This is a genomic window from Rathayibacter agropyri (assembly GCF_013249015.1).
Classification (GTDB): domain Bacteria; phylum Actinomycetota; class Actinomycetes; order Actinomycetales; family Microbacteriaceae; genus Rathayibacter; species Rathayibacter agropyri.
In genome coordinates this window covers 400,260-512,000 of record NZ_JABRPL010000002.1, presented here as the reverse complement: position 1 = coordinate 512,000, position 111,741 = coordinate 400,260, and the positions used below count along the sequence as shown (strand labels likewise).

Genomic DNA, 111,741 nt, shown 5'->3' with positions numbered 1-111,741 from the left:
CTCGAATCCGCGCGGATCAACGTGAACGGTCACAGCGCCTTGGACGAGGCGACCGCGCCGGGGCCGATCCCAGTGGCAAGCAACGCTGCGGTCGGCTCGGACAGCCGAGCGCGTAGCGCGCCTTAGTGGGACTCGGCATCCGCGCGCCGATCCTGTTCTCCGCTGGTCAAGTAGGGTCGCAGTCGGCGGAGGCGACTCCGCAGACACCGCACACGCTGACTCCACTCGCGCAGCCATCACGGCGCAGCGACGGCAGTTCAGCCACGACAGCGGCCTCCCGGGCCGGAGGGGGGAAGACATGCCCAGGGCATCCGGCATCGTCGCGGCAGCAGTGGCCGTCGTGCTGACGATTGCGCAGTTCGGCGTCGGCGCTGTCGTCGCCACCTCGGTGGTCACCTCCTCCGGCCACGTCGGCGCCGGGCTGGCCGACCGTCGAGCGGCGGAGGGGTTCACGCCGGACGCCACGGTCGCAGGCTTCGCGGAGCGCACCGCCATGTCCAAGCGAGGCCGTGCCCTCTATTACGCGTCGCACCCGTCCGTCGAGCCGACCGCAGGCTTCAACGCCCGCTGCGGCTACGGCGCCTCGGACGAGATCGTCCTCGGGTGCTACACCGGCACTGACATTTTCATCTCGGACGTCTCGAATCCCGACCTCGACGGTGTGCGTGACGTCACGGCAGCGCACGAGATGCTGCACGCCGCGTGGGCGCGTCTCGATTCCGACGAGCAGGCCGAGCTGGGTGCCGAGCTCGAGGCGGTGTACGCGGCGCTCCCGCAGGACGGCGCGGTCGCCGAGCGGCTCGAGCTCTACCGCACCGGCGGGCTTGGCGAGCGGGTCAACGAGCTGCACTCGATTCTGGGCACCGAGGTCGCCGATCTCCCGCCGGCCCTGGAGGCGCACTACGCGGAGTTTTTCGACGATCGTTCCGTCGTCGTCGGGTTGAACGCGCGCTATGAGGCCGTCTTCACCAACCTGGAGAACCGGATCAAGGATCTGGTCTCCCGCATCGAGACGATGTACACCGACCTCAGCGCTCGGGTCGATGCGAACAACTCCGAGTACGACGCGCTCAACTCCCAGATCGACAGCTTCAACGCCCGGGCCAAGAGCGGAGCCTTCTCGTCGTCCGCGGAGTTCGAGGCCGAGCGCGCGGACTTGCTCGCGCGCGGGCAGGCGATCGATGCCACCCGCTCCGCCATCGATGCGGATATCGCCGTGTACGACGGCCTCCGGTCCGAGCTTGAGGGACTGAACTCCGACGCGGCGGCCCTGAACAAGTCGGTCGCGAGCACGTAGAGGGGAGCTGCTCCGGCCGCTGAGCGAACGGGCTACCCCCTCCGTGGACGGGCTTTCGGAGGCCACGGGTAGGATCGCCAGCATGGACTGGGAGCTGTGGAACCAGGGGCTGTGGGCCCTCGTGCCGACGATCACCGTCGGACTCATCTTCTGGTTCGTCATGCGAGCGCTGATCCGCTCGGACCGCAACGAGCGCCGCGCCTACGACCGCATCGAGGCCCGCGAGCGCGCGCGCCGCGGCCTGCCGCCTCGCGACGCCTCCTGACCACCGCCGAGCCGCGGCCCTTCAGCGCGTTCGGTGATCGGCTCTGCACGACGAACGAGGAGGCGCGGTGCCTGCACCGGACTGGGCGGTGATCCTCCCGATCGCCGCGGTCGTCGTCGAACTTGTCGTGCGGGTGATTGCCGTCATCGTCGTTCCGCGCAACCGTCGACCCACGACGGGCCTCGCCTGGCTGATGGCGATCTTCCTGATTCCCTACGTCGGCATCCTGCTGTTCCTCTTCATCGGGAGCTACCGCCTGCCGCGCAAGCGCCGCCGCAAGCAGCAGGAGATCAACCGCTTCATCCTCGACTCGACCGACGGGATCGACAGGGTCGCCCGGGAGCATCCGTGGCCGCAGTGGCTCGACTCGGTCGTCACCCTCAACCGCAACCTCGGAGCGATGCCGCTCGTCGGCGGCAACGACGCGCGCCTGCAGGGCGACTACGAGCAGACGATTGAGGCGATGGCCCGTGAGATCGACCGTGCCCGACGCTACGTGCACTGCGAGTTCTACATCCTCGCCGCCGACTCGACCACGGCGCCTTTCTTCGATGCTCTTGACCGCGCGATTGCGCGAGGAGTGCGGGTGCGGATTTTGCTCGACCACATCGCGTCGATCCGCGTCCCGGGCTACTACAGCGGAACGTACCGCCGCCTCCGCGCACTCGAGCGGGCCGGGGCGAGCTGGTCGTACATGCTGCCCGTGCGGCCCTGGCGGGGGCAGTATCAGCGTCCGGATCTGCGTAATCACCGCAAGCTGCTCATTGTCGACGGCACGGTGGCCTTCATGGGCTCGCAGAACGTCGTCGACTCGAGCTACAACAAGCGCGGGAACATCCGCCGGGGTCTGCACTGGCACGACCTGATGGTGCGCCTCGAAGGCCCGGTGGTGCAGGGCATCAACGCGATCTTCATCACCGACTGGTACAGCGAGACCGATGAGCTGATGCTGCGCGAGTCGGAGCCGATGGAGGCGCTGCAGCAGCGCGACACGATTGACTGCCAGGTCGTCCCCAGCGGGCCGGGCTTTGAGGGCGAGAACAATCTGCGGCTGTTCCTCACCCTGCTCTATTCGGCGCAGAAGTCGATCATCATCACGAGCCCGTACTTCGTCCCGGACGAGGCGATGCTCTACGCGATTACGACGGCGACGAGACGTGGCGTGCACGTGGAGCTGTTCGTCTCGGAGATCGGCGACCAAGCGGTCGTCTACCACGCTCAGCGCTCGTACTACGAGACACTGCTTACCGCGGGCGTGCGGATCTGGATGTATCGCACGCCGACCATCCTGCACGCCAAGCACTTCACCATCGACGACGACGTCGCTGTGATCGGCTCCAGCAACATGGACATGCGCTCGTTCACGTTGAACCTCGAGGTCTCGCTGATGGTGCGCGGTGCCGAGTTCGTCGAGGACCTGCGACAGGTGCAGCAGGAGTATCGCGAGCATTCCCGGGAACTGACTCTGCGGGAGTGGCGCCAGCAGCCGCTCCGCTCGACACTGCTCGACAATCTGGCGCGGCTCACCTCGGCGCTGCAGTGACGCGCGCTGTCCCCCATCAAGGGGATTGCGAGTATAACTCAATTACCCTAGGCTCGGGACTCGGTGCCTTATTGCTCCGCGTCATGAAATGGAGTCCTCACGGTGGTCCCTCGAACGACCCTCCTCAATCCGGTATCCGTCCCGATGAGTCCGGGGCTCCGCTCTGTACGCCTTCGCGGGATGGATGGTCTCGCTGCTGCCCGTCGCACGGTCGACATCCGAGTCGACAAGCAGCTCGACTTCCGGATGGACCTTCTCGTCGGGGCGGTCGACCGGGTGCGCGTGCTGCACGTCGTCAGCACGGCGTTCGCAGTTCGCTGGCCGAATGTGGGCTCGAGCCCCGCCTCCTCCGTCTTTCTGCTGCCGATGGAGGGAACCCTGAGTATCGAGACAGAGGCGGGCTGTACCGCCGTGACCGACGGCGGGCTGGCGCTCTCGGCTGAGGAGCCGGTCGCGATCCGGACATCACGGCCCGCCCGGTTCCTCGTTCTCTGCATCGACGCGGTCGAGGGCGACCGGATGCACCGTCTCGACGGCGCGAACCGACTTCCTCCATCGCCGGTCATTACCACGGCCCGGACCGTGCTTCGAGCGTTCCTGGGCGACCTCGATGTCGAGCACCCCATGCAGGCCGACTACCTCCAGGGCACCGTGCTGCGCCTCGGGCGACTGCTCGGCGCCGTGCGGGAGGAGCACACTGTCAGCGGCCTGGGCATGCATGACATGGTCGAGGCGGCTGTGCAGGTAATCCTGGCCGACTACGCCGACCCACATCTCGATCCTGCAACGGTCGCCTTCCGCTGCCAGGTCAGCCTTCGCTCGTTGCAGCGGGCCATGGCTCAGGAGCGTCGGACCACCCTGCGCGACCTGATCATGTCCATCCGCACCAGGAACGCTCTGCGTCTGGTCGCCGCCGCCGCCAGTGAGGAGGTCCCGCTCGCCGAGATCGCGAGCAGCACTGGCTTCACGTCGGCGGACCGGCTCCGGCGGGCCATCGCCGCCGAGACCGGGGTCTCACCGGCGGAATATCGGCGTAGGCGGCTGCTCGGCGGGCGCGAGACGGTGTCCGCGGGGTAGGCGAACGCCGTCGCTTGTGTCTCCGGCGCGCGTCGCGCAAGGCCCTGGTCGTGCTCGCCAGCCGCGCGTACCGTCGGACCGTCCTCAGCACCACTCGGTTCCGCCTGCTGGGCGCCGGGTTCGAGAAGGGAACGGACATGACGGCATCCCGCACGACGCGCATTCTCATCCTCGGCGGCGGCTACGTCGGCCTGTACACCGCCTGGGGCCTCGAGAAGCGGCGGGGAGAGACGCCGATTGACGTCACCCTGGTCGAGCCGAACCCCTACATGACCTACCAGCCGCTGCTCCCGGAAGTCGCGGGCGGCCACGTGCAGCCCCGGCACGTCACGGTCCCGCTCGTCTCGGCGCTGAAGCGCACCCGCGTCATCCGCGGCGCGATCACCGGGGTCAGCCTGGCCGAGCGCATCGCGACCGTCGCGGCGCTGGACGGCTCGACGCGCACGCTTGAGTTCGACCAGGTCGTCTTCGCGCTCGGCGCCGTGACCCGTACCTTCCCGACGCCCGGCCTCACCGAGCACGGCATCGGCTTCAAGACGGTGGAGGAGGCGGCGCACCTACGCGACCGCGTCATCGAGAACATCGCGAAGGCGGCGCTCACCACCGACACAGTGGAGCGCCGCCGCCTGCTCACCTTCGTCTTCATCGGCGGCGGCTACACCGGCGTCGAGGCGTTGAGCGAGCTGCTGGACCTCAGCCGTCGCACCCTCGCCGCTCAGCCCTCGCTCTCGATGGGCGATGTCGCCTGGCACCTCGTCGAGGCGCTTGACCGCGTCGCTCCGGAGGTGGGCCCCGAGCTTTCGGCGTGGACGCTCGATCACCTCCGCTCGCGCGGCGTGCACATCCACCTGAAGACGACGATGCCTTCGTGCGAGGGCGGCGTCGTCGAACTCTCCTCCGGCGACCGCATCCCCTCGGCGACCATCGTCTGGACCGCGGGCGTCAAGCCGAACCCGATCCTCGACGCGACCGACGCGCCGCGCGGACCCAAGGGGCACGTCATGGCGGACGCGCGCCTGCGCGTCATCAGCGAGGACGGCGAGCCTGTCGGCGGGGCGTGGGCCGCCGGTGACGGTGCTCAGGTGCCGGACCTCACGGCGGAGAAGCAGCCGGCCTACTACCCGCCGAACGCCCAGAACGCAGTGCGGCAGGCCAAGCTCCTCGCGCGCAACATCATCGCCGACCTCGCCGGTGGCACCGTGGAGGAGTACCGCCACGCCTCCGTCGGCACGGTCGCCGAGTATGGGATCGGCAAGGGCGCAGGCCTGATCAAGGGAGTCAGGTTGCGGGGCTTCCCGGCCTGGCTCGCGCATCGCGCCTATCACGGCATGGCGATGCCGACCCTGGACCGAAAGTGGCGGATCATCACCGGCTGGCTCGCCGATGCGGTCGCTCCGCGCGACCTGTCGCCGATGAGCGCGCTGCAAGACCCGCGCCGTGCCTTCCGCGAGACCGCCGAGTCGACCGACCGTGCTGCTGCTCGTGCCGCCGCCGCGGAGTCAGAACCGTCCTGACCTGCCCGCGCCCACTGTCCAAAAGTTGTCGCACTCGAGCCCGAGTGCGACAACTTTTGGACTCTCGCGCTCGTTGCTATCCCGGTGCTCGCGTCTTCGGAGCGGAGCGGAGCGGAGCGGCAGAGCAGGCGGCAGGTTAGGGGACGCTGCAGGCCGGCTCTACAGCACCCCGGTTCGACGGAGTCGAGACGGCCGGCTCGTCCACGTTGGCGTCCGGCTCCGGCACGCTAATCCGTGTCGCTCCGGAGTCGTCTCCACCGCCGATCGCCGCGAGGACCGTTCGGTGCACGAGTTCTGTGTCCGGCCGCTCCGGCAGCGTCAGTGGTTCGCCCAGTTCGATGCGGACGAAGGGATGAGTGCGCGCCGCGTTCGCAAGCCGGGCCAGAGCGGGAAGAGCGCTCGTCGGGAGGCTCGTCGCCACGTTCTCGGATCCGGAGCGCGCGATCGCTGTGAAGCGGGTCAGTACGGTCAGGGGATCGACCTGGCGGAAGAAGGCCGCCTGCAGGCAGGCCTGGCGCTCGGAGCGGTCGGCGTCGGAAGTGTTCACCCGGGAGCGGGCATACCAGAGGGCCTCGGAGCCGTCGAGGTGCTGCAGACCGGTAGGGATCGGCGGCCCGTACTCGACCGGACGTCCGCTGCCGTCGTCGGGCACTCCTGCCTGGAGCACTGGTCTGGTGTTGAGGACCGAGACCCCGCCCAGCGCATCGACGAGGTCGATGAATCCGGTCATCCGGATCGAGACCGTCGCAGAGACGGTGAGACCGGTGTACCCCTCTACTGCATCGCGCATGGCGGCAGCGCCCGGGTCCGGCTCGTCCGGGTACAGCTCAGCGTGCGTCTCTCCGTACTGGTAGAGGTGGTTCACTCCGCAGCCGGCCATGCACCGCGTGCCCTCCGGCAGTGCCCGGGCCAGAGCAGACCCCTCGGGGTAGAGAAAGTTCGACGCGGTTCTCGGGATGCCGAAGAGGACGCTCCCACCGGTGACGGCGTCGATGCTGACGAGGGTCAATGAGTCGGGTAGGAGCACCTGGTCGCGGTTCGGATCGGCGTCGAGCCCCATCAGAAGAATGTTGTAGCGCCCATCTACGGGCGTGATGCCGCGGCCGGAGGCGAACACCGAGGTGAGCAGGTCGTGCTGCGCAACGGCGGCGGTCACCCACCAGGTTGTTGCGCCCAGGGGCAGAGCCGCCGCGACCACGGTGACGAGGGCGAGCGCCGCTCGTGCCCGCCGACGCGGACGCGCGAGGAACGCCGCCGCGACGGGACCCGAAAGCCAGAAGAGACCGAGGCCCCCACCGAGGGTGCCCGAGACGGCGACAGCGGTGGGATCTGTGGCGAGTCGCACGAGGAGGGACGGATCGGACGCAACCACCCCGCACAGGACGAGTATCCCGACGCTGGCGGTCGCGGCTACCCCGAGACGCACAGCAGCGGCTCGACGCGCGCCGAGGAGCCGGTGTCCGAGGCCCGGGACCAGCAGCGAGACGGCGACCGCGGCGAGGAGTCTTCTCGTGCTCACCTGACCGGATGTGGGGACGGGCGGGTGAGGAGATATGCTCCCCGACCCGCCCGTCCCGTCACTCATGTTCCGAGGTCTCAGACGCTCGCGCGGCGACGGCGCGCCACGAGGAGTCCGCCCGCTCCGGCGAGGAGGAGAGCAGAGGCGGCGAGGGCGAGCCCGCCCGTCTCGACTCCGGTCTCGGCGAGGTGCGGCAGGGCAGGGGTCGGCTTCGAGCCTGTGTCCGTGGCGGAAACCGTGGCGACGGGAGTTTCGGTCGGTGTGTCGGTCGGGGTCGACTTCGCGGCAGCACCGCCGTCGAGTGTCGCGCTGGTCAAGATGCGCCCGTAGGAGTCCATCAGGGCGACCCTGTGCGGATCAGTCGTCCACTCGGCGCCGATGGTCTGGGTGACGGCGGCGTTGGCGATCGTCGGAGTGCCGAGCGTCGTCCGGTCGGAGTAGATGACGACGCTGGTCGACAGCCCGTCCAGGTCGTTGTCCCCTGCCCAGGAGATGTTCGAGAACGTGAGATCGAAGGGCTGGCCCAGCGCGTAGCTCGAGGGTGCGACGGTCGCAGTGGTGAACGGAATGATGTAGGGCTGGTAGCTGCTCTCCGCGGGCGCGACGACCGTGGGCACGGCGCCCTGGATGACAGCGGTACCAGCGATCGGGTCGACGTCGTACGTGACCTCTTCGCCGCGGTAGATCGCCGCGGTTGCCTCTGGCTGGGGCGGCAATTCGAAGTCCGGGACGACCGCGCTCGGGCTGAAGAAGTACAGGCTGACCGGGCCGGCGAAGTTGACGATCCGGGCCGAGCCCTCGGCGTCGAGCGACGCCTTCTCCAGCGTGAGCTTCCCGCCCTTGCCAGAGAGCGAGCTGGGCAACTGTGACTGGACGAAGACGTCGTAGCCCGCGTAGGCCGGACCGGCATCGACCGTGATGCCGCCACCGTTGTAGCCGAGGGCCTCCTCGCCACTTGTCGTCTCGGAGGTAGGAGCGGCCGAGGCGGGGGCCGCTGTGGCGAGGACGAGGCCGAGGGTCGCTGCGGCGAGAGCTGCGGTGACGAACGGATGCGAGCGTGCTGTCATGTGGTGCTTCCTTCAGAAGTGTCGAGGCCCCCTCACGGCGAGTGGTGCTCGGACATCTTGGCGCAGATTCTCTTCGCCGTGCGTCCGTGACGTTTTCTGCCTGTCCTCCTTCGTCGAGACGACCGCCCATCGCATGCCTCCTGTTGATCGGGCGTCCATGCGGCTTGAACGAACGGCGCGGATTCAGCAGGAGTTGCTGCGGGAGCTGACGCCGTGTCCGCTTCCGCTGCGCCGTCGAGGGTCGCGAGCGCGAGGACCCGGCCGGAGGAATCCGTCACGGCGCGCGGCCACCGTGACGGAGTCGATCCAGGTGCCGCAAAGCTGGCGCGCAACGCCGGATCCTGACCGGGCGTCGCACCAGGTCGCGAGATCCCGCTGTCCCCGAGTCGGCAGCTCGTCCTCGACCTGCCGTCGGGGGCCCACGTCGCCGAGGTCCGGCCGCGGCTGACCATGCCTGTCCGACCGCCCTCACGCCCAGGGCGAACAGGACTCCGCAGCGGGGCGAGCGCTGGTTACAGTCGACGTATCGGAGCCCACCCCTGCGGGTTCTGTAGGGAGTGACAGCATGTTCGAGAGATTCACCGATCGCGCGCGGCGCGTCGTCGTCCTGGCCCAGGAAGAGGCCAAGATGCTCAATCACAACTACATCGGCACGGAGCACATCCTGCTCGGGCTGATCCACGAGGGCGAGGGAGTGGCCGCCAAGGCGCTCGAATCCCTCGGCATCTCGCTCGACGCCGTGCGCGAGCAGGTGCAGGACATCATTGGCCAGGGGCAGCAGCAGCCGACCGGCCACATCCCCTTCACGCCCCGGGCGAAGAAGGTCCTCGAGTTGTCCCTGCGCGAAGCGCTGCAGCTCGGCCACAACTACATCGGGACCGAGCACATCCTGCTCGGTCTCATCCGCGAGGGCGAGGGTGTCGCGGCGCAGGTGCTGGTCAAGCTCGGCGCTGACCTGAACCGGGTGCGCCAGCAGGTCATCCAACTGCTCTCGGGTTACCAGGGCAAGGAGCAGGTCGCCGTGGGCGGTGAGCAGCAGCAGCCTCAGGGAGGCTCGCAGATCCTCGACCAGTTCGGACGCAACCTCACGCAGGCGGCGCGCGATAACAAGCTCGACCCGGTCATCGGACGCGAGAAAGAGATCGAGCGGGTCATGCAGATCCTCTCCCGTCGCTCCAAGAACAACCCGGTCCTGATCGGGGAGCCCGGCGTTGGCAAGACCGCCGTCGTCGAGGGCCTCGCCCAGGCGATCGTGCGCGGAGACGTGCCCGAGACGCTGAAGGACAAGCAGCTCTACACGCTCGACCTCGGCTCGCTCATCGCCGGCTCCCGCTATCGCGGAGATTTCGAGGAGCGCCTGAAGAAGGTCACGAAGGAGATCCGTACCCGCGGCGACATCATCACCTTCATTGACGAAATCCACACCCTCGTCGGAGCAGGGGCCGCAGAAGGCGCGATCGACGCTGCGTCGATCCTCAAGCCGCTGCTCGCCCGCGGCGAGCTGCAGACCATCGGTGCGACCACGCTGGATGAGTACCGCAAGCACTTCGAAAAGGACGCCGCCCTCGAGCGCCGTTTCCAGCCGATCCAGGTCGCGGAGCCGTCGCTGCCCCACACCATCAACATCCTCAAGGGACTGCGCGACCGTTACGAGGCGCATCACAAGGTGTCCATCACTGACGGCGCGATCGTCTCAGCCGCCAACCTGGCCGACCGCTACATCAGCGATCGTTTCCTCCCCGATAAGGCGATCGACCTGATCGACGAGGCCGGCGCGCGGCTGCGCCTCTCGATCCTCTCGGCACCGCCGGAGCTGCGTGACTTCGACGACCGCGTCGCCGTCGTCCGCTCGGCCAAGGAGGCGGCGATCGAGGACCAGGACTTCGAGAAGGCCGCGTCCCTCCGCGACGAGGAGAAGCAGCTGCTCGGTGAGCGCCTGCGCCTCGAGAAGCAGTGGAAGTCCGGCGACGTTAAGGCCACCGGAGTGGTTGATGAGGGGCTCATCGCCGAAGTCCTCGCCCAGGCGACGGGCATCCCGGTCTTCAAGCTGACCGAAGAGGAGTCGTCGCGGCTCGTCTTCATGGAAAAGGCACTGCACCAGCGGGTTATCGGTCAGGAGGAGGCCATTGCGGCCCTCTCGCGGACCATCCGCCGCACCCGCGCCGGTCTCAAGGACCCCAAGCGCCCCTCCGGATCGTTCATCTTTGCCGGCCCGACCGGTGTCGGAAAGACCGAGCTCGCTAAGGCGCTCGCCGAGTTCCTCTTCGATGACGAGAACGCGATGATCTCGCTCGACATGTCGGAGTACGGCGAAAAGCACACCGTCTCGAGGCTGTTCGGCGCCCCTCCCGGGTTCGTCGGCTTTGAGGAGGGCGGCCAGCTCACCGAGAAGGTGCGCCGCAAGCCATTCAGCGTGGTCCTCTTCGACGAGATCGAGAAGGCGCACCCGGACATCTTCAACTCGCTCCTGCAAATTCTGGAGGAGGGTCGCCTGACCGACGGCCAGGGCCGTGTCGTCGACTTCAAGAACACCGTCATCATCATGACCACCAACCTCGGTGCTCGTGACATCGCCGGTGGTCCCGTCGGGTTCCAGATCGAGGGAGACACCGCGACCGGCTACGACCGCATGCGCGGCAAGGTCAACGAGGAGTTGAAGAAGCACTTCAAGCCCGAGTTCCTCAACCGTGTGGACGATGTCATCGTCTTCCCGCAGCTCTCCAAGCCCGAGCTGCTGCAGATCGTCGACCTGTTCATCAAGCGCCTAAGCGACCGTCTGCTTGACCGCGACATGACCGTCGAGCTGACGCAGCCGGCCAAGGAGCGGCTGATCGAGGTCGGGTTCGACCCCGCCCTCGGCGCCCGCCCCCTCCGCCGCGCGATCCAGCGTGAGATCGAGGACCAGCTGTCCGAGCGGATCCTGCACGGTGAGCTCGGTGCGGGCGACCACGTTCATGTGGACTTCATCGACAACGGCTTCGTGTTCACCACGACGCCGCGGCTGATTTCGATCAGCGCCGGTGCGTCCTCCGGAGCGGCTACGGCCGGCCCGGCGACGCCCGACCTGATGGCGTAGCGGTTCGACCGTTTCGTGCCCGTCCCTCCTCTGAGGGGCGGGCACGTTGTCGTTCCCGGGCCTGTTGTGGTCGAGACACCACTCCGCGCAGCGAGGTACCACTCGCGGGGGCGGCGTCTCGCGGAGGGGTGGTGTCCCGCGGCCCTAGGCTGGTCGGGTGGCTGATTGGAAGTACCCGGTGCGCCGGGCGCGCACGAGCGATGTCCCGTTCATCCAGGAGTTGAGCGAGCCGCTCGTCAACGAGCGAATCCTCCTCGGTAAGGACCGCGTGGTGCTCTATGGCGCCGTTCAGGAGTTCCGGATCGCCGAGGACGGCGACGGCACCGCCATCGGCTGCGGTGCGCTGCACGTGATGTGGGACGACCTCGCCGAGGTGCGCACCCTCGCGGTCTCGCAGGACTGGCTCGGCAAGGGTGTCGGCCACCACATCCTGGAGCGCCTCGAGAACGACGCCCGCGAACTCGGCCTCACGCGGCTGTTCTGCCTCACCTTCGAGGTCGACTTCTTTGCTCAGCACGGCTTCGAGCCGATCGGTGAAAAGGTCGTCAACCCTGAGGTGTACGCCGAGCTGCTGCGCTCGCCCGACGAGGGCGTCGCCGAGTTCCTCGACCTCGCCCGAGTCAAGCCGAACACTCTTGGCAACACCCGCATGCTCAAGACGCTGTGACAGCTGATTCGTCGTAGCCTGTCTCGGTGACTCCGCCGCCCCGCCGCCTGCCCTCCCGGGTCTACCGGCGACGCCGGGCCGGGGTCCTGCTCGCGCTGGTTGTGATCCTCGTCGGTCTCGCGGTACTCCTCTCACTGCAGCCGTGGTCGGGTGCATCCGACTCGCAGCCGAGCCCCACTCCGACGGCCTCGCTGCCCACGCTCTACCCTTCGACCTCGCCCGAAGCGACGCCCGGAGCAGCCCCCGGCGCGACGCCCGGCGCGGCCCCCGCATGCACGGCCGACTCCGTGGCCGTCACGGCCGTCACCGATGCGACGAGTTACGCGCCCGGCGCAGAGCCGCAGCTCTCACTCTCGCTGACCAACACCTCCAGCACCGATTGCGTGATCGACGCCGGTACCAGCAAGCAGGTCTTCACCATTACCAGCGGGTCGGAGCAGATCTGGACCTCGACCGACTGCCAGACCGGTGCCGCCGACCTCCCGGTGCTGCTCCAGGCGGGCCGTTCGGTGACGGGGAGCGCGCTGATATGGGACCGCACTCGCTCCTCCGCCGACACCTGCTCGGGCGGGCGTGAGGCGGTCGAGGCAGGAGGCGCGACCTACAACTTGTCGGTGTCGGTCGCGGGGATCCCCTCTGGCTCGCCGACGCAATTCCTGCTTCAGTAGTCCACCACGGGGGATGTTCCTCGCGGGGGACGCGCGTTGCATGCAGGCATGTGGACGCAGATCGGCACAGTGTGAGCGCGCTTTCGGGAGCTCGGCACAGCGGTCACCGCGTTCCAGACCGCTCTCGGCAAGCGGGTGACGGAGGCAGGGCTTAAGGGCCGACCGTCGGCGGGAGCGTCGCGCTGCTCCTGGTGCTGCTCCTGGTGGAGACGGCGCGGGCTGCCGGTCAGCCTGCGGGGACACGCTCGGGCCTGATGCGCTCTGGCACGGGAACGAGCGCGTGCGTGATGGCGCTCGAGAGCGTGAAGGCGCTCGAGTCGAGGTGGGAGGGGTGGCCGAGCCGTGTCGCCTCGCCTGCGCGCTGCTTCGCGCCCGAGGCAGGGCGGATGTCACCGGAGAGGCTGATCTCGCCGAAGGCCGCGATCCCCGGGCGCAGCGGCGTGTAGGCGTGAGCGGAGGCGATGGCGACCGCGATGGCGAGGTCGGCCGCTGGCTCCATCAGCTTGACCCCGCCCACCGTCGAGACGTAGACGTCGCAGCGGCGCAGCGGTAGGCCGGCCTGCCGCTCGAGGACCGCCAGAATCATCGCTACGCGGGAGGGATCGACGCCGTTCGTGACTCGACGAGGATGCTCGCCGTCGTTTGCGATCACGAGTGCCTGGATCTCGACGGGGAGCGCGCGGCGCCCCTCCATCGCGACCGTGACGCAGATCCCGGGCGTCGGGAAACGGGTTCGGCTGAGGAAGAGGCCGCTCGGGTCCGGAATTTCAGCGATGCCCTCGGCCGTCATCTCGAAGCAGCCGACCTCGTCCGTCGGGCCGAAACGGTTCTTGAGCGAGCGCACGAAGCGAAGGGCCGTCTGACGGTCTCCCTCGAAATGACAGACGACGTCGACCAAGTGCTCCAGCAGGCGTGGGCCGGCGATCGAGCCGTCCTTCGTCACGTGGCCCACGAGCACGAGGGGGAGTGCCCGCTCCTTGCAGACTCGGATGAGGGTCGCCGCCACCTCGCGCACCTGGCTCGGGCCACCCGGGAGGCCTTCGATGGTGCTGCTCGCGACGGTCTGCACCGAGTCGACGATGAGGAGGTCCGGTAGAACCTCATCGATCTGTCCGAGGACGGTCCCGAGATCGGTCTCGGCCGCAAGGAAAAGGCTGTCGTGCATAGCACCCGTGCGCTCGGCCCGCATGCGCACCTGCGCGGCCGACTCCTCTGCACTGATATAGAGAACCCGCTGACCCTCGGCCGCAGCCCGGCTCGCCACCTCGAGCAGGAGGGTTGACTTGCCGACCCCCGGCTCTCCTGAGAGCAACACAACCGCGCCGGCGACGATGCCCCCTCCGAGCACCCGGTCGAGTTCGCCCACGCCTGTAGGACGGTGGGCGGCCGACGTCGTCTCGATCTGCGTGATCGGCCGAGCGATACGACCGGCCGCCGGAGCGACGGCGGCGACAGCGCGCAGGATGCCTGTGCGCTCCGTGCTCTCGACCACGGAGCCCCACTGGTGGCACTCTCCGCAGCGGCCGACCCACTTCGCGGTCGTCCAGCCGCATTCTGAGCAGCGATACGCGGCGGTGCGTGTCTTCGAGGAAGCCATGAGGTCCTTTCGGGGTGAAGAAGGAAACGCGCGCGACGCTACGGGGGACCACCGACAATGTCGTTGCGTCCGGTGTCGTTGCCGCCGGTGTCGTTGCCGCCGGTGTCGTTGCCTCCGGTGTTGTTGCGTCGGGTGCCGCGGCGGCTGCAGCGGCGTCGAGCGCCGCTCTCTCGAACGTGTATTCGACAGTACCCTCGACCACCGACGCGGGAGCCGGGCCACGCCATCCCTGGGGATGCAGCAGCAGAAATCGCGCTGTGGAGGAGGCTTTCGCTTGATCGCTGCCCAGAGAATGTCGGAGGTCTGCGCGAGACTAGGGACATGCCGTCGACAGTGCACGTTCTCAAGTCAGGTCGCCCGCTTGGAGTCACCTCGTCGGGGCCCGAGGGCGCGGAGCAGGTTCTCGTGCTGGCGCACCCGGCACCCGGGTCGTCCGACTTCGATCCCGACCCCGACGCGACCGCGGGCCACGGAGTGCGCCTGCTCTCCTTCGACCGCCCAGGCTACGGCGCCTCCGCGCTCCTGACCGACCTCGACGCAGCCGGCGAGGGTGCTGGCGCGAGCCCCGAGCAGGCCGCCGCCGACATCGCCGAGTATCTCGCGGCCGTAGGCATCGCCTCCGTCTGCGCCGCAGGCTGGTCGGCAGGCGGCCGCGTCGCCCTGGCACTCTCCGCCAACTACCCGGGGCTTGTCGAGCGCGTCGCCGTGATCGCGACGCCCGCGCCCGACGACGCCGTCCCGTGGGTCGGCGACGAGAACCGCGCTGCGTTGGAGGCGCTCGCCGCGCTCCCGCTCGCGGAGGCCGTCCGTTCGCTGAGCACCTCCCTCGAGGCGGCCCTCGGCGCTGCCCCCAACCCCGACGCGCTCCTCGGGATGCTCGGCGCCGCCGAGGCGAACACTTCGATTCTCGACGCCCCCGGCGTACGCGGGCGCCTTGACCGCATGCTTGAGCGCGCAGTTGCTCAGGGCACCCTCGGCATGGCGGCCGACCTCATCGGGTACGGCGTGCAGGAGTGGGGCTTCGCGGTGGAGGATGTTGTGTCGCCGACACTGCTGCTCTACGGCGCGGAGGACGCAGTCGTCGGCCGCCGTCACGCCGAGTGGTACGCCACGCGCCTGCCCGACTCGCGTCTTGAGTTCGTCCCAGGCCGAGGCCATCTACTCGCGATACCGGAGTGGGAGCGCGTGCTCACGTTCCTCCTTCCTGCCTGAGCGCGCCGGTCGCTGCGATCTACCCGATTGGCGCGGATTCCGGCCGACGCGTACACTCCATCTCGGTACCGTGTCCGAGCGGCCGAAGGAGCATGTCTCGAAAACATGTGTGGGCTTGCGTCCACCGTGGGTTCAAATCCCACCGGTACCGCCACTTTGAGGCCCTCTACTTTCTCGGAATGATGCGGAAGTAGGGGGCCTCAGTCGGTTCCTGAGGACGAGGGTGGCAACGCCGTGGCAACAACCGCACAAGGCGTATCCAGCTGAACCAGCTGTGCTGCCGAGAGTCGCGGGTCTACGGCTCCGTTCTCGGAGCGGTTGCGATGAGGGGTTCATGCCTTCATACTTCCAGGATGAGGGATTGAATCAATCATCCCGATCGAAGGAAGCTACTATCACTCATGCTGTTCGAAACCCCAACGCTCGACGCCCGTGAGCGCGAGGTGCTCGCCGAGATCGAGGATCTCAAGAACACGCTGCGCTTCCAACTCGCTGAGCCGCGTCGGTGGGCGGGCTCGCTCCGCCGCATGTCCTTCGCTCGCAACATCCGAGGTTCGAACAGCATCGAAGGCTACGATGCTGCACTTGACGACGCGGCAGCTGTTGCGCTCGGAGAGGAGCCTCTCGACGCCTCGACTGAGACGCGTCTCGCTCTTGAGGGCTACAGAAACGCGATGACGTACGTCCTGCAGCTCGCGCAGGAAGCGTCGATCGATGTGAATGAGACTCTGATCAAGAGTCTCCATTTCATGATGACCAACTATGACCTCAAGAACCATCCGGGTCGATGGCGCCCAGGGTCGATTTTTGTACGAGACGATGAAACCGGCGAGATAGTCCATTCCGGCGCTGATGTTGATGACGTTTCAAGTCTGATGGCTGAACTGGTGGTCCGCGTGAATGAACATGCGGACGGTCCGCCGATTGTGCGGGCAGCGATGGCTCACTTGAACCTTGTGATGATTCATCCGTTCCGAGATGGAAACGGTCGGATGGCTCGCTGCCTTCAAAGCCTTACTCTCGCGGGTGAGGGCGTGCTTTCTCCCGTGTTCATGAGTGTGGAGGAATATCTCGGGCGAAACACCCGTAGTTATTACGATGTGCTCGCTGAGGTTGGAGGCGGAAACTGGGACCCGGCGCGGGACGCTCGCCCGTGGGTCCGCTTTATGCTTACTGCCCACCTTCGTCAAGCACAGACCCTTCAGCGGCGGGTCAGGGAAGGCGAGCGACTTTGGGAAGAACTCGAGCGAATCCGTGTTGGTCTGAATCTCCATGAGCGGTTGATCTATGCGATGTTTGACGCCGCATACGGGTACAGGCTCAGGAACTCGACTTACAAGGCTGCTCTCGTGCAGGCAGATGAGGAGGTAAGCGACCAGACCGCTATGCGCGATCTTGCTCGACTGGTAGACGCCGGTCTCCTCGTTGCTAATGGTAAAGCGCGAGGCAGGTATTATTCTGCCGGCGAGTCTCTAGTTGCACTTCGCCGCGAAATTTTCGAGAGTCGTCGCAAGCGCAATGATGAAGATCCTTTTGCGCCCAGCGGGGTTAGGGATGTCTAGCAGCAACTGTGGTGATCCAGGTGCTCGCCAACGAAGCACGTCTGCCAGTCGTGCTCCTTCTTCTCTGCTCGAGCACTCTTAGTCGGCGCTCACCGGATTCGTTCCGGAGGGAATTTGTTCTCGCTGGCCGAACGCGAATCAGCGCTGACTCGCGGTCCGGGATAACGAAGGCTGCAGAATCCGTCGCTGAAGCACCGTTGAAGAGTTCGTCCATTCCGATGCTGTCCTCGAGCAGGACGATCGTGTCAAAACTGTTGACAACGTTGCCTGCGGTCGTGACTACGTCCGCCCTGACCTCGGCGGCGTAAGCAGACTTCTCGCCGGTGTACGTGACCGTGTAGTTGACCACCTCGTAGTGGGAGCCAGCCAGCGCAACACAATTGCCCAGTACAGCGAGTCTGGTCTGCCAGCCGACGTCGACGAACTCAACCCTGTCGCGCCGAAGGGGGTTGGCTGCCGTTCGGTCTCATCCCCCCGCAGTCCCTTGCGCAGACTCCAGTCAGAGGAGATCGTGCTGTCGGCGCAAGCCTATAAGGCCGAACATGGGACTGTCGCATCCGGGAGCTCTTTCGGGCGTTGGTCACCGGTAGAAGCGCGTCGTGACAAACGCACGCTTCCGTCTGGGGTCTCCGATGACATGTACCAAGCTTCTCCCCAGGCCTTTCTACGCCGTGGGCAGCGCGCTTCTCGCCATCTCGCAGAGACGTCGACCAGGAGGCGGCGAGTGCGGCTTGCGCCTCACCTCGAATCGAGCGTCGATGCGAAACCAGAGGAAGAGACAGGCGCTGTCGAGCCCTCGCGGAGCAGCCATGACTGCGCTGCTCGCAGCGCGCGGCGCGGGCGCTCGACCGCACGGTCCACTCGGTTGCAGCACACGTCGGAGAGTGAACCCATACCGCCCCAGAGCTACCCACTGGGTCTCAACCAGTTCGCTCGGCGTGCGCCTGACCGTACGCGTGACTACCGACAGCGGCGCCGCCTTGATCCGGCAAGGCCCTTCGAGGCACGCCCGGCCGCCAGGAGGGGCTGTTGCGCGAGAGAGGAGCAGAGCTGTTCGCTGAACGCTGCCTGGCCGTCGACGGCCGTCGAATCGCTGCTCTGCAGTCGAGCGCCGTGGCACGTCAGGGACGTGGCTGAGCAATCTGTCAATCGCCGCGGGATGAAATACGACCACACCGGGACACCTGTACCGTAAGCGTACGGCTCCGTTAGCCGCCCGCGCATTGCGCGAGATTCTTATGTACCGGGACGCTGAAATTGCCTGTGGAGGAGATGGAGGGGCGATCATGACCACCGCACTCGACGTTGCCGCCTACGTTGCGACCGCGGCGAGAGTCCCCAGCGGGGACAGCGTGAGGCTTCAGAAGCTGGTCTACTTCGCGCAGGCCTGGCACCTGGCCTGGACGGGAAGGCCGATTTTCGAGGAGGACTTCGAGGCCTGGCCGAAGGGCCCGGTGGTTCGCTCCGTCTACCGCGAGAACCGCTACGGTTCGTTGTCCGCCAGGGCGAACCTGACGGAGGAGATTCGCGGGACCCTCGACTCTGTACTCGAGTTCTACGGTCACCGCGGATTCAAAGAGCTCGTCGAACGTACCCATCGCGACGCGCCGTGGATGGATGCTCGCAGAGGGCTCGGACCAGACGAGCCGTCGCAGCGCGTCGTCCGGCGTGACACCATGCTCGACTTTTACTCCTGCAGGGCAATCGAGGGTGGGGACGTGCCTCAACGCCGCGTCCATCTGACGAGCGCCGACGCCGATGAGGCAAGCTCCGTTGCTCGGAGCGTAATCGCTCGCTGGAAAGAGGGTCTCGTCCTCCTCGCAACCAAGTGACCCGCTTCCTTACCGTCGAGGAAGTCATCAATCTGCACGACCTCATGGACGGCGCCGCATTGCTAGACCGGGGCAAGCTTGAGGGGGCGGTGCTGCGCCCTCAATCATCGTTTGGTGCGGTGTTCCTCCATCCGACAATCTATGAGCAGGCGAGCGTCATGCTCCACGGCATCACGCAGGCTTATGCATTCGCAGACGCCAACAAGCGCACGGCGTGGGTCGCGACCATAACCTTCCTCGAACTCAACGGAGTAAGGATCAACGACCTTGATCCGACCTACTGGTCGGACTACATGGTCGAGGTGGCGATGCATGTGCATACGGAGGAGGACACCGCATTCTGGTTCGCAGCACTGGACCCAAAAAACGGCCGGCTGCTCTAGTCGGCCGTCGGGCTGGTCGGCGGCAACAAAATGGCAACGCTTCCGCTGCGATCGACGGGATTAAGCCGGACTTTCCTCAGTGGGAGTGCCAGCGCTCCCGTCGCAGTGTCGATCAGCCTGATGAGGCAGGTAGGACGATCGGGTTCGCATCCCACCGATACCGCCACCAAGAAGGCCCCCGCTTCCGCCAAAGCAGTGGCCTTCGTCGTTGCGCAGACTCGTCGGCTCCTGTCCCGTCGCGCCGGTCAGCCCTCGCGGAGCAGCCATGACTGCGCTGCCCGCAGTGCCCGGCGCAGACGCTCGACTGCGTGGTCAACTCGGGTGCAGCAGACGTCGGAGAAGGAGCCCATACCGACCCAGAGGTGCAGTGCCTCGGTGGCGGCTCGGCGCAGGTCACTTCGGCTAGTGACCTCAGCGAACAGCTGGTCGAGCCAGACGGCGGCGTTCGTCCTTGCGCCGTCGTCCTGCACGCGAGCCATCTCGCGGAACTCATCGATCGCCGCAGCGATCTCGGCCATCACCGCTGTCGTCGTCCGCGCCATGCGGGAAGTCTAGAAGCTGTGGTTCCGCCGCGGCGCGCGCCATTCGTGTCCACCGCGGAGTGGTCTTCGTCACGGCGAGCAGTACCGGGCGGTACTCGTGCCGGTTCGGACTCGAGGTTGACGGTGGCGCTGAGTATCCAGCGACGCCACCTGTGCGATCAGCGTCGCTGCGACTCCGACCAGCACGCCCAGCGCCGTTTCGAGGGCACGGTCGCGCAGCAGCGCCAGTTCGTTGGTGCGGTGGGCGAGTTCGACCATCAGGATCGCGAGCGGGGTGACGAAGGCGAGCGTGATTCCGTAGTTGCGGCCGACGACGAGTTCGGCCGACATCTGAAGGAGCACCACGACCGCTATCACGGCGAGCGGCGGCACAGGCGCGGCCAGAAGCGCGGCGGCGATCAGCACGCCGACGATGGTGCCGAGCATCCTGTGGCCGGCGCGCACGAGCCGGGCTCCCGCGTCCACTCCGGAGACTGCCGCTACCGCGGAGACGATCGCCCGGTAGGGATGGCCGAGGCCCGTTGCTGTGGGGATCGTCCCAGCGACGAGGACCACGGCGCCGAAACGGAGCATCGCGGCGCGGGTGGCGGGACGGGCGGCGGCACGGAAGGAGGCGCGCCACGGAGTAGCTTCGAGCCGACGCGCACGGGGGAGGGCCAGGCCACTCGCGCCGATCAGTAGTGAGAAGGCGGCGGAGCCTGCGGCGAGAGCGAAGGCGACCGGGATGCGTGAGGGCTCGGTCGGGACGGAGGCGCAGGCCGTGACAGCGAAGACGGGGAACAGCGGTCCGGGCGGATGCCAGTGCAGCGCGTCGCTGAGGTAAGTTGCGGCGATCGTCACGACGGTGACGACCGGGATGATCAGCCATTCTCGCTGCGGTGACAGCGCGACGGCGGTGCCGATCGTGACGGTCGCGACGAGGAAAGCGGCGGCCGAGAGCTGCATCCGCAGGCGCGGCCGGTGCGTGTGCTGGCGCCCGTATAGAGCGGTGAAGGCGCCGAAGGTCGCGTACAGGGAGAGGTCGGTGCGTCCGATGGCCCAGAGGGCGAGCAGGGGGACGGCGATTGAGACGCCGGCGCGGAGGGCGACGCGGTGGGCACCCGCGTGCGGGCCGAGGAGGACGAGTTCGCGAGGGTGGGGGAGAGCGGTGGCGGGCATCAGGACTTTGAGTGAGCGAGCGGGTCCGAGCGGCACTGGCCGGAGAAATGCTTCACGCGTGAAGCAGATATACTTTACGCGTGAAATACTCTGAAGGTCGACCGCAGGATGCAATCGACGAGATCCGGGCCGGATGGTCGGCGCTTCAGCCCGAACTCGACACCTCTGTCGCCGACATCGTCGGGCGGCTGATTCGCGCGTCCGCTCTGATTGTGCGGACGACGGAGGAGCGGCTGGCCGCGCACGGGCTCACTCGCGGCGAATTCGACGTCCTGTCGGCGCTACGCCGGGCCTGCTCCCCGCAATCGCCCACGACGCTCCGGACGATCGCGCTCGCCTCCGCTGCGGCGATCACGAAGCGGGTCACTGCGCTGGATCGGCGTGGTCTGGTGAGGCGTTCGGCCAACCCGGCAGATGGTCGCGGTGCGCTCATCACTCTGACGAAAGCGGGGGAGGCACTGGTAGACCAAGCCTTCCCCGAGGTCCTCGCGGCCGAACGCGAACTGCTCGCGGGCGTACCCGGTGCCGTGCGGGAAGAGGCTTCCCGCTCCCTGCGCGCCGTGCTCGCGAGCGTCGAGGCCAGTGCGCACCGATGATGTCGGTAGCGCTCACTACCGTGGACCCATGCGCCTGACCTCGAGCTTCACCGTGGCAACCCGGCCACCGGTGCTGCAGCTGGTGAAGACGGCGGTGGCCACGGCCGTCACATGGATGCTCGCCGCACTGATCTTCCCGGGGACGTTGCCCGTCTTCGGGGCGATTGCTGCGCTGTTGGTCGTCGCGCCGAGCATCAACCAGTCGTTCTCGAAGGCACTCGAGCGCTCCGTTGGTGTCATCATCGGCGTGGTCGTCGGTTCGGTCATCGGCACCGTGCTCGGTGGCGACAGCATCATCGTGCTCGTCGCGATCGTTGCCGCTATCGTCGTGGGCTGGGTGGTGCGCCTGACGCCGGCGTCCGCTGTCCAGATCCCGATCAGCGCGATGCTGGTGCTCTCGGTTGGCGCGGTGACTCCGAACTACGCGCTCGACCGGATTCTCGAGACGCTCGTGGGTGCGGCGGTCGGAGTCGTGGTCAACGTTCTGATCGTGCCCCCGGTCGCGCTCGCTCCGGCCGAGCGGGCGGTCGGCGACCTGACCGCGCAGCTCGCGGCGGGCCTCGATGACCTCGCCGACGCCCTGCAGGAGCCAGTGCCCGGCCGGCGCCTCGACGAACTGCTGATCACCGCGCGACTCCTGCAGACCATGCAGCACAGGGCGGAGGAGGCGATCGCGACAGGCGAGGAATCGCTGCGATTGAATCCGCGACGCTCAGCGCACCGCGACCGGCTGCTCGCCCTTGACTCGATCATGCCGCGGCTCGGACGCATCGTGACCCGCGTGCGCGGGATGACCCGCACTGTGCACGACCTCTACGACGAGGACCTGGTCGGCGAGCCGACGATCTCGGCCAGCGCCGTGCAGCTGCACCGGGCCGCACACGATTTACGGCTGCTCGTGCAGTCCGCGGTCGACCTACCGGAGCCGGAGGCGATCACCGATGAGCTGCCCGCCCTCACAGCTCCACTGGTGATTGCGACGCCGCATCCGCAACACTGGATCCTGCTGGGTGCACTGGCAGAAGACCTTCGCCGCATCCGCGAGGAAATCGTGGGTAGGGAGTCCTGAGCGCAGAGCTCCCGGTCAGTGCGCATGTGCGTCGCCGTCGATCAGTTCGTCGTCGCCAGGGTCGGGTGCCGCTTTGTGTAGTGCCGCCGGATCGCTCGCCTCCGCATGCTGCGTCTTGCCCTCGGCAATGAGCGAGTCGTCATCGACGAGGATGCCCGCGAGTTCGGTGATTCGGCCCCGGAGAGCGCCGAGCGGATCGCCGATGCGCGCATCCTCCTCGGAGTGGTCGACTTCGGAGTCGGGGTAGCGCCGCAGGGCCGCCTCCTCGCGATCGGGCTGCGGAGCGCGGGCGTGCTCGACGCAGAGCCGCGCCACCTCCTCGGCGTGAGCGTGCATCACTGAGTGGGAGGCGTCGGGGATTTCCCAGGCGCGTGCGTGCGGGATGGCCGCGGCGATCTCCTCGGCCCACTCCCGAGGCACGAGGCGGTCGAATTCGCCGCGGATGACGAGCGTTGAGGCGCGGATGTGGGGCACCGTGTCCTCAATCCGGTAGTGCATCATTTCGGGCAGCACGCGGGAGAACCAGCGCGGACCGCAGAGCAGGTAGGCGCCGGCCGCGAGCAGGGCCACCTGCAGCGGCTCCTTCACGCTGGACTGTGCAAAGCGCAGGGCGGCGGTTGGGATACTGCGCTCGTGACGGTTCATTACCGGCCCGAGCAAGACGATGGTCGTCAGCTCGGGCCGCCGCGCCGCGAGCTCGGCGACGACCTGGGTACCCATCGAGTGGCCGAGGACCACGGGATCCTCGAGGCCGAGCTCGTCGATCACCGCTCCGACCAGTTCTGCGTAGTCGCCGATATCCATCCGACGTGCATCGACCGGGTGCGGCACGCCACCGAAGCCCGGCAGATCGAGGGCGTGCACAGGGCCGAACTCGTTGAGCGCGGGTGCCAGCCGCTCGAAGTAGGTGGCTGCGACCCCAATGCCGGGGACGAGGACGAAGGTCCGCTCGCCGTCTCGCCCGACGGTGCTGACTCGCGCCCAGACATCGCCGCGGTGCACGCGCTGAACCGAGACGTCGGTGCTGCGGTAGCGGCGGCGGGGTTCTCGACGTCGGGAGAGCGCCGTAGCGAAGATGTCGCGGAGTCCGCGGCGCAGAGTCGAGGCGAGGGTGGGGAGGAGGTCGCTCGGACGGAGCACAGGTGCCTCCTTCAGTCGGGGAGAGATGGCTGCGAGCTTAGGCGGTCACCGCCGGGCTCAGATCAGCATGCCTTCTGATCTGTGGAGGACCAGCCGCGCCGGGCCGATGTGGAGGGAGCCGTTGGTCAGTGGTGTCGTGCGGACTCCGCCGTGCCTGCGCATTGCGCGGAAGGCGCCGGGGGCGAGGGAGACGTCCATCCACGCGCAGGGGCTGGCCGGGCGACCGCCCTGGAACTCGATCCGCTCGTCGCCCTGTTCAACGGCGAACGTGCGCCCCGCGAGGGCGTCGATGTCGGCGCCGCGGACCACGATGTTGCGCCGCGCGTCGGAGGGGTCGAAGGGTCCGGTGCCGAGTTCGGCGGCGATGCGCTCGAGGGTCTCGATGGCGAAAAGGGTGATTGCCGCGGTGCGATGAGCCCGCTGCGCGAAGAAGCGGTCGCCGACAATGCCGAGGCCGGCGCGGATCCGGATCTGCTCGGGTTGTTCGTTGCCCTCAGACGGGATCGGCCCGTCGGAGGGGCGGCCCTCGAAGCGGTGCAACGGGGAGACGACGAAGCGCACAAGCTCGATTGCGGCGGCCTCCATAGCTGCCACGCTACCTGCGCAGGAGGGTCCGGTTCGGGGAGGTAACCTGGTGCGCGGAGGGGCGCCGCTGCTGCGAGATGTCCCGGTGCGCGGCGAGGCACCGCGTCAGGGATGGTCTCTCGGCACCTCCTGGACCCCTCGAACGGCGCTCCTCGTGGATTAGGGGATGGGGGCTCGCGGCATGTATAGTCGTAGCTCGTTGCGTGCGCCTCCGGGCCACGCAATGGACTGCGCCCGTAGCTCAACGGATAGAGCATCTGACTACGGATCAGAAGGTTGGGGGTTCGAATCCCTCCGGGCGCACTCTGGTTGAGACAGAGCAGAACGGCCCGCTTCGGCGGGCCGTTCTCGTTTTTCCTGTTGCTCATCTGGGGTTTCTCCTTTTCATGGGTGAATCGCCTGGTTCGCACTCGATCGGGTTGTCGGCTTCGCTGTGCCCGGCCTGCGGTCGTGACAGCAACCGCGACAGCAACCGGCTCGTCCTGCTCAACCGCGCTCCCTCATCTGAGTCAGAAACGCCTCATGGGCGCGGGAGTAGATCTCGTCGTCGATGAGCCCGTCGGTGATGGCCGCCTCGACGTCGTCGAACGACCCGGAGACAGTGTTGAGCAGGTCATCGTGCAGCCCGGTCGTGCGCGTCTCGCTCGGGAGATAGCGCCAGGTCGTCAGCAGATGGATCAGGTCGTCGCGCGAGATCTCACCGCGTGCATAGCTCTCAGCCGATTCGTACGGGGCTTGGCCTGGCATCAAATGTCCCTTCTCTGAAGTGCAGCGTCGATCGCGGTCGCCGCGTTCGTGAGAGCCGAGGGCATCACATGGGCGTAGATGTCCGATGTGATCGCCATCGCCGAGTGCCCCAGGATCTCCATCACAACGCGCATGGGCACGCCCTCCGCGAGCAGGAGTGAAGCGCATGTGTGCCGGAGGTCGTGAAAGCGGATGCGTCGGACTCCGGCCCGCTCGATCGCGGCATTGAAGCTGCGGCGCAGATTTGTCGGCTCGATGATCGTGCCGATCGACGTCGTGAACACGAGGTCGCTTTCGTTCCACCGGCCACCCGCGAGCTGCTGATCGACGAGCTGCGCTCGACGGCGAGCCATGAGCGCATCGATGGCGATCTGGGGGAGTGGAATCGTACGGCGGGAGCGGTTGGTCTTGGGTGTTCCGATCACCATTCCCTGCCCGGCACCGAGGCGTTGCACCGTCTGGCGTATCCGCAACTCCCGCGAGTTGAGATCGATGTCCGTCCAGCGGAGGGCGAGCAGTTCGCCTTTCCTCATCCCCAGGGAGAGTGCGGCGGAGTACAGGTGGACGTAGGAGTCGGAGCGGTTGGCCTCGAGAAATACTGCCGCCTCATCCGGTGTCCACGGCGACACGTCAGTGCGCTCGACTCGGGGCGTTCGGACGAGCGTCGCGATGTTGCGAGCGACAAGCTGTTCTCGCATCGCCTCGGACAGCATGGTCCGGAGAACGGCGTGTGCGAGCTGGACGGTCCGGGAGGAGACACCCGCTGCGGCGACCTTGGTATGAAGCTCGCGCACGTGCGCTGGCGTCAGGTTGTCGAGTCGAATCCGCCCTATCGCGGGCACGATGTGCTTCCGCATCATCCAGGAGTAGTTCGAGACGGTCGAAGGCTTGAGCGAGCCATGAGCTGTGTGGGCGAGCCAGTGCGCGGCGTAAGACTCGACGGTCCACGTGCTGATCGACGCCGGGATTCCGCGGTCGGTCTTCGCCTTGAGGTCGGCGAGTTGCCGGGAGACCTCAGTGCGAGTTGCCCCATAGACCTGTCGGCGTCGGCGACCACCATCCGGTTGGAGGACGTAGGTTGCCCCACTCCAACGACCATCTTTCCGCTGGTAGACGGAACCTTCTCCGTTCGCGCGCTTGCTCACTGCGGCACCGGGGCTTCTATCAGGGTGTCCACGTAGCCGCGCAGATCCTCGACCCGGACGCGACGGGAACGCCCGATCCGAACGCTCGGCAGCACCTTGAGCCGCAGCAGGTCGTAGACGGTGGATCGTCCGACACCGAGCGCATCAGCTACCTCTTCGGGAGTCAGCATGAGCTTCTCCATGGCAATCACCTCTCCTTGTTCTCGTTGGTCTTCTTCTGCTGGCGTCGGTTGTCGGCCCACTCACGTGCATGAGCGGCTGCCTCGGCAGCGAGGGCAGCATCTCCATTGGTCAGCCAGCCCATCCCCGCGAAGCTCCATTGACCGATGACGAGCGTGGTGTCGTCGTCGAGGTCGTCGTCCTCTGCCTGGGATTCGACGCCGAACGAGTTGGATCGTTTGGCGGCAATTCGCTTCTGCCAGAGCTGACGGGCGGAGCGGAGCTTTCCGAGGGTCGTGGAGTAGCGGCGGGACTTCGTGGCGAAGTGGCCGCGGAAGCCGAGCATGCCGACCCACTTGCCGAGGAGGTCGTAGGTGTCGTCTGTGGAGCCGAGGCGAGAGATTCGCGCGAGATCCTCGATGGTTTGCTTGAGCTGGGCGACGTGTGGTCTCGGACCGTTAGCGGCAGCCGACGGGTCGACCTCTTCTGTCGCCTTCGTCGCGTACTTCGCGATGTAGGCCGCGACGGCACGATCGGTCAGCTCGTCGTCGCTGTCGGTCTCGTGACGGACCACACCGCGTGCATCTACCTGGCGACCGAAGCGGAGAACCCGAGCGGCATCGTCGGGCGCGATGGGAGTTGCGACGACGGAGACAGAGGCCGCGCTCTCGACCGCCATCGTCGCGAGGTGCGCAGAAGCGATCGGCACAGATGGCGCGGGATAAGGATCTCCCTCGCGAGCGTCACCGTCCAGGCGGATGAGAGCGTGGAAGTGCACCAGGCCGCGTTTTTGAAACTCGGCGACCTTGGCGAACTGCACCCGCACGAGCTTTCGCGTCGAGGCCTCGGTGAGTTCGAGGGACTGAGCGATCTTGCGGCGGAGAGCGATGGTGAAGCGCCGCCAGAGTTCGGGTGCGTGCCACTGCCAGACGATGTGTCCGAGGTAGTCGTAGCAGTCTCGGCAGAGCGGTTCTCCGGCGATCGGAGAGTCGGGGTCGTGCATGCCCATGCACCATGTCGGGCGGCCGTGCGGGCACAGCTCCTTCTTCGACCGCGGACGGCAGCGGGCCGAGCCCGAACGGCCGGACTTCTTGGCCGAGTGAACGGCTCCGAATGACGGCGCAGTGAGCGTGAGGAAGACGAGCGGGTGGCTGCCGACGGATTCCGGTACGTCCTTCGTCCCGCCCGCAGCGCCGGCCACGACGAGGTGCCACATGTCGCCCTTGTACTCATGGCTGCACGAGGGGCAACGAACCGCGCGACGGTTGCCGCAGCGCACGTAGGTGACGCCGTCTGGTTGCTGCGCCGACTCGTAGGACGACACGACTTCGCCGGAGACCGCGTCGACGACGTGCGACGACCCAACGAGACGGACGGGGTTGGCGCAATAGCCCGTGGCGGCTGCACCTCTCATCCAGTCATCGAAGTCGGCACGCCGCACGCGGTCGGCGACCGAATCGGCGAGCGTCGGCATCAGTAGGTGGTGCTCGTGGGGGCGGTGCAGACGTACGCGCCGACGATCGCTGTGAGGTCCTCGTCGATCACACATCCTCTCTTCTCAGCGCCCGCGTCCTGTTGAGCGTTGTTCCAGGAGGTGACCAGCTCTGGGCTGCACGACGCGTCCGCCACGATGGCCGATTCGGGTAGGCCGGCGTAGGTGCGCGGATCATCGGCGACCGGCTTGTGGTCCGCATCGAATTGCAGGTTGCAGTAGTCCCATCGAGCCGTCTCGACGCCGGTCGCGTAACCCCTCTGTGCTTGGAGGTTGGAGGCGGTACCGATGGCGTAGCCGGCCATCGCTGTTCCCGCGAGCACAGAGACTCCGAGGGTCAGGCCGACGATCCAGCGAGTGCGGGTCTTGGTGGTCATGCTTCTTCTCCTGTCTTGCGGCTGCGGCGAGGGCGTCGCGGGCTTGGTGAACTTGCTTTGGGATCTGTCGAGGCGGCGTCGGGCTCGACGATCGCCTCGACGCGCGGTGCGGGGTAGCGTTCCGCGGTGTAGCGGATGATGTCGTCTGACGCGTAGCCGGCGCGCACCCGGATGGGGTCTCCACCGTTGTCGGGAGCCACGTAGGCGACACCGGGGAGCGTCGTCGGGATCTGGTGGCAGAGAGCGCCCTTCTCCCGCATGCCTTCACCGAGCACCATCGAGGTCTCCATTGCATCGCGGAGACGAAGCCCGATGGTCTGCGTGAACAGGCCCCGGACGGGCAGGGTCTCCTTGCGCGGATCTTGGAGACACGCGAAGACCGTGAACCCGGGCGCTCGACCCTGCGAGCAGAGCAGCGCGAGAGCGTTGTTCGCTCGGCGCAGCAGGTCGCGATCCGTCTGGTACGCGGTGAGAGCGGCCAGCTCGTCGATGACCACGAGGACGTGCGGACTCTCGACAGTCGCTGTGTGTGCGCGTGCGTTGCCAGCCAACCGGGCGGCACGCTCTTGCATTCGGACGACGGCACGCTCGAGCAGGATGACCGCAGCCTCCGACTCGGTGGCGTACTGAGTGAGCAGCCCGCGCCCCATCGTCAGCTCCATGCCGCCCTTGAGATCGACGCCATAGACCTCGATCTTCCCCTCGCGAATGGCGGGGCTGAGACCGATGAGGAGGCTCCAGATCATCGACGCCTTGCCCGAGCCAGACGACCCAGCCACGAGGGTGTGGGGCCCGACGCGGAACGTCCAGGGTGCTCCTGAGGCTTGAACGCCCATCGGAACCGCGCGAAGGTCAACATGGTCGCCCGGGTCCGGAACCATCACCGGCTGAGTGAGCGGGTCGGCGAAGCGGATGGCAACTTCGGCCCCGCCAGGAGCAGCTTCGACGGTCACCGCAACGGCTCCAAGTGACTCGGCGATCGCGGAGGCGGACAGCACGAGTCGGTCTCGCTCCATCCCGAGCGGAAGATGGGTGACGAGTACCAGCGAGTGACCGTGCCACCGCGCTGTGCTGATACGTGGGACCTCCGGCGCGGCCGGGGCCAGACGGATGGCAAGGCCGAGACGGAGCATCAGCTCCGGCCAGACGGCAGCGACGTGGGCGTACTGACGTCGCTGCCACACCCGGAACTGGTGAGTGCTGAGATTCGCACCATCCCGGTAGCGCCAGATGAGCGCGCCGAGGATCAGCGCGGCTGTGATCAGCCACAGCGCGATCTGAGCGGGCCGCCACTGTCCGAGGACGATGATCGCCACGACGTAGACCGGCGGGAGCACCTTGTGTCGCCTCAGCACCTCACGCAGACCGCTGCCGTAGTTGCGAAGCTCTGCGACGATCACGAGTCGCCGGATTTGCGTGCGGGAGCGGGGCGGATACCGCCTGCTCGGAGTGAGTAGGCCACACGGGGACGACCGTTGCCTTCCTTCACGTACGGCACGACGACGAGATCGTCGAAGATCACCGGGCGGAACGGCAGGCCTGGCAGCTCGGCGGGAAGCGTGGGCGGGCTGACCGCGACGACCTTGACGGTTACCTCGCCCTGTCCCTTCGGCGCGTCAGGGTCGGCGTCGAACACGCGAACCGTCCAGAGCGGCTTCCCGGTGTCGCGGTCGTGCTGCTGCCCCGCGGGCTTCCCGTCAACGAACTCGATGAGGGGTTCGGCGTCACCGACGGCGTAGGCCGGCCCTCCGAAGTAGCTCTCACTGTTGACGGGTAGCCCGGTTTTCTTCACTGGCATCTTGTTCCTCCATGCATCGGCTTGTAGGTCGCGAGGAGCCCTCGCGTCAGGACTGATGGTCCTCAGCCCTCCTTGCTTGATTGCCTGTTTGAATCGCGGCGAGCACGATCCGCACCGTCTCGGACGGTGGACAGTCCGGGCTCGTTCGCGACGAACCAAGCATAAACATTTGTGTATGACCAACGCAAGCGTGAACGTCCGCAATGTGTGCGTACGGCGTCGCAATGCGCGACACTTGAGAGATGAGCGAGAACGACGAAGCGAGCGCGCTGGAGGGGTGGGGCCTCGTCCCCAAGCCAGTGGTGGAGGCTGTACATGCGCTCAACAAGAAGATCCTGCGCAGCGGGCGGCACCTCGACGGCATCGTCTGGCCTGACAAGCCCCGCGACGTTCAAGATCTCCTGCGGATGTCCGTGTCGGACGCGCACAAGGTCGCGCGCGCAAGCACCGACCTACGAGCCCTGCTCACGGCCTACGCGCATCGCTTCCACCAACCACGTCCTGTGATGGCGGACTTGGCGCGCGCACAGGACGCCTCGCCGCAGGGCATCCCCCGTCGCTACGGCCAGGCCGCAGTTGAGGGCCTTGCGGCTCTTCTCTCCGAACAGCCCGACGTAGATGCGATCCTGGCCGGCTTCACGTCGCTCGCGTTATCAGATCTCGCGGAATTCGACGGACCGATCGGGGAGGCCGCTCGGTCCATGCGTGACAGTGGGACGCGGCCTCGTAGCGTCGAGCAAGTCCGAGCTGACCACCGCCGCGAGCAAGGCAAGAGAACGCTGGAGGGGATCGCCGCGACGCTCACTCCGATCAGGCAAGAGTCGAATTCGAACTCGCCTTCTCAAAATTAACCCGCGATCCGATGTGTCGCCGGGCGAATGGCTAGCGGCCACCAATTGACTCAGGAATCATGTGGGTTGAAACCCGTCAGGTCTTATAGCGCCGGTCATCTTTGCTGACCGTCTTCCCTTCCTCGGGGAAAGTGCTGAGGACGGCGCAGAAGGCGGCCGAGGCATCGGAGAGGGCTTCCGTGGGTTCCGTGCCTGGCCTACAGTCGACCCGTATGATTCATGTCGGCAGGCCCGCCCCACCGGCACGATCAGATGAAGGTTCCAGTGTGCCGCTACGCTGTCTCAATCTCGACCTCGGTGTCGACATCGAGATCAATCTCCAGAGCGGCAGAAATCGGGGCGTAAATGTCCACGTCCGAGAAAACCTCGAGTGAAGCAACTAGCGAGAAGTCAATTGTCCTCTGCTCAAACCCTTTTCGGCGGTCCCACCATCCCAGGACGGGGTAGACCGCAATAAGTCGGTCGCCAGCGAAGGATGCTGCAGGGCCTTCTAGCCAATCGTGTTGCACAGAGCTTCGAGAACGTTCGTCAGCGCCGAGATCCCACTTGTAGCTGGATGTGTGCGTAACGTGATCCTCTTCCCTCGCGAGGGCATTGATTCTCGCCGCAAATTCTTCCGGTGTTTCGTTTGGGCCTTGCATGTCCCACCTCAATCGGACCCCGGCATACTTTGATCGCCTTTCTGATTCGGAGGGCTCGACGAAGTAGGACAATGTAACGTGCAATTCCGCCGGTTCCGGCCCGAGATCACGCAAGATAGTCGAGGGGAAGGGCAGTTGAATGAGCACAACCTGCCGGGTAATGCTCTTGTCGATATTGATGACCTTCGGCTGAAGCGACCCTTCATAAACCATGACCGGTCTGCTCTCTGAGCTAAGGGCGGCTCGTGACCAGTCAAAGGAGCCGTGACCGATGGATCGCCGCAGGTCCGCAGGATCAAGCTGATCGACGATTGAATGCGTTGGGCGGCTGGCGTGAATTAGAAGAGCTCGAATGGTGGCCGGCCTGAAATCTGGGTAGGTTGCCCATATTCGTGCCAGCGCGTTCGCGGTTATTGCGGTCGCTGCGCTCGTCGCGTTTGCTCGAGTTAGATCAGAACCGATCGTCCGTGCGGCCGTGGTTAGGACGGAGAGGCCGATCAGTCCTTGATTTGGGTTTGAACCGTCCGGCGCGGTGTTTCCTGCTTCGGCAACAACGTCAGGCTTGCTAGGCCACATTTTCGCTGGACCGACTGAGGTGAATGGGCTCAATTGACCATGTGTGGCCACGGGTGCGCTTGCGCCAAGCCGGACGTCACGGGGGGAAAGGGTAGCTAACTCCGTTACGCCTCCGACGGTTACTGCATTCCATGCCTGAGCTGGTTGCGAGAGCGTCGAAGCAAGGTTCTCCGACGGATACTGTGATGGGTCCGAGGCAGGAGGTACGTTGCCTGCGGCGACGACGATAAGCCGGCCTTCACCGTTATTCCAAGCGGCGCGATCAATCGCGGTCGACCAGCTAGTGGCTTCGTGTTCTCTCGGGTTGGACGCACCCATGCTGATGCTGTGTACGACTCTATGGTTCCGTCCGAGGTCCTCGGCGATCTCAATTGAGAGTTGAGTTCTCTCGGCCCAAAGAACGTCACCGCGCTCCCCTGGCTCGAGGTACTCCACCGCGATCAGCGCCGCTGCTGGAATTAGTGAGGAATCCAGGACTTGATTCGTCAGGTCTCCATAGACCGCCAAACCGGCCATCCGGGTTCCGTGGCCGTTCCAGTCGAGCGCCGAGCCGTCGGGTACAGCCGAGTCAGTGCCCAGGACGACGGGAGCCAGGAGCGGGTGAAGGTGGTCCAGTCCAGTGTCGTGCACCGCCACCGCCACCTGAAGCGGAGTCGGAACTAGCACCGGCGGCAGACCTTTAGAGAATTCGATTCCTCCGGCCACTTCACGGAGCCTCACTGCGGGCGGAAAATGTACCTCAGCGAGGTACGGCATGTGCTCAGGAAGTCCGAGTAGAACACTGCCGCGTATCGCTACTAGATGAACATCGCGATCCGTGCCCTTGTATGTGGAAATGTGACGCACATCCTGATCGGCTTCGGCCGACTCTATGAATGCTTCGAACCTAGCTTGGTCACTGCTTCCTTCCACCTCGAAGCCGAGCCATATCTCCACGAAGTAGACGGTATCCTTATCGATCGCCGAATCGTCGATCTCCCCAAATGAAAGATCCTGAATCCTGGCGATTCTGGCGGACTCGATGCGCGCAACTAACTGCTCGTGCTTCGGCCGTCCCTTCGGTGTTTCTTCTGTTCGATACTCGGATACCTTTTTCCGAAGAGCGGACAGGTCGCCGCGGCTTCCAACCAGAACCGTTTCGAGCGGTGAGACCGCAAGAACCTCATTACCTGTTCGTTTGTCCCCGAGTCGAGATGCTTCGTCCTCCAGTCCAGGACCATTGAATGCGAGAACCAAGCCGCTATTCAGTTTGCGGTCGCGAATCTCGCCCTCAATACTCTGCAGCAAGCCACTGACGTGGTTCGCCTGCGTCTGTCGGTCCCGCGCCGGAGCTGGAGCAGTGTTCCCTCTGCGCGGTGAGCTGTAGCTATCTGATCGGGACGCACTGATTCGAATGTGCGGCAGGTCGGCCATATTTCTCCCTTGAAATTTGAGCTCTGTCGGCGAAAAGGGCTATCGGTTCATACGTTCTGCAATTGCATCGGCTATCTCGTTTGCTGTGACTTCCGTCCGTCCAGCGAGTAAGGCTGTTTTTCGGGCCTCGTTGACCGCGGCCGTCAAATCCGCCAGGGAGGATAATTTAGCTGTGGCAGCAAGTTCTTTGAGAGCGGAAATGGGAAGCTTCTCGGATCTCGTCATTCGACGAATGAGCTGGACGCGCGCGTCATGGTCGGGGCCCTGATACTCAATGATGTCGTCGAACCGTCGGAACAGGGCGCCGTCTATGTTCGCTGGTATATTCGTTGCGGCGACGAAAATGCTTTCACTACCGTCCGAATCGAGAAGCTGCAAGAACGTGCCGACGATGCGGCGCATCTCGCCAATATCGCTCGAATCAAGGCGCTGGCTTCCGAGCGCATCAAATTCATCGAACAGGTAAACCCCTTTTACTCGACTGGCCTCGCTGAAGATGTCGTTTAGTGTCGAGGCCGTTTCTCCGAGGTACCGGCTGAAGAGCACTTCGAGGCGCACGCGAGCGAAAGGTAACTTGAGTTCCCCCGCTAATGCAGCTGCAGTGAGGGTTTTCCCTGTGCCAGGAGGGCCATGCAGTAGTACCTTCCGCCTTGGACGCAGACCATGCTCCTCAAGTAGGCCCTTCTTTCTCTGCTCCACCACGATCCGCTCAATGCGCGACATCGTCTCTGTCCTCAAGATGAGGTCCGAAAGACGAGAATCGCTATATCCGATATCGATCAGATCTGAAAGGTTCTTCGCGGTCCGAGCTAGCGGAACGGCTTTTTTGGGTGTTCGGTCCTCACTCGTCAGCCTCAGTTCTCGAAGCCTGCGTGCGACCTGGGTATGCCCCGCGCGTGACTCGGCTGCGATAACTTGGCCCAGGATCGTGCCGAAACGGGCCGACTCATCGTTGTAGTGCGCCCGAACTAGCTCGGTGAGTAGCTCTCCAGTCGCCACGGCACTCTTCCGTCCTTCACGTTCCCAGTCAGTTGTGTGCACCCTATAGCAGACCTCAGACATTTGGGTCGGGTGCCGAACATCTCGACGGTGTGCACTACACCATGTTAGCGCTCTGATGCAACGGCGAGCCGTCAGGCCCGGCCGGCGATCGTTGCTGCGGCGTGAGAACTTTCTCTACTCGTTCAAGCGCCGGGCTCCGCCCAGCGGACCCACCTGCGGTGCGTCCGGTCCTCGCTCCGCTGCGGTCCGGGCGCTCCTCGGCAGGTCCGGGAGGTGACCCGGTCGAACCGTTAAACAGCAAGACCCGCCGATCCACGTATGTGGGGCGAGTCCGCTGCTTGAGCTTACGGCTGTTGCTCGAGCTACCCGAGCCCTAGGTCGAGCTGTGCGAGCTGCGGTGCTGGCTTCGACCGGTTCCATGAGTTGCCGAAGAGCGACCGCTGCGCGGACGTGAAGCGCAGCCCGGGTGCGCCCGGAACGATGATCTGGCCGACGAGCACCGACAGGTCGAGATCCACCTCGGCTCCTTCGAGCAGCTTGAGGCGGCGGAAGGCGCGCCGGATATCCTCGTGCGCCTCGGCATGGCTCCACCCGTTCACCGACTGCAGAACCTCGTTGACGTCTTCGAGATCGAGCGCTCGGCCGACGTGCTGCGTGTTGTGGCACCTCTTGCAGAGCGCGATGAGGTCGGCGAGCACCTGAGTTACGACGCCGTCACAGATATCGAAGCGCCAAATCTCGTGACAGTCGGGATGCTGCACCTTGCGATGAGGCCCGTAGGACTCGCCACGGCAGATCTCGCAGAGCTTGCCCGCACGGGCGGAGATGCCTAGCCGAATCCGATCCCACTCCGACTCACGGGCGATGCCGCGCACGTTCGACCCGAATACGCTCGGAGGCAGGACGTCGGCGCGCATCCGCACATGGCCGGCGGGCGCGTCGGGCATCAGCGTGGGCAGGAACAGGTCGGTCCAGTCCTGATCGGTCATCGGGTCACCACCTCTCCGAAGACAGCAACCGTGACAGCAACGCGAGTGAATGCGTGGACGTCGGGCCGGTGCGCGTGGAACACCGAGGCCGGCGTCGCCGGGAGCGGCGGACCTCCGTGGACTCCGCGATTCTGACTACGGATCAGAAGGTTGGGGGTTCGAATCCCTCCGGGCGCACTCTGGTTGAGACAGAGCAGAACGGCCCGCTTCGGCGGGCCGTTCTCGTTTTTCCTGTGGCTCATCTGGGGTTTCTCCTTTTCATGGGTGAATCGTCTTCTTCTCGGTCGATCGGGTTGTGGGCTTCGCGGCGCCCGGTGCTGCGGTCGTGACGGCAACGGCGACACACTGCGGTGCGTCCGGCCCTCGCTCTGCTGAGGCCCTCGCTCTGCTGAGATCCGGGCGGTCCTCGGTGGGTGTGGCCGCGACCAGCTCATAGGTTGAACATCAGGACCCGCCGATCCACGCGTGTGGGCAAGTTCGCCTGCCGATTCTCTCCGGAGTTCCAGGGTCACCGGTCGTAGATGTCGCGCCGATGGCCGAGGGTTACGACGACGAGGAGCGGTCCGTCGTCGATGGCGCAGACGATCCGGTAGTTGCCCACGCGCACGCGAATGCCCGGTCGACTCTGGAGTGCCTTCGCTCCTGGTGGCCGCGGGTCTTCACCGAGGAGGGCGATGACACCTTGGATGCGCCTCCGGTCCTGCGGGTCACTGTTCCGCAGTGCCGTGAGGGCGGCTGGCCGCAGGTCGATTCGGTAGCGACTCATTCCCAACCGAGGTCTGCCTTGGCCTGAGCCCAAGGGCTGATGGTCGACATGTCCTCTGTGGACGTTTCGGCACTCAATATGCACAGATCCGACGTCGTCGAGACCGAGGTCGAGTTGTGCATCCTGAGGCGCCCCTTTCTTTCGTGTCCGGAGGTGCCGCTCCGGAGTTACTTGCCCGAATGGGGGCGCATTCCCTTCGATGACGGCTGCGCCATCCCTCCCCAGGCGTTATCTCGCGCCGTTCTCCCCAGAAGTGCTACCTCTCGCCGCGGCACGCCCCCGGCCGTCAATAGCCTCCTCTCGTGGGGGCTGAACGATCGTCACCGGCGCAGTGCGTTCGGGCGGCAGAGGAGAGGACATCGGATGAGTCGAACGAAACAGTCGGGGCGGGACGAGCGCGGACGATCTCGAGCGTGGACGGCACGCGCTCTTGTAGGAACGACGATGGGCTGTGCGCTCATCGGGGGCCTCCTCGGAGGCGGGCTGGTTCCCTCTCCTGCGATGGCGGCCGACGCTCCGCACACGACCATCGAGAACACGCTGCTGCACGGCGGCGCCACGAATGCGGGAGTGACAACGATTTCGGCGTACGTGCGCAAGGGTGAGATACTCCGCGTCGATCTGCATCCGCTGAAGGGCGGCTCAGGCTCGGAAGAGGGGGAGAGCGGCGGCGGCACGGCGGCGGTGACCGCTCCTGACGGCACGGTCTTCGATAAGCAAGTCTTTCCGCGGGGCGCTCCACCGACCACGACCGCCGGCGGTACCTTTACTGCATCCGAGTCGGGCGTCTACCAGATTGAGGTGGCGGACGACGACGTGACCGTTCCGGTCAACCTCGTCTGGAACGTTGGCGTTGAGGACGGCAGTGGTACCGCGCTTGCGGGCAGAGTGTGGTCCACCTCGTACGGCATCCAATCGGGGGCTCGCGAGTCTTACTCCGCTCTGGAGGAGCGCCAATCCTCCTTCACCCTGTATGCGGTGACAGAGACGGGCGCCCGCTACGAACTCGGTCTTCGCGGGTACGACGGAGTCGCCTCGACCCTGCAGGCTACTAACAAGGGGAACGTGCGGGTCGGTTCCTCCGATCCTTCCTATCTCTCGGTACCCATGCCGCAGTCCTCCGAGGCAGGAGGAATCGGAGCGCAGTATGTGCAGGCGTCCGGCCGCTCGGGGATCGACGGTCTCCAGACCTACAAGCTCTTCCTCGATCCGCCATCGGCCGATCTGCCGGCATCGATCGCCCCGGAGTACCGTGCCCCGACCATCGACGGGCTCGCGTACACGCGCTCCTCGACGGGTTCGAACGCAGGGACAGTGACGGGGAGTCTCGGCACGCAGCCGGGAACCGTCGTTGTCGACATCGACGCGGACGGCGACGGAGCGTACGACGGTGAGCGGGACGTCCACCTCACCCGGATCTCGGGGAGCACGGGGCCCTTCTCGCTGGAGTGGGACGGTTTCGACGCGAAGGGCGGAGCTATCGACATCGCGGCTCGCGATGTCACCTTCCGCGCGGCTGTCCGTCGCACGAACGAGTTCCACTTCACTCGCGTGGATGCAGAGTCCTCCAGTGGCGGCGTCTCGATCCTGCGATCGACCGGAGGCGACGGCAGCGGGTCGACGATCCACTGGGACGACTCCCTCTTCGTTGAGTCGGGCTCAGACCGCTACTCCAGCACCTCAGCGGAGACCTCCGGCGAGGCCGGTAGCGACTCGACCAGCGGGATTCACCGCTGGGAGAGGGATGACTCGGGCAAGGGTCGCACACCTAACGAGAACGACTCGGTGCACGGCTCCTACGGCGACCTGCGCGCTATCGATGATTGGTCCTTCGGATCCGACGGCGCGGTCGCCGTCGCTAGCCTCGACCCGCTCGCTCCGCACGTGAGGATTGCGAAGACCTCGTCGGTCGACTCCGCCACTCCGCTCCTGCCCGGTGCGCGGGTCCCCTACCGGGTCGCGCTCACCTCGGACGGCTCCGGAGATGACGCCGATGCGTCCGTGATCGATTACCTGGACGAAGGAGTGCTCGACGACGCCGACCTTGATCCGGCCTCGATCCGCACCTCCCACGGTTCGGCGGCGGTGGACGAATCGACGGGCCGCATCGCCTGGTCCGCCGGGACGCTGCCGGTCGGAACGACCGCGGAACTCGCGTTCGACGTGGTCGTGACCGGCTCGGGCGATGATGCGCTGACCAACACGGCTTGCCTTGCCGGAGCCCCGTTCAAACCCGCTGAATCGGGCACCGGGACCGACGCGAACCCCTGCGCCACCGTCTCGCACATCGTCGGTAGCGGCGGGCTTCTGCTGCGCAAGACCGCCTCTCAGGAGAGCGCCGAGCACGGTGGCACCGCGGGCTTTGACATCGTTGTGGCGAACACGGGCTCGATCGACGCCGTCAATGTCGCGATCACCGACGTGCCGACGCTCGACCACCTCCTCGAGCCGACCATCGACAACGGCGCAGGAGGTACGCAGCCCGCCACGGAACCCGTTGGCGGTCTTAATATCCCGGCTGGTGGGCAGGTCTCGCTGCACGTGAGCGGGAGAGTCGCCGACGGGTTCGACGCGATGACTGTGCCGAACCGCGTCGCGATCACGCAGCAGCCGGAGGGCTTTGACCCACCGACGGTCGAGAATGCCTGCGCCGACGACGCCGGCTTTTCCTGCGCGGAGATTCCCGTACCAGCCGTGCAGGGACGCCTCTCTATCGACAAGACCGCCGTCGAGGAGACCGTCGACCACGGCGAGCGAGCCGGCTTCCACGTCGTGGTCGCCAATGAGGGAGCACGCCCCGCTGAGGGCGTCACTCTGACGGACGTCCCTGAGCTGGAGCACCTCACGGAAGTGACGATCTCGCAGGACGGCGGTCCCGCGTCCTCCGACCTCTCCGTCGAGAACCTGTCCCTGGCGCCCGGAGCGTCGACCACTTTCACGGTGACCGGCCGCGTCACCGAGGGAGTGGACGCGTGGACGATCCCGAATCGCGTGCGCCTCGACGGCGTACCCGACGGCTTCGAGCCGACGTCGGTCGCCCACCCCTGCAACGACGACGCCTCCGCCAGCTGCGCACGGGTCGCGGTGCCTCCGATCGGAGTTGTGCCGACCGTGCTCGCCTCGACGGCGGCGTTGGCCTCAACTGGGGTGCCGGTCGGACCCCTCGCAGGCGGTGCGGCAGCGCTCCTCCTTGCCGGTGGGGCCCTGACGGCAGTCCGCCGCCGTTCGCGCTCGACCCAGACCCACTAACCATCCCACCTCGGCCCCGGGTCGCCCAGCGCGACCCGGGGCCCTGACCGGCTCTCCGAAAGGCACCACCGCATGACCCCCGATGACCTCCCGTTCCGCATCACCGAGTGCTTCCCACTGCCCGACGGGCGAAATGGCGTTACCGCCTGGTCGGCGCGCGACCCTGAGCAGCTTGAGCAGCAGCTACGCACCCGGTTCGGCCAGGCTCACCCCGAGCGGGAACCCGCCCGACGTCTGCATCGCTCTCGGCCGCACACGGTCCTCGTCGAGGAGCGGGTGGAGGGCGTGCTCCGGCCCATCGACCCGCATCTCCTCGCGCGGACCGACGCACGCTGGCGGATTGCGCTCCTGCGCTCTCGCCGGCCTGACTGGCTCCGTCGGATCATCGGCCCGAAGGACGTCCCGACCACGCAAGCACCGGCGAACGTCTCCCGCTGGGTCGAGCCGTGCTGGCGTGTCGGAGACAAGGAGTGAGCGCACATGACGAGCCAAGCCCGCTCTCTGAAGGGGGGTCGAAGTTGGGAGGGGGACACCGGCCTTGAGCGTGCCGCGATGCTCGCAGGCGTCACCGGACCACCGGTGCCGCGGACGCGCACTCCGATTTCCCGGCTCGCCCTCGGGCCGTCGATCGGGATACGGTCGCTCCCATGAGCACCGCCGCACGTCCGCGATCGACGCGGCCGGCGGCTCCCTCCTCGCATCGCCGCCTGTCAGCCGCGCTCCTTGCGGCAGGCGTCGCCACGTTCGCGGAGCTCTACGCGGTGCAGAGTGTGCTGCCTCAGCTCGCGCGAGAGTGGGCGCTCGCTCCCTCCGACGCAGCCCTTGCAGTCTCGGCAGCGACACTCGGGTTGGCGCTCTCGGTGCTGCCGTGGGCAGGCGTCGCCGAACGGATTGGCCGCCTCAGGTCGATGCGGATCGCCGTGCTGACCTCCGTGGTCGTGGCACTGCTGGCCTGCGTCGCTCCAAGCTTCGAGCTCCTGCTCGTCCTGCGCTTCGTCGGAGGAGCGGCTCTGGGAGCGGTGCCGGCGCTCGCCGTGGCGGCGATCCACGACCGGATCGACGGCTCCGGTGCGACGGCCGCGGCGACCGCCTACGTCTCTGGGACAACCATCGGCGGAGCTGCCGGGCGCCTTCTCGCCGGTCCTCTTGCATCGGCGCTCGGCTGGCGCGGCGCGCTTGTGATCGTGACAGGAGTCTGCGCCGCCGCGGCGATCCTGTTCGCCGTGCTCGCCCCTCGCGACGGCCCGGGGCGGAAATTCGCTGCCGGTGGCTGGCGGGCGAAAACCGCGGAGGTGCTGCGCGACCCGGTGCTCGTCGCAGTGGCAACGCAGACCTTCCTCGCGATCGGAGTGTTCGTCGCCGTCTACAACTACCTCGCGTTCCGCCTCGAGGGTGCCCCGTTTGCGCTGCCGCCTGCTCTCGTGTCGCTGCTGTTCGCCGCCTACCTCGCGGGAACCGTTTCGTCCCGGCTCGCAGGCATCTGGGGCCCGCGCTTCGGCCCGCGCGGCGCGATGCGGATCGGGGTGGCGCTGATGATCGTCGGCCTCCTGGTGATGCTCGCCGATGTCGTCGCGGTGGTGATCGTCGGACTGCTCGTCTTCACCGCGGGCTTCTTCGCCCTGCACGCGATGGGCGCAGCCTGGACCGGGGCCCGTGCGGCTCCGGCGCTGCGCGGGCACGCGGGGGCGGTATACACGATCGCGTTCTACGCGGGGTCCGCGGTGGGAGGCTGGCTGCTGGGCCTGGCGGTAGGCGCCGGAGGATGGCTGGCGCTTACGGTCGTGACTGTCGCGGTGCTTCTCGTGGGTGCGGGGGTCGTCAGTCTGCCGTCGAGGGCGAGCGTGGCGGCGGTGCGCTGACCGCTCGCGGTGGTGACCGAGCGGGGAAGGCGACCCTCCGCCTCGGAGCGTTCTCGCTGGAGGCCGCTGTAGTGCGTCATGATGGCTCGACGACAGGAGTCTGGGGGAGCGCATGGCCGAGAGCACCGGAGCCGAAGGGTCCCCGAGCAACAACGAGGGTCGGACGGACCTGCGGTACCACCCTGCGTTCCAGCGTGGCTACAGTGCGCGCGACTCAGAGCGCCCGACCGGGAGCGTCGAGCAGTCCCGGCGGCCGAGGGAAACAGGATCGACGGGGGCGCCTTCCGGTGCCACGAGCGATTCGTCAGCGCACCGGAGTTCTGCCGCCGACCGTCCGGCCGCCGAAGTTCCCGGCCGTTTCCCCTCTGCACGCCTCGCGAATGCCGCGCCCGCGAATCCCGCCGCAGCCCCTGCGGCCGAGCCCGCCGCGCCCAACCCCGCCGCGCCCGACCCCGCAGCCGATGCCTCTCCCGCCGCGCCCCCTCGCGCTTCTCGCCGCATCGCGGGCGCGCTCGCGGGCGTCGGCGCCGCCTTCACGGTCCTCGGGCTCCTCGCGCTGTGGCGCAGCTCGCAGAGCTGGTACGACTACTCGCCATCGCAGGGGGTCTTCGGCCCCGAGCAGTACCTCCGCGTGCTCAGCGACAACGCAATCGGACCTTGCCTCACCGTCGGCCTGGTCGCGCTCGGCCTCGCTGTCATCGTGCCGCTGCTGACCGCGGTGCGCCGATGACCCGCATCCGACTCCTGTGGACCGTGGCAATCCTGCTCACCGCGGTGCTTTGGGCGGCGGTCCTCGCTGTGCCGGCGGTCATCCTGCTGCTGCCCGACCAGTGGCAGGGCGACTCCGTTACCGTCCCGCCGGAGGTCTTTGTGCGCCAAGCGCTCGTCAGCGTCTCCTCGCCGTTGCAGACCGCCGCGCTGGTGATGCTGGGATCGCTGGTGGTCGTCGCGGTCGCGGGTCGTCGGCCCGCCGAGGGCCACCCCGAGGTCCGGGATCCCGAGGACGGCTGGGACGACGCCGTGCTGCTCGACCCGACGTCGGCCCGCTGATCCGACGGAGCGAGTCAAGCCGCTCCCCGCGAGGCGCGCCGCACGCCGAGCAGCACCACGAGGCGGAGGAAGCCGACGAGCCCTGTGCTGAGCAGGCCCCCGAGGAGCAGGAGCAGGCCGACTCCCGCCACCCAGGTCGTCTCGCCCTTCACCGATTGCAGCGCGAACTCGACGCACACCATCGCGAGGCCCGCGTAGGCCAGCAGAAGAACGACGATCGTGCCCGGCCGGCGGAGGCGCTGCGCCGGCGTCCGCCACAGCACAGGTGGTTCGAGCCAGCGTCGGAGCAGCCGCACGCCGAGCGTGCCTACGAGGCCGAGGAAGCCGGCCGCGATCAGGATGATGCCGACGCCGCCGAGGCCCGAAGCGTTGATACCGGCCAGCTCGAAGGCGATCCCGGTCGCGACCGTCACCGCTCCGACGACGCCCGCGATCATCGCCGCCCAGACGCCGAACCCGCCGCGCAGCACGGTCTCGCGCTCGGCGCGGGCGGAATCGACGTCGAACGGGCGTTGCTGCGGCTCAGCGGGAGACGCGTCCCTCCTGGCAGGCTCCGACACGCCCCACACTGCGCCGGGCGTCTGCGACTCGATGACGTTCTCGCGCACTGGCACGTAGCGCAGAGGAGCGTCGATGCGCACGTGCGGTCGGCCGCGAACGACGATCGTCGCACCGAGGTCGGCGCCGCGATCAAGGGCGAGGGGTCCGAGGACAAGGCCTCTGGCCGGGTCGATCCGCCAGGCGTCGGAGCGCGGGGCCGAGCCATACCACTCCGCGGAAGCGCCGCCGCCGAGGCCGACCGCGATCGGGCGTCCACCGACGTAGCTCGTCTCGGGGACAAGCGAGCGACCGGAGTTGCGTACCCTCACGCCGACCCGCCACCAGTCGTCGCCCGCGTGCACGAGGCGCACCTCGACGTCGACCAGAGAGGCGGGGAGTGCGTGCCGCCTCCCGAGCACGACCGCGACGATCGCCAGCCCCGCAATGACCAGTCCACCGAGCAGGCCGACGACTCCGACGAAGATCTCCATAGCTGCCAGTCAAGCAGGCGTTGCTCAGGCGCCTGTCTCCCTCCCTCGATCTCTGGCCGAGAGGGACGACGCGCGTGACATCGAAGCTGCCTGTGCGCTTGAGCCGAGAGTCGGGGGGCCCATGCTCGAGCCAATTCCCAGCCTGTCCGCCCTGAGAAGATCCCTGCCTCAGCCATTCATTGAGGACAGGAGGCGGACGGCGGGGAGGTCCGGCGCAGCCCACTCCAGCGCGGCGAGTTCCTCCGGACTGAGCCACAGGAGACGGTCGTGATCGCTGCTTACCGTGGGCCGTTCGTCCATGAGAGTCGCGTGATAGCAGTGCAGTCGGATCGTGAGGGCGGCGGTGGCCGTCTCGTCGACGGTCAGAAGGTTGCCGACCGCTATCTGAATCCCGAGCTCCTCGTGGATCTCGCGCCACACTGCGGCCTGAGGTGTTTCCTCCGGCTCGATCTTGCCGCCGGGGAATTCCCACAGGCCGCCGGATATCCTCTTGGCGCGACGTCTGCAGGCGAGAATGCGGCCGTTATCGGTGATGACCGCGGCCGCGACACTGAGGATCTGCATTCCCCCATCTTGGCGAGAAGGTGGTGAGAGGGGTTCAACTGCGGCACAGGCCATAACGCGCGGCTACGCCTTCTTCGTCGATCCCTGTGCGGTCCGTCGCGGCCTGCGGCGGAGGAAACGGGTGGGACGAGACACGCTGGAACGATCAGCGCGGACGGCAGTGGCAGACGCCCGTCGGCCGCGTCACTTCAGCGGGTCGTTGCCCCAGTTCATCAGCGAGTAGCGCCACTTCGTCTCCGTGACATCGCCCGAGGGGCGCTGCTTCGAATGCCGGTGCACGTACCCCGTAACTTTTTTCATGTGGGCGTAGTCATCGTCGTCGAGGTCGGACTGTGTGGTGCCGAGGAGGTCTATAATGCGGCGGCCGCTCTCATGCCCCACCGACTCGCCACCGCCCTCGGGCTTGTGGCCGACCTCCTTCGACTCGTCAGTGCCGAGCCAGTGCTCGAGCTCTTTCGCGGTCATGTTCACAGCATCGTGAAACCGATCGCGGATCGTCCGCTTCTCGTCGTCGGTGATCTCGTCGGTGGTCATCGCGGATGCTCCTCTGCCTCGTGAGTTCGACACCAGAGCAGCGTGCCGGAGGGTGAGACGTCAAGCCCCGTGCGCTCTTCCGAGGCGCGCGTAGCGTCGAAGGAGTCCGTACCGTCCCGAGCCGCTCGCGCCCGGACTTCCACCAGAGAAGAGGCCCTCAATGCCCTCACGCAACACGCTCGTCCGCAGCCTTCATGACCTCGGAGCCGCCGCCTGGTTCGGCGGATCTCTCATGGGCGCCGTCGGCCTGAATGGCGCTGCGTCCACCTCCTCCGACCCCGCTGAGCGCCTCCGCCTCGCCTCGGACGGCTGGGCGCGCTGGACTCCGGTTCAGCTCGCCGCGATCGCCGCGCACGGCGTCGGCGGCATCGGACTGATCCTCGCCAACAAGACGCGTCTGGCCAACCAGCAGGAGAGCCGCACGAACACGGCGGTGAAAACGGTCGTGACGGGCCTAGCCGGTGCCGCGTCGGTCATCGCCGCGATCGCGGGCGCGACTCAGGCGAAGCACGCGGACGAGGGCGCTCCGGGCGTCACCGAGGCCTCGGCGCAGAACTCGGAGGAGTTGACCGCTGCGCTCCGTGTACAAAAGGTCACTCAGTGGGCAATCCCGGTGCTGACATCCGTGATCATCATCCTCGGCGCCCAGCAGGGCGAGCAGCAGCGCCCGGTGAAGGGCCTGTTCGAGACGACCGCGCGAATGTTCCGCCACTAGAGGCACGACAACGTCGGCTGAGAGTGCTCGTCCACCACTGTGGAGGAGCACTCTCAGCCGACGTTGCGCTGTGCGGAGGCGCCGGAGGCCGACGCTCGTACCGGGTGGTCAGTGCCAGATCAGCGCCGCCGGGCGCTAGAGCAACGGTCAGCGCCGCCGGACCTGTCGTTCCCGCGGTGCGGGTGTGTGAGGGTGCGAGCGGTTTTCGAGGCGGCGGCCAGCGAAGACGGAGCTGAAACGACGGAAGCGAGGCTCGGTTCTGGGGCTGGCCGAGTTTGCCGGGAACGGCCCTTACACCCTCGGCCTCTCCCAGACCGGCGCGAGGAGGTGGTGGCGTTCACAACTCAGGAAGGATGTCCGGGAGGGCCTCGGAATTCCGCATGTTCCCGTCACCCGCTGAGCATCCATCCTGAGTTATGAACGCACAGAGCCCCATCTACCCCAGGCGCCCTACCCCAGACGCCGCAGAAATCGACGTCGCCGCGGCATGCACGCGCGGGACCCGGGCGATCACGCCGAAGTCGGACCATAGAAGGAGCTGATCTCGTCAAGCTCCATCTCGGCGGTCGTCTGGATGAGCGTGAGCAGCTCGGGGTCCAGACCCGGGGAGAACTCCTCGAAGCGCTCCGGCGCGATCACCGAGGGGACCCCCTCGGGCGCCTGCTCCTTCGACTCCAGGTCCGTGCCGTCCTGCGAGGGCGAGGCGCCGCGGTAAATCTTCCCCGCCTCCGACGCGCCCTCGAGGTCGAACGTGTACTGCTTGCTCTGAAGGCCGAGGTCGACGAGTTTCTTCACCTCGGGGAACTTCTCGGCGTTGGTCTTCGGGATCGGGAGGGTTTTCTTCCAGTCAATGCCGAGCGTCTCGAGCGCCTTGGCGTAGCCGTTCTCGTGCGCCTGGTCGCGCACGATCAGGTAGGCGATGGTCGAGCGCGCCGTCTTGTTGTCCGTCATCTCGTAGATGCGGCACTTCTGTAGGCGCCCGGTCGACTCGAGCATGAGGTTGTAGAGCAGGTCGAGCACAAGATTGCCCGAGTTGTAGACATAACTGCCGCTCCACGGGTTGCCCGCGGCGTCCACGGGCAGCGCGCCCTGGGCGCCCACGAGGTAGTGGTGGATGTTGCTCGTGTCGAGGGCGATGCTCAGCGGAGTCGCGCCCCCGGCACCCGGAGTGTCGAGCGGATCCGTGGGCTTGCCCTGGTAGCGCGGCGACCCGTCGAGCAGGCGCGAGATGGTCGTGCCGATCAGCTCGACGTGGCTGATCTCCTCCGTACCGATGCCCTGGATGAGGTCGCGGTACGGCTTTGCGTCGGCGCCGCGGAAGTTCATGGCTTGGAAGAGATACTGCATCATGGTGCGCATCTCGCCGAACTGGCCGCCGAGCCCCTCCTGGAGCGCATTCGCGGCGGCCGGATCCGGCTCGTCCTGCTCGATGTCGTTGATCAGCCGTTGCACGTGGAAGAACATGATTGCCTCCGGAAGTCGTCGAACGTTTCCCCCAGACTGCGTCGCGCTCCCGCTCCAAGGAGCCCCCTTGCCAGGAGCATGCGGCTGTGCAAATCGGCTTACCGCGTCGCGAACGCCTCCCGGTAGAGCCTGGTCAGTTCGGGCGAGCTGGGTCCGCTCAGGCCGCAGGTGAGGATCGTGTCGCCGTCGGCTGCGAGCAGGTAGTCAACGCCCTTCTCGAACGTGATCGGGGCGACGGCCGACTCGGTGGAGTGCGTCACCGTGACCGAGTCGCCGACATCCCCGGCGTAGCGGTCGAGGACGCGCAAAGTAACGACCGCTGCGTCGATGCCGCTGACCTCGGCGCGGAAGGCAACCTGCGCCGGGGCGAGGGCCGCCTCCGTGACCGGCGAGCACACCGCGCCCGGGCCGCCGGTGGCGTACAGCTGGAACGACGAACTCGATCCGCCGCCGACGCCGAGGGCGAAGGGGAGCAGCAGGGAGGCGGCGGCGCCGGCGCTGAGCGCCCCGACTCCTGCGATGAGCCACGGTGAGCGGCGGCGGGCGGTCGCGGGAGGTCGCTCGGTGCCGGGTCCTCCGGTGGCCGCGGCAATGTGAGCGGCGAGTTCCACCGGCGCGAGCGGAGGCAGGGAGCCGGCGGGATCGACGCTCCGCAGCAGTGCGCGGGGATCGTCCCCACCTCCGCGACCCGGGGCGGCTGTATGCAGCTCGGTGAACTCGCGGCGCGCGCGATCGAGGCGCAGCGCGAGGGCCTCCGCCGGCTCGGCCTGGACGACTCCGATGCCGGGGACATCGAGCCCTTCCCACGACCACAGCCGGAGCAGTTCGGCGTCACTCTCGCGGACCCGTGCCAGCGCGAGGCGCACCGCCGCCTCCGCGTCGGAGTGCTCGTCGGAGTGTTGCAGCGGCGGCTCGGCGACCCCGATCCGCTGGGCGAGGAGGACCTGCCGGCGCTGGTGTCGGCGCGCGGACTGGAGCTGCAGTCGGGCGACGCCAATCGCCCAGGCGACGGGGTCGACGTCGGGCAGGTCGTCTGCGCGACGGTGCAGCACGTCGAGTGTGGCGGCGAGCACATCGTCGGCCTGCGCGTCGTCGGTACGGCGCCAGAGGTAGCGGCGGACAGGATCGGCGACCGCGGCGGCGAGAGCAGCGAACCGCTCCGGGTCCGCGAGAGGGTCTGGCATGCCTCCTATGCTCCCTCCTCCGACTGACGGGTGAACTGCCCGCCACGCGCAAGCGCTCGCTAGCCTAAGCGTCAACCCCCGCCTCCCTTTCCCCGTCGAGGAGCCCCATGCCCATCTGGACTTTGCACGGAGACGGCCGCACCGTCGAGCCCGGCGCTGTCGTCGCCCCCAGCGAACGGCTCGGTTGGCCCGCGACGGTAGCGATCGGCATCCAGCACGTCGTCGCGATGTTCGGCGCCACGTTCCTGGTGCCTGTGCTGACCGGCTTCCCGGTCGCCACAACGCTGCTGTTCTCGGGAGTTGGCACGCTCCTGTTCCTCCTCATTACGCGCAACCGGCTTCCCAGCTATCTCGGCTCGAGCTTCGCGTTCATCGCACCGGTCACGGCCGCGACCACTGTGGGCGGCACGGGGTCTGCGCTCGCCGGAGTGGTGGCCGTCGGGCTCCTGCTCGCCGCGGTCGGTGTCGTGGTGCAGGTTGTCGGCCTCGGCTGGATCGACCGCCTCATGCCGCCGGTCGTCGCCGGCGCGATCGTGGCGCTGATCGGCTTCAACCTGGCTCCGACCGCCTACGTGAGTTTCAAGCAGGCGCCCGTCACGGGCACGATCACGCTCGCCGCGATCATCCTGTCGAGCGTGTTCTTGCGCGGCTTCCTCGGCCGCGTCTCGATCTTCCTCGGCGTGGTGATCGGTTACGTGGCCGCGCTGCTGTCCAACGAGATCGACTACTCCTCGGTCGCCGCGGCCGACTGGTTCGGGCTGCCGCCCTTCACCTTCCCCGACTTCGCGTCCGGATCGACGTGGTCGGGCATCGCGATGTTCCTCCCTGTCGTGCTCGTGCTGATCGCCGAGAACGTCGGGCACGTGCGCGGTGTCGCGTCGATGACCGACGCCTCGGCCAACGCGAGCACCGGCCGCGCCCTGATCGCCGACGGCGTGGCGACCACCATCTCCGGCGCGTTCGGCGGTTCCGGCACCACGACCTACGGCGAGAACATCGGAGTCATGGCTGCGACCCGCGTCTACTCCACAGCCGCTTACTGGGTCGCCGGAGTAGCGGCGGTCCTGCTGAGTCTCTCGCCCAAGGTCGGCGCGGTGTTCAACTCCATTCCCGCGGGGGTGCTCGGCGGCGCAACCACCGCCCTGTACGGCTTGATCGGCATCATCGGCATCAAGATTTGGATCGACAATCGGGTCGACTTCACCCGTCCGGTCAACCAGTACACGGCCGCGGTGTCCCTGGTGATCGCGATCGCCGGCTTCTCGTTCACGTCCGGAGGTTTCCAGCTGGGCGGCATCGTGCTCGGTGCGGGCGCCGCTCTGGTGATCTACCACCTCGGCAATGCGGTCGCCCGCTGGCGCCGCACGGGCGCGGACGACGGCGGGCCCCTCCCCGCCATCGGCCAACTGGGCGGCGACCCCCAGGACGGCTGACGCGCGGCTTACCGTCGCTCCCTCCCGCCGACACACCCGTCCCTCGGCGAGACACCACGGTTGGCGCGGCGTCTCGGCGAGGGACCCGACGTCTCGGTGGCAGGCGGAGGGGCATCTACCACGTTCGGGGAAGTCCGCAACCCGGTGCGCTCCCAGGCGACTCCCGCCTAGCGTCGAGGATGACGACCGCAGCAGCGGACCGCCGCACACCGAGTGAGACAGCAAGGAGCGCCACCGTGCCGCAGATCATCGAGACCGTCGACGTCAACGTCCCCGTCTCCGTCGCCTACAACCAGTGGACCCAGTTCGAAGAGTTCCCGCGCTTTCTCGACGAGGTCCAGTCGATCCAGCAGGTGACCGACACGCTCACCGTCTGGAAGGTGAAGGTCGGGCCCGTCGAGCGCGAGTTCGAGGCCAACATCACCGAGCAGCACCCCGACGAGCGCGTCGCGTGGAACAGCACCGGCGGCGAAACCGACCACGCCGGAGTCGTCACCTTCCACAAGCTCTCGGACGCCGAGACCCGCGTCACCGTGCAGCTCGACTGGGAGCCGAAGGGCTTCCTCGAGACGGTCGGCTCGCTCGTGGGCGCCGGCGGCCACGCCGTGAAAAAGGACCTGAAGAACTTTAAGGAGTACATCGAGAAGCAGGGTTCCCCGGACGGCGCCTGGCGCGGCGACGTCGAGGCCTGAGCCGTGTCGGACAGCAGCACCTCGACGGACTCCGAGGGTGAGGAGAAGGACGGCGGCGTCGGCACCGACGGCACCATCCCCGCGTCCGACGACGGCCTGGCGGTCGGCGTCTCCGGCGACTCCCACTTCAACCCCGAAGAGGACGCCCCCGCCGATTCCGAGGACTCCGAAAGCTGACACCTCCCCCGCCCCTCGTTCCCTGCCGCGAGATGCCACTTGAGTACGCGACACACCGAATACTCAAGTGGCATCTCGCACGTCTGCGCCTCGAGCGCGCAGAGGCGGAGCGCGCAGAGGCGAGGGAGCGGGTCAGCGCCAGGCGCGGGCGTACTGCGGGGGCGCGGGGAGCGGCGCGCCGAGTTCGCGGGCCATGCGGATCGGCGCATGAGGGTCGCGGAGGAGTTCCCTCGCCAGCAGCACGACGTCAGCATCCCCGGCCGCAACGACGCCCTCCGCCTGCTCAGCGGTGGTGATGAGTCCCACAGCACCCACCGGCGCGCCCGTCGCCCTCCGCAGATCCCGGGCGAACGGAACCTGGTAGAGCGGGGCGACCGGGATGTCTGTGCCCCCGACGAGCCCGCCGGTGGACACGTCGAACAGATCGACGCCTTCGTCCCGTGCCCACTCCGACACGCGGATGGTCTCCTCCAGCGTCCAGCCGCCCTCGGCCCAGTCAGTGGCTGAGAAGCGCACCAGCAGCACCAGCTCGCCGATCTCGGCGCGCACGGTCCGGACGATCTCGAGCAGCAGCCGGGCGCGGTTCTCGAGCGAGCCGCCGTACGAGTCGTCGCGTCGGTTCGCAAGCGGTGAGAGGAACTGGTGCAGCAGGTAGCCGTGCGCCGCGTGCAGTTCGATCACGTCGAAGCCGGCCTCGACGGCGCGACGAGCGGAGGAACGGAACGCCTCAACGAGGCCCGGCAGCTCCTCGGCGCCCAACTCGCGCGGCTCCGCGTAGCCGTCGAAGGCGACGGCAGACGGGGCGACCGTTTCCCAGCCGCCTTCCTCACGCGGCACCGAGCCGCGTCCACTCCACTCACGGTAGGTCGAAGCCTTCCGCCCGGCGTGCGCGAGTTGAATGCCCGCGAGCGCTCCCTGCCCGTGCACGAAGTCAACGATCGGCGCCCACGCGTCGCGCTGTGCGTCGCTCCAGAGCCCGGTGTCCCAGGGGCTGATCCGCCCGACCGGCTCGACGGCGGTCGCCTCCGCGATCACCACTCCGACCCCGCCGCGTGCGAGCCCGCCGAGGTGCACGAGGTGCCACGGGGTGGGCACCCCGTCCTGCGCTTCGACCGAGTACTGGCACATGGGCGCGGCCCAGAGCCGGTTGCGTGCGGTCCTCGACCGTAGGCTCAGCGCTTGGAACAGTGCGGTGTCGTTCACGTCTCTCCGTTCGTCTCTCTTCGTACTGCCAGCTGGGGGGCAGGGCACAGGCTGCAACCGGATGCAGAGGGCGGGTATGCCGGATCAGCGCGGCCAGGGCGAGCCGGGCGTGTCCTGCCAGACGCTGCTCGGGGGAGCGAGTGACTCCAACTCCTCGAACAGCTCGTCCGGGATCTCGAGCGCATCATCGGCGACGAATGCGTCGTAGTGCTCTGCAGACGTGGCGCCCACCACCGTGGTCGTCACGCGCCGGTCGCGGGTCGAGAACTGGAGCGCCGCGGCGGCCAGCGGCACGCCCGCGCGCTCGCACGCCGCCCCCATTGCCGCGACCGCGTCGACAATCGCGGTTGGCGCCGGCTGGTAGGCGTAGGAGGCGACCGGCTCGGGCCAGCGGGCGAGTGCCCCTCCGCCGTACACGGCCGCATTCACCACGACGACCCCGCGCGCGACGGAGACGTCGATCAGCTCCTCAGCCGAGTGGTCGACCAGAGTGAAGCGATTGTGCGTGATGACTGCGTCGAAGAGCCCGGTCTCGACGTAGTGGCGCAGCATCGGCGCCGGCCCGCCGGAGATGCCGATCGACAGGGCGACGCCCGCCTCCTTCATCGCCACGAGCGCGCGTACGGGGCCGTCCGCGGCGAACGCTGCGTCGTACGAAATCCGCTCCGGATCGTGAAGGTAGAGCAGGGGCAGGACGTCCATCCCGAGGCGCTCGCGGCTCTCGTCGAGGCTGCGCCGCATCCGCTCGGCCGAGTAACTGCCGGTGGCGGGGTCGCGGTCGAGCTTGGTGACTACGGTGATCCCCTCGGGCACGCTGCCGCGGGAGAGCAGCGCCTCGCCGATGAGGCGCTCGCTGTGGCCCTGTGCGTACTCGTTGGAGGTGTCGATCACCGAGACGGGGCGCGAGGCGGCGTCGGAGTCGAGCACGCAATCGAGCGCCGGCACCCGGTCGAGGTCGGCCACGCGCTCGGGCCGCCAGGACGTGCCCAGCGTGAGGCGGGTCACCTGAGCGCCTGAGGGGCCGAACGGTCGGAGTGCGGCGGTCTGCGCAGTCATGCGCCCAGCCTGGCAGTGGGGGAGTCGTCGCCGCAGCCTGTCGCGGGATGAACGCTCGGTGCATGTTGCGTGCTTGGCTCCGCGCGGACGACAGGGGCAGCATCCCGCCCACACCCCCTTTTGGGTGGCGTTCGCGTCGGCGGCACCCCTAGGCTCAGCGCGTGACCGCCGATCCCCTTCCCGACCGCGCCGCCGAACTCGACGCGGTCGCGACTCCCGCGCTGGTGCTCGACGAGGCGGTGCTGGAGCGCACCATCGCGGTGGTTGCAGCATCGGCGCGCGAGCGCGGGTTCGCCCTGCGACCGCACGCCAAGACGCACAAGTCGCTCGAGATCGCCCATCGCCAGATCGCCGCCGGGGCTGTCGGCATCACGGTCGCCACCGTCTCCGAGGCGGAGGTGTTCGCCGCAGGGGGCGTGCGCGATCTCTTCATCGCCTACCCGCTCTGGCTCGACGACGAGCGCGCCCAGCGGCTCCGTCAGGTGCTCGCGCACGCCCGTGTCCGCGTGGGCATCGACTCCGCGGAGTCGGTCGAGCGCCTGGCCGCGGCAGTCCCGAACCGCGGAGGCCTCGAGGTCGTCGTCGAGATCGACTCTGGCCACCACCGCAGCGGCGTTCTGCCCGCCGAGGCCGGAGCGGTGGCCGCGGCCGCCGCCTCCGCAGGGCTCGACGTCGCCGGCGTCTTCACCTTCCCCGGTCACAGTTACGCAGCGGACAACCGTGCCGCGGCAGCCCGCGACGAGGCGGAGGCCCTGACCGCCGCGGTCGCATCGCTCGCGGCGGCCGGAGTCGACGCGCGCGTGGTCAGCGGCGGCTCCACTCCATCGGCAGCGTTCGCCGACTCCGGCGTGCTGACAGAGTTGCGCCCCGGCGTCTCGGCGCTCGGCGACGCTCAACAGTGGGAGATGGGCACGATCGGAGTGGATGCGATCGCCGTCACCGTGCTCGCCACCATCGTCTCGCGCCGGAGGGACCATCTCATCGCTGACGCGGGGAGCAAAGTGCTCTCCTCCGACAAAGGCGCCGCATCGAGCGGCTTCGGTCGGATTCCCGCGCATCCGGCGGCGAGGATTCCGGTGCTCTCGGAGCACCACGCCACGATCACCGGGATCGACCTTCCCCTCGGCACCCGAGTGCGGATCGCGCCGAACCACGTCTGCATGGCGGTGAACCTCGCGGAGGAGTATCGGGTGCTCCTGCGCGGCGGCGGTACGGCCTCCTGGCCGGTCGACGCCCGCGGCCGCAACAGCTAAACGGCGCTCCTGGCCGGGATGCCGCAGGCCAGCTACCGCGGTCACCAGCGGCGTCTCCAACGCAGAGCAGCATGACCGGACGACCCCGAACCCGAGCACCACGGAAACGCGACGACCCCAGCGCGAGTACGTCACGTGGAAGCCGCCCGTCGCCTCCATGTCCTACCCGTCGACGCTGCCCTCCGTCGAGGGGAGATGCGGGTGCCCCTTAGCGGGCGATTCGCGCCGCTCTCGTGTCATGAGCAGCACGCGTATTAGCGTCCACACGCGACAGATCATCGGCTATTAAGGAGTCACCGTGCATCGTTTTTTTCGCACTCGTCCCGTGCTTGGCACCGCCGGCATCGCTCTGTCCCTGGTTTTCGTCGCACCGGCCGCCTCGGCGGCACCGAACCACATCGACAGAATCTGCGAAGACGAGTATCAAGGTGGGTGCGCGCACTGGTACACCGGTGATTCGACCTGCGATCACATCTACGAGACCAGTGCTCCGGAGTATCGGAAGAAGGCATGCACGATCTGGGTGTCGACCGGGAAGATGTACATCGAGCGGTAGCCCGCCGGTGACGCGAGCGAGGTCGGCCGCGCTCCCGGTGCTGGCTGTCCCACTGCTGCTCGCCGGGTGCGCGCTGCCGGGAGACGCGCAGGAGGCGGCGCCGTGCGCCGTGCGCGAGGAGGCGTGGAACGCGTACGCGGCGGAGCCGGACTCCGAGCACCGTGTGTCACTCCGCGAGGCTCTCGACGGTTTCGAGTACAGCTCCTCGAGTTCGACCGCGACCGATGCCGCTCGGCTGGCGACAGTGAACCTCCTCGACGCGCTCTCCGGCGAGCGCCGCGCGGTCGGGTCCTTCTGGAACGCCCTCGACCTGATCGACCGCGAGTGCACCGACGCCGGCCGCCCCCTGACCCTTCACCACCGCGGCGAGCCGCTCGCCGTGCTCAGGGAGCCCTGAACCGTCCAGGGAACCCCGGATTCAGGGCTCCCTGGACGGTGTGGGGCTCCCTCAGCGGGGGTGCGGGGCGCCGACCGCCCAGACCCGCGGAGGCACGGTGCCGGTGACCGCGTGGTCGCCGACGATCCTCGCCTTGAAGACCCACGGGTTGTGGCTCGCGGCCGTGCGGGCGTTGCGCCAGTGTCGGTCGAGATTCTTGCGGGTGCTCACTCCGGAGGCGCCCAGCGCGTCGAAGATGTCGGAGGTCGCTCGGGTGGCCAGCTGCGTCAGCACGATCTGGGCCTGCGCCGACTCCAACTCCGCGAGGTCGTTCTGCCGCTCGTCCTCGACCGGGTCGCCGTCGAGGGCCGCGTCGTGCGCGCGCTGCAGCGCCCGCGCTGCCCGCTCCACGATCGCCGCACCTGCATACGCCGCCGCCGACACCTGCCCCACCACCTGCAGGATCTGCGGATCCGCGGCGAAGGAGTCGGCGTTGCCGTGCGAGAAGATCCGCCTGCGCGCCCGAACTTCCGCGGCGATCTCGCGCTCCGCGCCCGCGATGGAGCCGGCGAGCACCGCGAGCAGTACCGCCTGGTAAAACGCGGTCTGGTAGCGGAACCGGGTCTCGAAGTCGATGACGTCCTCGGCCGCGACCACCGCCTCCGTGAACGTGCTCGTGCCCGAGCCCGTCGTGCGCTGGCCGAAGCCGTCCCAGTCGTCGGTGTGCTCGACGCCCGGCTGCCGCGCCTTCACGATCGCGATAACTTTCTGGCCGGTGTCGGTGCGTTGCGCGAAGGTGTCGATCCAGTCGGCGAAGATGCTGCCGGTGGAGTAGTACTTGGTGCCGCTCACCGAGAAGCGCGTCGGGTCGCCCTCGATCGGCGTCACCTTTGTCAGAACGTCGCCGATCGCGACCGCGCCGACCTCGGTCCACGCGTTGCCGCCGAGCTGCCCGTCGGCGAACCGGCGGAGCCAGCGGTCCCGTGTCCCGTCGGTCGCGAGCAGCCTGTCCTCGACGAGAGCGAAGTGCCCGCGCAGCGCCTGCGGGATGTTCGAGTCGGCCGCGGCGAGTTCGGACAGCAGCCGGAACAACTGCGGGAGGCTCGCCCCGGCCCCGCCCGCCGCCACGGGCACCCGCACCGCGCCGAACCCCGCTTGCGCCAGTGCGCGGATCTGTTCGACAGGCAGTTCCCGTGCGCTCTCGCGTGCCGCAGCTCCCGCCGCGATCTCCGCGAACAGCGGCCGGAACCGCCCCGCCAGTTCCTCGTAGTCCACGTCGGGCGTCGCCCGCACCTCGGTGACGGTCATCGTCGGCTCCTTCCGTTGCGCCCACTCGGGCGGCTCGCGCTTGACGGTAGGGGAGCGGCCCGGGCTGGCGGCGGTCTGTGTCCCTCTGTGACGCCCGCGGCGCTCTGCCCGCCCCGGGAATGCCAGACGCTGCCGGGCGTTGGTCCTAGGAATGTCCTCCACTCTCGTCTCGCCGTCCGACTCCCACAGCGCCCTCGTCGTCGGCGCCACCGGCATCGGCGGCTCTGCACTCGTTGACCTGCTGACGGAGCACGGCTGGCCGGTGACCGCCCTCTCGCGCCGCCCGATCGCCGAGCGAACCGGCGTCACTCCGCTCGCCGCTGACCTCCGCTCGGACGCGGACCTCGCGCGGGTCCTCGCTGATGAGCGGCCCAGTCACGTCTTTTTCACCGCGTGGTCGCGGCAGGCCACGGAGGAGGAGAACATCGCGGTCAACGGCGGCATGGTTCGTGACCTCCTCGCCGCGCTCGCCCACGCCCCGGTTGAGCACGTCGCGCTGGTAACCGGCCTCAAGCACTACCTTGGCCCGTTCGAGACCTACGGTCAGGGTGCGATGCCTGATACTCCGTTCCACGAGGAGGAGGAGCGCCTCGATGCCCCGAACTTCTACTACGCGCAGGAGGACGAGCTCTTTGCGGCGGCGGAGCGGGCGGGCTTCACCTGGTCGGTGCACCGCTCGCACACAATGATTGGCCACGCGGTAGGCAACGCGATGAACATGGGACTCACCCTCGCGGTCGCGGCGTCTATCCACCGCGCCGAGGGCACTCCCTTCGTCTTCCCCGGCTCGCTCGCACAGTGGAACGGCCTGACCGACGTGACCGACGCGACGATCCTTGCCGAGCAGATGCTCTGGGCGGCAACGTCTGAGGCGGGCCGCGACGAGCCGTTCAACGTGGTCAACGGCGACGTGTTCCGCTGGCGCTGGATGTGGGCGCGGATCGCCGAGTACTTCGATGTTGAGCCGATCGGCCCCGGCGAGGAGCCGCAGCCGCTTGAGCAGCAGATGGCCGAGGCGGGCGCCACCTGGCAGCGTCTCGTGCGAGAGCACGGCCTGATTGAGCCCGACCTTGCGCGCGTCGCCTCCTGGTGGCACACCGACGCCGACCTTGGGCGGCGGATCGAGGTCGTCACCGACATCGGCAAGTCGCGCCTGGCAGGTTTTGACAGTTACCACCGCACGGTCGACTCCTTCATCGCGCTGTTCGAGCGCTACCGCGCGGAGCGCCTGATCCCGTAGCGGCCGACTCACACCCGTCGGTTCAGTTGGAGGACACGTCGGCGTCGCGGGCCTGCTCGGCAGCGTCCGTCTTCTCCGCGTCAACGGGCTGATCCGTCTCCCCGTCGGCGTCCGTCTTCGCGGGCGGTACCGGCACGTGTGCCTCGGGCGACATCTGGTGCCGAACGAAGCGAAGAGTGAAGCTGCGGCGGCCGATGCCGTCGATCCGCTCTGCGAGGACGCGCACACCGAGGACAGCGACGATCCGCCACTGCGCGGTTTCATCGCCGATGACGGCGCAGAACTTGTCCCCGGGGCGCAGGGGCGCGTTGTCCATAGGTGCAGGGCTGCTCGCGTCCTGGCTCATGAGGTCGACTCCTGAAAAGGCGGACCTCGGGCTGACGCGAAACGTGCGCCGCGCAGCCGGACGCCGGACGCATGGGAGGGGGGCCTGTGCGTCCGGCGTCCGGTTCTGCGTGCGACAGGAGGATCGAGCCCGCCGAACCGACCCTGCGCCGCATTGGAAGTGTAGGGGGGTGTTCCTGACAGTGGCGCGTAGTGTCAACCACTTGCGCAGCACATGCCAAACCTTTCAGCAGTGGCGGGAACGGCACGACCCGCTTCCCGTGAGGGGAAGCGGGTCGTGGAAGGTGTCGGAGGCTGATCGGGTGCGCGCTCCGGCGCGGATAGTCAGGCCGCGGGCTCGGCGCGTCGCAGTGGTACAGCGTTGTTCGCCGGCTCGGGGACGATGCGGAGACCGGCGCCGCTGTTGGCGCGTTCCATCAGCGCCTCGACCCATTCGGGATTGATCGTGGGCTGACGGCTGCCCTTGAACTCGAACTGGATCGGGATGGTGGGGTGCATCCACACGCCTCGGCGGCCCGTCCCGGCCTGCGGGCTGGCGTCGAGGGTGAGCAGGAATCGCTCGTCGCGGCGGAACTTGTTAATGATGACGATCTGGAGGTGAGCGAGGGCGCGATCTTCGACCTCGAGGGCGGCGGGAGGTGTGCCGTACAGGATGTTTCCCATGGTTTTCTCCGATCTAGCGAGCGAGTGGCTGACAAGAATCAGGCTATATCGCTAGACAACCTGTCTACTAGTTGAGCTAGCTAGGCACCATCATGAGTGCGCTTTCTGTCCAGCTACTCGACCACGCGCCGAGGTGGTCGTCCTCAGGCGCGACGCTGCTCCACAGCATCGTCCGCATCGTACTCGCCGACCGGCTCACCCGGCAGCTCAGACGAGCGGGCGCCTGACCCGATCGCCGCCGGACGCTCGACGATGTCGCGCATGGTCTGCAGGGAGCGGATGACGGTGCCAGCCGTGGAGGGATTCAGTGTCTCGGCTGCCTCCAGCATCCGGAGGTGAATCTCGTTGAGAGTCTCGCGTACCTCTCGGTGGGAGGCGGCGGTCGCAACAATACGGATGGCCCGTCGCCTTCGCACTCACGGGAACACCCTTGTGCTGTGCGGAACGTGCGCCTCGCGGTGAGCACCTCGACGGCTCCCGGCTCGGTCATCTCGCCCGAGTACCAGCTCGCCCGAGTACCAGAAGGACCCGGGTCGCTCAGCGTGATGTCGTTCATCGAACAGTCGTGACAGGCAAGTATCAAGAAGATCGAGTTGAGCCAACCGGGGTCGAGACCCTTGCTAGTCCGACCTGATAACCACTATTTATGACTCATCTAGTGAGATGAGCCTCCTGCACCGAGGCGTGAAGCTCGAGAACGTGCCACAACCCGTCATCAGGTAACGAGCCGCGTCTCGGCATCAATCAGGATCTCGGCCGCGCGTCGGGCGTGGAGTGCGGCCTCCGGTGTCCCGGAGATGGCCGCCGTCGTCTGGGCGCCCTCGGCCAAGATGGCGAGCTGCGCGGCGAGCTCGGAGCCGCCTCCCGCTTCTTCCGCCAGGCGGGCGAGGAATCTCTGGAAGGAGTCCTTGTGCTCGCGGGCGAGCAGGGCCACTCCGGGGTTCGATGAGCCGAGTTCGCCAAAGGCGTTGATGAAGCCGCAGCCGCGGAAGGAGTCCTCCGAGAACCAGTCAAAGAGGAAGTCGTAGATGGCGAGCAGTTTGCCGCGCGGACCTGTGGCCGCCGCAACCCGAGCGCTGACGCCAATCGTCCACTGCTCGTGACGGCCGTGCAGTACGGCGACGATGACGGACTCCTTGCTCGGGAACTCCGAGTAGAGCCGCTTGAGTGAGACGCCGGCCGCCGTCCGCAGCTCGTCCATGCCCACCGACTGGATGCCGCGCTCATAGTAGAGGCGGTCGGCGGCCGCGAGGATCGCCTCGCGGGGCGGGTGCTCGACGAGCGTAGTCACGGACATTCCCCCATGGTAAGCGCTGCGGGAACGTGCGTTCTCGGGGCGGGGCTGTGCGATATGCAGGGGATATGAGCCGGAGCACGGGTCTTGGCGCGTCGAAATTCGCGATGCCGAGGTCACCTCCGGTCTATCGCGCGGGGTGCCTGCAGATCAGACCGGGACTGCGGCTGCGCGCGGCTGCTAGCGTCTCGCTCGGGCGCGCAGTGGCGCCGGGAACGGGAGGCGGAGCGCACGGTCGCGGCGGCGGCTTCGCGGGCATGGCGACCCCACCGCGCGCTCGCGGCGTTCCACCTCTGGGCGAGCACGGGCGCTGTAGCGGAGGGCTAGGTCAAGTACTCGACGTCGTCGTACAGGATCGGTGCATCCTCCGCGTCTGGGTCCTCGATCGGCACGTCCTCGTGCTCGAGAATGACCGCCACTCCGGGGGAGACCAGCACGCACACCTCGCGCTCGCCAGCGACCGTGAAGCTCACCATGTCGCCGCGGTTGCGCACCGCCTCGACAAGGCGCTGCTCGAGCGCCTTCGTGTCGAGCGAGACGGCCAGCAAGAAGCGGCGGCCGTCGATGCTCAGGGTGGTGCGTCGCATCATCGCTCCAGACTCGGGAGTATTGCCCCGCCCACCGCGTCCGGCGGCGGCCGCCCTGACTCGCAGCGCCGAGGAGTGCATTCGGATCACGGCGTTCATGCCGGCTCCGGCCGGGACTCGTGGTGACGGCGGCCCCGCGAACGGCGGTCCTCTTTCATCTCGGACTCGAGCAAGTGGCGTCGCCCGCCGGCGAGGGCTTCGCGGGCGGCGCGCTCGTTTTCTCGGAAGGAGCTGTAGTAGGAGTCGTCGTAGTCCTCCACGATCTGGAACGTCCAGCGACCCTCGATGACGTTGCGCCCGACGAGCTCCGAGTCGAGCCGGTCGGCAATCGCGTGGTGTCCAGCCTCACGGAAGGCCTCGACGGCCTCACCGAGGGCCAGATCGGCCTTTCCGGTGAGCCGGTGGAAGCCGTAGAGCAGACCTCGGGCGTGCTCGACCGTTTCGAGCGCCTCCGAAAGCTTCCCGAGCGCAGCCACGGTGGCGTCGTATAGACCCTCCGGACGCAGGTGCGCGGAGTCGGGGTGGTCATGTGAGCTGCTCATCTCAGGGAGCTTAGGCCGACCTAAAACCCCTGTGACCCCCTTGCGCCGCCGCGGGGAATGGTTCGCGCCGGAGGCGCAAGAGGCATCAGCCGTACGTCGTGCAGCGCTCCGGCGTCGGCCACCGCCGTCAGAAACGTGCAGACCGGTTGGCGTCGTCGATCCGTCGGCGAGCCCGGGTTCAGCAGGCGCAGCCCGCCCGGGGAAATGGTGTCCCAGGGGATGTGGCTGTGCCCGAACACCAGCACGTCGGCGCCCGGAAAGCGAGCGTCGGCGCGCCCCTCCCGACCTGTCGCTGGCCCGGTCTCGTGCACGACTCGAATGTCGAGGCCGGCGACGCGAGCCCGCGCGACCTCGGGCAGTCGCGCTCGCAGAGCCTCCGGATCGTTGTTGCCCCACACCGCCACAAGCCGCGCCGCGCGGTCGTCCAGCGCATCCAGCGTCGCCTCGTCGACCCAGTCGCCCGCGTGCACGACGAGATCTGCCTCGTCGACGGCCCGCCACACATCGTCGGGCAGAGCCTTCGCCCGCTTCGGCAGATGTGTGTCGGCGAGCAGCAGGAGGCGGACCGGCCCGTCGAGCTGAGGCAGAGCGCCGTCGGGCCCGGGGTGGAGCAGCGACATCAGCGAGCGGGGCCGGGGGTGGGTTCCACCTGGCCGTCGGCTCCCGGGTCGGTCGCGGTGGTCGAGGCGCGGAGGCAGGCATCGAGTGCGTCGAGGTTCGGTACGAACCAGAGATGATCCCCGCGGTTCGACTCGACCACGAAGGCGTGCAGCGCGCTCGACGCGGACACCGGCTCGCTCACGTCACCGAGAATCACGAGGCGCTTGCCGTAGTTGACGAACTTCTGCACGAACTCGCCTGCGATGCCGGAGCGGAGGCGGAAGAACTCAGGATCGAGTCGGCCGACCGGCACGACGATCGTCTCGACCTCGCCGCCGTAGGTCTCGCCAATGAGGGCGAGCGCGTCCTCAGGAGTAGACAGCGCCGGCCCCTCGTCGTCGGCGAGTAGGACGGGGACGCCTTGGCGGGTCTCGGTTCTCATCTCCTCAGCCAATCACGTCGGTGCGGGCGCGGCGAGGGGAGTGGGACGTCTCAGGCATTGGGCGGAACTTCGGTACCGGCACCACGCTGGCGGGTTCGAGGCGTCCGGGGCGCAGGAGTGGCAGCAACGGTCTCGGTGCTCATGATGGTGAAGCCGTTGTCGCGCACGAGTTCGAGGTCAGCGGCGGCCGCTTGACCTTCCGCGGTGAGGTAATCCCCGAGGAAGATCGAGTTCGCGAGGTGGAGCGCGAGAGGCTGCAAGCTCCTCAGGTGAAGTTCCCGTCCGCCGGCGAGACGGATCTCGGCGTCGGGATGGATCAGCCGTGCCAGCGCGATGATGCGGATGCACTGTGCGGGAGTGAGCGTCCACCGGCCCGCCATCGGGGTGCCGTCGAAGGGCACCAGGAAGTTAATCGGAACCGACTCGGCCTTCAGCTCGCGGAGGGCGACGAGCGCCTCCACGATCTGTTCGTCAGACTCACCCATCCCGACAATGAGGCCGCTGCAGGGGGAGAGGCCCGCTCGATGCGCCTTCGTGATGGTCTCGACCCGGTCCGCGTAAGTGTGGGTGCGAACGATCTCCTCGTGGAAGGTCTCGGCGGTGTTGATGTTGTGGTTGTACGCATCCACCCCGGCGGCGGCAAGCCGGTCGGCCTGGCCGTTTTTGAGCAGACCGAGACAGGCGCAGACTTCGATATCCGGATGCAGATGCTTGAGTTGCGACGTGATCGTACACACGCGCTCGATGTCTCGATGGAGTGGCCCGCGGCCACTCGCGACCAGGCAGACCCGAGCTGCACCGCCGGCGATCCCCGCGGAGGCTTGAGCGACCGCGTCGTCCGGGGTCAGCCAGGAATACGTCACGATTGCAGCGGTCGATCCGAGCGCCTGAGAACAGTAGCCGCAATCCTCCTGGCACAGCCCCGACTTCAGATTGACGAGGTAGTTGAGTTTGATCCGATCACCGAAGTATTCGCGACGGAGTCGGCTCACTGCGGCGACGAGCGTGAGCAGATCGGAGTCCGGCGCTTGGAGAATGCGCAGAGCGTCGGCGTGAGAGAGGGGAGTGCCGTCGAGGACGTCCTCCACGAGTTCCTGGTAGTCGTTCACCGGCTGTCACCTCCACTGGCACCCTGGCCGCGGCTACCGACACCATGAGTACTCATGCTTCTCCTCGAGCCCAGTTACCACTCCTCTCGACGCTAGCAACGCCCCACAACGACACCCATTGAGGAGACCCACAACCCCGCACCCCTGCAGTCGTGGCTCCTTGCCCTCGCGGGGGAACCCCGGACCATCGAGGGAATCCCGAGTAGCAGGTTCCCTCAACTGGCGGGGGTTCCCCCGGTGGGGCCTAGCGCCTGGCCCCACTGAGCGAGGGGGAGGATTGCCTCGCGCAGGGCGAGCCCGCGGTGGGTCAGCACGTAGGCGCGGGTGTTGTGTCGGAGGGGCAGGCGGGAGAGGACGCCGGCTGCCTCAAGTTCGCGCAGGCGGGTCGCGAGGATGTTGGTCGGCGCGCCGAGGTCGCGCTGCAGGTCTCCGTAGCGCTGCGGACCGTCGAGCAGCCGCTCCACGATGAGCAGCGCCCACCGTGCTCCGACGACGTCGAGCGCTGCGGCGAGGCCGCTCACGCCGTCGGATCGACGTCCGGCTTCATCCAGAACGGCGAGTAATGGTATCCGTCGGGGTCGTCAAACTGGCGCTGGTACATGAAGGGGTAGTCGTCGGTGTCGCCGATCCGCCCGCCCGCTGCTCCGGCGCGCTCGGTGAGTTCGTCGACCGCCTCGCGGCTGCCGAGGTCGAACGACACGGTGACCTTCGAGGGCGTGCCGGGTGCGCCGATCAGCTCTTCGGTGGCGCCGACGCTCGCGTACATCTCGCGGCTGCCGAGCATGACGTACTGCTCGGGCGCGATCGCGAAGCAGGACACGTTGTCGTCGGACATCTCGGCGTTGAGGGTCCAGCCGAGGGCTGTGTAAAAAGCGGTCGCGCGCTCGACGCTGTCGACCGGGCAGGTAATGAAAAGGCTCATGCGGCCACACTTGCTAAAAGCAAGCAGGCCGTCAAGGGGTTCCGTGGCGCGGACGTCAGCGGAACGACCGCAGGCGCAGGCTGTTCAGCACTACGAAGACGCTCGAGAAGGCCATTGCGGCTCCAGCCACCAGCGGGCCGAGCAGCCCGGCCATCGCCAGCGGAATCGCGGCGACGTTGTAGGCAAAGGCCCAGAAGAGGTTGCCGCGGATGATGCCGAGGGTGCGGCGGCCAAGGCGCAGGGCGTCGGGCACTCGACCGAGGTCGTCGCCGACGAGAGTGATGTCGCTGGCCTCGATCGCGGCGTCCGAGCCGGTGCCCATCGCGATGCCGACGTCGGCAGCCGCGAGCGCCGCCGCATCGTTCACGCCGTCGCCGACGAATGCGACTCGGCGGCCTTCGGCACGCAACCGCGAGATGACGGCCAGCTTCTCCTCCGGCAGCACCTCGGCGATCACGTCGTCGATCCCCACGGCCGAGGCGACGGCCCGCGCGGTCCGGGGATTATCGCCCGTGAGCACCAGCACCCGCAGTCCACGCGCGCGGAGCGCCCGCACGGTGCGGGAGGCTTCGGGCCGCGCCTCATCGCGCAGCACCGCGAAGCCACGCAGCGCGCCGTCCCAGCCGACACCGACCACAGTGCCCCCCTCTGCGGTCGCCCGCTCCGCGCGCTCGGCGAGGTCGCCGGGTGCGAATCCCCACTGCTCCTCTAGCCAGCGCAGCCGGCCGGCGACGACCAGCCGACCCTCGACCCGGGCGCGCACGCCCAAGCCGGCGCTGGCGCGGAACCCGGCCGCCTCGGGGACGTCCAGGTGCGCGGCTCCGGCCACAATCGCGGCGGCCAGCGGATGCTCGGACCCGCGCTCGACAGCGGCGAGCATCCGCAGGCTCTCGTCGTCGCTCGACTCGACCACCTGGAAGGTGCCGGTGGTGAGAGTGCCGGTCTTATCGAGCACGACGGTGTCGATCCTGCGGCTCGCCTCGAGCACCTCGGGGCCGCGCAGGAGGATCCCGAGCTGCGAGCCGCGGCCGGTACCCACGAGCACGGCGGTCGGAGTGGCCAGGCCCAGCGCGCACGGGCAGGCGACGACGAGCACCGCCACGGCCGGCGAGACGGCGGCGGCGATCCCGGCGCCGGCGATCAGCCAGCCGACGAGGGTCGCGAGTGCGAGCACCACCACGACCGGAACGAAGACGGAGGAGACGCGGTCAGCAAGCCGCTGCACGCGCGCCTTGCCCGCCTGTGCGTCCGAGACGAGCCGGCCTATCCGGGCGAGCGTGGTTTCGGAGCCGACGCGGTCGACGCGGACGCTCAGCAGCCCGTGCGCGTTGAGCACGCCGCCGGTGACGGAGGAGCCAGGTCCCACCTCGACGGGCACGCTCTCGCCGGTCAGCATGCTCGCGTCGACGGCGCTGGAGCCCTCGAGCACGGTGCCGTCGGCGGCTACGGTCTCGCCGGGGCGCACGCGGAGGCGGTCGCCGACGGCCAGCGCGGACGCGGGCACCCGCTCCTCCTGCCCGTCGGCGGTGATGCGCACGGCATCCTTCGCGCCGAGGCGGAGCAGCGCCCGTAAGGCCGCACCGGCGTCGCGCTTGGAGCGCGCCTCCAGGTACCGACCGGCGAGTACCAGTACGGGCACAGCGGCGGCGACCTCGAGGTAGATCTCGTCGTGCCCGGAGCGGCTGCCGAGCAGCTCGAACGGCATGCTCATCCCGGGTCGGCCGGCGTCGCCGAAGAAGAGCGCCCACACCGACCAGAGGAACGCGGCGCTGACGCCGAGGCTGATCAGGGTATCCATCGTGGTGGAGCCGTGCCGCAGCGCCCGCCAGGCGGTGCGATGGAAGGGCAGCGCGCCCCACACGGCGACCGGCGAGGCGAGCGCGAGGCACAGCCACTGCCAGTTCGGGAACTGCAGCGGGGGGACCATCGAGAGCACGACGACCGGCACGGCCAGCAGTGCCGAGACGCCCAGACGGGTGCGCAGGGCGCGGCGCTCGGTGTCATCGGGGGCGGTGTCGTCGGCGGGGGCGGTGTCGATCGGAGCGGAGGGGATCGTCGCGCTGTACCCCGCGGCCTCGACGGCGGCGATCGCGTCGGCGGGGCTCGTGCCCTCTGGCAGGGTGAGCGTCGCCCGTTCAAGCGCGAGGTTCACCGTGGCGTGCACGCCGGGCAGGGCGTCGAGGCGCCGCTCCACCCGGGCGACGCAGGAGGCGCAGGTCATGCCTCCGATGGCGAGTTCGAGCGGAGTGCCGGCCGTCTCGGCCACCTCAGCTCAGGGGCGCGAGCCGGTAGCCCGCGTCGGCGACGGCGGCGGCGATCTCCTCGCGGCCGAGCGGACGGGAGGAATTGACGGTGACGGTCGAGACTCCGTCGGGCACGAGCGAGACATCGACGCCAGAGACGTCGGGATAGGCAGCGAGCTCCTCCGTGACGCTGCGGACGCAGTGCTCGCAGGTCATGCCGACGACTCCGATGCTCTGCACGGAGGTGCCGGTGGTCGTGGAGTGCCCGTGGCTTCCGTGGCTCCCGCAGGCGCACGCCTCACCGCCTCCGCAGGCGCAGCCGCCCGTCGTGCCGCTCGCGGTCAGGCCGAGGTCGATCCTGGTGCTCATGAAGTCCTCCTGCATCGTGCGTCGGGTGGCTCGAATACCCCCCGGGGGTACCACCATGATAGGCCGCTCCGGACTTCCCGACAAGGCGGGAGAGCGCAGGGGCGAGAATCGTCCGGGCGGGAGGAACCGCCACACGAGCAAAGAGAGGAGAGGTATGGACCCCGCATCGACGCCGCACTGGGGTGCTCCTTCGAGCCGCACGCCGCCGTCCGTCCCTCTCCCCGCGCGCGTCCGGTTGGAGCCGACCGCCCTGCTCGGCTCTACGCTGCGGGTCGGCGCGCTCCCGGCCAGCCTCCGCGCCCGCATGCGGCAGGCGGCTCCGGAGCGGCAGCGCCGCCTCCTCGCGCTCGCCGACGTGACCGAGGGCTTCGCCGTGCTGCACACATGCGAGTTCACGCGGGCACTGCGCCGGATCGCTGCTCCCGCCGCCGCGGCCCCGGGTGATGTCGCCTCCGTGCTGGCGGTCGACCGTGACGGCGTCGAACTCGCCGCCGAGCGTGCCGACGCACTCCGTATTGCCGAGTGGGAGCGGATCGTTTCGGTGGGAGTGGGGACTACGCCCGCGGGCGCGCACCGGGTCCGCGCCGTCGTCCTCACCGTGCTCGCTCCGCGAAGGGTGCCAGCCGGGTCTGCCGCCGCCCGCGCCGTGGCGGAGGCGCTCGCCGCGCGTCGCCGCCCGCGCACGGTCCTGATCCCGCTCGTCGTTGCTTCGCCGGCTCCGCTGGGCTGGCGTGTCGCCGATGACCGCACCTTCCTCCTCGCGCTCGACCGGTTGCGGCGGGCTCTCGGGGAGCGCGCGTGATGCGGGCGCGCCTGCGCTTCGCCCTCGCCGCTCTCGCCGTGCTGGGTCTCGGTCTCGCCCTGCGCTTCGTGCTGACGGGGCTGCTCGCCGACATCGCCGGGGGAGTGGCGTACGTCGTGCTGGTGGCGCTGCTGGTCGCCGTGCTGCTGCCGAGGATTCCGGCGGTGACGGCCGCGGGGATCGCCCTGGCCTGGTCCATCGCGATGGAGCAGTTGCAGGCGATCGGAGTCGCCTCGCGGCTCGTCGAGCTGTGGGCGCCGCTCGCCCTTGTCGTCGGCACCACGTTCTCGTGGCTCGACCTCGCCGCCTACGTCCTGGGCGCCGTCCTTGCCGCCGCCGCCGTTACCGCGGTCGCTCCCCGCGAGGCCCCTCAGTGATCCGGGTGTCGAAACGACCCGCTCTTGCCGTGACACCGCCTCGCGCCCGGCGTCCCGGTGGGGGAGGACGTGTCTCTGTGGAGCGCCGCCGCACAGCGATGCTCGTCGCCTTCGCGCTGCACAATGCCGAGGGGATCGCGTTCGCTGATCGAGGCGCCCGCCCCGACGCCCGCTTCGTCGCACGCCTCCGCTTGACCGAGGACGACTATCGACCCGAGCGGATGAGCATCGCCATGGTGATCCTCACGGCCGCGGTGACAGTCGCGACCTGCCCAGGAGCCGTGCTCCGCCAGCCGAGTTCGACGATGGCCGGGATGACCGCATCCGGCGCCCTCGCAGTCAATGCCGTCGGGCACCTCGTGTTGGCCGTTTCGCGCCGACAGTGCAACCCCGGTCTCGCGACAGCGCCTCTCCTCCTGGCGACGTCGACTGCCGTTCTCCGCGCCCTGCGCGCGGCGTCCTCGCTCCCTCTGGCGCGGATGGGGTTCGCCGTCGGGGCTGGCGCGATGCTTTCCGTTCCTGCGATCGCAGCGTCGCTGCGTGTGGCTCGCGTCCTGTCGCCCGCTCCTGCTCTTCTCGTCCGCATGTTGCCGCTGCATCGTTCGCCGCGGGCAGCGCTGTCGCGATCGTAGGGTTGTTCCATGGATGAGGTGGTTTCCCTCGGCGCGGAAGCACTCGCAGGCGAGCGGAGCGGAGGCGCCGAGGCGCACGGACTCCCGCTCGCCGTCGACAGGCACGACCACCGGCGGCACCGGCGTATCCCCGAACCTGTCGACCGCTTCGCGACGGGAGAGGAGTATCCGGAGTACCGCGTCGACCTCGAGCGCATCCGGTTCTCGCCCTACTTCGCCCGCCTTTCCGCGGTGACTCAGGTCATTTCCCCCTCCGGCGTCGGCCAGGTTGTGCACAATCGGCTGACCCACTCGATCAAGGTGACCGCGGTGGCCCGCGCCATCGCGATGCAGCTGACCACCACCGACCCCGAGCAGCGCGAGCTCGTCGAGCACCTCGGCGGCTGCGACCCGGTCGTCGTGCAGGCCGCCGCGAGCGCCCACGACCTCGGCCACCCTCCGTTCGGGCACCTCGGAGAGCAGGCGCTCGACAGCCTCGCCCGCGACCGGCTCGGCCTCGCCGAGGGCTTCGAGGGCAACGCGCAGTCGTTCCGGATCCTCTCGGAGCTCGATGTCTGCGAGACAGTGGAGGCGGGCCTGAACCTCACCGCCGCCTCCCGGGCCGCCGTCCTCAAGTACCCGTGGGGGCGGACCGTGTGCCGGCCCGAGATCGACTCCGCCGACCCGACGGAACTGCCGCGCGGCTCCACCGCCAGCCGCTGGGAGACGGCGCCTCCGAAGTTCTCGGCGTACACGCTCGACCTCGACGACATGCTCGACGCTCGCTCCGGCTTCGCGGCGATCGCTCCCTGGCAGCAGACCCTCGAGTGCGCGGTGATGGATGTTGCCGACGACATCGCCTACTCCCTGCACGATTTGGACGACTTCTACCGCGCGGGCGTACTCCAGCAGGCGGCGGTCGCGGTGGAGTTCCGGGCGTTCCTCCGCGAGCAGAATGCGCTGGCCGCTCTCGACACGGCGGAGCTGTGGGCGCGGGCGCCTGGTCACTCGCTCGAAATGCTGCGGCGGAGGATGGTCGCGCGGGACCCGTGGATCGCGAGCGACGAGCATTTCCGCGCCTCCGTCGAGCGGGTCTCGGCCGAACTGGTGGAGGGTCTACTCGCGGTCCCGTTCGACGGCTCGACCCGGACCGAACGGGCGATTGAGGCGTTCGTCTCCTCCTGGATCGGCCGATTGCAGCGCTCGGTGGTGGTGCTTGCCAAGCCGAACGTCCGCTCCGGCCACCTCTCGCTCCTCCCCGACGCGTGGCACGACGTGACGGTCCTGAAGTTCGTGCACACGCGCTTCGTTATCGACCGGCCCGATTTCGCCACCTACCAGCGCGGGCAGTCTCAGGTGCTGGAGACGCTGGTCACCCATCTCGACGCGTGGCTGGCGGATCCGCGCGACGGCTCCCGCGCGCCGCAGAAGCTGCTCGATCTGATCGAGCTCGCGACCGACGGCTACTTCCGGCTGCGCGCCGACCACCCGGAGTGGCTGCCCGCCGATGACCGCGGGCGCCCGACGTCCGATCCGGCGGTGCTGCATCGGCTCGGGCGGGGTCGCGGAGTCGTCGACTACGTTGCGACGCTCACCGACGAGCAGGCGATGGCGCTCGCCGCCCGACTCCGCGGCGACCGCGAGCCCTGGGCGATGGGCACGTAGCCGCCGGCCGAGACCCCCCTGCCGCGCGCCAGGCACAGCCTCCGATGGAGTCCTCGCCGGGGGTGGGTTGACACGGCGCGTACCGTGTGGCCCTCCCTCTGCTTGACCGCGATCACGGGCCAGAAGGGCTTCCGCCGTCACTGAGGCCGCGTTCCGATTTCGCCCAGCAGCCATCCAGGAAGCGTTACCTGAACGACAGCGTAAAATCACGGAGGCACATGCCAGGATCGACAACTCGATAGGGAGTTCCGTTGGACGGAAACGCAACGACCACGCACCGCAACGTCGCATTGCTCTCCGTCGCGACCACGATGGCTCCGCGAGTGACGACGTCGGCCGAGATCGATGCGCGACTGGCCCCGGCGCTCAAGCGTCTCCGACTCCCTACCGGCCTTCTCCAGCGCGTCGCCGGCGTGCACGAGCGCCGCAACTGGGGAGCCGAGCAGGGTTTCGACGGCGCTGCGATCGACGCGGGCAAGCGCGCCCTTGCCGAGGCAGGCATCCGCCCCGACCAGATCGGGCTGATCATCAACACCTCGGTCACCCGCAAGCACCTCGAGCCCTCGGTCGCCGTGCGCCTCCACCACGGCCTCGGCCTGCCGTCGTCGGCCATCAACTTCGACATCGCCAACGCCTGCCTCGGCTTCGTCAACGGCATGACACTCGCCGCGCAACTCATCGACTCCGGACAGATCCGCTACGCGATGATCATCGACGGCGAGGACGCCGACGAGATCCAGACCAACACCATCGACCGTCTCAGCCGCGATGGCGTCAAACGTAAAGACTTCATGAGCGAATTCGCCAGCCTCACCCTCGGCTCGGGCGCCGCCGCCGCGATCCTCGGCCCGGCCGATGAGCACCCCAAGGGGCACCGCATCCTCGGCGGAATCACGCGAGCGGCCACGCAGTTCAACGAACTCTGCGTCGGCAGCGTCGACGGCATGTTCACCGACGCGAAAGCCCTGCTCAAGGGCGGGATGGAACTCGTGGTCTCCGCGTGGAGAGAGGCCACCCGCGACTGGAACTGGGGTGGGATGGACCGCTACATCATGCACCAGGTATCGGATGTGCACACCAACGCCCTGGTGAAGGCGGTCGGCCTCGACCGCAGCCGCGTCCCCACGACGTACCCGACGCTCGGCAACGTTGGCCCCGCGTCGATCCCGATCACCCTGGCGAACGAGGCCGAAACCCTGCAGCCCGGCAACCGCGTGCTGCTCATGGGAGTGGGCTCGGGGATCAACACCGCGATGCTCGAGATCGCCTGGTGACCGCGCCCCACCCGGCCGCGCGGCTTCGCGGCGCGCTCGGTGCGACCGACGACGCCCGCCTGCCCCCGGCCGGGCTCGACGGGCTCGACCCGGCCTGGTCCCGCCTTGTCGATGCGCCAGACGCGCAGGGTGTGACGCGCCGCTGGCACCTGCTGGACACGGGTGACGAGCTTGGCGCCCGGCCGGTCGGCACGATCCTCTGTGTCCACGGCAACCCGACCTGGTCGTACCTCTGGCGCGACCTCGCGGCGGCCACACTCGAGTCCGCCCGCCGCGGTGGTCCGGCGTGGCGCGTGGTCGCGGTCGACCAGCTCGAGATGGGCTTCTCCGAGCGCACGGGAGCACTGCATCCGCTCGCTGACCGCGTGCGCGAGCTCTCGAACCTGACAACCGTGCTCGGGCTCGACAACGTCGTCACCCTCGGACACGACTGGGGCGGAGTCGTGTCGCTGGGCTGGGCCGTGGATCATCCGAAGCAGTTGCGCGGCACGATGCTCCTGAACACCGCGGTCCACCAGAGCGCCGACGCGCCGATTCCCGCGCCGCTGCGGCTCGCGCTCGCCTCGGGCGTGCTGGGTCCATCCACCGTCGGCACTCCCGCGTTCCTCGAGACGACGCTCGCGCTCGGGCACCCGGCGCTGCCGGCGGCCGTCAAGGAGGGGTACCGCGCCCCGTACCGCTCGGCCTCGCGCCGCGGGGGAGTGGGCGGGTTCGTCGCCGACATCCCGGTCGACTCCGCGCACCCGAGCGACCCAGAGCTCCAGCGCATCGCCGACGGAGTATGTGCTCTCGCCACTCCCGCCCTGATGCTCTGGGGCCCGCTCGATCCGATCTTCTCGGACCGCTACCTCGATGACCTCCTCGACCGCCTGCCGCACGCGCAGGTGCACCGCTTCGAGGGCGCGGGCCACCTGCTCGTGGAGGACGTCGACTACGCCTCGGCGGTGCTCACCTGGCTGGGCGACCTCGCTGCGGGTGATGACCCCTTCGGCGGTGATCCCGCTCCGGACGTCCGCCAGCCAACGGCGCCCGTCGAGCCGCTGTGGGCGCACCTCGAGCGCAACGCAGCGGACGATTCGCTCGCCCTGGTCGAGATGGCACCTCCCGGCGGCGGCGGGCCGCGCTCGATCTCGTGGCGACTGCTCTCGCGCCGGGTCCGCGAACTGGCCGCGGGGCTTCGTGCCTCCGGTGTCGGACCTGGCGACCGGGTCTCGCTGCTTGTGCCGCCCGGTGCCGATCTCACCGCTGCGCTCTACGCGTGCCTGCGCATCGGAGCCGTCGTGGTGGTTGCCGACGCCGGCCTGGGTCTGCGCGGCCTGACCCGCGCGGTCCGCGGCGCCTGGCCCGACCTCGTGGTCGGTGCTCTGCCTGGTCTGAGTGTCGCTCGCGCGTTGCGCTGGCCCGGAGCCCGGGTGTCGACGCAGACGCTGCCGCGCGCCTGTGCCGCCGCCCTGGGCGTCGACACCTCGCTCGGGCAGTTGATCGACATCGGCCGCGCCGAGCTGGCCGCCGATCCGGAGGCGCTGGGCGAGCCGCCTGCCGCCGACTCCGTCGCCGCGATCCTCTTCACCTCCGGCTCGACCGGGCCGGCCAAGGGAGTCGCGTACACCCACCGTCAGCTCGCCGGGGTCCGCGATGCGCTCGCCCGCCAATACGGGGTGGGCCCGGGCACCGGGCTCGTCGCCGGCTTCGCACCGTTCGCGCTGCTCGGCCCCGCGCTCGGCACGCGCTCGGCGACTCCCGACATGAACGTGACGGCGCCGCGCACCCTGACCGCCGCGGCCGTCGCTGCCGCCGCCGCGCGGGTCGACGCGACCGTGCTCTTTCTCTCTCCCGCCGCCCTGGCCAACGTGGTCGCCACCGCCGACGCGCTCGACGCCGACGACCACCGCGCGCTCGCGGGCGTCCGCACCTTCCTCTCCGCCGGCGCCCCCATCTCGGCGGGGCTGCTCGGCGAGGCGCAGGCGCTGATGCCGAACGCCTCCGCCCACACCCCCTACGGCATGACGGAGGCGCTGCTGCTCACCGACGCCTCGCTCGAGGGCATCCGCGCTGCCGCCTCCGACGAGGACCCGCGCGGAGGTGTCTGTGTCGGCGTGCCTGCCGCGGGAGTGCGGCTGCGGATCGCGCCGCTCGACTCCGCCGGCCGCCCGCTCGACAAACCCGTCGAGACGACCGGGGTCACCGGCGAGATCGTCGTCTCGGCCGGCCACGTCGAGGACCACTACGAGCGGCTCTGGCTGACCGACCGCTCCGCTCGGATCGGCGCTGCCGCGGGCGAGCGCTGGCATCGCACCGGCGACGTCGGCCGGATCGACTCTGAGGGCCGGCTCTGGGTCGAAGGGCGGCTGCCGCACGTGATCGTCACTGCGGAGGGAGTGGTCACTCCGGTCGGTCCCGAGCAGCGGATCGAGGCGGGGGTCCCTGCCGTCGCCCGCGCCGCCGTCGTGGCGGTCGGGCCGCGCGGCGTTTCGCAACTCGCCGCTGTGGTTGAGCTGCGGTCGGGCGCGCGCCGCGTGGCGTTGGCCGACGCCGGTCTCGCCGCCGCCGTGCGCGCTGCCGTGGGCGCCTCCGTGGCCGCTGTGCTCGTCGTCCCAGCGCTGCCGACCGATATCCGGCACAACTCGAAGATCGACCGGACCGCACTCTCCCGCTGGGCCGAGGGCGTCCTGGCCGGCGGGCGACTGGTCGCGCCGTGAAGGTCCTGGTCACCGGGGCGAGCGGGCTGCTCGGCGGAGCGGTCGCGGCCGGACTCGTCGCGCAGGGTCACGACGTGCGCACCTTCCAGCGCCGCGCCTCCGGGGTGGTGGGCGTCGAGGAGACGCGCGGCTCGCTAACCGACCCGCGAGCGGTGGAGGAGGCGGTCGCCGACTTCGAGGCCGTCGTGCACCTCGCCGCCAAGGTCTCGCTGGCGGGTGACCCGGGCGACTTCGACCGCGTCAACATCGACGGGACGCGCCGGCTCCTCGCCGCAGCATCCCGGGCCGGGGTACGCCGCTTCGTGCAGATCTCGTCCCCCTCGGTTGCGCACGCCGGATCCTCGATCATCGGCGACGACGCCGAGCCCGCGGATCCCGAGCGCGCTCGTGGCGAGTACGCGCGCACGAAGGCGCAGGCCGAGCTGCTGGCCCTCGCGGCCGACGCGCCGGATTTCGCGGTCGTGGCCGTACGTCCGCACCTGGTCTGGGGACCGGGGGATACGCAGCTGGTCGCCCGCATCGTCGAGCGCGCCCGCGCCGGCCGGCTGCCGCTGCTCGGCCACGGCCAGGCGCTCATCGACTCGACCTACATCGACAACGCCGCCTCGGCGATCGTCGCCGCTCTCGGGCGAGCCGAGGAGGTGCACGGGCGCTCCTACGTCGTCACTAACGGTGAGCCGCGGCCCGTCGCCGAGCTGCTTGCCGGGATCTGCCGCGCGTCCGGAGTCGAGCCGCCGCGCTGGTCGGTGCCTGCCGCCGTCGCCCGAGCCGCCGGCTCGCTGGTCGAGCGTGTCTGGGCCGTCCGCCCCGGCACCGATGAGCCGCCGATGACGCGCTTCCTGGCCGAGCAGCTCTCGACCGCACACTGGTTCGACCAGCGCCGCACCCGCGCCGACCTGCACTGGACCCCCGCCGTCCCCCTCGATGAGGGCCTCCGCCGCCTCGCCGCCGCCCGCTAACCCCTCCACCGTTGCGCGAAATGTCGCGAGATCGGGTGACACGGACGAGACACCGGTCCGTTTAGGCCCATCTCGTCCGTCCGGAGGGATCTCGCGGCGAGCGCGTGCCGCGACTCGCCGACGGTGACGAAAGACGTCGAAACGGACGAGATACGCCGCCGAGGCAGGGCATCTCGTCCGTTCCGGGACATCTCGCGACATTTCGCGAGGAAAGAGGGCAGGGATCAGTCGGCGAGGATGAGGTACAGCGCGCGACGGGTCTCGTCGAGCTTTGCGGAGGCGGCGGCGCGCTGCGCCTCGGTCGCCCCGCGGAACTGCTGCACGACGCCCATCAGCTTGCCGACGTTCTCCATGAACGCGCGGTCGGCGTCGCTGGCGCCGGGAGTGGCCTCCCAGGCGGCGGCGAGTTCGTCGGCGTGCTCGCGCACATAGGTGCCGCCCGCATCCGTGAGCTGGTATTCGGTCCCGCGGCCCTCGCCGACGGCCGTGATAAGGCCCTCGTCGACGAGCTGCTGGAGGGTGGGGTAGACGGAGCCGGGGCTGGGGCGCCACGAGCCGTTCGTCTTCTCGGCGATGGCCTTGATGAGGCCGTAGCCGTTCGAGGACGCCTCGGCCAGGAGGGAGAGGAGCGCCGCGCGGACATCGCCGCGTCGTGCGCGCCCGCCGCCGCGGCCGAAGGGGCCGCCGAAGCCGGCGCCAAAGCCCGGTCCGAAACCGGGCCCGAAGCCGAAGCCGGGCCCGAAGCCGCGACCGTGGCCGCCGGGTCCGCGTCGCTGCCCGGGGTGCTCATGGCGGGTGGAGTGGTCGCCGTCGCAGGAGTCGCGGCGGTCGTCGGTGAAGAAGGTCCTGGGGTTCATGGGTGCACTGCTTTCTGTCGTTCGAGGATCCTGTCGATCTGATCCGGTCGCCCGTCTCGAGCGAGTGCCCGCGATCTGTCGGCGATGTAGTAACGATATATCGCCGACAGATCGCGAGTCAACTCCGGTCCCACTCGCTAGCCTGGGAACTTCTCCTCCGGAAGGCCCCTCCCCATGACGCTGTCCGACTCCGACCTCGAGGTCGTCCTCAACTCGACGCTCCTCACCGGCGCCGTCCTCACCGACCGCGCGAGCAACCTCGGCAACCTCCGCCGCCTCGCCGCCCGCGAGCCCGCGCACCTCTACGGCGTCGACGTCGCCGAGCACTGGACGCTCGAGAGCCTGCTCGCCCTGATGGGGGAGCGCGTGGGGATCAGCACCGACCTCTCGTTCGAGAGCGGCCAGGACCAGATCGACGCGCGCCTCACCGTCCAGCGCCTCGCCCGCTACCGCGACCGCTTTGCCTCCGCTGTGCGGCAGGGCGCGCTGCTCCTGTTCGCCACGGCCCACCCGGCGACACTGATGGACGTCTACCGCCGTCTCGCCTCGGTTGCGGCGGCGGCGGGCGCCCGCGTGCTGGACGTCAACGCGTTGCCCTTCGCCTCGCCGGATGGCATCCGCGTGCCGCTCGCCGACGAACACCAGGCGCTGTGGTGCACGGGCGGCGTGACCTGTGTCTACCGCGGTGGGAGCCTGATGCACACCCACTCGCCCGAGCCGATGGACGCGCTGCTCGACCGCCTCGACGAGCTCGGCATCCGCCCGGATCTGGTCATCGCCGACCACGGCTGGGCGGGCGCGGCCGGCCGTCGGGGGCTCCCCGTCCTCGCACTGGCCGATTGCAATGACCCGGCCGTCTTCGTGGCGGAGGCGCAAGGCTCGATCGAGGTGGTCGTCCCCATCGATGATGGGCTCGCCGTGCACCTCTATGAACCGGTGATCGACTACGTCCTGGCCGGAGTTGCGGAGCCCGCCCGCATTTCCGGCTCGTAGAATCGCACTCGGCTCGTCGCGATCCTGAGGATCCGACGAGCCGACCGCGTTCCCGCGAGCCCGAATCCCCGACTCGCCACCACTGCAGACGGAGCATCCGTGACCCAGCCCCAGGACGGCCTCCTCCCGCGCTTCGCTGTCGGCGTCGACATTGGAGGGACCTCGATCAAGGCTTCCCTGGTCGACGTCACCACCGGCGAGCGCGCGGCCCGCCGCTTCGCAGTGGCGAACCCATTCGGCAAGGAGCCGGAGGACTTCGCGACCGCGATCGCGGGCATCGTCCGCGACGTCTCGCCGATCGCAGGCACACCCGTCGGTGTCGGCTTCCCGGGCATCGTGCGCGGAGGCGTCGTGCGCCAGACCACGCACGTCTCGCAGCGCTGGGTCGGCCTCGATGCTCAAGCCCTGCTGTCGGAGGCCACCGGGGTCGATGTCGTGGTCGTCAACGACGCGGATGCGGCCGGGGTCGCCGAGCGCGAGTTCGGCGCCATGCGCGGGCGCGAGGGCCTGCTGCTGCTGACCACCCTCGGGACGGGAATCGGTACAGCGCTGGTGCACGAGGGCGTCGTCATCCCCAACTCCGAACTCGGCCACGTGCACATCGACGGCCCCGACTTCGAGCCGCGCGTCGGCTTCTCCGCGGTGCGCCGTGAGGGGATCACGCTCGAGGAGTGGGCTGCCCGCCTCACGGTCTACTACCGCCACCTCGAGATGCTGCTCTCGCCCCAGCTCTTCGTGATCGGAGGCGCGGCCGCGCACGTTTTCGACGAGTTCGCCGGCTTCCTCGACATCGGTACCGACATCGTGCCCGCCCGCTTCGGCAATGACGCGGGCTTCACCGGTGCCGCGATGGTCGCGGTCTCCCCGGATCGCCTCGCCCCCTGGTACCGCTCCACCCGCGGCGCCCGCCTCGACCCCAACACCCCCGCCATAGCCGACTGACCCCCCTCCGTCCTCCTCCACCGAGGGAACCCCGGACCGTCGAGACCCGGGCTCCCTCGAGCATCCGGGGTTCCCTCGGCACAGGCCGCGCGCGGTCAGCGCGCCAGCAGCCGCCGGTAGACGCCGTCGAGGCGAGCTGCCGCCGCGCCCCAGGAGTGCAGCGACGCCCACTCCACACCGCCGCGGCCGAGCCGGGCGAGCTCGCCGCCGTCAGCCAGCAGCGCAAGCATCGCCTCCGCCCACACGGCAGGGTCGTCGGAGTCGAGCAGCATCCCGCTCGTGTCGTCGCGCACCGCATCCACCAGACCGGTCGTCCGCCGCGCCAGCACTGGCGTGCCGCTCGCCGCCGCCTCTAACGCGATCAGCCCGAACGTCTCGGCCGCCGACGGCACCAGCGCCAGCCGAGCGCTCCGGAGCCGCCGCGCTACCTGCTCGCGGCCGGCTGGTCCGTCGATCAGCACCCGGTCGCCGAGCGGAGCCGCCGCGGCGCGCACCGCGTCGAGGTACGCCTCCCGCCCCGGCGCGGCTCCGCCCACCAGCCGCAGCACCGGCCGCGAGGACGGCGCCATCGCCGCGAGCGCCCTCACGGCGAGAAGCTGCCCCTTCAGCGGCTGAATCCTGCCGACCATCACGACGCCAGTACGCACGCCGTCTCCCGGCCGGAACCGCGCCTGGACGCCAGGCGGCACGACGACCACCCGCAAGGGATCCGCGCCATAAGCGCCCACAACATCGTCTCGTTCGGAGGCGCCCGCCACCACGATCGCGTCGGCCGCGGCGAGCACCGAGCGTTCCGCGTCGATCCGTCCCTGCGGCTCCGGCACGTCCCCGGGCGCGATCCGCGCGTTCTTGGCGAGCGAACTCGAGTGCATCGAGTGCACGTGCGGCAGGCCGGTCAGCATCCCGGCAAGGCCCGAGACCCAGTAGTGCGAGTGCACCACGTCGGCTCCCGCCGCCGCCCTCGCGAACTCCGGTGCCGCAGACGCCAGCGCGTATTTATCCCCCGTCGTCACCGGCACGCCGACCACCCGCACCCCCGGTGCTAGCTGGCGCACGCCGTCGCCGCGGGTGAGCACCTCGACCTCCCAGCCGAGCGCCGCCATTTCGGGCAGGACCGCTGCGAGGTACACGTTCATCCCCCCCGCGTCGCCCGTCGACGGCTGCTCGAGCGGGGAGGTGTGCGCCGAGACGACGGACAGGCGGGGCATCCGTCCATCGTAGGCAGGACTCCGAGTCATCCACGGATCCCGCCGCTCGGCTCGCAGTGCCTTCGGAATCCGGTTGAATAGACGGATGCGCTCGTTCCGAGCGCGGAGAGCATGAGGTTCATGGCCCGCCAGAGTCCCCCCGGTGAGGTGCTGCCGTCGGCCGCACCCTGGTCGGTGAACGCTGGGCACGAGCCCTTCTCCGAGCAGGACATCCGCTCGCTCGTCGGTTCGGCCGCCTTCGCGAGGGGTGTCGCCTACGCCGGCGAGGGTCGCGTGCGCGAGTTGCAGTGGTTCGGCGCGCGTACCCGTCTCTTCGGCCAGGTCGGCGGATCCGGGCGCTCGCCCTACGCCGTAAGCGTGCAGTTGCGTGACGAGGGCGAGCACTGGAGCCTGCTCGGCGGGGCCTGCAGTTGCCCGGTCAAGCACGAGTGCAAGCACGTCGCCGCCGTCCTCATCGAGGCCCTGCGTCGGGAGCGCGAGGGTGAAACGGCCGGCCCTGTCGCCGGAGAGGCTGCTGACGCGGTCCCGGAGTGGCGCAGCATGCTCGCTCCGTTGCTCGCCGGCGCCGAGCGCTCGCACACCGGCATCCCGCTCGGTCTCCAGTTCGAGTTGCTTCCCGGCGAGCCCGTGCGTCGTCCGCCGGGCCGCTACAACTCCTACCGGCCGCCGCCCGAGCCGCGCCCGCGCCTGGGGGTTCGACCGGTGCGGATGGGTGACCGCGACCGCTGGGTGCGCACGGGCGCCAGTTGGCGCGACCTCGGTTACCTGCACTACAGCCACGACTACGACGAGCGCCAGATCGACGTGATCCGCGAGATGCAGTCGCTGCTCTCGGGTCACAGCGCCTCGAGTTACTACTCGCCCGACACCTGGCTTTACCTCGACCAGTGCCGGAGCGAGGCCATCTGGGCGACGCTGCACGGCGCTGTACGCGCGGGTATCGGCCTGGTGATGGGCGATCGCGACCAGAGCCCCCTCAAGATCCTCGACACCACCGCCACCGCCTCGATCGACGTCACCCGCAGCACCGCGGGTCTGGAGCTGCGCTCCCTGGTCGCCATCGGTGACCACCCGGCTCCGGAGGAGTTCGGCTTCATCGGCGACCCCGCCGTCGGCCTCTACACCTGGGAGGGTGGCGATGAATTCCGTGCTCGCCCCGTCACGCTCATTCCGTTCGCCGCGCCGCTTCTGTCCTCGGCGCGCACCTTCCTGTGGAGCCGCGAGGCGATCCGCATCCCCGCGCAGGAGGAAGCGGCGTTCCTCACCGAGCATTACCAGCGCCTGCACCGCCTGTTCGACATCGTCTCGCTCGACAGTTCCTTCGAGGCGCCGCCGGTCCCGCAGCCGCGCCTGGGCTTAACTCTCGAGCACACCGAGGGCGCCGGCCTGCGCGGCTCGTGGTGGTGGCGCTACGGAGTCGAGGGCGCGCGCGGCGCCGACGCTGAACGGCTGCCGCTACGGATCGGCGAGGACGCGGGCTACCGCGACCCCGAGGCCGAGCAGCGCGTCCTCGACTCCCTCGTCGGGGCCGGCCTGGACCCGGAGTCGACTCCGGCGCTTGTCTCGCCGTCGACCCGTCGCCTGCGCCCGACCTTTGACCTGCGCGGAATGCCAACCGTCGACTTCCTGACCGGCGAGCTTGAGCGCCTCCGCGAGCTTGGAACGGTCGAGATCGAGGAGATTGGCGAGCGCGTCGATTACCGCGAGGCGCATACCGCACCCGTTGTCGCCGTGCAGACCGTCGCTCAGCCGGACAGCCGCGACTGGTTCAATCTCGAGATCTCGGTCACCGTCAACGATGAGGCGGTACCTCTGGCCGAGATCTTCCTTGCACTCGCCCGAGGCGACGAGTATATGGTGCTGCCCAGCGGTGTCTACTTCGCTCTCGACGATGAGCGCTTTGGCCGCCTCCGCGAGCTGATCGCCGAGGCGCGTGAGCTCTCGGACGATCCGAGCGAGACCCTCCGGATCAGCCGGTTCCAATCTTCCTTGTGGGATGAACTGGTCGAACTCGGCGTCGTAGAGGCGCAGGCTGCGGCGTGGCGCCGCTCCATCGAGGGCCTCTCCGGATTCACTGCCACGGGTGCCTTGGAGTCGCGCGCCCTCCCCGAGGGCTTCGAGGTCGAGTTGCGGCCCTATCAGCAGCTCGGTTATGACTGGCTCTCGTTCCTCTACGACAACCAGCTCGGCGGTGTCCTCGCCGACGACATGGGCCTGGGTAAGACCGTGCAGTCGCTCGCGCTCGTCACTCGGGTCATGCAGGAGCAGCGCACCGCGGCTCAGGAGGCGGGCACGTCGCCGCATCCGTTCCTCGTCGTCGCGCCGACCAGCGTCGTGCCCAACTGGGTCGGCGAGGCCACGCGTTTCGCTCCGGGGCTGCGGGTGGTCGGCATCGATGAGACGTCGAAGAAGAAGCGGAGGGCGCTCACGAGCGTCATTGGTGAAGCCGAGCTGGTCATTACGTCCTACGCCCTGTTCCGCCTCGATTACGAGTCGTACTCGAGCGTCCAGTGGTCGGGACTTCTGCTCGACGAGGCCCAGTTCGTCAAGAACCGCCAGTCGGCGACGCATCAGCTTGCCCGCCGTCTCGACGTGCCCTTCAAGCTCGCCATCACGGGCACTCCGATGGAGAACAATGTGATGGAGTTGTGGTCGCTCCTCTCGATTGTGGCGCCGGGCTTGTTCCCCTCACCCACCGGTTTCGCGGAGTTCTACCAGAAGCCGATCGAGCGCGAGGCCGACACCGAGAAGCTCGCGCAGTTGCGGCGACGCATCCGCCCCCTGATGCTGCGGCGCACCAAGGAACTCGTCGCGAAGGAGCTGCCGCCCAAGCAAGAGCAGACCCTCGAAGTCGAGCTCGGCGCCAAGCAGCGCAAGGTATACGACACGTACCTTGCGCGGGAGCGGCAGCGCGTCCTGGGCCTGATCGGTGACTTCGAGAAGAACCGTTTCGCGATCTTCCGTGCCCTCACCGTCCTGCGCCAGGTCGCGCTCGATGCGGCGCTGGTCGATGAGGCGCACGAGAGCGTTCCCTCGACCAAGCTCGATCTGCTCGACGAACTGCTCGATGACGCCCTCGGCGAGGGGCACCGCGTTCTGGTGTTCAGCCAGTTCACCCGCTTCCTTGGCCGGGTACGCTCGCGGCTCGATGCCGCGGGTATCGAGTATGCCTATCTCGACGGAGCGACGAAGAAGCGCGACGAGGTGATTGAGCGGTTCCGGTCCGGCGAGGCGGGTGTCTTCCTGATCTCGCTGAAGGCGGGCGGCTTCGGCCTCAACCTCACCGAGGCCGATTACTGCATCCTGCTCGATCCGTGGTGGAACCCGGCGACCGAGTCGCAGGCCGTCGACCGCGCGCACCGCATCGGCCAGACCCGCTCGGTGATGGTCTACCGACTCGTCGCGAAGGACACGATCGAGGAGAAGGTCATGGCGCTCAAGGAGGCGAAGGCCGCCCTCTTCGCCGCCGTCATGTCCGATGACGGTGCGGCCGCCACCGGCGGGATCACCGCCGAGGACGTCCGTGAGCTGCTGGGCTGACGGCCGCTACTCCCGCACCTGCTCGAGCAGAGTCTCGATGGCTGCGCGGGTGTCGGCGGCGAGGCGTCCGAGCCGGTGCGCCGCGCGGATCGACGGTGCCCGGTAGGGACCCGCGAGACGCCGGGCCGCGGTGCAGGGCAGCGCGAACTCCGCCACCACTCTCGCGTCGATGCCGTCGAGACCGCCGTCATCGCGTCCAAATAGCAATTCACGCCCCTCGCGCGCGAGCGTTTCGGGCAGGTCGGCCTCGCCGATCGGAAGACGCAGCACTGCCAACAGCCCGGCAGCAAGCATCCGACGTGGCAGTGGACGTCCGAGGCGCGACGCCGCGTGCACCGTGAAGAAGTCGGCCTGCCGCTCCAGGATGCCGGTGATCGTCTCGGCGAGCCGCTCCATCTCGGGGTGCAGCGAGAGCCGGGCGAGCCTGCGATAGGCGTGGACGGTGATACGCGCGTCCACTGCCAACACGAGCGCGATCGGGCCGGCCAGCGCGACGGAGGCTCGGCCGGGCAAAGGATGTGGCGCCACCGGCGGCTCGGGCGGACGGACATCGATGCCGCGAATCTGCGGTGAAGCCGCCAGCACGTCACCGAGCGCATCGGCGATCCGGAGCCGTTCGGCTGCCCAGACGTTCGCGAACGTGCGTACCTGCTCATCGGGATAGGCGCGGGCAACGGGCAGCACGCGGGCGACGGCCGCGTGCTCGATCGCGCGGAGGAATGCGGTGGCGACGATGGCCTCGCGGTCTAGCGGAGCCTCCTCGAACTCTTTCAAGGAGAAGAAGGCGCCGAGACCGCGGTGCGCGCTGCGACTGTGGTCGTCGAGATCGAATGGTTCCACCATGCCCACGTCTGCTCCTCCACTAGGTCGTTTCGTCCATCCTGTGCCCCACCGGCGACAGGCGGAAGAGAACGCGCCATGCCTGCGACACTGGGGGCCGGTGTGGCCAGGCGGACGCCGGGATCGGAGCGGAATGGGCGCGGCGACGCCCCCTACGCCGTCTGCGGCACGCTGCTGCTCGAGCGCGGACTCAGCGCCGTCGCGGCGATGGGCGCTCAGTTCGGAGCAGCCGCGCTGCTCGCGCTCCCGCTGCTGGTGCTCCGCGGTCCTGAGCGCCTCGCCGGCTCGATCCCGACCGTGCTCTGGCTCGGAGTCGTCACGGTCGTCGTCGCCTACACCTTTTTTCGCTCGTGGCCTGCGGGTCCTCCCCGCGGCGACAGTCTCGACGCTGACCCCGCTGGAGCCGGCAACGGCGACCCTCCTGGGTGTCGCGGTGCTGGGGAGCGGCTGACTACGGGGGCGGTGGCGGGAGTGGTGGTGCTGATGGTCGTAGTGCTGCTGCTGGCCGTGCCGGGGCGGGTCAGGCGCTCTTCGCCGGGCCTTTGAACTGCTGCTCGGTCGTCCGCCCAAGCCTCCTGTGCCCGGCAATCTCGATCCGCGCGGGCTGCGAGTCGGTCGCCTCCAGTCCCCGGTCCCTGCATCGCGAGAAGAGGACAAACTCACCGATCGATCCATCTGGGCGTCAACGCGTCATTTGTACAGCAGGTCTCCGTTAAGGTCAGCAATATCGCTCGGGTTGGTCGGCGTCTTCCCCGTGCTCACCTGCAGGGGAATGACCGCGCCGCGCAGTGCCGTTTTCGTCGCGCTCGGTGTCGTGGAGACGACGGAGCCCTCGGCGATCGACGTGGAGTCGACGGGCTCGGTGATGCCCCCCACAAAGCCCGCTGCGGTCAGAGCAGCGGTCGCGTCCGCCACCGTCTTGCCAGAAACCTCCGGGACCTTGGCGAGAGTCGCGCCACGCGACGAGCTTGCGAGCATCGTCGCCGGCGGGTCGATGAAATCGGCGCCGCCGTACTTCTGGTCGAGCGCGGTCATGATCGGCTTCCAGATGGCGTGCCGGGCGTTCGACGCCTTGACCGTCCCCTGGTCGCCCGTCAGATTCGTGAACCGCAGATTCTGCTTCTTGTCGTTGTCAAAGCCCTTAATGCTGCCCACCCAGACCGCGAGCGACGCGGCCCTGCTCGCGCCCGCTGTCCAGACATCGGCGGCCTCGTCGGTCGTACCGGTCTTGCCGATGTGCTCGATGCCGTCGCGCGGATTCGACTGGGTGGCCGTACCGGATGTCATTACTCGCTGCATCGCGTACTGCATTCCGCGTGCGACCTCCGGCGAGACGGATGCCCTGCAGTTGGAGGGCGGGACCGGAACCGCTGCACCCTGGCTGTCGGTGATCCGATCGATGACCACGGCGTCGCAGGTTGTCCCGTCATTCGCGATACCTGCGTAGGCGCTCGCCATTGTGAGAGGAGCGATCTCGTTGGTGCCGAGGACGGCGGCGGGGCCGCTGCTCAGCTCCTTGCCGCTCGCGCCGTGAACTCCGAAGGCCTGAGCCGTCGTCCTGATGTCGCACAGGTCGAGCTGATTGGCCATTCCCATGAATCCCGTGTTGATCGAGTTGGTGGTCGACTCGAGCGCGGTCATCGAGCGCGCATCTTCCGAGACTTCATCGTTCCGCGGCGCGAACCGCTCGCCGTCGTAGTAGCCGCCGCTCTTGACGTTGCACTTTTTGGCGTAGCTACCGAACCCCGACGTTGGCGATGGAAACGATTCGTTGATCGTGCGCCCGGCTTGCAGCCATTGCGCCAAGGTGAAGACCTTGTAGGTGGAGCCCGTCTGCACGCCGGAGCCGCCGCCCATGTTGAGGTCGACGTTGAGGTTGATCGCGCTATACCCCGGATTCGCGGCGAGGATCTCCTGGTCTTGGCTGTACTTGGTGTTCTGCACCATCGAAAGCACGCGCCCGGTCTTGGCCTCCACGGAGGCGGCGGTCGCGCCGACCTCGAAGCGCGGGTCGACGGGCGGGATGTACGCGTTCAGCGCCGCTTGCGAGGCCTGCTGGATGTCGAGGTCGAGGGTGGTCACGATATCGAAGCCGCCCTGTCGGACGCGTGCGAAGCGCTCGTCGGTGGTCGAGCCAAACGCCTCGTCGTTGCCGAGAACGTTCAGCACGTAGTCGCAGAAGTAGGCGGCGTTACCGGCGGTCGTGCAGCCGGTCGACGGCTCGGTGATGTTCGGGGTGATGGGCTCGGCGACCGCCGCGTCGTGGGTCGCCTGATCGATCCGGCCGTGCTTCAGTTCCTCCCCGAGGATGTAATCGCGGCGATCCTTCGTCTGTGCGTACCCGTTCGCCGCGCCGTTCTCTGCATTATCGGGGAGATCGAAGCGGAACTTCTGCGGGTTGTTCACGATCCCGACGAGCGCCGCGGCCTGCGAAGTCGAGAGTTGGCTCGCGGGGATGCCGTAGTAGTAGTTCGCTGCGGCCTCGATGCCGTAGACGGTGCCGCCGAACAGGGCGATGTTGAGGTAGCCGAGCAGGATGTCGTTTTTCGATGCTGCCTTCTCGAGTCCGATCGACAGGCGCATTTCCTTGAGCTTGCGCTCGGGTGTGGGGTCGGTCGCCTCGGCGTACGCCTCTTCGCGCTCGGTCTTGTCGGCAATCGACTCGGCCTTCTGCACCAGGACGTTCTTGACGTACTGCTGGGTGATCGAGGACCCGCCCTGGAGGTCCTTTCCCATCAGGGTGACGGCGAGGGCGCGCAACGTGCCCTGCAGATCGATCCCGCCGTGTTCGTAAAACCGAGGGTCCTCGCCGGCGACAGCGGCGTCCTTAGCCGATTGCGCGACGTCGTCCCAGCCGACCTCGACGCGGTTCTGGTTGTAAACGGAGGCGAGGAGGGTCGTCCCATTGCTCGCGTAGATGTTGGTGCGCTGCATCAGCTGGCCGACGTCGAGGTAGCCGGGCAGGTTCTGGAACATGCCGATCGTGTTGCTCGTTGCCAGGCCCGTCAGAGCAAGCGCCGGCGTCACTCCGACCGTGATGAGAACGCCCGCTATGGCGCTCATCCCGATGAACCCCATGATCGCCCGCAGTGACATCCCGAGCGGCCGGACAGAGCGTCGGGATGCGGTGGGGAGTGCCATGAAGCGGTCGTCCTTTCGACGCGGCGCCGGCCGCGGAGATGCAGAGGGGAAGGTGGCGAGAGCCTCGCGAGCAGTCGCGCGATCCCCCCGGTTCATGCTACGTGACGCGCCCGTCCACGCGGCGTCCTCCTGCAGGAGGAGATGCACGCTGGCGGGGGATGCGTGTGAGTGGGCGCGGACCGGGCGGAGGAGGCGCGTGGACCGCCGAAAACTGCCGCCTCGAGGGCGCGAAGTGGGCTACGGACGCGCATCCGTCCTGCCGTGCGGTCGGCGCATCCGTATCGTGGAGGCAGCGTCTCCTGCGCGGGGCGCGGCAGCACCCATTTCACCGCCGCTCCGGGCTCCCGGGCGGACGTTTCCGGCAGAAAGCGCACACCATGGCACGCATTTATGACGACGTGACCCAGCTCGTCGGCAGAACCCCTCTCGTCCGCATCAATCGGCTCGAGGGCGCCGATCAGGCGACCGTCCTGGCGAAGCTTGAGTTTTACAACCCCGCGAACAGCGTGAAAGACCGCATCGGCGTCGCGATTATCGACGCGGCGGAAGCATCGGGCGAGCTTCCGCCCGGCGGGACCATCGTTGAGGGGACCAGCGGGAACACGGGGATCGCGCTCGCCATGGTGGGCGCCGCCCGCGGCTACAGGGTGGTGCTGACGATGCCCGAGACGATGTCCGTGGAGCGCCGCGTTCTGCTCCGGGCTTATGGCGCCGAGATCGTGCTGACTCCGGGCGGGGAAGGCATGCGTGGCGCGGTCGAGAAGGCGCGCTCCATCGTCGATGAGACCCACGGCGCGATCCTCGCCCGCCAGTTCGAGAACGCCGCCAACCCGGAGGCGCACCGCCGCACCACTGCCGAGGAGGTGTGGGACGACACCGACGGTGAGGTCGACATCTTCGTCGCCGGCATCGGTACGGGCGGCACCATCACCGGAGTCGGCCAGGTTCTCAGGGAGCGCAAGCCCGGAGTGCAGATTATCGGGGTCGAGCCGATCGATTCGCCGCTGCTCACCCAGGGCACCGCCGGCCCGCACAAGATCCAGGGCATCGGCGCGAACTTCGTGCCCGCGATCCTCGACCGCGACGTGTACGACGAGATCATCGACGTCACCCTTGACGATTCCGTTCGGGTCGCTCGCGACCTCGCGGCTCGAGAGGGGATTCTCGGAGGCATCTCCTCCGGTTCGATCATGTGGGCCGCGCTCGAGGTCGCGAAGCGTCCCGAGAACGCCGGCAAGACCATCGTCGCGATCGTGTGCGACTTCGGCGAGCGCTACATCTCGACCGTCCTCTACGAGGACCTCCGCAGCTGAATCTCGCGAAATTTCGCGAGATGTCCCGCCTCGGACGAGATCGGCTGCCGAGGCGCCGCATCTCGTCCGAAACTCACGATCTCGGCGTCTTCGCTCGAGTGCGCGAGGACGTCCGCACTGCACGCCGACGCGACCCCGCCGCCCGCAGCGCGCTCGAGGTCGTGCTCGGGTACCCGGGCGTGCACGCCGTCTGGGCGCACCGGGTCGCGCACGCATGGTGGCGACGCGGTCTCCGCCTCCCCGCGCGGTTGCTGAGCCAGGCGGCGCGAGTGGCGACGGGCGTCGAGATCCACCCCGGGGCGACGGTCGGCCGGCGGCTCTTCATCGATCACGGCATGGGCGTCGTCATCGGCGAGACCGCACGGATCGGCGACGACTGCCTGCTTTACCACGGCGTCACGCTCGGCGGGAAGTCGGGTCGGCGGGAGCGAAGGCATCCTGCTCTCGGCGACCGCGTCGTCGTCGGAGCGGGTGCGGTTGTGCTCGGGCCAATCGTGCTCGGCTCGGACGTCAGCGTGGGAGCGAACGCCGTAGTGGTCAGGGATGCTCCGGACGGAGCAGTCCTCGTCGGCATTCCGGCCCGCGATCTGCGGGTGCACAGTCACGCCGACGACGCCCTGGTCGACTCCGCGATCCCGGCTGACCCTGAGGCACCGGACACGTCCGCAGATCGCCCCTAGTCGTTCCCCCGCGGCGTGATGTCGCGTGGCGCGCTCTTGATCTGTGCGAAGGCGTCGAGGGCGTGAGCGCGCGTCTCCTTCAGGTCCAGGATCGGCGCCGGATACTCGGTGGAGCCCTGCATCAGGGTGCCCGCGAGCGTCCACGGCTCGTGCACCGCCGACCCCTCGACGTCCGCGAGTTCGGGGACGTTCAGCCGAATGTACTCGCCGTTCGGATCGAACTTGCGTGACTGCGTGACCGGGTTGAAGACGCGGAAGAACGGTGATGCATCAGCGCCGGAGCCGGCGACCCATTGCCAGTTTGCCGCGTTGCTCGCTGGGTCGGCATCGACGAGGGTGTCCCAGAACCACTCCTCGCCCACCCGCCAATCGACGAGCAGATTCTTAATCAGGAACGAGGCGGTGACCATTCGCACCCGGTTGTGCATGTAGCCGGTGCGCCAGAGCTCGCGCATGCCCGCGTCGACCAGCGGATAACCTGTACGGCCCTGATGCCAGGCCTCAACGGCCGCCTCCCCAGGGTGTCCCCAGGGGAAGGAGTCGAAGCGGGTGTCGAAGTTCGCGGTAGCGAGTTCGGGCCAGTGGAAGAGGAGGTGGTAGCAGAACTCACGCCAGAGCACTTCGGAGACAAAGCGCTCGCTGCCCTCGCCGCGGTGCAGTCCCCTCGCGTGGGCTTCCTCCAGCGCATGCCACACCTGGAAGGGGCTCACCTCACCCCAGCGCAGGTGAGCTGACAGGTTCGACGTAGCATCCTGCGCTGGCCGGTCGCGTCCGTCGGCGTACTCGTCCAGTTGCTCCGCGAGGAACGTGTGCAACCGGGCCGTGCCTGCCGTCTCGCCCGGCTCCCAGCGCTCGCGCAGGCCGCCGGCCCAGTCCGGCCGGGTCGGCAGCAGCTCCCAGTCGGCGAGGGAGTCGGACGCGATGTCGCCTGTATACCCGTCGAGCGAGCTGGGGCGGGGGAGTGGTGCGCGGGGAGTCGGCTTGGCGTGGCAGGCGCGCGCGAACGGCGTGTACACCGAGTACGGTCCGCCCGTTCCTGTCTGCACGGTCCACGGCTCGAACAGCAGCGATCCGTGATGGCTCTCGGCCTCGCGGCCGTGGTCGCGCAGCGCCTCCTTAACTGCCGCATCGACGGAGCGCTCGGCCAGGCCGTAGCGGCGGTTCCAGTGCACCGCTCCGGCCTCGATCTCGTCGGCGAGCTGGAGGACGACGGCCTCGGCGGGCCCGCGGCGCAGAATGAGCGGCGCTCCGAGCGCGGCCAGATCGGCCGCGAGAGCCGTGAGACTGCCGTGCAGCCACCAGCGGGAGGCGCCGCCCAGCGGACGGATTCCCGCTGACTCCTCGTCTAGCACGTAGCAGACCACCACCGACTCATCGCGGTCGACCGCGGCGCGAAGGGCGGGATTGTCGGCCAGGCGCAGATCGTCGCGGAGCCAGACGAGAGTGGGGGAGGAGTCGCTCATGATGCTCCCATAATCCGCGAGTCCGTCGCCCGGGCGAAGAGGTGGTCGGCCCGGCCGGCAAGTGCTACCGGAGGGAGTGCGTCAGGAGGAGGCGATCCCGTTGCGCAGTTTGTCGCACAGCGCCCTTAGTTGCCGCAGTTCATCCTCGTTGAGCGCTCCGCCGACCTGTTGCGAGATCGTCTCCATGTGGGTGAGGGCGACGCGGCGAAAGAGCACGTAGCCGGCGTCCGTGATGGCGATGAGCGTGCCGCGGGCGTCGGAGGGGTCCTCGCTCTTCTCCACGTAGCCCCGCGCAACCAGGCGGTCGATCAGGCGACTGACGCTCGGCTGCGTGAGCAGGACGTGCTTGTTGAGGTCACGCAGGCGAGCGCGGCGCTCGGGTTGGCGCGTGAGATTGAAGAGGACATCGTACTCGTTGAGCGAGATTTCCTTCGACGGGAACTCCGCGCTGAGCGCACGCATCACGTGCACCTGGGCTCGGAAGAGTGACTCCCATGCGGCCACGGCCTCTCTTGACCCCACAAAACCTCCCTGTCGTACTCAGGGATCGACTCCCTGGCGTCCAGACGCCGTACAGCCTACGCCGGGGCCCTGGGGAGAAGTGTGCCGGAAATGACAGAAGGCCGGCCGCTGAGGCGCGCGGCCGGCCTTCATTCCCTTGCACCAAGAGTGTCCTGCATTCATTTTCGCGCTTCGCCGCCACAGCAAACGACTGACGCACCTGAACTATATAACGGCGCGGTAACGGTGCAACATCCTCTTTGCTGTGACCTGCCTGAGCCTCCGCGCGTCCGGCCGGTCGCGACGACGAGAACCCCGCCGCCTCAACCCCTGAACATCGCCCGGAGAAGAACCACGTCGTCGCAGCCGCCCCCACTCCTCGCCTCGGTCGCATGCCAGCCGCCCACCCTCAAGGCGAAAGCGAAGAACGCGTGCGAGCGTTCTTCGCGAGCCGGGGGTGCGTCGCTCTGTGGGTCGTGACTATGTGTGGAAGCCGACTGCGGTGGAGCGAGCGCGTGCGCTCGCTCCACAATCCAACTCAGAACAGATCAGGAGATGGCGTCGAGGCGTAGCGGATGGTGACGTCGGCGTGGCGGTCGAAACGGTAGCCGACGCCGCGGACGGTGCGCACGATGTCCTCGTATCGGCCGAGCTTGGCGCGGAGGCGGCGGATGTGCACGTCGATGGTGCGTTCGTTCGGGGCGTCGTCGTCGGTAGTGCCCCAGAGGGAGGCGATGAGCTCGGCGCGCTCGATAGTGCGGCCCTCACGGAGGACGAGGTATTGCAAGAGCTCGAACTCCTTGTAGGTGAGTGCAGTCGTCTCCTCGTCGAGGACGACGCGCTTGCGGGAGATGTCGATGGTGACACCGCCGGGTGCGCGGTCGAGGTCCGGCTCCGCTTCTGCACGGCGCTTCGCGACCGCTGCCGGGTCTTGCAGGGCGAGCCGCACGACATCGACGTCGCGGCCGCCGGCTCCCTGCGGGGCGAGGGCGACGGAGGCCCATGTCTCGGCATCGGGTGCGAGCTGCGCGGTGACACGCTTGAGTTCTTCAACGAGCCGGCCGAGGTCGACGCCGGCGGCGCGAGCTTTGGCCTCGTCGATGCCCACATACAGGGCGAAGCCGCGGGCCTCGGTGCTGTGGGTCACGGCGCGCAGGCGTGGTGCGGTGGGTGCGGTGTTGCGCACCGGCTGGAGGTGGGAAGCGGTGGTGGCGATACGGGCGTGGAGGAGGGTCATGACGAATCCTTGGCTGGGCGGATCCGGGACGAGTGTCCGAGGGAGCGGATCCGGGTGTGCGCAATCGAGCCGGTCCGCGATGAGCGGTTCCGGCAGGGACGGATGCTGAGCATCCAGGGGATCATTCACGCCTGCAACACCTGTCCGATCGACGTGATCGGCTCGATCAGGAGGATCGGAGGGCGGAGGCTGTGCGGAGATCCGGCGAGGTCAGTTCCTCATGCACACATTCGACAGCACATGACGAAGCCATCGGCCATCATCATGCCGGCATTCCCGAAGGCCTCGAGGGAGGTCAGGGCGTGCAGGGTGTCAGTCATGTTTGCCAGTAAAGCGGAGGCGGGTGCCGCGCGTCAACAGTGTTCCGGCGTGGCGGCACTCCGCTTTCGGATTCCTGTCGTGGACGGACAGGCTGGGAGCTGCGCGCGCGGCCCTCAGGGGAGTCAGGGTGTGTACGGGTCTCGGTTCCTCCGGTCTCTCCTACGCAAGCGGACGCAAGAAGCAGAACGACGGCGAGCACACCGGCGGCGTACGTCCTCCGTCTTCCTTCAGCTCTCATCACTGTCGGGAAGTTCTGCCGAGCCGAGGGTGATCAGGGAGCCGAGCTGCGCGGAGCGAACGGGCACGGAACGTGCGCCAGAGATGAGGGAGGAGGAGCGCGCGCGTCCGGCTTCAGCCCGCGAGTCCGTAGAGGCGGTCGCCTGCGTCGCCGAGGCCGGGGACGATGTAGCCGAGTTCGTTGAGCCTCTCATCGAGCGAGCCGAGGACGATCGTTACGTCGCGATCTCCGAACGCCTTCTCGACGGCGGCGACGCCCTCGGGGGCAGCGAGGAGGCAGACGGCGGTGACGTCGACTGCTCCGCGATCAAAGAGGAACTGGATCGCCGCTATCAGTGAGCCTCCCGTGGCGAGCATCGGGTCGAGGACGAAGCACTGACGGTTTGAGAGGTCGTCAGGGAGGCGCTCGGCGTACGTTGTCGGCTCGAGAGTCTCCTCGTTGCGTGCCATGCCGAGGAAGCCGACCTCCGCGGTCGGGATGAGCTTGACCATGCCCTCGAGCATCCCGAGGCCCGCGCGCAGGATCGGTACGACAAGCGGCTGGGGGTCGCTGAGGGCGAGCCCGGTCGTCTGCGTGACGGGGGTCTCGATGGTGACGGTGCGGGTGCGCACGCCACGGGTCGCCTCGTAGGCGAGCAGAGTCATCAGTTCTTCGGCGAGTTGCCGGAAGGTAGGGGACGGAGTGCGCTTGTCGCGCAGCATGGTGAGCTTGTGCGTGATCAGCGGGTGGTCGGCTACATGGACGCGCATAAGCTCAATCTACTCATTGGCCGACGTGCGGCCGCCGCCGCCGGAAGGGGACACGATGCGCGAGAGCGACCTCCGATTCCCGCGCGGCTGTGGCGACTGGATGGGGCTGGCCCTTGAGGAGGCGCGGTGTGCGGCGCAGCGGGGCGACGTCCCGGTCGGCGCCGTGGTCATCGACTCCGACGGCGCGGTGCTCGCACGTGGTCGCAATGAGCGCGAGCTTCGCGCCGATCCCACGGCGCACGCGGAGGTCGTGGCACTGCGCGCCGCGGCCGCGGTGAGAGGCGACTGGCATCTCGAGGGCTGCACCCTCGTCGTCACTCTTGAGCCCTGCGTCCTCTGCGCGGGGGCGATCCTCGCGGCGCGGGTCGAGCGCGTCGTGTTCGGAGCGTGGGACGAGAAGGCGGGAGCCTCCGGTTCGGTGCACGATCTCCTCCGTGACCGCCGGCACAACCACGTCGTCGAGGTGTACCCGGGGGTTCGCGCCGAGGAGAGCTCGCGGCTCCTGCTCTCCTTCTTCGCGGCGCGACGCTGACCGGTACGGGATCGGCGTCGTTCGATCAGCGCTGAGCGGTCAGCCACTCTGCCAGGGCGAGCCGCGTCGCCCCGTGCATCCGCTCGAAACGGCCGGCCGCGACGTCGATCTCGAGCCGGGAGGAGTCGTAGCCCGCCGCCCCCGCGTACTCGGCGTCGCCCTCGAGCCACTGCGCTGCCATCGTGCCGGTCAGCTCTGGATGAAACTGCACGCCGAGCAGCCAGCCGCCGATCGCGAACGCCTCCACCCCGCCCGACGTCGATGACGCCAGCAGCACGGAGCCCACGGGCAGGTCGAAGGTGTCGCCGTGCCACTCCATCACGTCGATCCCTGCGAGGTGCCGCAGGGGTGAGCACTCGCCCTTCTCAGTGAGTGAGGCGGAGCGAAAGCCCACCTCGCGCGTCGCTCCCGGCCGAACGGTTTCGCCCAGCGCGGCAGCGATCAGCTGCGCACCGAAGCACACGCCGAGCGTCGGACGGCGGTGATGGATCCGGTCGTGCAGCAGGGCGATCTCGGGACTGATGAAAGGGTGCCGTGCGGTCTCGTAGACGCCGGCGCTCGAGCCGAGCGTAATGACGAGGTCGGGCGCGAGGATGTCGATCGCGTCGAGGTCGGTGCCCGCGACCACGTCGACCTCACACCCCTGTTCGCGCAGCATGGGCTCGAGCGCGCCCAGGCCAGCGCCGCGCTCGTTGACGATCGCCAGCGCACGCCGCATGTCAAGCACTCCCGTTCGGGGAGGCGGGGGGAGTGCCGGGTCGAGCGGCGATCGGTATGGAGACTCCTGCCGGGTCGATGTCCGGTTCACCGGCGAGCAGCGAGCGGCCGGGGTCGGCGGGAGGCGTCGTCAGGGCGATGCCCTGGTCGGCCAAGAGGGCGGCGCCGAGTCCGGTGCTGCCTTCGAATGCGCTCACAGGGTCTCCTCGGGATCGCCGGTGGGTGATCGGGCCATCCTACGAGGCGGCACCCGCGCCGCGGCGGCCTCGGTCGGGATCCGGTTCGTAGGATGAGCGGATGACTGACGCACCCGTCCTGCTTCCGACCATCGCCGTTCTCGGTCTCGGCTCGATGGGAGGCGCGATCCTGACGGGGCTGCTGGCACCGGGTGTCCATGTCGAGGGCGGAGTCCGCGTGACGAACCGCGATCCTGCGAAGGCCGCGACCTGGGAGGGGCACAGTATGGTGACTGCCTCCGCCACCGCCGACGATCCGGAGGCGAACCGGCGTGCGGTCGACGGCGCTGGGATTGTCCTCGTGGCGGTCAAGCCGCACATGGTGGTCGACCTGCTCGACGAGATCGCGCCGGCGCTCGCCCCTGGGAGCGTCGTCGTGAGCGTTGCGGCCGGAGTGACAGTCGAGACGTTCGAGCGGCACCTGCCCGAGTCTGTTGCTGTGCTGCGTTCGATGCCGAACACTCCGGCGGTGGTCGGCCGCGCAGTGACGGGCCTTAGCGCGGGTACCCGGTCAAGCGGGGAGGATTTGGCGCTTGTCCGCAGGCTGTTCGAGACGGTCGGCGAGGTGGTCGAGGTGCCGGAGTCGCAGCTCGACGCGCTCTCGACGATCTCAGGCTCGGGGCCCGCCTATGTGTTCCTGCTGATCGAGGAGTTGATCGCCGCCGCGGTGGCGAAGGGCTTCACTCCGGAGCAGGCGTCGACCATGGTGGTGGGCACTGTCCGCGGCGCCGCCGAATTGCTCGTCCACTCGGGTGAGGAGCCCGCCGAACTGCGCCGCCGTGTCACCAGCCCGAACGGCACCACCGAGCGCGCGATCGCCGTGCTGCAGGAGGCGGACCTCGCCGCCCTCTTCACCCGCGCGACCGACGCGGCCCTCGCCCGCGCGCGCGAGCTCGCCGCCTCCTGACCCCTGGCCGCGACCCCTCTCGCGAGACGCGTCTTGAGTACGCGACACGCCGGTGCAGACGTGCGGAAGAGGCGGGGGGAGTGTGTGGGAGTGCCGGGCGGTGGTCAGGAGCCGAGGGCCGCGAAGCGCTCGATGTCGCTCGGGGTGCCGCTGACGACGATGAGGTCGTGGTTCGAGACGACGGTCTGTTCGGTCGCGTAGGTGAACGGCTTGCCGGGGCTCTTGACGCCGACGACGGTCACGCGGTGCTTGCGGCGCACGCCCGATTCCGTCAGCGTGAGGCCGCGGATCGGCTTCGGCGGGTACATCTTGGCGAGCACGAAGTCGTCGTCGAACTCGATGAAGTCGAGCATTCGGCCCGAGACCAGGTGCGCTACGCGCTCACCCGCCTCCGCCTCGGGGTAGATGACGTGGTTCGCGCCGATCCGCTCGAGGATCTTGCCGTGCGAGCGCGAGATCGCCTTTGCCCAGATCTGCGGGATCTTAAGATCGACCAGGTTCGCCGTGATCAGCACCGAGGCCTCGATCGAGGAGCCGACCGCCACGACGGCGACCTGGAAATCCTGCGCGCCGATCTGCGCCAGGGCGTCGAGCGAACGGGCGTCGGCCTGCACGGCGTGGGTGACGCGCTCCGACCACTTCTGCACGAGCCCGGCGTCGGCGTCGACGGCGAGGACCTCGCGGTCGAGTCGGTCGAGCTGGCCGGCCGTGGCGGCTCCGAAGCGCCCGAGGCCGATCACCAGCACCGGAGCGTCGTACCTGATGCGGTCAACCAACGATGGGCCTCTCTTCCGGTCGTCTGAACAACTGCCTCCGCTGGCTTGCAGCGAGCGCGGCAGCGAGAGTTACGGTACCAACGCGTCCCATGAACATCGTCAGCGCCAACACGTAGACGCCGGAGGTGGGTAGCTCGGCCGTGAGTCCTGTGGAGAGGCCCGAGGTGGCGAAGGCCGAGATCACGTCGAAGAGGACATGGTCGAGCGAGGCCTTCGTAATGTGCAAGATCAGCACGGACGAAACAGCGACGGTCGTCGCTCCCCACAGCACCACCGAGACAGCCAGGCGCAGCACATCATTCGGGATGCGACGGCCGAACGCCTCCATGTCGTTGTTCCCGCGGGCCTCCGCGAAGGCGGCGAGGAACAGGATCGCCAACGTCGTCACCTTGATGCCGCCCGCGGTCGAGGCCGAGCCGCCGCCGATGAACATCAGCATGTCGGTGACAAGGAGGCTGGAGCCATTCAGGTCCGGTACCGAGATGGTAGAGAAGCCGCCGGAGCGGGTCATTGTCGAGAGGAAGAAGGACTGGAAGACCGTATCGCCGGCATCAAGGGTGCCGAACGTGGTCGGATTGTCGAACTCGAGCACGATGTAGAGGACGGCGCCGGCGACGAGTAGGACCACCGAGGTGACCAGCGTCAGCTTGACGTGCACTGACCACTTGCGTGGGCGCCTCCAGCCGCGGGAGAACGCGTAGATGACGGGGAAGCCGATCGAGCCGAGGAAGACCCCGATCATCAAGATGCCGAGGAACCAGTAGTCGTCCTCGAATGGCGTCAGGCCCGCGGCATTGGGCGAGAAGCCCGTGTTGGTGAATGCCATCGCCGAATAGTAAAAGGAGTGCCAGGCGGCTTCGCCGACCGGGATGCCGTCGATAAGCATCCGCGGGAAGAGGAGGAGAGCGACGATGATCTCGATTGCGGCGGCGCTGATCGCGACCGTGGCGAGCAGGCCGCCGATCTCGCCGAGGCGCACGGCCTGGCCTTCAGCGACGGGCCCGGAGTGGATTCGCAGCGGATTCGAGTCGCTCGCGACCATCAGTTTCGCGCGGAGGCCGAGGCGGCGTGAGATCGCGAGTCCCATGATCGACGCCAGCGTGAGAACGCCGAGCGCGCCGATGTTCACGCCGATGAAGATGATGGAGTGGCCGAACGCCGACCAGTGTGTCGCCATGTCGACCGTTGCGAGGCCGGTGACGCAGATGACCGACATCGCGGTGAAGAAGGCGTCGTGCAGCGGAGTGACGGTGCCATCGGTGCTGGACACCGGCAGAGAGAACAGCAGCGTGAAGACGAGCACGAGCGCCGAGAAGATCAGGATCGCGAAGCGCGAGGGGGAGCGCCCGGCAAAGTCGTCGATGAGATCGCGGGCCCGCTCAAGGCCCGACCACGGCGACAGGGGCGAGACGCCCACGGGGCTGCGGAACTGCTGCCGAACCACCACGGCGGATCCTCCACTCGATCGCGGCCATGCTATCGGCTCGGGAAGCATCGGCCGGAGGGCTGGTTAGCCTGAGCGCATGGCTGACATCTTCGCGGTGATCGCGGACGGCACGCGCCGCGACATCCTCTCCCTGCTGCTCGAGCAGCGCCGAGCGGGCGAGGGCATGAGCGTCTCGCGGATCGTCGCGCGCCTCGAGCTCAGTCAACCGACCGTGTCCAAACATTTGAAAGTGCTGCGGGACGCGGGGCTCGTGACGGTGCGCGAGAGCGGCCAGCACCGCTTTTACGCCCTCGAGTATGGGCCGCTGGAGGAGGTCGAGGACTGGCTGCTGCCCTTCTTTGCCGAGGACGAGGCCGGGAAAGGCGCTCTGCTCGACGCTCCGACCGCGGCACGGGCGGAGTCCCTCGGGCGTGCGCTCGCCGAGCGCACCCATCAGGTCAGCACGGTGGTGCAGGACATTCAGCGCGGCGTCAGCGAGGGGGCGACGAAGGTGGCGGAGGCGCTGCGCATCCGCAAGTGACCCCGACACGGCCCGAGTCGTGTGAGGTCCCGCGTCGTGTAAGCTCGCGGGAGCCAGTTTTTCGTAAGCGGCCGCCCGTCGGGCGGTCGACCCCCTGAACGTTGTGAGGTCTTCGTGGGTTCTGTCATCAAGAAGCGTCGCAAGCGGATGGCGAAGAAGAAGCACCGCAAGCTGCTTCGCAAGACTCGTCACCAGCGTCGCAACAAGAAGTAGGCTCGCGCCTCTTCCCACTCGAGCGTCCGCCTTCACAGGGTCGGGCGCTCGTCTGCGTTCCGGGGCCTTTCACGCTCTGGCGCGAGGTGGCACGGCCGGAGCGCGGCCTTGATCGGGGCCTCTACACTGACCGGATGGTGGGTGTGGAGCTGACGCTGGTGGGCAAACCGGGCTGTCATCTCTGCGACAAGGCGCGCGCCGTGGTCGAGCAGGTGCTCGCCGGGCTCGCGAGCGATCCGACAGCACCGGCCGTCACCCTCAGCGAGGTCTCGATTCTCGAGGATCCCGAGCTGCACGAGCGCTTCGTCGAAGAGATTCCGGTGGTCCTGCTCGACGGGCGTGTCCACACCTACTGGCGCGTTGATCCCGACCGCCTCCGCCGAGCCCTCCTGGAGCACGCATGACTATCCGCCACGTCGTCTCGTGGAAGCTGAACGCCGTCGATCCGGTGCAGCGGGCCGAGCACACCGAGCAGATTTCGGAGGCGCTGCGCGGCCTGCTCCCCATCATCCCCGAGATCGAATCGATGACGATCGGCCGGAACACTCTGTTTCCGAAGGACAACTTCGACATGGTCTTGATCGCGGAGTACGCCGACGCCGAGGGGTTGGAGGCGTACATCGAGCATCCGGAGCATCGCCGCGTGGCCGGCTTCATTCGTCCGCTCGTGCGGGAGCGGGCCTGTGTCGACTTCGAGGTCTGACCCTTGAGCGTCTGAGCCTCGAACCCCTGAGCCTTCGGGGTTGGGGCAGTCCGGGAGCCCGACATGGCCTGTCCCTCTGACGGGGGACGGTCAGGGGCCCGGGAGGCGGCCTTGCCGCTTTAGGCTCTCCTGGGGGAGCGCGTTCTCCTGCGCGCGGACGCAGATCGCCGGCCGCGGGGGAAGGAACAGTCATGCCGTCAGCACATCGCCTCGTCGTGCCCGTCACCGCTATGGCGGCACTCCTTGTCGGGTTGGCCCTTCCACGCGCGGCGGTGGCGGCGCCGACCGTCTCAATGATCACGGCCACGGTCGAGCAGCCGGTCTCGACCGAGGTACCGAGCGTGCCCGGTATCCCTGCGGAGCCGGGAGACGGCGGTTCGGAGCCGGTGCCGGAGGTCCCCGAGGAGTCGAGCATCCCCGGCGTCCCTGTCGAGCCGACCATGCCGGAACAGCCCGTGCCCGGAGATCCGGCGCTCGAGCAGGCGTCGCAACCTGAGCAGCCCAGCCAGCCTCAGCAGCCCAGCCAGCCCGAGCAGCCCAACGCTCCACAGCCCGCCGATCAGGCTCCCGAGAGCGGGCAACCCGGCGGGTCGTCGTCCGGCGGCGGCACCGGAGGCACGTCCGGCAATTACGGCGCTGGCTCCTCCGGCGGCACGGCCACCACGGACGCCGGCGTGACGGCGCCCCGCGTCTCGGCACCCGGTCGCACCACGCTCTCCACCTCGGCTGCAACGAACGTACAGAAATCCCGCACCGCCTCGCAGCCCGCGTCCAGTACCGCGACCGCCTCCGTCTTCCTGTCGCGGCAGACCGACGTGGATCCCGGCTCGCTCACCGTCGAGCTCGCTCGCTTCTACGGCGTCGGCGTCTCGTATGCGGGCTTCGACCCCGACGAGACCGTGACCGCTACCCTCCGTAATCCTGACGGCGGGAGGACGCCGCTGGCGCTGCAGCCGAACGCGGGCACGACCGGCGACGGCACCGCCTCCGTGCCCACCGCGATGATTGCCAAGGCGGGCGCTTACACCGTCGAACTCCCGGGTGACCGCGGATCCACGGCAAAGGTCGGCTTCCGCCTGGCGGACTCTTCGGGAGTCGGCCTCCTCCTCGAGCCGCGCGACTTCGACGGCACTACCACCGAGGCGCCTCGCGGTGCTGTCTGGGGCTTTGACGCGGAGGAGACGGTCGCTGTCGGCGCCTTCCGAACCACAGGTGACCGCGCCGAACTGGCCGCCGGCGATGTTGCAGTGCAGTCGGACGGCATCGGCTGGGCCGAGTTGGTGCTGGGTCACGCGATCGTCGCGGAACCGGACGCCGCCGTTTACTGCATCGTCGCCTTTGGGCGCGACTCGCATCGCACGGCGGCGGTCACCGTGGCCTACCGCGAGGGGGAGAGCACTGCCCCAACCTGGGAGGCGCCGCAGGTGTGCGGCACCGCGATCAGCGCGGCACGCTCCGAGTTCATGACCGCTGCGGTCGAGGCCGGCCCCGCGGGGATCACGCCGATCACGGCCCTGATGCTCGGCGGAGGGGCCGTCGTCGCCTCGCTCCTGGCCTGTGCCGTGGTCCTGTTCGTGCTGCGCCGCCGCCGCGAGAACACCGATCTGTTCATCGGCGGTCCGCTTCCGCGGCAGGAGTGAACCCTTCCGCGCGGAGATTCCCTCGGCGGCGTGCTGCGTGCGGCCTACGGTAGGAGGCGCGTGGGGCCGCGGAAAAGGTAGGTGACCTCGCGCAGGTTGGCCTGGTTCAGCATCAGCATGATGACGCGCGAGAGGCCCATTCCGAAGCCGCCGTGCGGCGGGACGCCGTAGCGGAAGAAGTCGAGGTAGAACTCGAGCTCCTCGGGTTCGAGGCCCTTCTCGCGCGCCTGCTCGATCAGGACGTCGACGCGGTGCTCGCGCTGCGCTCCAGTCGAAATCTCGACGCCGTTATAGATGAGGTCGTAGCTGTTCGTGATCGTCCCGTCGCCCTCGCGGCGCATGTGATAGAACGGCCGGATGCTCGACGCGTAGTCGGTGAGGAACACGAAATCGTGGCCGAACTCCTCTCGCACGTAGGCCGCGATGCGGCGCTCGCCCTCGGGGTCCATGTCGTCGTCGGCGCGGGGCACCTCGTAGCCGCGCTCGGCAACGATGCGCTTTGCCTCTGCAAGCGGGATGCGCGGGAACGGCGTGCTCGGCACCTCCAGGTCGATGTCGAAGAGGGCCTTCATCTCGGCGCCGTGCTTCTCGACGACGGCGGTGAGGCCGGCGACCATGAGCTGCTCGTGCAGTTCCATGACGTCCTCGTGCGACTCGATCCAGGACACCTCGGCGTCAACGCTGGTGAACTCGGTGGCGTGCCGCGAGGTGAAGCTCGGGTCGGCTCGGAACGCGGGCCCCACTTCGAACACCTTGCCGAAGCCGGCGGGCTGCGCCATCTGCTTGAAGAACTGCGGGCTCTGCGCGAGGTACGCCTTGGTCTCGAAGTACTCGACCTCGAAGAGCTCGGCGCGCGACTCCGAGGCGCTCGCCATGAGCTTGGGAGTGTGGATCTCGATGAAGTCGTGCTCGACCCAGTAGGTGCGCAGTGCGTGCTCGAAGGTGGTCTGCACGCGGGCGATGAGGTTCTGCTCGGGGCGGCGCAAGTCGAGGAAGCGCCAGTCCATCCGCTTGTCGATGCCGGAATCGGCTGCGATCGGAGCCTCGGGACGTGAGGCGGCGACGATGTCGAGGGTCTCGAGCTTGACCTCAATGCCGCCGAGCTTCACTCGCTCGTCATGCTTGAGCGCGCCGGTGACCGTGATGAACGAGCCCTGCGTGAGGCCCGAGATGGCCTCGGTGATCGTCAGGCGCTCGGCCGACGCGTCGTCGCCCTCGACGGCCTCACGCACGGCCGGGTTCACGAGCTGCACGGCGCCGGACTCGTCGCGCACAACGACGAACTGCACCTTCTTCTGGTCGCGCACGGTCTCGACCCAGCCGGAGACGCGGACGGGTCCGTCCTCGAGCGCGGCGAGCTTCTTGACGGTGCTTCGGGCAAGGCGGGTCTCGGCGGTCACGGTAGGGGAGTCTACTCGGGGGCCGTCGGCGGGCGCGGGCCGCGTCGCTGGGTCCGCCGTCTCGATCTGCAAGACCTCGTGCGATTTGCAGGGGATCCGCGCTCGAGCGGCCATCCTGCCGCTGGAGCGAGCCCGCAGGCAGCCGATATCCTGCAGATCGCACCCCGGTCCTGGAGATCGCACCCGGTCCTGCAGATCGCACGCGCGCGGCGGGTAGCGTCGCAGGATGAGCACCGCACTGATCACCGGCGCATCCTCGGGCATCGGCCTCGCGTTCGCGCGTGCCTTCGCCCGCCGCGGCTGGAGCCTCGTCCTCGTCGCCCGTGACACGAGCCGGCTCCAGGAGGCGGCGGCCGGCCTGCTCGGCGCCCCGCGCGTCGAGGTCCTGCCCGCCGACCTCGGGGATCGGGAGCAGGTCGAGCGGGTGCGCGCTCGGCTCGTCGATCCGGAGCGGCCCGTGCGGGTGTTGGTCAACAATGCCGGCTTCGGGATCGGCGGGACGTTCGCCGAGCCGAATGTCGCGGCGCACGACCGCGCGTTTGAGGTCATGGTGCGCTCGGTCGCCGTGCTGTCGGGGGCAGCGGCGGAGGCGATGACGGCGCGGGGCGATCCTTACCGTGTCGAGCGTCGCTGGCTTCGTGCACATCGGCCCCTACTCCGCTGTGAAGGCCTGGGCGACCTCGTTTGCTCAGTCGCTCGCCGTCGAGCTGCGGGGCACCGGTGTCCGCTCGGCCGCGCTCTGCCCGGGCTGGGTGCGCACCCAGTTCCACGAGCGGGCGGCGATGGATACCTCGTCGATCCCGTCCTTCCTCTGGCTCGACGCGGATGCGGTGGTGGAGGAGTTCCTCCGTGACGTCGCGCGCGGCGGGGTGGTCTCGGTGCCGTCGTGGCGGTTCGGAGTTCCAATGGCCGTCGTGCGGCACCTGCCCGGCTCCCTGGTGCGTCGGCTCTCGGCGGTGGTGCTGGCGCGCCGCTGATCCCGAGCGCACGTGCGGTTGAGGCGAGCCTTTCCCGACGTTCCCCCGCGCCGGGTTCCGTACACTTGACGTTCGTGGTTGCCGATCAGATCCATCTCGTGCGGCACGGCGAGGTGTTCAACCCCGACCGGGTCCTCTATGGGCGACTCCCGAACTTCCGGCTCTCGGATCTCGGCCACCGCATGGCCCGGACCGCCGCCGACGACTTGCTCACGCGCGGGCGCACCGTCACCGCGCTGGTCGCGTCTCCGCTGCAGCGCACGCAGGAGTCAGCCCAGCCGATCTCGCAGGCGTTCGAGCTCGTGATCAGCACCGACGAGCGCGTGATCGAGCCGAGCAACCGCTTCGAGGGCAAGTCCCTCGCCGCACGCAACTCCGCCCTCAAGAACCCGCGGCACTGGCCGTGGCTCTGCAACCCGTTCGAGCCCAGTTGGGGCGAGCCCTACCTCTCCATCTCGGCGCGGATGTACGCGGCGATTGAGTCGGCGTGGGAGGAGACCACGGAGGGCGATGTGGCGATCGTCAGCCATCAGCTTCCGATTTGGACTGCGCACCGCGCCCTTGCGGGCGAGCGGTTGTTCCACGACCCGCGCAAGCGCCGCTGCGCCCTCTCGAGCATCACCACGCTCGAGCGCCGAGGTAACGGCTTCGTTGAGGTCGGCTACTCCGACCCGGCCGCGGGCCTGCAGGGTTTGGCTACCGACGTAGGAGCCGTCTGATGCGCCGGACCCGGCGGGTGAATCGCCTCGGCGTCGCGGGCGCCCTTGCGCTGGTGGCCGCGCTTGCCCTGACGGGCTGCACCGAGGATCCGCTCGCCGACCAGTACCGCACAGGCAGCAACAAGGGCTACATCTCGGGTGACGGCACGGTCACCGAGATCAGGAGCGACGACCGCGACGATCCGGTCGTCTTCTCGGGAACCGATGAGAATGGTGCGGCCATCAACTCCGCCGACCTCGCCGGGCAGGTCGTCGTCGTTAACTTCTGGTACGCCAGCTGCGCTCCCTGCCGCGCCGAGGCCGCCGACCTCGAGAAGGTGCACTCCGAGTTCGCCGACCAGGGCGTCTCCTTCGTCGGCGTCAACGTGCGCGACCAGGCCCCCACCGCAGCCGCCTTCACCGAGACGTTCGGGCTCGGTTATCCCTCGATTGTCGACACCGATTCCTCGGTGCAGCTCGCCTTCACCGGCACGGTCCCGCCTAACGCCGTGCCCACCACGCTCGTCCTCGACAAGCAGGGGCGTGTCGCGTCGCGCATCCTCGGCCAGCTGCAGGAGGCGTCCATCCTGGCGACCCTCGTCCGCGACACGCTCGCCGAGGGGAAGTAGCGGCGTGGGCGAGATCGTCGTCAGCGGTCAGCTCCTCCTCGCGGTGCCGATCGCGCTGCTCGCGGGGCTCGTATCGTTCGCGTCGCCCTGCGTGCTCCCGCTGGTACCCGGCTACCTCGCCTACGTGGGCGGTTTTGCCGACGCCAGCGAGCGTGCCGTGCGGGGCCGCCGCCGGGTCGTGCTCGGGGTGCTGCTGTTCGTACTCGGCTTCTCGCTGGTGTTCGTTCTCTACGGAGCGGCGGCCGGCACCGTCGGGTTCTGGCTGCGGCAGTACACCGACGTCATCACGCGGGTGCTCGGCGTCGTCGTGATCGCCATGGGGCTCGTCTTCGTCGGCCAGTTCTCGTTCTTGCAGCGCACACTCCGGCCCGGCATCCGTCCCGCGACCGGGCTGATCGGCGCCCCGCTCCTCGGCATCGTGTTCGGCGTGGGCTGGACTCCGTGCCTCGGACCGACGCTCAGTTCGATCCTCGCCCTGAGCTACGGAGTCGGTTCGCCCTGGCGCGGCGCCCTGCTCGCCCTGGTCTATTGCCTCGGGCTCGGCATCCCCTTCCTCCTCGTCGCCTTCGGTTTCAGCTGGGTGACCGGCACGCTCGCGTTCGTGAAGCGTCACATTCGCCTGGTCAACATCACCGGCGGAGTCGCCCTCGTCCTGATCGGAGTCCTGATGGTCACGGGCATCTGGAACACCCTCGTCTACGGATCCCTCTCGGCGGTGATCGATGGCTTCCGGCCGGCAATCTGAGTCGGAGGAGAGCATGCGGCGCCCGGACGAGGCGACGCAGCAGCAGACCGACGCGTCGTTCCGCCCGGCCGATCACTACGACTCCGACGGCTCCGTCACGCAGCCCGCACTCGGGTTCACCGGGTGGCTGCGCTGGATCTGGCGCCAGCTCACCAGCATGCGCACAGCGCTGTTCCTGCTGCTGTTGCTCGCGATCGCGGCGGTGCCCGGCTCGCTCGTGCCCCAGCGCTCCTCCGACCCCAACGGAGTGACGCAGTACTTCGTCGACAACCCGGACCTCGCGCCCCTGCTCGACAAGGTGCAGGCGTTCGACACCTACACCTCGGCCTGGTTCTCGAGCATCTACCTGCTGCTGTTCATCTCGCTGATCGGCTGCATCATCCCGCGCACCCGCCACCACTTCCAGGCGATGCGCTCGCGTCCGCCGCGCACGCCCGCACGCCTGCAGCGCCTCGCCGGTTACACGGTGCGCGAGGTCGAGGGCGCGACGGAGGAGGAGGCCGTTACCTCCGCTCACGCCGTGCTGCGCCGCGCGGGCTACCGGGTCGAGCGGTACGACGATCCGCGCGGGCGCTGGTCGAGCGTCTCGGCCGAGAGAGGCTACCTCCGCGAGACTGGCAACCTCGTGTTCCACTCGGCGCTGGTGGGCATCCTCGTGGCCGTCGGAGTCGGTGGTGGGTTCGGCTACAGCGGCCAGCGCGTGCTGGTCGAGGGCTCGCAGGGCTTCGCGAACAACCTCGCCGCCTACGACTCCTTCAACCCGGGCCGCTTCTTCGACAGTAGCCAGCTCGACCCGTACCAGCTGACGCTCGACGGCCTCGATGTGAAGTACGAGGAGCAGAACCAGTCGGCGCTCGGCCAGCCGGTCGACTTCACCGCGCACGTCACCACGACCGAGCGTGGCGGCGGCTCCGAGGACCGAACCATCAAGGTGAACGACCCGCTCGCGATCGGTGGGACGAACGTCTACCTGCTCGGCAACGGCTACGCGCCGACGATCACGGTGCGCGACCCCTCCGGCAGAGCGATCTTCACCGACTCCGTGCCGTTCCTCCCGCAGGATGCCAACCTCACCTCGGTGGGCGTCATCAAGGTGCCGGATGGGCTCTCGGAGCAGCTCGGGCTGACCGGGTTCTTCTACCCGACACAGGACGAGCTGCCCTCCGGTGCCTCGACCTCCATCTTCCCGGATCTGCAGTACCCGGTGCTCTCGCTCAATGTCTTCGCGGGCGACCTCGGGCTCGACGGCGGAGTGCCCACCTCCGTCTACGTGCTCAACACCGACTCGCTGACCCGGCTCACCGGCGGGAGCACAGGGGTCGCGCCGATCAGCCTCAAGCCCGGCGACACGGCCCAGCTGCCGAACGGGCTCGGCACCGTGACCTTCGAGAACGTCGGAGCGGATCCGACACGCATCGGCACCGACAGCGTGAAGCGCTTCGCCTCGTTCGACATCCACCACGACGCGACTCAGGGCTGGGTGCTGCTGTTCGCGATCCTGGTGCTGGCGGGCCTGCTCACCTCGTTGTTCGTGCCGCGGCGGCGCGTCTGGCTGAAAGCGACGAAGCAGGATGACGGCGGACTGCTGCTCGAGTACGCGGGGCTCGCCCGCGGCGAGGACCCGCAGCTGGTGCGCGCCGTGCGGACGGTCGCGGACCGCCACGCTCCGCTCGACTGACCGCAGCGGCTGCGCCTCTCGCGAAATGTCGCGAGATGCCCACTTTCGGACACGCGCGAACGCGAATTTCGCGAGATGCGGCGAGGCGGACGAGATCGCCCGCCGCGGCGTACCATCTCGTCCGTCCGCGAGCATCTCGCGACATTTCGCGGGAGGGGTGGGCAGGGGGCAGGTGGGGCGGGGGAGCGATTACCCTGGGGAGGTGATCGCGACCCTCTCGCAGTACTCGGTGCTGTGCCTCTCCTCCGCTATGGGCGTCTACGCGCTGGCGTTCATTTTCTTCGCGGTCGACCTCGCCCGCCGCGCTTCCGTGGCCGACGGCGAATCGATCGAGGTGATTCAGGAGGCGGAGCGCGTCGCCTCCGCGGCTGCCGCCGACCGCGCTGCCAACGGCAGGGCCACGGTCGCCACCGTCGGCTCGGGACGCACCGCCACACTCTCGCGCCTCGGCAGTCGGGTTGAGGATGAGGTCTACGCCGCTCCCGCTCGCTCGACAGCCATGCGCGTCGGATTCTCTCTCACACTGCTCGCGTTCGTGCTTCACCTCGCCGCGACCGTCCTTCGAGGCATCGCCGCCGGCCGTGTTCCCTGGGCCAACATGTACGAGTTCTCGATGACCGGGACGCTCATCATCATCGGCGTCTTCCTCGCGGTGCAGGTGCGCTGGGACCTCCGCTTCCTCGGCGCTTTCGTCACCGGTCTCGTCCTGGTGCTGCTCGGAGTCGCGATCGTCAACTACTACGTCGCCGTCGTCCCGCTCCCGCCGGCACTGCAGTCGTACTGGCTTGTCATTCACGTGCTCGTCGCGATCCTCGGCACCGCTTTCTTTGCCCTCGGCTTCGCGCTCTCGGTCACCCAGCTGCTCCAGGCGCGGAGGGAGGTGTCGGGCGACAGCCCCCGCTCCGTCCTCCGCTTCCTCCGCACCCTGCCGGGTTCGCTCACCCTCGAGAACCTCGCCTACCGCGTCACGATCATCGGCTTCATTCTCTGGACCTTCACCCTCATCGCCGGCGCCGTCTGGGCCGAGAAGGCTTGGGGCCGCTACTGGGGCTGGGACACCAAGGAGGTCTGGACCTTCATCATCTGGACGATCTACGCCGGCTACATCCACGCTCGCGCCACCCGCGGCTGGCGCGGCACCCCCTCCGCCTGGCTCGCGATCGTCGGTTTCGCGGCCGTCATGTTCAATTTCGGCGTCGTCAACGTGTTCTTCAAGGGGCTCCACGCCTACTCCGGCCTCGACACCGGCATGTGATCGGCGGGCTCTGGCGGGGCCGCTCGCGGCGTTGTCGGCGACGACCGTAGCGTCGCTACGGCCGTCGCCTCCGCCTTGCGATCGACCCCGCCAGAGCCCGCCGACTCCCTTCAGCAGGTGCGGGAGCACGGGACGGCGCGCTGCGCGGGCGCGGTGGAGGAGTGGGGGAGTGAGAAAGGGCGCGCAGTGGATGGAGTGAATCCGTGTCGTCCCGTGAGTGCGTCTGACCAAGGTTGACAGGGCGGACGAGAGGGGATTGGGGGCGTACCGGGGCCTTCTGGCCTCGGTTGCGCGCGAAGGGCGTCAGCGCGGGGTGATCACCTCCATGAGGTGGGGGGTGAAGGGGGCCTCGAGAGCGAGGACGACACGGGTGCGGGCGTTCTTGGGGTGGACCCCGCGGTAGATGCCGCGCAGGTCCGCGATGGTCTGCCCGCGACCGGGACCGGAGCCGGCGTCGACCTCGACGTGCACGTGCGGCGCGGAGGCGAGACCCACCGCGTCGACGGCGATCGCGGCAGCCATCGGATCATGCATGGCCGCCGTGCGCTCGCCCAAGTGGCCGAGGTAGAAGTCGAAGTAGTAGCCGAGCGCCTGCCCGATGGCCTGCGACAGCGGGTCGGGCGAATTAAGCAGCACCGATCGGTGCTCCTCCGTCATCAGGTGGCGCATCGTCACGTCGAGGGGGACGAGGGTCAGGTTCCAGCTGGCGGCGACGACCTCGGCGGCTGCGGCGGGATCGTGCCAGATGTTCGCCTCCGCGACGGCGGTGACGTTGCCGGGCACCAGCGCGGCTCCGCCCATCACGGTCACCGAGTGCAGGAGCGACGGCAGCTCGGGGTGCGCGCGCAGGGCGAGCGCGAGGTTCGTGAGCGGGCCGATCGCGACCAGCCGCAACTCGCCCTCGTGCTCACGGGCGAGGCGGAGGAGCAGGTCGGCCGGATCCTCGTTGACCGGCTCGCCGCCCGCGGGCAGCTCGACCCCGCCGACCCCGTCGTCGCCGTGCACATGCGGCGAGCCGCCGACGTAGTCCTCCTCGAGGAAGTGGTGTGCGCCTACCGCGACCGGGACGTCGTCGCACCCCGCAAGGGCGAGCAGGCCGAGGCTATTGACGGCGGCCCGCCGGGCGTCGGTGTTGCCGCTGACCGTGCTGATCCCGACGAGCCGAGCGCGCGGCGAGCGGAGCAGGTACGCGAGCGCGAGCGCGTCGTCGATGCCGGTGTCGCAGTCGAGGAAAACGGGGACGGTCGGTGCGGTCACGGGACTCCGATGCTCACGGGCGGGGGTGCGGTCAGTCGTCCCACGAGCCGCTCGCGGGAGGCAGGCCCACTGACGCCAGCAGGCCGGGGAAACGGCCGTCGATAACCGCATCTCGTCGTGTGATCCGCCGGTGGTTCCCGACGACCTCGGTATGCAGGAGTCCCGCTTCGCGCAGGACTGTGAAGTGGTGCGACATGGTGCTCTTGCCGACGCCGAGATCGAGGTCTCCGCAGAAGAGCGGCCCGTCCGAGCCGATCCGCCGCAGAACTTCGCGTCGGATGTCGTCAGCGAGTGCAGCGAGCACCCGTCCCACCTCGAGCTCCGCGGGCAGCGGGTGATGGAGCGAAGGACCGGCGCTCATCAGAACTCCTTTCCTCGCCGCGCTCTCACTATAAGGCGCCAAATATGAGGAAAAGCCGACCCAGCTCTGACCGATCTAGTTCGATGAACACCGAACTGGAATCGACGAGGAGGCAACGCTTGCTGACCGGGCCGTCGACACCCCGTGCAACCACGTCCACTCCCTGTTGAAGGAGGAGCTGTTGAAGGAGGAGCCTTCCTTGTCTGCACCATCGCTTTCCCTCCACGTCCCTGAGAGCCGCGTGAGATTCTTCGCGTTCGCCACCCTCTTCGTTATCGGTACCGACACCTTTTTGACGGCTCCGCTTCTTCCCCTGCTCCAGATGGAGTTCGGCGTGGATGTCGAGCGAGCCGGTTGGCTCGTCTCCGCCTACGCGCTCGGTTACGCACTCTTCGCCCTGGTATCCGGACCCCTGTCCGATCGGGTTGACCGGCGGAAGGTCCTGCTCATCGGGGTGGTCGGCTTCACTGTCTTCACGGCCTCGTGCGGAGTCGCGTGGGACTTCTGGTCCCTCTGCGCAGCGCGGTTCCTCGCCGGCGTGGCTGCGGCGTTCGTGACGCCTCAGATCTGGGCGTCCATCCCGGTCTTGGTCCCGCGAGCAGCGATCGTCCGCACGATGGGCGCGGCGACCGCCGGACTCGCGATCGCTCAGGTGGCGGGCATCCCCCTGGGGTCCTTCCTCTCGGCGTTGGGATGGCGGCTGCCGTTCTTCGCGATCGCGGCGTTCGGAGTACTGCTTTGGTTCCTTCTCTTCGCAGTGTTCCCGCACGTGGCCCCGCTGGGTGCTGCGAGTTCCGGTTTCTTCGCGCCGTATGGCATCGTGATGCGGTCACGGCCGCTCCTTCTCTCGCTCCTCGCCTATCTCGTCTTCCAGACGGGGAACTTCACCGGGCTCTCCTTCATCGGATCATGGTTCGCGAGGGACTTCGGCGCGAGTCAGCTGCTGATCAGCGCAACCATGGTCGTGATCGGTATCGGCAATGCCGTTGGATCGCTGGCCGGAGCCCGGGTGGTCGGGCTGCTCGGGCAGCGCAGGTCCCTCCTCTTTGGGGTGATCGCCCTCGGGTGCGCCTACATCCTCGCTGGCTGCGCGAACGATGTCTGGCTCGCGGCCGGAGTTCTCGCGCTGGGCATGCTCGTCGCAGGCTTCCTCTTCCCGGTCCTGATGACGCAGCTCCAGAGCCACGTTGAGGGGGCGAGAGGAACAGTGAGCGCGCTGTCCAACTCCGCCATGTACATCGGCGTCACGGTCGGAGGCGTCGCCGGTGGTCCGCTCATCGCAAGCGGCCTGGGATTTCTGGGCATCGGTCTCTTCATGATGGCCTGCTTCCTCGTCGCGCTCCTCGCCTTTGCGACCAGCGGAGCGTTCCGCGACCGCTCGTAACGCAGCAGGCACTGCGACACGTCGTCGTTCGGCCGCCACCGCCGCTCAGAGCAGCGCGTAGGCGTCGCCCAGCCGCGCGCGCCACCAGGCGAGGCGCTCGGGTGAGACCGCGTGACGCGTCACGAGCTCCTCCGAGACGTCGACCCGGCCGACGGGAATGCTGCCGTCGACCGGGCGCAGCGGGTGCTCGGTCACGTCCTGCGCGAGCAGGGAGGCGGTGCCGAGTCCGCAGTCGTAGGGCAGGTCGGGGAGGGCCGCGGCGAGGGCGGCGCCCATCGCGAGGCCGACCGAGCTCTCAATCGCACTCGAGACGACCGCAGGCAGGCCGGCCTCGGCCACGAGGGCGAGCGCTTGCCGGATGCCGCCCAGGGGCTGCGCCTTCACGACGAGCAGGTCGGCGGCGCCGGCCCGGGAGACGGCGAGCGGATCCGCGGCCTTCCGGACGCTCTCGTCTGCGGCGATCGGGATGCCCATGTACTTCACCCGGTAGCGCAACTCGGCGAGTTCGTCGACGCTCGCACACGGCTGCTCGACGTACTCCAGGTCCGCGTCGGCGAGGGCGTGGACGGCGTGCTCGGCCTCGTCGAGGTTCCAGCCGCCATTGGCATCCACGCGGATCCTCCCCTCGGGGCCGATCAGGCGGCGGACCTCGACGACCCGCGCCACGTCGTCGGCGAGCGTCTGCCCACGCTCGGCGACCTTCACCTTCGCGGTGCGGCAGCCGTGGTAGCTCTCGAGCACGGCGGCGACCTCGGCCGGCGAGACGGCGGGGATCGTGGCGTTCACGGGGATCCGCTGGCGCAGGGGAGCGGGCTGCTCGTTCCAGCCGTAGTCGATGGAGGCGCGCAGCCAGGCCGCCGCCTCCACGGTG

111 protein-coding genes, 2 tRNA genes and 1 pseudogene (1 of these 114 cut by a window edge) are annotated in these 111,741 nt (G+C 68.4%); 58 read left to right on the top strand and 56 right to left on the bottom strand.

The features are described from left to right. The first annotated feature begins 298 nt into the window (after positions 1–298). The 5 genes from HRF29_RS08040 (at position 299) to HRF29_RS08020 (ending at position 5,696) form a co-directional block, all read left to right on the top strand. Positions 299–1,297, top strand: coding sequence for a hypothetical protein (locus HRF29_RS08040; protein WP_173247260.1), 999 nt, complete (start codon positions 299–301; stop codon positions 1,295–1,297). An 82-nt stretch (positions 1,298–1,379) separates the two neighbouring features. After that, entirely contained in the window at positions 1,380–1,562 is a 183-nt protein-coding gene (locus tag HRF29_RS08035; RefSeq protein ID WP_173247257.1) for a hypothetical protein, read from the top strand. Between the two features lie 67 nt (positions 1,563–1,629). Continuing rightward, positions 1,630–3,105 carry a cardiolipin synthase gene (gene cls / locus HRF29_RS08030; protein WP_173247254.1) on the top strand — a complete coding sequence of 492 codons (1,476 nt, stop codon included), beginning with the start codon at positions 1,630–1,632 and terminating at the stop codon, positions 3,103–3,105. 180 nt (positions 3,106–3,285) lie between these two features. Continuing rightward, positions 3,286–4,182, top strand: coding sequence for a helix-turn-helix transcriptional regulator (locus HRF29_RS08025; RefSeq protein WP_173247251.1), 897 nt, complete (start codon positions 3,286–3,288; stop codon positions 4,180–4,182). Positions 4,183–4,232: 50 nt separating this feature from the next. Further along, complete coding sequence (locus tag HRF29_RS08020; protein ID WP_343043691.1) at positions 4,233–5,696, top strand: NAD(P)/FAD-dependent oxidoreductase; 1,464 nt, start codon at positions 4,233–4,235, stop codon at positions 5,694–5,696. Positions 5,697–5,832: 136 nt separating this feature from the next. Here the strand turns inward: HRF29_RS08020 and HRF29_RS15330 are convergent, their stop codons facing one another. Both HRF29_RS15330 and HRF29_RS14910 read right to left on the bottom strand, forming a co-directional pair. Continuing rightward, a complete protein-coding gene (locus tag HRF29_RS15330; protein WP_173247248.1) occupies positions 5,833–7,215 on the bottom strand; it encodes an LCP family glycopolymer transferase in 1,383 nt (460 codons plus the stop codon). A gap of 77 nt (positions 7,216–7,292) precedes the next feature. After that, entirely contained in the window at positions 7,293–8,282 is a 990-nt protein-coding gene (locus tag HRF29_RS14910) for an LPXTG cell wall anchor domain-containing protein (RefSeq protein WP_246226820.1), read from the bottom strand. A gap of 565 nt (positions 8,283–8,847) precedes the next feature. On the opposite strand from HRF29_RS14910, the gene HRF29_RS08005 reads away from it, so the two are divergent. From HRF29_RS08005 to HRF29_RS07995, 3 genes are all read left to right on the top strand, one after another. Next, positions 8,848–11,358, top strand: a complete 2,511-nt coding sequence (locus HRF29_RS08005) for an ATP-dependent Clp protease ATP-binding subunit (RefSeq protein ID WP_173247245.1) — start codon at positions 8,848–8,850, stop codon at positions 11,356–11,358. Between the two features lie 157 nt (positions 11,359–11,515). Further along, entirely contained in the window at positions 11,516–12,025 is a 510-nt protein-coding gene (locus HRF29_RS08000) for an amino-acid N-acetyltransferase (protein WP_173247242.1), read from the top strand. A gap of 26 nt (positions 12,026–12,051) precedes the next feature. Beyond that, complete coding sequence (locus HRF29_RS07995) at positions 12,052–12,693, top strand: hypothetical protein (RefSeq protein ID WP_173247239.1); 642 nt, start codon at positions 12,052–12,054, stop codon at positions 12,691–12,693. Between the two features lie 226 nt (positions 12,694–12,919). On the opposite strand, the gene radA is transcribed toward HRF29_RS07995, so the two are convergent. Further along, the gene (gene radA / locus HRF29_RS07990) at positions 12,920–14,290 is read right to left on the bottom strand and encodes a DNA repair protein RadA (RefSeq protein WP_173247236.1); all 1,371 of its coding nucleotides are present in this window, start codon (positions 14,288–14,290) and stop codon (positions 12,920–12,922) included. Positions 14,291–14,611: 321 nt separating this feature from the next. Here radA and HRF29_RS07985 point away from each other — a divergent pair, with 321 nt between their 5' ends. From HRF29_RS07985 to HRF29_RS07975, 3 genes are all read left to right on the top strand, one after another. Continuing rightward, positions 14,612–15,502 (top strand): alpha/beta fold hydrolase, encoded by an 891-nt coding sequence (locus HRF29_RS07985; RefSeq protein ID WP_173247233.1) that lies wholly within the window; start codon positions 14,612–14,614, stop codon positions 15,500–15,502. Between the two features lie 64 nt (positions 15,503–15,566). After that, positions 15,567–15,656 (top strand) — tRNA-Ser (locus HRF29_RS07980). Between the two features lie 247 nt (positions 15,657–15,903). Beyond that, the gene (locus HRF29_RS07975; RefSeq protein WP_173247230.1) at positions 15,904–17,064 is read left to right on the top strand and encodes a Fic family protein; all 1,161 of its coding nucleotides are present in this window, start codon (positions 15,904–15,906) and stop codon (positions 17,062–17,064) included. Here the strand turns inward: HRF29_RS07975 and HRF29_RS07970 are convergent. After that, positions 17,051–17,413, bottom strand: a complete 363-nt coding sequence (locus HRF29_RS07970) for a hypothetical protein (protein ID WP_173247227.1) — start codon at positions 17,411–17,413, stop codon at positions 17,051–17,053. The two genes, HRF29_RS07975 and HRF29_RS07970, sit on opposite strands and share 14 nt — an antisense overlap. 874 nt (positions 17,414–18,287) lie before the next feature. Here HRF29_RS07970 and HRF29_RS07965 point away from each other — a divergent pair. Both HRF29_RS07965 and HRF29_RS07960 read left to right on the top strand, forming a co-directional pair. Then, positions 18,288–18,896: a Panacea domain-containing protein gene (locus HRF29_RS07965; RefSeq protein WP_173247224.1), complete on the top strand. Its 609-nt coding sequence runs from the start codon at positions 18,288–18,290 to the stop codon at positions 18,894–18,896. Then, a complete protein-coding gene (locus HRF29_RS07960; protein WP_173247221.1) occupies positions 18,893–19,279 on the top strand; it encodes a type II toxin-antitoxin system death-on-curing family toxin in 387 nt (128 codons plus the stop codon). Before HRF29_RS07965 ends, HRF29_RS07960 begins: the two co-directional genes overlap by 4 nt. A gap of 245 nt (positions 19,280–19,524) precedes the next feature. Here the strand turns inward: HRF29_RS07960 and HRF29_RS07955 are convergent, their stop codons facing one another. Then, positions 19,525–19,821: a hypothetical protein gene (locus HRF29_RS07955; RefSeq protein WP_173247218.1), complete on the bottom strand. Its 297-nt coding sequence runs from the start codon at positions 19,819–19,821 to the stop codon at positions 19,525–19,527. Between the two features lie 69 nt (positions 19,822–19,890). Next, complete coding sequence (locus tag HRF29_RS07950) at positions 19,891–20,979, bottom strand: FUSC family protein (protein ID WP_173247215.1); 1,089 nt, start codon at positions 20,977–20,979, stop codon at positions 19,891–19,893. 80 nt (positions 20,980–21,059) lie between these two features. On the opposite strand from HRF29_RS07950, the gene HRF29_RS14905 reads away from it, so the two are divergent. Both HRF29_RS14905 and HRF29_RS07940 read left to right on the top strand, forming a co-directional pair. Next, entirely contained in the window at positions 21,060–21,575 is a 516-nt protein-coding gene (locus HRF29_RS14905) for a MarR family transcriptional regulator (RefSeq protein ID WP_173247212.1), read from the top strand. 28 nt (positions 21,576–21,603) lie between these two features. Beyond that, positions 21,604–22,644 (top strand): FUSC family protein, encoded by a 1,041-nt coding sequence (locus tag HRF29_RS07940; protein WP_173247209.1) that lies wholly within the window; start codon positions 21,604–21,606, stop codon positions 22,642–22,644. Between the two features lie 15 nt (positions 22,645–22,659). Here HRF29_RS07940 and HRF29_RS07935 read toward each other — a convergent pair whose 3' ends face one another. Both HRF29_RS07935 and HRF29_RS07930 read right to left on the bottom strand, forming a co-directional pair. Then, the gene (locus tag HRF29_RS07935) at positions 22,660–23,784 is read right to left on the bottom strand and encodes an alpha/beta fold hydrolase (protein ID WP_173247206.1); all 1,125 of its coding nucleotides are present in this window, start codon (positions 23,782–23,784) and stop codon (positions 22,660–22,662) included. Positions 23,785–23,841: 57 nt separating this feature from the next. Continuing rightward, positions 23,842–24,369 (bottom strand): MOSC domain-containing protein, encoded by a 528-nt coding sequence (locus HRF29_RS07930; RefSeq protein ID WP_173247203.1) that lies wholly within the window; start codon positions 24,367–24,369, stop codon positions 23,842–23,844. Between the two features lie 230 nt (positions 24,370–24,599). Between HRF29_RS07930 and HRF29_RS07925 the strand changes: the two genes are divergently transcribed. Next, positions 24,600–24,672, top strand: a tRNA-Arg gene (locus HRF29_RS07925). Positions 24,673–24,855: 183 nt separating this feature from the next. Here HRF29_RS07925 and HRF29_RS07920 read toward each other — a convergent pair. The 7 genes from HRF29_RS07920 to HRF29_RS07890 are packed head-to-tail and all read right to left on the bottom strand — an operon-like array spanning position 24,856 to position 30,087. Further along, on the bottom strand, positions 24,856–25,116 hold the full coding sequence (locus tag HRF29_RS07920) for a hypothetical protein (protein WP_173247201.1): 261 nt from the start codon (positions 25,114–25,116) through the stop codon (positions 24,856–24,858). Continuing rightward, complete coding sequence (locus HRF29_RS15325; RefSeq protein WP_173247198.1) at positions 25,116–26,261, bottom strand: tyrosine-type recombinase/integrase; 1,146 nt, start codon at positions 26,259–26,261, stop codon at positions 25,116–25,118. The genes HRF29_RS07920 and HRF29_RS15325 overlap by 1 nt, the downstream gene beginning before the upstream one ends. Then, positions 26,258–26,443 (bottom strand): helix-turn-helix domain-containing protein, encoded by a 186-nt coding sequence (locus HRF29_RS07910; protein ID WP_173247195.1) that lies wholly within the window; start codon positions 26,441–26,443, stop codon positions 26,258–26,260. The genes HRF29_RS15325 and HRF29_RS07910 overlap by 4 nt, the downstream gene beginning before the upstream one ends. A 5-nt stretch (positions 26,444–26,448) precedes the next feature. Then, positions 26,449–27,894, bottom strand: coding sequence for a replication initiator (locus HRF29_RS07905; RefSeq protein WP_173247192.1), 1,446 nt, complete (start codon positions 27,892–27,894; stop codon positions 26,449–26,451). Further along, the gene (locus HRF29_RS07900; protein ID WP_173247188.1) at positions 27,894–28,289 is read right to left on the bottom strand and encodes a hypothetical protein; all 396 of its coding nucleotides are present in this window, start codon (positions 28,287–28,289) and stop codon (positions 27,894–27,896) included. Before HRF29_RS07900 ends, HRF29_RS07905 begins: the two co-directional genes overlap by 1 nt. After that, a complete protein-coding gene (locus HRF29_RS15320) occupies positions 28,286–29,689 on the bottom strand; it encodes an FtsK/SpoIIIE domain-containing protein (protein ID WP_173247185.1) in 1,404 nt (467 codons plus the stop codon). Before HRF29_RS15320 ends, HRF29_RS07900 begins: the two co-directional genes overlap by 4 nt. Then, positions 29,686–30,087, bottom strand: coding sequence for a plasmid replication, integration and excision activator (locus tag HRF29_RS07890; RefSeq protein ID WP_173247183.1), 402 nt, complete (start codon positions 30,085–30,087; stop codon positions 29,686–29,688). Before HRF29_RS07890 ends, HRF29_RS15320 begins: the two co-directional genes overlap by 4 nt. 242 nt (positions 30,088–30,329) lie before the next feature. On the opposite strand from HRF29_RS07890, the gene HRF29_RS07885 reads away from it, so the two are divergent. Beyond that, positions 30,330–30,938, top strand: coding sequence for a hypothetical protein (locus tag HRF29_RS07885; protein WP_173247180.1), 609 nt, complete (start codon positions 30,330–30,332; stop codon positions 30,936–30,938). A 272-nt stretch (positions 30,939–31,210) separates the two neighbouring features. Here the strand turns inward: HRF29_RS07885 and HRF29_RS07880 are convergent, their stop codons facing one another. The 4 genes from HRF29_RS07880 to HRF29_RS07865 form a co-directional block, all read right to left on the bottom strand. Beyond that, complete coding sequence (locus HRF29_RS07880) at positions 31,211–33,391, bottom strand: S8 family peptidase (RefSeq protein WP_173247177.1); 2,181 nt, start codon at positions 33,389–33,391, stop codon at positions 31,211–31,213. A gap of 216 nt (positions 33,392–33,607) precedes the next feature. Then, entirely contained in the window at positions 33,608–34,567 is a 960-nt protein-coding gene (locus HRF29_RS07875; RefSeq protein WP_173247174.1) for an AAA family ATPase, read from the bottom strand. Between the two features lie 365 nt (positions 34,568–34,932). Next, a complete protein-coding gene (locus HRF29_RS07870; RefSeq protein ID WP_173247170.1) occupies positions 34,933–35,559 on the bottom strand; it encodes a hypothetical protein in 627 nt (208 codons plus the stop codon). Positions 35,560–36,067: 508 nt separating this feature from the next. Continuing rightward, positions 36,068–36,325 carry a type II toxin-antitoxin system RelE family toxin gene (locus HRF29_RS07865; RefSeq protein ID WP_173247167.1) on the bottom strand — a complete coding sequence of 86 codons (258 nt, stop codon included), beginning with the start codon at positions 36,323–36,325 and terminating at the stop codon, positions 36,068–36,070. A gap of 444 nt (positions 36,326–36,769) precedes the next feature. Here HRF29_RS07865 and HRF29_RS07860 point away from each other — a divergent pair, with 444 nt between their 5' ends. The 5 genes from HRF29_RS07860 to HRF29_RS07840 all read left to right on the top strand — a co-directional run bounded on the left by HRF29_RS07860 (position 36,770) and on the right by HRF29_RS07840 (position 42,483). Then, a complete protein-coding gene (locus HRF29_RS07860) occupies positions 36,770–39,574 on the top strand; it encodes a DUF7927 domain-containing protein (RefSeq protein ID WP_173247164.1) in 2,805 nt (934 codons plus the stop codon). A 72-nt stretch (positions 39,575–39,646) separates the two neighbouring features. Then, positions 39,647–40,048: a hypothetical protein gene (locus HRF29_RS07855; protein ID WP_173247161.1), complete on the top strand. Its 402-nt coding sequence runs from the start codon at positions 39,647–39,649 to the stop codon at positions 40,046–40,048. A gap of 173 nt (positions 40,049–40,221) precedes the next feature. Further along, the gene (locus HRF29_RS07850) at positions 40,222–41,433 is read left to right on the top strand and encodes an MFS transporter (RefSeq protein WP_173247159.1); all 1,212 of its coding nucleotides are present in this window, start codon (positions 40,222–40,224) and stop codon (positions 41,431–41,433) included. A gap of 112 nt (positions 41,434–41,545) precedes the next feature. Next, positions 41,546–42,163 (top strand): hypothetical protein, encoded by a 618-nt coding sequence (locus HRF29_RS07845; protein ID WP_173247157.1) that lies wholly within the window; start codon positions 41,546–41,548, stop codon positions 42,161–42,163. Continuing rightward, on the top strand, positions 42,160–42,483 hold the full coding sequence (locus tag HRF29_RS07840) for a hypothetical protein (protein ID WP_173247155.1): 324 nt from the start codon (positions 42,160–42,162) through the stop codon (positions 42,481–42,483). The genes HRF29_RS07845 and HRF29_RS07840 overlap by 4 nt, the downstream gene beginning before the upstream one ends. A 14-nt stretch (positions 42,484–42,497) precedes the next feature. On the opposite strand, the gene HRF29_RS07835 is transcribed toward HRF29_RS07840, so the two are convergent. The 3 genes from HRF29_RS07835 to HRF29_RS07825 form a co-directional block, all read right to left on the bottom strand. Then, positions 42,498–43,514, bottom strand: a complete 1,017-nt coding sequence (locus HRF29_RS07835) for a hypothetical protein (RefSeq protein WP_173247153.1) — start codon at positions 43,512–43,514, stop codon at positions 42,498–42,500. Positions 43,515–43,682: 168 nt separating this feature from the next. Beyond that, positions 43,683–44,078, bottom strand: a complete 396-nt coding sequence (locus HRF29_RS07830; RefSeq protein WP_173247151.1) for a (deoxy)nucleoside triphosphate pyrophosphohydrolase — start codon at positions 44,076–44,078, stop codon at positions 43,683–43,685. A 183-nt stretch (positions 44,079–44,261) separates the two neighbouring features. Continuing rightward, positions 44,262–44,612, bottom strand: a complete 351-nt coding sequence (locus HRF29_RS07825) for a DUF3140 domain-containing protein (protein WP_173247149.1) — start codon at positions 44,610–44,612, stop codon at positions 44,262–44,264. A gap of 160 nt (positions 44,613–44,772) precedes the next feature. On the opposite strand from HRF29_RS07825, the gene HRF29_RS07820 reads away from it, so the two are divergent. Beyond that, positions 44,773–45,327, top strand: coding sequence for a hypothetical protein (locus tag HRF29_RS07820; protein WP_173247147.1), 555 nt, complete (start codon positions 44,773–44,775; stop codon positions 45,325–45,327). 510 nt (positions 45,328–45,837) lie between these two features. On the opposite strand, the gene HRF29_RS07815 is transcribed toward HRF29_RS07820, so the two are convergent. Both HRF29_RS07815 and HRF29_RS07810 read right to left on the bottom strand, forming a co-directional pair. Further along, positions 45,838–46,791 carry a manganese catalase family protein gene (locus tag HRF29_RS07815; RefSeq protein WP_173247145.1) on the bottom strand — a complete coding sequence of 318 codons (954 nt, stop codon included), beginning with the start codon at positions 46,789–46,791 and terminating at the stop codon, positions 45,838–45,840. A gap of 98 nt (positions 46,792–46,889) precedes the next feature. Continuing rightward, positions 46,890–47,975: a sigma-70 family RNA polymerase sigma factor gene (locus tag HRF29_RS07810; RefSeq protein WP_173247142.1), complete on the bottom strand. Its 1,086-nt coding sequence runs from the start codon at positions 47,973–47,975 to the stop codon at positions 46,890–46,892. A 107-nt stretch (positions 47,976–48,082) separates the two neighbouring features. Here HRF29_RS07810 and HRF29_RS07805 point away from each other — a divergent pair, with 107 nt between their 5' ends. The 3 genes from HRF29_RS07805 to HRF29_RS07795 all read left to right on the top strand — a co-directional run bounded on the left by HRF29_RS07805 (position 48,083) and on the right by HRF29_RS07795 (position 50,277). Further along, positions 48,083–49,408: a uracil-xanthine permease family protein gene (locus HRF29_RS07805; protein WP_173247139.1), complete on the top strand. Its 1,326-nt coding sequence runs from the start codon at positions 48,083–48,085 to the stop codon at positions 49,406–49,408. Between the two features lie 236 nt (positions 49,409–49,644). Next, positions 49,645–50,100 carry an SRPBCC family protein gene (locus HRF29_RS07800; protein ID WP_173247136.1) on the top strand — a complete coding sequence of 152 codons (456 nt, stop codon included), beginning with the start codon at positions 49,645–49,647 and terminating at the stop codon, positions 50,098–50,100. Positions 50,101–50,103: 3 nt separating this feature from the next. After that, positions 50,104–50,277 carry a hypothetical protein gene (locus HRF29_RS07795; protein WP_173247133.1) on the top strand — a complete coding sequence of 58 codons (174 nt, stop codon included), beginning with the start codon at positions 50,104–50,106 and terminating at the stop codon, positions 50,275–50,277. A 132-nt stretch (positions 50,278–50,409) separates the two neighbouring features. On the opposite strand, the gene HRF29_RS07790 is transcribed toward HRF29_RS07795, so the two are convergent. After that, positions 50,410–51,480: an NADH:flavin oxidoreductase/NADH oxidase gene (locus tag HRF29_RS07790; RefSeq protein ID WP_173247130.1), complete on the bottom strand. Its 1,071-nt coding sequence runs from the start codon at positions 51,478–51,480 to the stop codon at positions 50,410–50,412. An 84-nt stretch (positions 51,481–51,564) separates the two neighbouring features. Further along, positions 51,565–52,536: an aldo/keto reductase gene (locus HRF29_RS07785; RefSeq protein WP_173247127.1), complete on the bottom strand. Its 972-nt coding sequence runs from the start codon at positions 52,534–52,536 to the stop codon at positions 51,565–51,567. Between the two features lie 161 nt (positions 52,537–52,697). On the opposite strand from HRF29_RS07785, the gene HRF29_RS07780 reads away from it, so the two are divergent. From HRF29_RS07780 to HRF29_RS07770, 3 genes are all read left to right on the top strand, one after another. Continuing rightward, a complete protein-coding gene (locus tag HRF29_RS07780) occupies positions 52,698–53,789 on the top strand; it encodes an alanine racemase (protein ID WP_173247123.1) in 1,092 nt (363 codons plus the stop codon). A gap of 298 nt (positions 53,790–54,087) precedes the next feature. Continuing rightward, positions 54,088–54,345, top strand: a complete 258-nt coding sequence (locus tag HRF29_RS07775; protein ID WP_173247120.1) for a hypothetical protein — start codon at positions 54,088–54,090, stop codon at positions 54,343–54,345. Between the two features lie 7 nt (positions 54,346–54,352). Further along, positions 54,353–54,742 carry a hypothetical protein gene (locus tag HRF29_RS07770; RefSeq protein WP_173247118.1) on the top strand — a complete coding sequence of 130 codons (390 nt, stop codon included), beginning with the start codon at positions 54,353–54,355 and terminating at the stop codon, positions 54,740–54,742. A gap of 51 nt (positions 54,743–54,793) precedes the next feature. Here the strand turns inward: HRF29_RS07770 and HRF29_RS07765 are convergent, their stop codons facing one another. Continuing rightward, positions 54,794–56,029, bottom strand: coding sequence for an acyl-CoA dehydrogenase family protein (locus HRF29_RS07765; protein WP_173247115.1), 1,236 nt, complete (start codon positions 56,027–56,029; stop codon positions 54,794–54,796). Between the two features lie 151 nt (positions 56,030–56,180). Between HRF29_RS07765 and HRF29_RS07760 the strand changes: the two genes are divergently transcribed. Next, positions 56,181–57,269 carry an SDR family oxidoreductase gene (locus HRF29_RS07760; protein ID WP_173247111.1) on the top strand — a complete coding sequence of 363 codons (1,089 nt, stop codon included), beginning with the start codon at positions 56,181–56,183 and terminating at the stop codon, positions 57,267–57,269. Between the two features lie 22 nt (positions 57,270–57,291). Here HRF29_RS07760 and HRF29_RS07755 read toward each other — a convergent pair whose 3' ends face one another. The 3 genes from HRF29_RS07755 to HRF29_RS07745 form a co-directional block, all read right to left on the bottom strand. After that, positions 57,292–57,615 (bottom strand): hypothetical protein, encoded by a 324-nt coding sequence (locus tag HRF29_RS07755; protein ID WP_173247108.1) that lies wholly within the window; start codon positions 57,613–57,615, stop codon positions 57,292–57,294. 323 nt (positions 57,616–57,938) lie between these two features. Beyond that, positions 57,939–58,277, bottom strand: a complete 339-nt coding sequence (locus HRF29_RS07750) for a DUF7882 family protein (protein ID WP_173247105.1) — start codon at positions 58,275–58,277, stop codon at positions 57,939–57,941. 143 nt (positions 58,278–58,420) lie between these two features. Next, the gene (locus HRF29_RS07745) at positions 58,421–58,606 is read right to left on the bottom strand and encodes a hypothetical protein (RefSeq protein WP_173247102.1); all 186 of its coding nucleotides are present in this window, start codon (positions 58,604–58,606) and stop codon (positions 58,421–58,423) included. A gap of 108 nt (positions 58,607–58,714) precedes the next feature. On the opposite strand from HRF29_RS07745, the gene HRF29_RS15145 reads away from it, so the two are divergent. After that, positions 58,715–58,846 (top strand): hypothetical protein, encoded by a 132-nt coding sequence (locus HRF29_RS15145; RefSeq protein WP_281357282.1) that lies wholly within the window; start codon positions 58,715–58,717, stop codon positions 58,844–58,846. A 146-nt stretch (positions 58,847–58,992) separates the two neighbouring features. Here the strand turns inward: HRF29_RS15145 and HRF29_RS07740 are convergent, their stop codons facing one another. From HRF29_RS07740 to HRF29_RS07695, 10 genes are all read right to left on the bottom strand, one after another. Beyond that, positions 58,993–59,574, bottom strand: a complete 582-nt coding sequence (locus HRF29_RS07740) for a TetR/AcrR family transcriptional regulator (protein ID WP_173247100.1) — start codon at positions 59,572–59,574, stop codon at positions 58,993–58,995. 320 nt (positions 59,575–59,894) lie between these two features. Beyond that, positions 59,895–60,257, bottom strand: a complete 363-nt coding sequence (locus HRF29_RS07735; RefSeq protein ID WP_173247098.1) for a hypothetical protein — start codon at positions 60,255–60,257, stop codon at positions 59,895–59,897. Continuing rightward, positions 60,254–60,700, bottom strand: a complete 447-nt coding sequence (locus HRF29_RS07730) for a hypothetical protein (protein WP_173247096.1) — start codon at positions 60,698–60,700, stop codon at positions 60,254–60,256. Before HRF29_RS07730 ends, HRF29_RS07735 begins: the two co-directional genes overlap by 4 nt. Before the next feature lie 20 nt (positions 60,701–60,720). Continuing rightward, on the bottom strand, positions 60,721–61,320 hold the full coding sequence (locus tag HRF29_RS07725; RefSeq protein WP_173247095.1) for a metallophosphoesterase family protein: 600 nt from the start codon (positions 61,318–61,320) through the stop codon (positions 60,721–60,723). Then, complete coding sequence (locus HRF29_RS07720; protein ID WP_173247094.1) at positions 61,320–61,742, bottom strand: DUF4180 domain-containing protein; 423 nt, start codon at positions 61,740–61,742, stop codon at positions 61,320–61,322. The genes HRF29_RS07725 and HRF29_RS07720 overlap by 1 nt, the downstream gene beginning before the upstream one ends. Before the next feature lie 50 nt (positions 61,743–61,792). Next, a complete protein-coding gene (bioB, locus tag HRF29_RS07715; protein WP_173247092.1) occupies positions 61,793–62,851 on the bottom strand; it encodes a biotin synthase BioB in 1,059 nt (352 codons plus the stop codon). Positions 62,852–63,066: 215 nt separating this feature from the next. Beyond that, a complete protein-coding gene (locus HRF29_RS07710) occupies positions 63,067–63,372 on the bottom strand; it encodes a winged helix-turn-helix transcriptional regulator (protein ID WP_173247090.1) in 306 nt (101 codons plus the stop codon). Continuing rightward, a complete protein-coding gene (locus HRF29_RS07705) occupies positions 63,369–63,773 on the bottom strand; it encodes a VOC family protein (protein ID WP_173247088.1) in 405 nt (134 codons plus the stop codon). The genes HRF29_RS07710 and HRF29_RS07705 overlap by 4 nt, the downstream gene beginning before the upstream one ends. Positions 63,774–63,828: 55 nt before the next feature. Continuing rightward, positions 63,829–66,039, bottom strand: a complete 2,211-nt coding sequence (locus HRF29_RS07700) for a heavy metal translocating P-type ATPase (RefSeq protein WP_343043690.1) — start codon at positions 66,037–66,039, stop codon at positions 63,829–63,831. A 1-nt stretch (position 66,040) separates the two neighbouring features. Beyond that, a complete protein-coding gene (locus tag HRF29_RS07695) occupies positions 66,041–66,385 on the bottom strand; it encodes a heavy-metal-associated domain-containing protein (RefSeq protein WP_173247086.1) in 345 nt (114 codons plus the stop codon). 154 nt (positions 66,386–66,539) lie between these two features. On the opposite strand from HRF29_RS07695, the gene HRF29_RS07690 reads away from it, so the two are divergent. The 7 genes from HRF29_RS07690 to HRF29_RS07660 all read left to right on the top strand — a co-directional run bounded on the left by HRF29_RS07690 (position 66,540) and on the right by HRF29_RS07660 (position 74,772). Then, complete coding sequence (locus tag HRF29_RS07690; protein WP_173247083.1) at positions 66,540–67,187, top strand: hypothetical protein; 648 nt, start codon at positions 66,540–66,542, stop codon at positions 67,185–67,187. Next, on the top strand, positions 67,187–67,564 hold the full coding sequence (locus tag HRF29_RS07685; RefSeq protein WP_246226881.1) for a DUF2809 domain-containing protein: 378 nt from the start codon (positions 67,187–67,189) through the stop codon (positions 67,562–67,564). Before HRF29_RS07690 ends, HRF29_RS07685 begins: the two co-directional genes overlap by 1 nt. 77 nt (positions 67,565–67,641) lie before the next feature. After that, complete coding sequence (locus HRF29_RS07680; protein WP_173247078.1) at positions 67,642–68,196, top strand: HXXEE domain-containing protein; 555 nt, start codon at positions 67,642–67,644, stop codon at positions 68,194–68,196. A 9-nt stretch (positions 68,197–68,205) separates the two neighbouring features. Then, complete coding sequence (locus HRF29_RS07675; protein WP_173247076.1) at positions 68,206–69,840, top strand: deoxyguanosinetriphosphate triphosphohydrolase family protein; 1,635 nt, start codon at positions 68,206–68,208, stop codon at positions 69,838–69,840. A gap of 251 nt (positions 69,841–70,091) precedes the next feature. Beyond that, positions 70,092–71,114, top strand: coding sequence for a 3-oxoacyl-ACP synthase III (locus HRF29_RS07670; protein WP_173247074.1), 1,023 nt, complete (start codon positions 70,092–70,094; stop codon positions 71,112–71,114). After that, positions 71,111–73,813 (top strand): alpha/beta fold hydrolase, encoded by a 2,703-nt coding sequence (locus HRF29_RS07665; RefSeq protein WP_343043689.1) that lies wholly within the window; start codon positions 71,111–71,113, stop codon positions 73,811–73,813. The genes HRF29_RS07670 and HRF29_RS07665 overlap by 4 nt, the downstream gene beginning before the upstream one ends. After that, positions 73,810–74,772, top strand: coding sequence for an NAD-dependent epimerase/dehydratase family protein (locus HRF29_RS07660; RefSeq protein WP_173247072.1), 963 nt, complete (start codon positions 73,810–73,812; stop codon positions 74,770–74,772). Before HRF29_RS07665 ends, HRF29_RS07660 begins: the two co-directional genes overlap by 4 nt. A gap of 224 nt (positions 74,773–74,996) precedes the next feature. Here the strand turns inward: HRF29_RS07660 and HRF29_RS07655 are convergent, their stop codons facing one another. Continuing rightward, positions 74,997–75,629, bottom strand: a complete 633-nt coding sequence (locus tag HRF29_RS07655) for a PadR family transcriptional regulator (protein ID WP_173247070.1) — start codon at positions 75,627–75,629, stop codon at positions 74,997–74,999. A gap of 174 nt (positions 75,630–75,803) precedes the next feature. On the opposite strand from HRF29_RS07655, the gene HRF29_RS07650 reads away from it, so the two are divergent. Together HRF29_RS07650 and HRF29_RS07645 are read left to right on the top strand one after the other, a co-directional pair. Then, positions 75,804–76,622: a phosphatase gene (locus HRF29_RS07650; RefSeq protein WP_173247068.1), complete on the top strand. Its 819-nt coding sequence runs from the start codon at positions 75,804–75,806 to the stop codon at positions 76,620–76,622. Positions 76,623–76,721: 99 nt separating this feature from the next. After that, positions 76,722–77,564, top strand: coding sequence for an ROK family protein (locus HRF29_RS07645; protein ID WP_343043688.1), 843 nt, complete (start codon positions 76,722–76,724; stop codon positions 77,562–77,564). A 95-nt stretch (positions 77,565–77,659) separates the two neighbouring features. Here HRF29_RS07645 and HRF29_RS07640 read toward each other — a convergent pair whose 3' ends face one another. Next, entirely contained in the window at positions 77,660–78,772 is a 1,113-nt protein-coding gene (locus tag HRF29_RS07640; RefSeq protein WP_173247067.1) for a glycosyltransferase, read from the bottom strand. Positions 78,773–78,892: 120 nt separating this feature from the next. Here HRF29_RS07640 and HRF29_RS07635 point away from each other — a divergent pair, with 120 nt between their 5' ends. Next, positions 78,893–82,312, top strand: coding sequence for a DEAD/DEAH box helicase (locus tag HRF29_RS07635; RefSeq protein WP_173247066.1), 3,420 nt, complete (start codon positions 78,893–78,895; stop codon positions 82,310–82,312). 6 nt (positions 82,313–82,318) lie between these two features. Here HRF29_RS07635 and HRF29_RS07630 read toward each other — a convergent pair whose 3' ends face one another. Beyond that, entirely contained in the window at positions 82,319–83,155 is an 837-nt protein-coding gene (locus HRF29_RS07630) for a hypothetical protein (protein ID WP_173247064.1), read from the bottom strand. A 75-nt stretch (positions 83,156–83,230) separates the two neighbouring features. Between HRF29_RS07630 and HRF29_RS07625 the strand changes: the two genes are divergently transcribed. Further along, positions 83,231–83,698, top strand: coding sequence for a hypothetical protein (locus HRF29_RS07625; protein WP_173247062.1), 468 nt, complete (start codon positions 83,231–83,233; stop codon positions 83,696–83,698). Between the two features lie 144 nt (positions 83,699–83,842). On the opposite strand, the gene HRF29_RS07620 is transcribed toward HRF29_RS07625, so the two are convergent. Continuing rightward, positions 83,843–86,293 carry a transglycosylase domain-containing protein gene (locus HRF29_RS07620; RefSeq protein WP_173247060.1) on the bottom strand — a complete coding sequence of 817 codons (2,451 nt, stop codon included), beginning with the start codon at positions 86,291–86,293 and terminating at the stop codon, positions 83,843–83,845. A 377-nt stretch (positions 86,294–86,670) separates the two neighbouring features. Here HRF29_RS07620 and cysK point away from each other — a divergent pair, with 377 nt between their 5' ends. Together cysK and epsC are read left to right on the top strand one after the other, a co-directional pair. After that, entirely contained in the window at positions 86,671–87,606 is a 936-nt protein-coding gene (cysK, locus tag HRF29_RS07615) for a cysteine synthase A (RefSeq protein WP_173247058.1), read from the top strand. Positions 87,607–87,626: 20 nt separating this feature from the next. Then, positions 87,627–88,286, top strand: coding sequence for a serine O-acetyltransferase EpsC (epsC, locus tag HRF29_RS07610; RefSeq protein WP_173247056.1), 660 nt, complete (start codon positions 87,627–87,629; stop codon positions 88,284–88,286). On the opposite strand, the gene HRF29_RS07605 is transcribed toward epsC, so the two are convergent. The 4 genes from HRF29_RS07605 to upp all read right to left on the bottom strand — a co-directional run bounded on the left by HRF29_RS07605 (position 88,283) and on the right by upp (position 92,795). Next, positions 88,283–89,749: a cryptochrome/photolyase family protein gene (locus HRF29_RS07605; RefSeq protein ID WP_173247054.1), complete on the bottom strand. Its 1,467-nt coding sequence runs from the start codon at positions 89,747–89,749 to the stop codon at positions 88,283–88,285. The genes epsC and HRF29_RS07605 overlap by 4 nt on opposite strands. A gap of 81 nt (positions 89,750–89,830) precedes the next feature. After that, positions 89,831–90,211: a MarR family winged helix-turn-helix transcriptional regulator gene (locus HRF29_RS07600; protein WP_173247051.1), complete on the bottom strand. Its 381-nt coding sequence runs from the start codon at positions 90,209–90,211 to the stop codon at positions 89,831–89,833. Positions 90,212–90,788: 577 nt separating this feature from the next. Next, positions 90,789–91,487 (bottom strand): winged helix-turn-helix domain-containing protein, encoded by a 699-nt coding sequence (locus tag HRF29_RS07595; protein ID WP_173247048.1) that lies wholly within the window; start codon positions 91,485–91,487, stop codon positions 90,789–90,791. 672 nt (positions 91,488–92,159) lie between these two features. Further along, on the bottom strand, positions 92,160–92,795 hold the full coding sequence (upp, locus tag HRF29_RS07590; protein WP_173247045.1) for a uracil phosphoribosyltransferase: 636 nt from the start codon (positions 92,793–92,795) through the stop codon (positions 92,160–92,162). Positions 92,796–92,850: 55 nt separating this feature from the next. On the opposite strand from upp, the gene HRF29_RS07585 reads away from it, so the two are divergent. Further along, positions 92,851–93,327: a nucleoside deaminase gene (locus HRF29_RS07585; protein WP_246226818.1), complete on the top strand. Its 477-nt coding sequence runs from the start codon at positions 92,851–92,853 to the stop codon at positions 93,325–93,327. A 25-nt stretch (positions 93,328–93,352) separates the two neighbouring features. On the opposite strand, the gene HRF29_RS07580 is transcribed toward HRF29_RS07585, so the two are convergent. After that, positions 93,353–94,045: a glutamine amidotransferase-related protein gene (locus HRF29_RS07580; protein ID WP_173247042.1), complete on the bottom strand. Its 693-nt coding sequence runs from the start codon at positions 94,043–94,045 to the stop codon at positions 93,353–93,355. Position 94,046: 1 nt separating this feature from the next. Then, positions 94,047–94,241 carry a hypothetical protein gene (locus HRF29_RS07575; RefSeq protein WP_173247039.1) on the bottom strand — a complete coding sequence of 65 codons (195 nt, stop codon included), beginning with the start codon at positions 94,239–94,241 and terminating at the stop codon, positions 94,047–94,049. Between the two features lie 100 nt (positions 94,242–94,341). Between HRF29_RS07575 and proC the strand changes: the two genes are divergently transcribed. Then, on the top strand, positions 94,342–95,187 hold the full coding sequence (gene proC, locus HRF29_RS07570) for a pyrroline-5-carboxylate reductase (protein WP_173247036.1): 846 nt from the start codon (positions 94,342–94,344) through the stop codon (positions 95,185–95,187). A gap of 104 nt (positions 95,188–95,291) precedes the next feature. Here the strand turns inward: proC and HRF29_RS07565 are convergent, their stop codons facing one another. Next, positions 95,292–95,963 (bottom strand): potassium channel family protein, encoded by a 672-nt coding sequence (locus tag HRF29_RS07565; protein WP_055790397.1) that lies wholly within the window; start codon positions 95,961–95,963, stop codon positions 95,292–95,294. Continuing rightward, the gene (locus tag HRF29_RS07560; RefSeq protein WP_246226877.1) at positions 95,956–97,365 is read right to left on the bottom strand and encodes a TrkH family potassium uptake protein; all 1,410 of its coding nucleotides are present in this window, start codon (positions 97,363–97,365) and stop codon (positions 95,956–95,958) included. Before HRF29_RS07560 ends, HRF29_RS07565 begins: the two co-directional genes overlap by 8 nt. A 121-nt stretch (positions 97,366–97,486) precedes the next feature. On the opposite strand from HRF29_RS07560, the gene HRF29_RS07555 reads away from it, so the two are divergent. The 5 genes from HRF29_RS07555 (at position 97,487) to HRF29_RS07535 (ending at position 100,486) form a co-directional block, all read left to right on the top strand. Next, a complete protein-coding gene (locus tag HRF29_RS07555; protein ID WP_173247030.1) occupies positions 97,487–97,930 on the top strand; it encodes an ArsR/SmtB family transcription factor in 444 nt (147 codons plus the stop codon). Positions 97,931–98,044: 114 nt separating this feature from the next. Further along, positions 98,045–98,143, top strand: a complete 99-nt coding sequence (locus tag HRF29_RS07550) for a 30S ribosomal protein bS22 (RefSeq protein WP_003792170.1) — start codon at positions 98,045–98,047, stop codon at positions 98,141–98,143. Between the two features lie 134 nt (positions 98,144–98,277). Then, positions 98,278–98,547, top strand: a complete 270-nt coding sequence (locus HRF29_RS07545; RefSeq protein WP_173247027.1) for a glutaredoxin family protein — start codon at positions 98,278–98,280, stop codon at positions 98,545–98,547. Then, the gene (locus HRF29_RS07540) at positions 98,544–98,846 is read left to right on the top strand and encodes a Dabb family protein (RefSeq protein ID WP_173247024.1); all 303 of its coding nucleotides are present in this window, start codon (positions 98,544–98,546) and stop codon (positions 98,844–98,846) included. The genes HRF29_RS07545 and HRF29_RS07540 overlap by 4 nt, the downstream gene beginning before the upstream one ends. A gap of 191 nt (positions 98,847–99,037) precedes the next feature. After that, positions 99,038–100,486 carry a hypothetical protein gene (locus HRF29_RS07535; protein ID WP_173247021.1) on the top strand — a complete coding sequence of 483 codons (1,449 nt, stop codon included), beginning with the start codon at positions 99,038–99,040 and terminating at the stop codon, positions 100,484–100,486. A 44-nt stretch (positions 100,487–100,530) separates the two neighbouring features. Here HRF29_RS07535 and aspS read toward each other — a convergent pair whose 3' ends face one another. Beyond that, positions 100,531–101,886, bottom strand: a complete 1,356-nt coding sequence (aspS, locus tag HRF29_RS07530) for an aspartate--tRNA(Asn) ligase (protein ID WP_343043687.1) — start codon at positions 101,884–101,886, stop codon at positions 100,531–100,533. 226 nt (positions 101,887–102,112) lie between these two features. Here aspS and HRF29_RS07525 point away from each other — a divergent pair. The 6 genes and pseudogenes from HRF29_RS07525 to ccsB all read left to right on the top strand — a co-directional run bounded on the left by HRF29_RS07525 (position 102,113) and on the right by ccsB (position 107,868). Further along, a pseudogene (locus HRF29_RS07525) lies at positions 102,113–102,863 on the top strand (SDR family NAD(P)-dependent oxidoreductase). 74 nt (positions 102,864–102,937) lie between these two features. Continuing rightward, a complete protein-coding gene (locus tag HRF29_RS07520; RefSeq protein WP_173247015.1) occupies positions 102,938–103,582 on the top strand; it encodes a histidine phosphatase family protein in 645 nt (214 codons plus the stop codon). Continuing rightward, the gene (locus HRF29_RS07515; RefSeq protein WP_173247012.1) at positions 103,582–104,190 is read left to right on the top strand and encodes a TlpA family protein disulfide reductase; all 609 of its coding nucleotides are present in this window, start codon (positions 103,582–103,584) and stop codon (positions 104,188–104,190) included. Before HRF29_RS07520 ends, HRF29_RS07515 begins: the two co-directional genes overlap by 1 nt. A 4-nt stretch (positions 104,191–104,194) precedes the next feature. Further along, complete coding sequence (locus HRF29_RS07510; protein ID WP_343043686.1) at positions 104,195–104,935, top strand: cytochrome c biogenesis CcdA family protein; 741 nt, start codon at positions 104,195–104,197, stop codon at positions 104,933–104,935. Between the two features lie 13 nt (positions 104,936–104,948). Beyond that, positions 104,949–106,613 carry a cytochrome c biogenesis protein ResB gene (gene resB / locus HRF29_RS07505; RefSeq protein WP_173247009.1) on the top strand — a complete coding sequence of 555 codons (1,665 nt, stop codon included), beginning with the start codon at positions 104,949–104,951 and terminating at the stop codon, positions 106,611–106,613. Between the two features lie 202 nt (positions 106,614–106,815). Continuing rightward, positions 106,816–107,868: a c-type cytochrome biogenesis protein CcsB gene (gene ccsB, locus HRF29_RS07500; RefSeq protein ID WP_425503111.1), complete on the top strand. Its 1,053-nt coding sequence runs from the start codon at positions 106,816–106,818 to the stop codon at positions 107,866–107,868. Between the two features lie 303 nt (positions 107,869–108,171). On the opposite strand, the gene HRF29_RS07495 is transcribed toward ccsB, so the two are convergent. Together HRF29_RS07495 and HRF29_RS07490 are read right to left on the bottom strand one after the other, a co-directional pair. Beyond that, positions 108,172–109,125, bottom strand: coding sequence for a nucleoside hydrolase (locus HRF29_RS07495; RefSeq protein WP_173247006.1), 954 nt, complete (start codon positions 109,123–109,125; stop codon positions 108,172–108,174). A 31-nt stretch (positions 109,126–109,156) separates the two neighbouring features. Next, positions 109,157–109,486 carry an ArsR/SmtB family transcription factor gene (locus HRF29_RS07490; RefSeq protein WP_173247003.1) on the bottom strand — a complete coding sequence of 110 codons (330 nt, stop codon included), beginning with the start codon at positions 109,484–109,486 and terminating at the stop codon, positions 109,157–109,159. A gap of 241 nt (positions 109,487–109,727) precedes the next feature. On the opposite strand from HRF29_RS07490, the gene HRF29_RS07485 reads away from it, so the two are divergent. Continuing rightward, positions 109,728–110,870, top strand: a complete 1,143-nt coding sequence (locus HRF29_RS07485; protein ID WP_173247000.1) for an MFS transporter — start codon at positions 109,728–109,730, stop codon at positions 110,868–110,870. Positions 110,871–110,915: 45 nt separating this feature from the next. On the opposite strand, the gene HRF29_RS07480 is transcribed toward HRF29_RS07485, so the two are convergent. Next, a protein-coding gene (locus HRF29_RS07480) for an o-succinylbenzoate synthase (protein WP_173246997.1) crosses the window boundary here: on the bottom strand, positions 110,916–111,741 show its 3' portion. 173 nt of this gene lie beyond the right edge of the window; the window shows 826 of its 999 coding nt (coding positions 174–999); the start codon falls outside the window, past its right edge; the stop codon is at positions 110,916–110,918.

Excerpts from the sequence above, each read along its gene's own strand:
- HRF29_RS07955 (WP_173247218.1), bottom strand. The coding sequence starts at position 19,821 with ATGGCGCGGACGACGACAGCGGTGATGGCCGAGATCGCTGCGGCGATC.
- HRF29_RS07890 (WP_173247183.1), bottom strand. The coding sequence starts at position 30,087 with ATGCCAGTGAAGAAAACCGGGCTACCCGTCAACAGTGAGAGCTACTTC.
- HRF29_RS07675 (WP_173247076.1), top strand. The coding sequence starts at position 68,206 with ATGGATGAGGTGGTTTCCCTCGGCGCGGAAGCACTCGCAGGCGAGCGG.
- HRF29_RS07825 (WP_173247149.1), bottom strand. The coding sequence starts at position 44,612 with ATGACCACCGACGAGATCACCGACGACGAGAAGCGGACGATCCGCGAT.
- HRF29_RS07705 (WP_173247088.1), bottom strand. The coding sequence starts at position 63,773 with ATGAGCCTTTTCATTACCTGCCCGGTCGACAGCGTCGAGCGCGCGACC.
- HRF29_RS07750 (WP_173247105.1), bottom strand. The coding sequence starts at position 58,277 with ATGGGAAACATCCTGTACGGCACACCTCCCGCCGCCCTCGAGGTCGAA.
- epsC (WP_173247056.1), top strand. The coding sequence starts at position 87,627 with ATGTCCCGCCTCGGACGAGATCGGCTGCCGAGGCGCCGCATCTCGTCC.
- radA (WP_173247236.1), bottom strand. The coding sequence starts at position 14,290 with ATGGCTTCCTCGAAGACACGCACCGCCGCGTATCGCTGCTCAGAATGC.
- HRF29_RS07855 (WP_173247161.1), top strand. The coding sequence starts at position 39,647 with ATGACCCCCGATGACCTCCCGTTCCGCATCACCGAGTGCTTCCCACTG.
- HRF29_RS07850 (WP_173247159.1), top strand. The coding sequence starts at position 40,222 with ATGAGCACCGCCGCACGTCCGCGATCGACGCGGCCGGCGGCTCCCTCC.
- HRF29_RS07950 (WP_173247215.1), bottom strand. The coding sequence starts at position 20,979 with ATGCCCGCCACCGCTCTCCCCCACCCTCGCGAACTCGTCCTCCTCGGC.
- HRF29_RS07885 (WP_173247180.1), top strand. The coding sequence starts at position 30,330 with ATGAGCGAGAACGACGAAGCGAGCGCGCTGGAGGGGTGGGGCCTCGTC.
- HRF29_RS07625 (WP_173247062.1), top strand. The coding sequence starts at position 83,231 with ATGCCTGCGACACTGGGGGCCGGTGTGGCCAGGCGGACGCCGGGATCG.
- HRF29_RS07555 (WP_173247030.1), top strand. The coding sequence starts at position 97,487 with ATGGCTGACATCTTCGCGGTGATCGCGGACGGCACGCGCCGCGACATC.
- HRF29_RS07745 (WP_173247102.1), bottom strand. The coding sequence starts at position 58,606 with ATGCTGGAGGCAGCCGAGACACTGAATCCCTCCACGGCTGGCACCGTC.
- HRF29_RS07900 (WP_173247188.1), bottom strand. The coding sequence starts at position 28,289 with ATGACCACCAAGACCCGCACTCGCTGGATCGTCGGCCTGACCCTCGGA.
- HRF29_RS07920 (WP_173247201.1), bottom strand. The coding sequence starts at position 25,116 with ATGCCAGGCCAAGCCCCGTACGAATCGGCTGAGAGCTATGCACGCGGT.
- HRF29_RS07865 (WP_173247167.1), bottom strand. The coding sequence starts at position 36,325 with ATGAGTCGCTACCGAATCGACCTGCGGCCAGCCGCCCTCACGGCACTG.
- HRF29_RS07820 (WP_173247147.1), top strand. The coding sequence starts at position 44,773 with ATGCCCTCACGCAACACGCTCGTCCGCAGCCTTCATGACCTCGGAGCC.
- HRF29_RS07930 (WP_173247203.1), bottom strand. The coding sequence starts at position 24,369 with ATGGAGGCCGCCGCAATCGAGCTTGTGCGCTTCGTCGTCTCCCCGTTG.
- cysK (WP_173247058.1), top strand. The coding sequence starts at position 86,671 with ATGGCACGCATTTATGACGACGTGACCCAGCTCGTCGGCAGAACCCCT.
- HRF29_RS07720 (WP_173247094.1), bottom strand. The coding sequence starts at position 61,742 with ATGAGAACCGAGACCCGCCAAGGCGTCCCCGTCCTACTCGCCGACGAC.
- HRF29_RS08005 (WP_173247245.1), top strand. The coding sequence starts at position 8,848 with ATGTTCGAGAGATTCACCGATCGCGCGCGGCGCGTCGTCGTCCTGGCC.
- HRF29_RS07585 (WP_246226818.1), top strand. The coding sequence starts at position 92,851 with ATGCGCGAGAGCGACCTCCGATTCCCGCGCGGCTGTGGCGACTGGATG.
- HRF29_RS07870 (WP_173247170.1), bottom strand. The coding sequence starts at position 35,559 with ATGACCGATCAGGACTGGACCGACCTGTTCCTGCCCACGCTGATGCCC.
- HRF29_RS07835 (WP_173247153.1), bottom strand. The coding sequence starts at position 43,514 with ATGGAGATCTTCGTCGGAGTCGTCGGCCTGCTCGGTGGACTGGTCATT.
- HRF29_RS07735 (WP_173247098.1), bottom strand. The coding sequence starts at position 60,257 with ATGAACGCCGTGATCCGAATGCACTCCTCGGCGCTGCGAGTCAGGGCG.
- HRF29_RS07740 (WP_173247100.1), bottom strand. The coding sequence starts at position 59,574 with ATGTCCGTGACTACGCTCGTCGAGCACCCGCCCCGCGAGGCGATCCTC.
- HRF29_RS07600 (WP_173247051.1), bottom strand. The coding sequence starts at position 90,211 with ATGCGTGCGCTCAGCGCGGAGTTCCCGTCGAAGGAAATCTCGCTCAAC.
- HRF29_RS07690 (WP_173247083.1), top strand. The coding sequence starts at position 66,540 with ATGGACCCCGCATCGACGCCGCACTGGGGTGCTCCTTCGAGCCGCACG.
- HRF29_RS07650 (WP_173247068.1), top strand. The coding sequence starts at position 75,804 with ATGACGCTGTCCGACTCCGACCTCGAGGTCGTCCTCAACTCGACGCTC.
- HRF29_RS07540 (WP_173247024.1), top strand. The coding sequence starts at position 98,544 with ATGACTATCCGCCACGTCGTCTCGTGGAAGCTGAACGCCGTCGATCCG.
- HRF29_RS07640 (WP_173247067.1), bottom strand. The coding sequence starts at position 78,772 with ATGCCCCGCCTGTCCGTCGTCTCGGCGCACACCTCCCCGCTCGAGCAG.
- HRF29_RS07515 (WP_173247012.1), top strand. The coding sequence starts at position 103,582 with ATGCGCCGGACCCGGCGGGTGAATCGCCTCGGCGTCGCGGGCGCCCTT.
- HRF29_RS07635 (WP_173247066.1), top strand. The coding sequence starts at position 78,893 with ATGGCCCGCCAGAGTCCCCCCGGTGAGGTGCTGCCGTCGGCCGCACCC.
- HRF29_RS07905 (WP_173247192.1), bottom strand. The coding sequence starts at position 27,894 with ATGCCGACGCTCGCCGATTCGGTCGCCGACCGCGTGCGGCGTGCCGAC.
- HRF29_RS08040 (WP_173247260.1), top strand. The coding sequence starts at position 299 with ATGCCCAGGGCATCCGGCATCGTCGCGGCAGCAGTGGCCGTCGTGCTG.
- HRF29_RS07940 (WP_173247209.1), top strand. The coding sequence starts at position 21,604 with ATGCGCCTGACCTCGAGCTTCACCGTGGCAACCCGGCCACCGGTGCTG.
- HRF29_RS07910 (WP_173247195.1), bottom strand. The coding sequence starts at position 26,443 with ATGGAGAAGCTCATGCTGACTCCCGAAGAGGTAGCTGATGCGCTCGGT.
- HRF29_RS07655 (WP_173247070.1), bottom strand. The coding sequence starts at position 75,629 with ATGAACCCCAGGACCTTCTTCACCGACGACCGCCGCGACTCCTGCGAC.
- proC (WP_173247036.1), top strand. The coding sequence starts at position 94,342 with ATGACTGACGCACCCGTCCTGCTTCCGACCATCGCCGTTCTCGGTCTC.
- HRF29_RS07860 (WP_173247164.1), top strand. The coding sequence starts at position 36,770 with ATGGGCTGTGCGCTCATCGGGGGCCTCCTCGGAGGCGGGCTGGTTCCC.
- HRF29_RS07975 (WP_173247230.1), top strand. The coding sequence starts at position 15,904 with ATGCTGTTCGAAACCCCAACGCTCGACGCCCGTGAGCGCGAGGTGCTC.
- HRF29_RS07765 (WP_173247115.1), bottom strand. The coding sequence starts at position 56,029 with ATGACCGTCACCGAGGTGCGGGCGACGCCCGACGTGGACTACGAGGAA.
- HRF29_RS07535 (WP_173247021.1), top strand. The coding sequence starts at position 99,038 with ATGCCGTCAGCACATCGCCTCGTCGTGCCCGTCACCGCTATGGCGGCA.
- HRF29_RS07985 (WP_173247233.1), top strand. The coding sequence starts at position 14,612 with ATGCCGTCGACAGTGCACGTTCTCAAGTCAGGTCGCCCGCTTGGAGTC.
- HRF29_RS07830 (WP_173247151.1), bottom strand. The coding sequence starts at position 44,078 with ATGCAGATCCTCAGTGTCGCGGCCGCGGTCATCACCGATAACGGCCGC.
- HRF29_RS08025 (WP_173247251.1), top strand. The coding sequence starts at position 3,286 with ATGGATGGTCTCGCTGCTGCCCGTCGCACGGTCGACATCCGAGTCGAC.
- HRF29_RS08035 (WP_173247257.1), top strand. The coding sequence starts at position 1,380 with ATGGACTGGGAGCTGTGGAACCAGGGGCTGTGGGCCCTCGTGCCGACG.
- HRF29_RS07620 (WP_173247060.1), bottom strand. The coding sequence starts at position 86,293 with ATGGCACTCCCCACCGCATCCCGACGCTCTGTCCGGCCGCTCGGGATG.
- HRF29_RS07810 (WP_173247142.1), bottom strand. The coding sequence starts at position 47,975 with ATGCCAGACCCTCTCGCGGACCCGGAGCGGTTCGCTGCTCTCGCCGCC.
- HRF29_RS07695 (WP_173247086.1), bottom strand. The coding sequence starts at position 66,385 with ATGAGCACCAGGATCGACCTCGGCCTGACCGCGAGCGGCACGACGGGC.
- HRF29_RS07580 (WP_173247042.1), bottom strand. The coding sequence starts at position 94,045 with ATGCGGCGTGCGCTGGCGATCGTCAACGAGCGCGGCGCTGGCCTGGGC.
- HRF29_RS07490 (WP_173247003.1), bottom strand. The coding sequence starts at position 109,486 with ATGAGCGCCGGTCCTTCGCTCCATCACCCGCTGCCCGCGGAGCTCGAG.
- HRF29_RS07755 (WP_173247108.1), bottom strand. The coding sequence starts at position 57,615 with ATGAGCCAGGACGCGAGCAGCCCTGCACCTATGGACAACGCGCCCCTG.
- HRF29_RS07785 (WP_173247127.1), bottom strand. The coding sequence starts at position 52,536 with ATGACTGCGCAGACCGCCGCACTCCGACCGTTCGGCCCCTCAGGCGCT.
- HRF29_RS07595 (WP_173247048.1), bottom strand. The coding sequence starts at position 91,487 with ATGACCCTCCTCCACGCCCGTATCGCCACCACCGCTTCCCACCTCCAG.
- HRF29_RS07630 (WP_173247064.1), bottom strand. The coding sequence starts at position 83,155 with ATGGTGGAACCATTCGATCTCGACGACCACAGTCGCAGCGCGCACCGC.
- HRF29_RS07840 (WP_173247155.1), top strand. The coding sequence starts at position 42,160 with ATGACCCGCATCCGACTCCTGTGGACCGTGGCAATCCTGCTCACCGCG.
- resB (WP_173247009.1), top strand. The coding sequence starts at position 104,949 with ATGCGGCGCCCGGACGAGGCGACGCAGCAGCAGACCGACGCGTCGTTC.
- HRF29_RS07845 (WP_173247157.1), top strand. The coding sequence starts at position 41,546 with ATGGCCGAGAGCACCGGAGCCGAAGGGTCCCCGAGCAACAACGAGGGT.
- HRF29_RS07605 (WP_173247054.1), bottom strand. The coding sequence starts at position 89,749 with ATGAGCGACTCCTCCCCCACTCTCGTCTGGCTCCGCGACGATCTGCGC.
- HRF29_RS07730 (WP_173247096.1), bottom strand. The coding sequence starts at position 60,700 with ATGAGCAGCTCACATGACCACCCCGACTCCGCGCACCTGCGTCCGGAG.
- HRF29_RS07805 (WP_173247139.1), top strand. The coding sequence starts at position 48,083 with ATGCCCATCTGGACTTTGCACGGAGACGGCCGCACCGTCGAGCCCGGC.
- HRF29_RS14910 (WP_246226820.1), bottom strand. The coding sequence starts at position 8,282 with ATGACAGCACGCTCGCATCCGTTCGTCACCGCAGCTCTCGCCGCAGCG.
- upp (WP_173247045.1), bottom strand. The coding sequence starts at position 92,795 with ATGCGCGTCCATGTAGCCGACCACCCGCTGATCACGCACAAGCTCACC.
- HRF29_RS07815 (WP_173247145.1), bottom strand. The coding sequence starts at position 46,791 with ATGTTCTTCCACGTGCAACGGCTGATCAACGACATCGAGCAGGACGAG.
- HRF29_RS07725 (WP_173247095.1), bottom strand. The coding sequence starts at position 61,320 with ATGTCGCTGCTCCACCCCGGGCCCGACGGCGCTCTGCCTCAGCTCGAC.
- HRF29_RS07685 (WP_246226881.1), top strand. The coding sequence starts at position 67,187 with ATGCGGGCGCGCCTGCGCTTCGCCCTCGCCGCTCTCGCCGTGCTGGGT.
- HRF29_RS07545 (WP_173247027.1), top strand. The coding sequence starts at position 98,278 with ATGGTGGGTGTGGAGCTGACGCTGGTGGGCAAACCGGGCTGTCATCTC.
- HRF29_RS07760 (WP_173247111.1), top strand. The coding sequence starts at position 56,181 with ATGTCCTCCACTCTCGTCTCGCCGTCCGACTCCCACAGCGCCCTCGTC.